General features: G+C 65.2%; 98 protein-coding genes and 5 tRNA genes (2 of these 103 cut by a window edge). 46 read left to right on the forward strand and 57 right to left on the reverse strand.

All coding sequences use genetic code 11. From position 1 onward, the window contains the following. Positions 1-2,038: the 5' portion of a TonB-dependent siderophore receptor PiuD gene (gene piuD, locus ACYAF3_RS05740; RefSeq protein WP_003104896.1), read on the reverse strand. 263 nt of this gene lie to the left of the window's left edge; the window shows 2,038 of its 2,301 coding nt (coding positions 1-2,038); it begins with the start codon at positions 2,036-2,038; its stop codon lies off the left edge, out of view. A gap of 217 nt (positions 2,039-2,255) precedes the next feature. On the opposite strand from piuD, the gene ACYAF3_RS05745 reads away from it, so the two are divergent. The 3 genes from ACYAF3_RS05745 (at position 2,256) to ACYAF3_RS05755 (ending at position 5,679) form a co-directional block, all read left to right on the forward strand. Continuing rightward, a complete protein-coding gene (locus tag ACYAF3_RS05745) occupies positions 2,256-2,936 on the forward strand; it encodes a Fe2+-dependent dioxygenase (protein WP_003145945.1) in 681 nt (226 codons plus the stop codon). 2 nt (positions 2,937-2,938) lie between these two features. Beyond that, positions 2,939-3,754, forward strand: a complete 816-nt coding sequence (locus ACYAF3_RS05750) for a tetratricopeptide repeat protein (protein ID WP_019681336.1) — start codon at positions 2,939-2,941, stop codon at positions 3,752-3,754. Positions 3,755-3,876: 122 nt separating this feature from the next. Further along, positions 3,877-5,679: a phosphoethanolamine transferase CptA gene (locus ACYAF3_RS05755; protein WP_003104902.1), complete on the forward strand. Its 1,803-nt coding sequence runs from the start codon at positions 3,877-3,879 to the stop codon at positions 5,677-5,679. A gap of 54 nt (positions 5,680-5,733) precedes the next feature. Here ACYAF3_RS05755 and ACYAF3_RS05760 read toward each other — a convergent pair whose 3' ends face one another. The 6 genes from ACYAF3_RS05760 to ACYAF3_RS05785 form a co-directional block, all read right to left on the reverse strand. After that, positions 5,734-6,159: a VOC family protein gene (locus tag ACYAF3_RS05760; protein ID WP_003094613.1), complete on the reverse strand. Its 426-nt coding sequence runs from the start codon at positions 6,157-6,159 to the stop codon at positions 5,734-5,736. Positions 6,160-6,274: 115 nt separating this feature from the next. After that, on the reverse strand, positions 6,275-7,438 hold the full coding sequence (locus ACYAF3_RS05765; RefSeq protein WP_003094617.1) for a type III PLP-dependent enzyme: 1,164 nt from the start codon (positions 7,436-7,438) through the stop codon (positions 6,275-6,277). 451 nt (positions 7,439-7,889) lie between these two features. Next, positions 7,890-9,911 carry a methyl-accepting chemotaxis protein gene (locus ACYAF3_RS05770; protein WP_023108749.1) on the reverse strand — a complete coding sequence of 674 codons (2,022 nt, stop codon included), beginning with the start codon at positions 9,909-9,911 and terminating at the stop codon, positions 7,890-7,892. Between the two features lie 189 nt (positions 9,912-10,100). Further along, positions 10,101-10,937, reverse strand: a complete 837-nt coding sequence (gene ampE / locus ACYAF3_RS05775; protein ID WP_003110342.1) for a regulatory signaling modulator protein AmpE — start codon at positions 10,935-10,937, stop codon at positions 10,101-10,103. Next, the gene (ampD, locus tag ACYAF3_RS05780) at positions 10,934-11,500 is read right to left on the reverse strand and encodes a 1,6-anhydro-N-acetylmuramyl-L-alanine amidase AmpD (RefSeq protein WP_003094640.1); all 567 of its coding nucleotides are present in this window, start codon (positions 11,498-11,500) and stop codon (positions 10,934-10,936) included. Before ampD ends, ampE begins: the two co-directional genes overlap by 4 nt. Before the next feature lie 150 nt (positions 11,501-11,650). Continuing rightward, the gene (locus tag ACYAF3_RS05785) at positions 11,651-13,906 is read right to left on the reverse strand and encodes a DUF1631 domain-containing protein (RefSeq protein WP_031756845.1); all 2,256 of its coding nucleotides are present in this window, start codon (positions 13,904-13,906) and stop codon (positions 11,651-11,653) included. Between the two features lie 285 nt (positions 13,907-14,191). Here ACYAF3_RS05785 and nadC point away from each other — a divergent pair, with 285 nt between their 5' ends. Further along, positions 14,192-15,040, forward strand: a complete 849-nt coding sequence (gene nadC, locus ACYAF3_RS05790; protein WP_003116246.1) for a carboxylating nicotinate-nucleotide diphosphorylase — start codon at positions 14,192-14,194, stop codon at positions 15,038-15,040. Positions 15,041-15,092: 52 nt separating this feature from the next. On the opposite strand, the gene ACYAF3_RS05795 is transcribed toward nadC, so the two are convergent. The 3 genes from ACYAF3_RS05795 to ACYAF3_RS05805 form a co-directional block, all read right to left on the reverse strand. Continuing rightward, positions 15,093-15,168, reverse strand: a tRNA-Thr gene (locus tag ACYAF3_RS05795). Between the two features lie 52 nt (positions 15,169-15,220). Continuing rightward, on the reverse strand, positions 15,221-16,534 hold the full coding sequence (locus ACYAF3_RS05800; protein WP_223697243.1) for an O-antigen ligase family protein: 1,314 nt from the start codon (positions 16,532-16,534) through the stop codon (positions 15,221-15,223). Between the two features lie 157 nt (positions 16,535-16,691). Continuing rightward, positions 16,692-17,156, reverse strand: coding sequence for a pilin (locus ACYAF3_RS05805; protein WP_023129290.1), 465 nt, complete (start codon positions 17,154-17,156; stop codon positions 16,692-16,694). A gap of 230 nt (positions 17,157-17,386) precedes the next feature. Between ACYAF3_RS05805 and pilB the strand changes: the two genes are divergently transcribed. The 5 genes from pilB to yacG are packed head-to-tail and all read left to right on the forward strand — an operon-like array spanning position 17,387 to position 21,986. Next, positions 17,387-19,087, forward strand: coding sequence for a type IV-A pilus assembly ATPase PilB (gene pilB / locus ACYAF3_RS05810; RefSeq protein WP_003107297.1), 1,701 nt, complete (start codon positions 17,387-17,389; stop codon positions 19,085-19,087). 3 nt (positions 19,088-19,090) lie between these two features. Next, a complete protein-coding gene (locus ACYAF3_RS05815; RefSeq protein WP_003161763.1) occupies positions 19,091-20,308 on the forward strand; it encodes a type II secretion system F family protein in 1,218 nt (405 codons plus the stop codon). Then, positions 20,309-21,181, forward strand: coding sequence for a type IV prepilin peptidase/methyltransferase PilD (gene pilD, locus ACYAF3_RS05820; protein ID WP_023084740.1), 873 nt, complete (start codon positions 20,309-20,311; stop codon positions 21,179-21,181). Continuing rightward, positions 21,178-21,789 (forward strand): dephospho-CoA kinase, encoded by a 612-nt coding sequence (coaE, locus tag ACYAF3_RS05825; protein WP_003112838.1) that lies wholly within the window; start codon positions 21,178-21,180, stop codon positions 21,787-21,789. The genes pilD and coaE overlap by 4 nt, the downstream gene beginning before the upstream one ends. Beyond that, positions 21,786-21,986: a DNA gyrase inhibitor YacG gene (yacG, locus tag ACYAF3_RS05830; protein ID WP_003094656.1), complete on the forward strand. Its 201-nt coding sequence runs from the start codon at positions 21,786-21,788 to the stop codon at positions 21,984-21,986. The genes coaE and yacG overlap by 4 nt, the downstream gene beginning before the upstream one ends. 36 nt (positions 21,987-22,022) lie before the next feature. On the opposite strand, the gene ACYAF3_RS05835 is transcribed toward yacG, so the two are convergent. From ACYAF3_RS05835 to ACYAF3_RS05850, 4 genes are all read right to left on the reverse strand, one after another. Continuing rightward, positions 22,023-22,232 carry a hypothetical protein gene (locus tag ACYAF3_RS05835; protein WP_003094660.1) on the reverse strand — a complete coding sequence of 70 codons (210 nt, stop codon included), beginning with the start codon at positions 22,230-22,232 and terminating at the stop codon, positions 22,023-22,025. Between the two features lie 105 nt (positions 22,233-22,337). Beyond that, a complete protein-coding gene (locus ACYAF3_RS05840; protein ID WP_003103868.1) occupies positions 22,338-23,027 on the reverse strand; it encodes an energy-coupling factor ABC transporter permease in 690 nt (229 codons plus the stop codon). Continuing rightward, positions 23,024-23,494 carry a hypothetical protein gene (locus ACYAF3_RS05845; RefSeq protein ID WP_003094664.1) on the reverse strand — a complete coding sequence of 157 codons (471 nt, stop codon included), beginning with the start codon at positions 23,492-23,494 and terminating at the stop codon, positions 23,024-23,026. The genes ACYAF3_RS05840 and ACYAF3_RS05845 overlap by 4 nt, the downstream gene beginning before the upstream one ends. After that, positions 23,491-23,916 (reverse strand): GNAT family N-acetyltransferase, encoded by a 426-nt coding sequence (locus ACYAF3_RS05850; protein ID WP_009875877.1) that lies wholly within the window; start codon positions 23,914-23,916, stop codon positions 23,491-23,493. Before ACYAF3_RS05850 ends, ACYAF3_RS05845 begins: the two co-directional genes overlap by 4 nt. Before the next feature lie 132 nt (positions 23,917-24,048). On the opposite strand from ACYAF3_RS05850, the gene ACYAF3_RS05855 reads away from it, so the two are divergent. The 4 genes from ACYAF3_RS05855 (at position 24,049) to ACYAF3_RS05870 (ending at position 26,691) form a co-directional block, all read left to right on the forward strand. Beyond that, a complete protein-coding gene (locus ACYAF3_RS05855; protein ID WP_003094668.1) occupies positions 24,049-24,678 on the forward strand; it encodes a DUF1780 domain-containing protein in 630 nt (209 codons plus the stop codon). Next, positions 24,675-25,124 carry an MOSC domain-containing protein gene (locus ACYAF3_RS05860; protein WP_003094670.1) on the forward strand — a complete coding sequence of 150 codons (450 nt, stop codon included), beginning with the start codon at positions 24,675-24,677 and terminating at the stop codon, positions 25,122-25,124. Before ACYAF3_RS05855 ends, ACYAF3_RS05860 begins: the two co-directional genes overlap by 4 nt. 25 nt (positions 25,125-25,149) lie before the next feature. Next, entirely contained in the window at positions 25,150-25,320 is a 171-nt protein-coding gene (locus ACYAF3_RS05865) for a DUF3094 family protein (RefSeq protein WP_003094672.1), read from the forward strand. Between the two features lie 63 nt (positions 25,321-25,383). Beyond that, positions 25,384-26,691: an NAD(P)/FAD-dependent oxidoreductase gene (locus tag ACYAF3_RS05870; protein ID WP_003112837.1), complete on the forward strand. Its 1,308-nt coding sequence runs from the start codon at positions 25,384-25,386 to the stop codon at positions 26,689-26,691. Between the two features lie 39 nt (positions 26,692-26,730). Here the strand turns inward: ACYAF3_RS05870 and zapE are convergent, their stop codons facing one another. Next, on the reverse strand, positions 26,731-27,822 hold the full coding sequence (gene zapE, locus ACYAF3_RS05875; protein WP_105579166.1) for a cell division protein ZapE: 1,092 nt from the start codon (positions 27,820-27,822) through the stop codon (positions 26,731-26,733). A 548-nt stretch (positions 27,823-28,370) separates the two neighbouring features. On the opposite strand from zapE, the gene ACYAF3_RS05880 reads away from it, so the two are divergent. Next, complete coding sequence (locus tag ACYAF3_RS05880; RefSeq protein ID WP_003120951.1) at positions 28,371-30,008, forward strand: ShlB/FhaC/HecB family hemolysin secretion/activation protein; 1,638 nt, start codon at positions 28,371-28,373, stop codon at positions 30,006-30,008. Between the two features lie 48 nt (positions 30,009-30,056). Then, a complete protein-coding gene (gene tpsA4, locus ACYAF3_RS05885) occupies positions 30,057-34,256 on the forward strand; it encodes a two-partner secretion system exoprotein TpsA4 (RefSeq protein ID WP_105579167.1) in 4,200 nt (1,399 codons plus the stop codon). Between the two features lie 230 nt (positions 34,257-34,486). Here tpsA4 and ACYAF3_RS05890 read toward each other — a convergent pair. From ACYAF3_RS05890 to rluD, 6 genes are all read right to left on the reverse strand, one after another. Beyond that, positions 34,487-34,562, reverse strand: a tRNA-Lys gene (locus ACYAF3_RS05890). Between the two features lie 10 nt (positions 34,563-34,572). Next, positions 34,573-34,649 (reverse strand) — tRNA-Pro (locus ACYAF3_RS05895). Between the two features lie 9 nt (positions 34,650-34,658). Next, positions 34,659-34,734 (reverse strand) — tRNA-Asn (locus tag ACYAF3_RS05900). A gap of 234 nt (positions 34,735-34,968) precedes the next feature. Further along, positions 34,969-37,533: an ATP-dependent chaperone ClpB gene (gene clpB / locus ACYAF3_RS05905; protein WP_003145976.1), complete on the reverse strand. Its 2,565-nt coding sequence runs from the start codon at positions 37,531-37,533 to the stop codon at positions 34,969-34,971. A gap of 155 nt (positions 37,534-37,688) precedes the next feature. Further along, positions 37,689-38,417: a peptidoglycan editing factor PgeF gene (gene pgeF, locus ACYAF3_RS05910; RefSeq protein ID WP_003102588.1), complete on the reverse strand. Its 729-nt coding sequence runs from the start codon at positions 38,415-38,417 to the stop codon at positions 37,689-37,691. Continuing rightward, the gene (gene rluD / locus ACYAF3_RS05915; RefSeq protein WP_105579168.1) at positions 38,414-39,376 is read right to left on the reverse strand and encodes a 23S rRNA pseudouridine(1911/1915/1917) synthase RluD; all 963 of its coding nucleotides are present in this window, start codon (positions 39,374-39,376) and stop codon (positions 38,414-38,416) included. Before rluD ends, pgeF begins: the two co-directional genes overlap by 4 nt. A 145-nt stretch (positions 39,377-39,521) precedes the next feature. Here rluD and ACYAF3_RS05920 point away from each other — a divergent pair, with 145 nt between their 5' ends. The 4 genes from ACYAF3_RS05920 to pilR all read left to right on the forward strand — a co-directional run bounded on the left by ACYAF3_RS05920 (position 39,522) and on the right by pilR (position 43,883). Further along, entirely contained in the window at positions 39,522-40,547 is a 1,026-nt protein-coding gene (locus ACYAF3_RS05920; protein ID WP_003102590.1) for an outer membrane protein assembly factor BamD, read from the forward strand. A 156-nt stretch (positions 40,548-40,703) separates the two neighbouring features. Beyond that, on the forward strand, positions 40,704-40,949 hold the full coding sequence (locus tag ACYAF3_RS05925; protein ID WP_003102591.1) for a PP0621 family protein: 246 nt from the start codon (positions 40,704-40,706) through the stop codon (positions 40,947-40,949). Further along, complete coding sequence (gene pilS / locus ACYAF3_RS05930) at positions 40,939-42,531, forward strand: two-component system sensor histidine kinase PilS (RefSeq protein ID WP_003094692.1); 1,593 nt, start codon at positions 40,939-40,941, stop codon at positions 42,529-42,531. The genes ACYAF3_RS05925 and pilS overlap by 11 nt, the downstream gene beginning before the upstream one ends. A 14-nt stretch (positions 42,532-42,545) precedes the next feature. Continuing rightward, positions 42,546-43,883, forward strand: coding sequence for a two-component system response regulator PilR (pilR, locus tag ACYAF3_RS05935; protein WP_017002067.1), 1,338 nt, complete (start codon positions 42,546-42,548; stop codon positions 43,881-43,883). A gap of 45 nt (positions 43,884-43,928) precedes the next feature. Here the strand turns inward: pilR and thiO are convergent, their stop codons facing one another. Continuing rightward, positions 43,929-45,023: a glycine oxidase ThiO gene (gene thiO / locus ACYAF3_RS05940; RefSeq protein WP_023108762.1), complete on the reverse strand. Its 1,095-nt coding sequence runs from the start codon at positions 45,021-45,023 to the stop codon at positions 43,929-43,931. A 134-nt stretch (positions 45,024-45,157) separates the two neighbouring features. On the opposite strand from thiO, the gene ACYAF3_RS05945 reads away from it, so the two are divergent. From ACYAF3_RS05945 to pilE, 8 genes are all read left to right on the forward strand, one after another. Then, positions 45,158-45,667, forward strand: coding sequence for a GspH/FimT family pseudopilin (locus tag ACYAF3_RS05945; RefSeq protein ID WP_023088572.1), 510 nt, complete (start codon positions 45,158-45,160; stop codon positions 45,665-45,667). 105 nt (positions 45,668-45,772) lie between these two features. Further along, positions 45,773-46,279 (forward strand): GspH/FimT family pseudopilin, encoded by a 507-nt coding sequence (locus ACYAF3_RS05950; protein ID WP_003102598.1) that lies wholly within the window; start codon positions 45,773-45,775, stop codon positions 46,277-46,279. Beyond that, positions 46,270-46,827 (forward strand): type 4a pilus minor pilin PilV, encoded by a 558-nt coding sequence (gene pilV, locus ACYAF3_RS05955; protein WP_003094697.1) that lies wholly within the window; start codon positions 46,270-46,272, stop codon positions 46,825-46,827. The genes ACYAF3_RS05950 and pilV overlap by 10 nt, the downstream gene beginning before the upstream one ends. Next, positions 46,824-47,648, forward strand: coding sequence for a type 4a pilus minor pilin PilW (gene pilW / locus ACYAF3_RS05960; protein ID WP_023114841.1), 825 nt, complete (start codon positions 46,824-46,826; stop codon positions 47,646-47,648). The genes pilV and pilW overlap by 4 nt, the downstream gene beginning before the upstream one ends. Next, positions 47,645-48,232 carry a type 4a pilus minor pilin PilX gene (gene pilX, locus ACYAF3_RS05965; protein ID WP_003112826.1) on the forward strand — a complete coding sequence of 196 codons (588 nt, stop codon included), beginning with the start codon at positions 47,645-47,647 and terminating at the stop codon, positions 48,230-48,232. The genes pilW and pilX overlap by 4 nt, the downstream gene beginning before the upstream one ends. 11 nt (positions 48,233-48,243) lie before the next feature. Next, complete coding sequence (gene pilY1 / locus ACYAF3_RS05970) at positions 48,244-51,735, forward strand: type 4a pilus biogenesis protein PilY1 (RefSeq protein ID WP_003102607.1); 3,492 nt, start codon at positions 48,244-48,246, stop codon at positions 51,733-51,735. A gap of 1 nt (position 51,736) precedes the next feature. Beyond that, entirely contained in the window at positions 51,737-52,084 is a 348-nt protein-coding gene (pilY2, locus tag ACYAF3_RS05975; RefSeq protein ID WP_003102609.1) for a type 4a fimbrial biogenesis protein PilY2, read from the forward strand. Beyond that, positions 52,081-52,506: a type 4a pilus minor pilin PilE gene (pilE, locus tag ACYAF3_RS05980; RefSeq protein ID WP_003094721.1), complete on the forward strand. Its 426-nt coding sequence runs from the start codon at positions 52,081-52,083 to the stop codon at positions 52,504-52,506. The genes pilY2 and pilE overlap by 4 nt, the downstream gene beginning before the upstream one ends. A 46-nt stretch (positions 52,507-52,552) precedes the next feature. Here pilE and ispH read toward each other — a convergent pair whose 3' ends face one another. The 6 genes from ispH to murJ all read right to left on the reverse strand — a co-directional run bounded on the left by ispH (position 52,553) and on the right by murJ (position 59,946). Next, positions 52,553-53,497 (reverse strand): 4-hydroxy-3-methylbut-2-enyl diphosphate reductase, encoded by a 945-nt coding sequence (gene ispH / locus ACYAF3_RS05985; protein WP_003094724.1) that lies wholly within the window; start codon positions 53,495-53,497, stop codon positions 52,553-52,555. 85 nt (positions 53,498-53,582) lie between these two features. Next, a complete protein-coding gene (gene fkpB / locus ACYAF3_RS05990) occupies positions 53,583-54,023 on the reverse strand; it encodes an FKBP-type peptidyl-prolyl cis-trans isomerase (protein WP_003102613.1) in 441 nt (146 codons plus the stop codon). After that, complete coding sequence (lspA, locus tag ACYAF3_RS05995; protein ID WP_003110420.1) at positions 54,016-54,525, reverse strand: signal peptidase II; 510 nt, start codon at positions 54,523-54,525, stop codon at positions 54,016-54,018. The genes fkpB and lspA overlap by 8 nt, the downstream gene beginning before the upstream one ends. Further along, the gene (ileS, locus tag ACYAF3_RS06000) at positions 54,518-57,349 is read right to left on the reverse strand and encodes an isoleucine--tRNA ligase (RefSeq protein WP_023103515.1); all 2,832 of its coding nucleotides are present in this window, start codon (positions 57,347-57,349) and stop codon (positions 54,518-54,520) included. The genes lspA and ileS overlap by 8 nt, the downstream gene beginning before the upstream one ends. Positions 57,350-57,372: 23 nt before the next feature. Beyond that, positions 57,373-58,311: a bifunctional riboflavin kinase/FAD synthetase gene (gene ribF, locus ACYAF3_RS06005; RefSeq protein WP_003102619.1), complete on the reverse strand. Its 939-nt coding sequence runs from the start codon at positions 58,309-58,311 to the stop codon at positions 57,373-57,375. Between the two features lie 96 nt (positions 58,312-58,407). Continuing rightward, positions 58,408-59,946: a murein biosynthesis integral membrane protein MurJ gene (gene murJ / locus ACYAF3_RS06010; protein ID WP_003102622.1), complete on the reverse strand. Its 1,539-nt coding sequence runs from the start codon at positions 59,944-59,946 to the stop codon at positions 58,408-58,410. Positions 59,947-60,229: 283 nt separating this feature from the next. Between murJ and rpsT the strand changes: the two genes are divergently transcribed. Then, positions 60,230-60,505: a 30S ribosomal protein S20 gene (gene rpsT, locus ACYAF3_RS06015; RefSeq protein WP_003094744.1), complete on the forward strand. Its 276-nt coding sequence runs from the start codon at positions 60,230-60,232 to the stop codon at positions 60,503-60,505. Positions 60,506-60,571: 66 nt separating this feature from the next. Here the strand turns inward: rpsT and ACYAF3_RS06020 are convergent, their stop codons facing one another. The 5 genes from ACYAF3_RS06020 to rplU all read right to left on the reverse strand — a co-directional run bounded on the left by ACYAF3_RS06020 (position 60,572) and on the right by rplU (position 64,191). Continuing rightward, positions 60,572-61,036 carry a CreA family protein gene (locus ACYAF3_RS06020; protein WP_003094746.1) on the reverse strand — a complete coding sequence of 155 codons (465 nt, stop codon included), beginning with the start codon at positions 61,034-61,036 and terminating at the stop codon, positions 60,572-60,574. 11 nt (positions 61,037-61,047) lie between these two features. Continuing rightward, complete coding sequence (gene proB / locus ACYAF3_RS06025) at positions 61,048-62,166, reverse strand: glutamate 5-kinase (RefSeq protein WP_003094756.1); 1,119 nt, start codon at positions 62,164-62,166, stop codon at positions 61,048-61,050. Positions 62,167-62,236: 70 nt separating this feature from the next. After that, positions 62,237-63,457 carry an Obg family GTPase CgtA gene (cgtA, locus tag ACYAF3_RS06030; protein ID WP_003094758.1) on the reverse strand — a complete coding sequence of 407 codons (1,221 nt, stop codon included), beginning with the start codon at positions 63,455-63,457 and terminating at the stop codon, positions 62,237-62,239. A gap of 141 nt (positions 63,458-63,598) precedes the next feature. Then, positions 63,599-63,856 carry a 50S ribosomal protein L27 gene (rpmA, locus tag ACYAF3_RS06035; protein WP_003094760.1) on the reverse strand — a complete coding sequence of 86 codons (258 nt, stop codon included), beginning with the start codon at positions 63,854-63,856 and terminating at the stop codon, positions 63,599-63,601. A gap of 23 nt (positions 63,857-63,879) precedes the next feature. After that, the gene (rplU, locus tag ACYAF3_RS06040) at positions 63,880-64,191 is read right to left on the reverse strand and encodes a 50S ribosomal protein L21 (protein WP_003094761.1); all 312 of its coding nucleotides are present in this window, start codon (positions 64,189-64,191) and stop codon (positions 63,880-63,882) included. A gap of 240 nt (positions 64,192-64,431) precedes the next feature. Between rplU and ACYAF3_RS06045 the strand changes: the two genes are divergently transcribed. From ACYAF3_RS06045 to ACYAF3_RS06055, 3 genes are all read left to right on the forward strand, one after another. Then, the gene (locus ACYAF3_RS06045) at positions 64,432-65,400 is read left to right on the forward strand and encodes a polyprenyl synthetase family protein (protein ID WP_003094763.1); all 969 of its coding nucleotides are present in this window, start codon (positions 64,432-64,434) and stop codon (positions 65,398-65,400) included. A 137-nt stretch (positions 65,401-65,537) separates the two neighbouring features. Then, positions 65,538-65,762, forward strand: coding sequence for a PA4570 family protein (locus ACYAF3_RS06050; protein ID WP_003094765.1), 225 nt, complete (start codon positions 65,538-65,540; stop codon positions 65,760-65,762). Positions 65,763-66,104: 342 nt separating this feature from the next. Further along, entirely contained in the window at positions 66,105-68,132 is a 2,028-nt protein-coding gene (locus tag ACYAF3_RS06055) for a c-type cytochrome (protein ID WP_003105121.1), read from the forward strand. Between the two features lie 69 nt (positions 68,133-68,201). Here the strand turns inward: ACYAF3_RS06055 and ACYAF3_RS06060 are convergent, their stop codons facing one another. The 6 genes from ACYAF3_RS06060 to ACYAF3_RS06085 all read right to left on the reverse strand — a co-directional run bounded on the left by ACYAF3_RS06060 (position 68,202) and on the right by ACYAF3_RS06085 (position 73,498). Continuing rightward, entirely contained in the window at positions 68,202-68,819 is a 618-nt protein-coding gene (locus ACYAF3_RS06060) for an FKBP-type peptidyl-prolyl cis-trans isomerase (protein ID WP_003094769.1), read from the reverse strand. Positions 68,820-68,903: 84 nt separating this feature from the next. Next, on the reverse strand, positions 68,904-69,209 hold the full coding sequence (locus ACYAF3_RS06065) for a DUF6482 family protein (RefSeq protein ID WP_003105116.1): 306 nt from the start codon (positions 69,207-69,209) through the stop codon (positions 68,904-68,906). Between the two features lie 256 nt (positions 69,210-69,465). Beyond that, positions 69,466-69,954: a TIGR00645 family protein gene (locus ACYAF3_RS06070; protein WP_003094773.1), complete on the reverse strand. Its 489-nt coding sequence runs from the start codon at positions 69,952-69,954 to the stop codon at positions 69,466-69,468. Positions 69,955-70,127: 173 nt separating this feature from the next. Further along, the gene (locus tag ACYAF3_RS06075) at positions 70,128-70,469 is read right to left on the reverse strand and encodes a PA4575 family protein (RefSeq protein WP_003094775.1); all 342 of its coding nucleotides are present in this window, start codon (positions 70,467-70,469) and stop codon (positions 70,128-70,130) included. Between the two features lie 150 nt (positions 70,470-70,619). After that, positions 70,620-73,073, reverse strand: coding sequence for a Lon protease family protein (locus tag ACYAF3_RS06080; RefSeq protein ID WP_003094777.1), 2,454 nt, complete (start codon positions 73,071-73,073; stop codon positions 70,620-70,622). Positions 73,074-73,171: 98 nt separating this feature from the next. After that, on the reverse strand, positions 73,172-73,498 hold the full coding sequence (locus ACYAF3_RS06085; RefSeq protein ID WP_003112819.1) for a TraR/DksA family transcriptional regulator: 327 nt from the start codon (positions 73,496-73,498) through the stop codon (positions 73,172-73,174). 234 nt (positions 73,499-73,732) lie between these two features. On the opposite strand from ACYAF3_RS06085, the gene ACYAF3_RS06090 reads away from it, so the two are divergent. Beyond that, a complete protein-coding gene (locus ACYAF3_RS06090; protein ID WP_003094783.1) occupies positions 73,733-74,221 on the forward strand; it encodes a DUF3015 domain-containing protein in 489 nt (162 codons plus the stop codon). Positions 74,222-74,279: 58 nt separating this feature from the next. Beyond that, positions 74,280-76,136 carry an Lnb N-terminal periplasmic domain-containing protein gene (locus ACYAF3_RS06095; RefSeq protein WP_003094784.1) on the forward strand — a complete coding sequence of 619 codons (1,857 nt, stop codon included), beginning with the start codon at positions 74,280-74,282 and terminating at the stop codon, positions 76,134-76,136. On the opposite strand, the gene ACYAF3_RS06100 is transcribed toward ACYAF3_RS06095, so the two are convergent. After that, entirely contained in the window at positions 76,130-76,684 is a 555-nt protein-coding gene (locus ACYAF3_RS06100; protein ID WP_012614550.1) for an NADAR family protein, read from the reverse strand. The genes ACYAF3_RS06095 and ACYAF3_RS06100 overlap by 7 nt on opposite strands. Positions 76,685-76,739: 55 nt before the next feature. Continuing rightward, entirely contained in the window at positions 76,740-78,335 is a 1,596-nt protein-coding gene (gene rtcR / locus ACYAF3_RS06105; RefSeq protein WP_003105104.1) for an RNA repair transcriptional activator RtcR, read from the reverse strand. A gap of 314 nt (positions 78,336-78,649) precedes the next feature. Here rtcR and ACYAF3_RS06110 point away from each other — a divergent pair. The 7 genes from ACYAF3_RS06110 (at position 78,650) to ccpA (ending at position 84,924) form a co-directional block, all read left to right on the forward strand. After that, positions 78,650-78,723: transfer RNA gene (locus tag ACYAF3_RS06110), tRNA-Arg, on the forward strand. A gap of 271 nt (positions 78,724-78,994) precedes the next feature. Continuing rightward, entirely contained in the window at positions 78,995-80,140 is a 1,146-nt protein-coding gene (locus ACYAF3_RS06115; RefSeq protein ID WP_003119411.1) for a slipin family protein, read from the forward strand. Between the two features lie 55 nt (positions 80,141-80,195). After that, positions 80,196-81,410 (forward strand): RtcB family protein, encoded by a 1,215-nt coding sequence (locus tag ACYAF3_RS06120; RefSeq protein ID WP_019726904.1) that lies wholly within the window; start codon positions 80,196-80,198, stop codon positions 81,408-81,410. Between the two features lie 36 nt (positions 81,411-81,446). Continuing rightward, entirely contained in the window at positions 81,447-82,259 is an 813-nt protein-coding gene (locus ACYAF3_RS06125) for a nucleotidyltransferase domain-containing protein (RefSeq protein ID WP_003105094.1), read from the forward strand. Beyond that, complete coding sequence (gene rtcA, locus ACYAF3_RS06130; RefSeq protein WP_003112809.1) at positions 82,256-83,281, forward strand: RNA 3'-terminal phosphate cyclase; 1,026 nt, start codon at positions 82,256-82,258, stop codon at positions 83,279-83,281. The genes ACYAF3_RS06125 and rtcA overlap by 4 nt, the downstream gene beginning before the upstream one ends. Before the next feature lie 101 nt (positions 83,282-83,382). Further along, complete coding sequence (locus ACYAF3_RS06135) at positions 83,383-83,760, forward strand: hypothetical protein (RefSeq protein WP_003107850.1); 378 nt, start codon at positions 83,383-83,385, stop codon at positions 83,758-83,760. 123 nt (positions 83,761-83,883) lie between these two features. Then, on the forward strand, positions 83,884-84,924 hold the full coding sequence (gene ccpA / locus ACYAF3_RS06140; RefSeq protein ID WP_003094815.1) for a cytochrome-c peroxidase CcpA: 1,041 nt from the start codon (positions 83,884-83,886) through the stop codon (positions 84,922-84,924). Positions 84,925-84,982: 58 nt separating this feature from the next. On the opposite strand, the gene gdhA is transcribed toward ccpA, so the two are convergent. From gdhA to ettA, 8 genes are all read right to left on the reverse strand, one after another. Next, positions 84,983-86,320, reverse strand: coding sequence for an NADP-specific glutamate dehydrogenase (gene gdhA, locus ACYAF3_RS06145; protein WP_003094817.1), 1,338 nt, complete (start codon positions 86,318-86,320; stop codon positions 84,983-84,985). A gap of 295 nt (positions 86,321-86,615) precedes the next feature. Beyond that, positions 86,616-88,007 (reverse strand): outer membrane protein transport protein, encoded by a 1,392-nt coding sequence (locus tag ACYAF3_RS06150; RefSeq protein WP_031637727.1) that lies wholly within the window; start codon positions 88,005-88,007, stop codon positions 86,616-86,618. Positions 88,008-88,265: 258 nt separating this feature from the next. Then, positions 88,266-88,754, reverse strand: a complete 489-nt coding sequence (gene praA, locus ACYAF3_RS06155) for an alkane oxidation protein activator PraA (protein ID WP_003094820.1) — start codon at positions 88,752-88,754, stop codon at positions 88,266-88,268. 596 nt (positions 88,755-89,350) lie between these two features. Beyond that, a complete protein-coding gene (locus ACYAF3_RS06160; RefSeq protein ID WP_003103134.1) occupies positions 89,351-90,628 on the reverse strand; it encodes an efflux RND transporter periplasmic adaptor subunit in 1,278 nt (425 codons plus the stop codon). Continuing rightward, positions 90,618-92,099: a TolC family protein gene (locus ACYAF3_RS06165; RefSeq protein ID WP_003123404.1), complete on the reverse strand. Its 1,482-nt coding sequence runs from the start codon at positions 92,097-92,099 to the stop codon at positions 90,618-90,620. Before ACYAF3_RS06165 ends, ACYAF3_RS06160 begins: the two co-directional genes overlap by 11 nt. Continuing rightward, positions 92,092-93,285, reverse strand: a complete 1,194-nt coding sequence (locus tag ACYAF3_RS06170) for an ABC transporter permease (RefSeq protein WP_003103140.1) — start codon at positions 93,283-93,285, stop codon at positions 92,092-92,094. The genes ACYAF3_RS06165 and ACYAF3_RS06170 overlap by 8 nt, the downstream gene beginning before the upstream one ends. Further along, a complete protein-coding gene (locus ACYAF3_RS06175) occupies positions 93,282-93,968 on the reverse strand; it encodes an ABC transporter ATP-binding protein (RefSeq protein WP_003116280.1) in 687 nt (228 codons plus the stop codon). Before ACYAF3_RS06175 ends, ACYAF3_RS06170 begins: the two co-directional genes overlap by 4 nt. Positions 93,969-94,474: 506 nt before the next feature. After that, a complete protein-coding gene (gene ettA, locus ACYAF3_RS06180) occupies positions 94,475-96,139 on the reverse strand; it encodes an energy-dependent translational throttle protein EttA (RefSeq protein ID WP_003094829.1) in 1,665 nt (554 codons plus the stop codon). A 110-nt stretch (positions 96,140-96,249) separates the two neighbouring features. Between ettA and ACYAF3_RS06185 the strand changes: the two genes are divergently transcribed. Both ACYAF3_RS06185 and escR read left to right on the forward strand, forming a co-directional pair. Next, complete coding sequence (locus tag ACYAF3_RS06185) at positions 96,250-96,435, forward strand: hypothetical protein (protein ID WP_003161789.1); 186 nt, start codon at positions 96,250-96,252, stop codon at positions 96,433-96,435. Positions 96,436-96,631: 196 nt separating this feature from the next. Beyond that, on the forward strand, positions 96,632-97,150 hold the full coding sequence (gene escR, locus ACYAF3_RS06190; RefSeq protein ID WP_003094834.1) for a TetR/AcrR family transcriptional regulator EscR: 519 nt from the start codon (positions 96,632-96,634) through the stop codon (positions 97,148-97,150). Between the two features lie 50 nt (positions 97,151-97,200). On the opposite strand, the gene oprJ is transcribed toward escR, so the two are convergent. The 3 genes from oprJ to mexC are packed head-to-tail and all read right to left on the reverse strand — an operon-like array spanning position 97,201 to position 102,968. After that, a complete protein-coding gene (gene oprJ / locus ACYAF3_RS06195; RefSeq protein WP_003116284.1) occupies positions 97,201-98,640 on the reverse strand; it encodes a multidrug efflux transporter outer membrane subunit OprJ in 1,440 nt (479 codons plus the stop codon). 5 nt (positions 98,641-98,645) lie between these two features. Continuing rightward, positions 98,646-101,777, reverse strand: a complete 3,132-nt coding sequence (gene mexD / locus ACYAF3_RS06200; protein WP_003116285.1) for a multidrug efflux RND transporter permease subunit MexD — start codon at positions 101,775-101,777, stop codon at positions 98,646-98,648. A 27-nt stretch (positions 101,778-101,804) separates the two neighbouring features. Continuing rightward, positions 101,805-102,968: a multidrug efflux RND transporter periplasmic adaptor subunit MexC gene (mexC, locus tag ACYAF3_RS06205; protein WP_004352726.1), complete on the reverse strand. Its 1,164-nt coding sequence runs from the start codon at positions 102,966-102,968 to the stop codon at positions 101,805-101,807. A 160-nt stretch (positions 102,969-103,128) separates the two neighbouring features. Here mexC and nfxB point away from each other — a divergent pair, with 160 nt between their 5' ends. The 3 genes from nfxB to glyA all read left to right on the forward strand — a co-directional run bounded on the left by nfxB (position 103,129) and on the right by glyA (position 109,559). Further along, on the forward strand, positions 103,129-103,692 hold the full coding sequence (gene nfxB / locus ACYAF3_RS06210; protein WP_003094842.1) for an efflux pump transcriptional repressor NfxB: 564 nt from the start codon (positions 103,129-103,131) through the stop codon (positions 103,690-103,692). Positions 103,693-103,935: 243 nt separating this feature from the next. Next, positions 103,936-108,183 carry a cyclic di-GMP receptor MorA gene (gene morA, locus ACYAF3_RS06215; RefSeq protein WP_003146006.1) on the forward strand — a complete coding sequence of 1,416 codons (4,248 nt, stop codon included), beginning with the start codon at positions 103,936-103,938 and terminating at the stop codon, positions 108,181-108,183. A 122-nt stretch (positions 108,184-108,305) separates the two neighbouring features. Then, complete coding sequence (gene glyA, locus ACYAF3_RS06220) at positions 108,306-109,559, forward strand: serine hydroxymethyltransferase (protein ID WP_003094846.1); 1,254 nt, start codon at positions 108,306-108,308, stop codon at positions 109,557-109,559. 77 nt (positions 109,560-109,636) lie between these two features. On the opposite strand, the gene ACYAF3_RS06225 is transcribed toward glyA, so the two are convergent. The 5 genes from ACYAF3_RS06225 to ACYAF3_RS06245 all read right to left on the reverse strand — a co-directional run bounded on the left by ACYAF3_RS06225 (position 109,637) and on the right by ACYAF3_RS06245 (position 114,266). Beyond that, the gene (locus tag ACYAF3_RS06225) at positions 109,637-110,017 is read right to left on the reverse strand and encodes a hypothetical protein (RefSeq protein WP_003121337.1); all 381 of its coding nucleotides are present in this window, start codon (positions 110,015-110,017) and stop codon (positions 109,637-109,639) included. 22 nt (positions 110,018-110,039) lie between these two features. After that, entirely contained in the window at positions 110,040-111,044 is a 1,005-nt protein-coding gene (yjiA, locus tag ACYAF3_RS06230; RefSeq protein ID WP_003094852.1) for a GTPase, read from the reverse strand. Between the two features lie 59 nt (positions 111,045-111,103). Further along, positions 111,104-111,307, reverse strand: coding sequence for a YbdD/YjiX family protein (locus tag ACYAF3_RS06235; RefSeq protein ID WP_003094856.1), 204 nt, complete (start codon positions 111,305-111,307; stop codon positions 111,104-111,106). Positions 111,308-111,355: 48 nt separating this feature from the next. Beyond that, the gene (locus ACYAF3_RS06240) at positions 111,356-113,422 is read right to left on the reverse strand and encodes a carbon starvation CstA family protein (RefSeq protein WP_003094859.1); all 2,067 of its coding nucleotides are present in this window, start codon (positions 113,420-113,422) and stop codon (positions 111,356-111,358) included. A 337-nt stretch (positions 113,423-113,759) separates the two neighbouring features. Next, positions 113,760-114,266, reverse strand: a complete 507-nt coding sequence (locus ACYAF3_RS06245) for a DUF3015 domain-containing protein (RefSeq protein ID WP_003094862.1) — start codon at positions 114,264-114,266, stop codon at positions 113,760-113,762. Positions 114,267-114,468: 202 nt separating this feature from the next. Here ACYAF3_RS06245 and mapZ point away from each other — a divergent pair, with 202 nt between their 5' ends. Next, on the forward strand, positions 114,469-114,616 hold the beginning of the coding sequence (gene mapZ / locus ACYAF3_RS06250; protein ID WP_003094864.1) for a cyclic di-GMP-binding protein MapZ. Its footprint extends 230 nt past the window's final position; 148 of the gene's 378 nt are visible here — the first part of the coding sequence; it begins with the start codon at positions 114,469-114,471; its stop codon lies beyond the right edge, outside the window.

Below are 114,616 nucleotides of genomic sequence, written 5' to 3' on the forward strand. Positions count from 1 at the left end.
AGGTGGTCCAGAGACTGAAGCTGTTCTTCGGCGTATTTGGCATCTCGTTGCCGTTGTTGGAAGCCGCCGATGCGTTCACATTGCCGTTACGCCCAGCCTTACCGGCATCGACCAACTCGCTGTCCAGGTAGCTGTAGCCCGCGAACACCTTCCACTTCTCGGTCAGCTTGCCGCTGGCGCTCAACTCCACGCCGTCGACGCGGGATTGTCCGGCGTTGTCGTAGGTCTGGTTGGCGACCAGGATGCGGGTATTGTCCTTGTCGGTGCGGAAGATCGCGGCACTCAGCTCCAGCCGCTCGTTGAAGAAAGCCCACTTGGTACCAAGCTCGTAGTTCGTGGTTTCTTCCGGCTCAAGGTTGTTGCTGATGGCGAACCCGTCGACAGCATTCGAGGTATCCCCATTATCGAGCATGCTACCCGGCGGCGTAGCCGAAGTGGCGTAGGACGCATAGATGCTGCCGTTGGGTACAGGCTTCCACACCAAGCCTGCCTGCCAGTTCCAGAAGCTCGACTTGTCGCTGAGTTTGGTAGCGGGTCTTACACCGTGGTTCTTCGCCGTAGTTTCGAAACTATCGAAGCGCGCGCCAATATTGACCTGCCACTGCTCGTTCAGGTCGATGGTGTCGAACGCATATATTGCCTTGGTGGTGCCGACCGTATTCAGCGGCGCATATTTCCGGGTAATACTGCCATTCCATGGATCGTGCGGATTGGGATTTTCCAGACTAGTGCAGTTATAGCCGCTAGGCGCCCCGATCAGCGATGGATTGCACTTGTTGCTGCCCAGGCCGGTATTGGTATCGACGGTATACCCATCGCGCTTGCTGTCTTCTCGGCTGAACTCCAGGCCGGTGCTGAAGCTGTTCTTGAAGCCACCCAGGTAGAACTCTCCAAACAGGTCAGTCTGGTTGACTGCTGTGGTGGTGGTACTTACCCGATTGTTCTGGCGGCGCCAGACCGAGCCATTGTTGATGTTGCCCTGGCTGTCATCCGGTTGTGTCCACAGATAGTCCTGATGACTGTTGCCGTAACGCGAGGTATTGCGAATAGTGAGGCTGTCAGTCAGATCATGCTCAACGGTGATGGTACTGGTATCGATGCGGCTCTTCTGGAAATCGCGCCCCGTCAGCCCATAGAAATTGCCTCGATCGACATTCACCGGTTTGTCCGGATTGTGCTTGCTGCGATCGCTACTCTTGGCATAGGGAATGCCCGAATCCGGGGTATCGTCACTTTCCAGGTGATAATGGCTGACGGTCACTCGGGTCGGCGAGCCAAGACCGAAGGTGAGCGACGGCGCTACGCCCCAGCGACTGACATCGACTTCATCGCGGCCCGCGACATTGGCATCGTGCTTGAGAAGATTCAGCCGGAATGCCGCATTGCCATCGAGGAATTCCTGGTTGAGGTCCAGGGTGTAGCGGCGAGTCTGGTCAGAACCATAGGTGAAGCCTCCATCGATGAAGTTCCCAGCCTTGGCCTGCTTGCTGACGAGATTGAGGCTGCCGCCGGCCGAGCCCCGTCCTCCGAATGCCGAGTTAGGGCCCTTGCTGACCTCGATCTGCTCAAGGTTGAAGATCTCGCGGGTCTGTGCACCAGTATCGCGTACACCATCGACGTAAGTATCGCTTTGCGCATCGAAGCCGCGAATGAATGGCCGGTCACCGGTGGGATTGCCGCCCTCGCCCGCGCCAAAGGTAATACCTGGAACGGTACGCAGTGCATCCTGGAGAGACACGGCGGCGGTATCCTTGATCACCTGCTTTGGTACTACCGTGACGGAGCGCGGCGTATCCAAGAGCGGCGCGGTGTACTTCTTCGACGCCGAGCGGTCGACGTTGTAGGTGGTTTCGTCCTGCTGCTCGCCGACGATGGTGGCCGCATCCAGCGACAGTACGCGGTCCTTGTCGGTCTTTTTCTGCCCGGCCTCGTCGGCGTGGGCTGCCTGCGGTGCGGCGATGGCGGTGATGGCGACACCGATGGCCGAAGCCAGCAGACGTTGCGAAGAAACGGCGGTATCCGTGGACTGACGCGACATTCGAAACCCCTCCCCGGGAGCTGTGAAGGTCGCGGAATTTATTGCAGATCAGAATTGTTATCAATTATTACGGATTCGCATTCGACAGGAATTTACATTCTTTACAATTTTCTCATTACATTTTTTCCCATCTCGCTCGTCTACAACCTCTGGCGGTTTTACACGTCCAATGCAAATCAATATCATTGGCAATCATTTCGCCTTCATGGACAGCGCCATGTTGCTGCATATTCCCGCCATCTTCACCGCCGAGGAAGTCTCCCGGATCCGCGCAGCCCTGGAGCAGGCGGAATGGGCCGACGGCAAGGCGACCGCCGGCTACCAATCGGCCAAGGCCAAGCACAACCTGCAACTGCCGCAGGACCACCCGCTGGCCCGGGAGATCGGCGAAGCCATGCTGCAGCGCCTGTGGAACCATCCCCTGTTCATGTCCGCCGCCCTGCCGCTCAAGGTCTTCCCGCCGCTGTTCAACTGCTATACCGGCGGGGGCTCGTTCGACTTCCACATCGACAACGCCGTGCGCGACATCCATGGCGGCCGCGAGCGGGTCCGTACCGACCTGTCCTCGACCCTCTTCTTCAGCGACCCGGAGGACTATGACGGCGGCGAACTGGTGATCCAGGACACCTACGGCCTGCAACAGGTGAAGCTGCCCGCCGGCGATCTGGTGCTCTACCCCGGCACCAGCCTGCACAAGGTCAATCCGGTCACCCGCGGCGCGCGCTACGCCTCGTTCTTCTGGACCCAGAGCCTGGTCCGCGAAGACAGCCAGCGCACCCTGCTATTCGAAATGGACCAGTCGATCCAGCGACTCACCCGCGACGTGCCCGACCATCCCTCGCTGATCCGCCTCACCGGTACCTACCACAATCTCCTGCGGCGCTGGTCGGAACTCTGAACATGCGCCACCTGCTGCTTCGTCACGACGCGCTGGACGCCGAAGGTTTCGCCGCACAACTGGCCGGTACCCCGGGCGAGGTTGCCCAGGCCATCCTCGGCGCTGCGCGCGAGGGCCTGACGGAAGCCCAGGCCCTGCTCGGACAGATCCTTCTGGACGGCCAAGGCATCCAGCGCGACCCGACCCTGGCGCGGACCTGGTTCACGATCGCCGCCGAACGCGGCCACGCAATGGCGCGCAATATGCTCGCTCGCTGTCTTGAACATGGCTGGGGCGGCCCGGCGGATCCAGCCGCGGCAGCCGTCCACTATCGGATCGCCGCCCAGGCCGGCCTTGACTGGGCCCGCTACAACCTGGCCAATCTCCACGCCACCGGCCGCGGCGTGCCTCAGGACCAGCCGCGCGCCTATGCGCTGTATCGGCAAGCGGCCGAGCAGGGCCACGCGAAATCGATGAACCTGGTGGGGCGCTACCACGAAGAAGGCCTGGTGGTCGCTCGCGACCTGGCGCAAGCTGCGCACTGGTATCGACGTTCCGCCGAGGGCGGCGATTTTCGCGGCCAGTTCAGCCACGCCGCGATGCTCAGCGCCTCGGGCCGCCATGCCGAAGCCGAAACCTGGCTCCGGCGTGCCCTCGAAGGCGGCAACCTGAACTTCCTGCGCAGTGCCCGCCATGGCCTGGAGCAGTCGGCCCACCCGCCATTCCGCAGCCTGGCGCTGGCCTACTACCGACGCGCGGCGCAGTTGGGCGACGACACCGATCGAGAGGCTCTGGAACAGGCGCTCGAACGTCATGGGCACGCGCAACTGCCCGTCTGACGAACAACGCCCAACCCTTTGTTCACACCCACATAACACTTTTTTGACAAGCCTTTCCCTACCCTCGCCGCTTCATCGAGGCGAGCGACGATCGCGCCTCCGGTCCATCGTACGAGGCTATCGTGTCCCCCACTCCACCAAGCGTTACGCGCAATCGCATCGACTGGGCCGGCCTGGGCTGGCTGTTCCTGTTCTTCTGGTTCTTCTCCGGTATCACCCAACTGCTCCTGCTGACCTCCGGCAACAGCGGTTTCTCCGGTTTCCGCAACGCCATGGTGCTGAGCACCATCTGGCTTGCGCCGGTGTTGCTGTTCCCGCGCTGGACCAAGCCGCTGGCCGCCGTCATCGGGCTGGTGCTGTGGGCCGCCTCGCTGGTCGGCCTGAGCTATTTCGGCATCTATCACCAGGAATTCTCGCAAAGCGTGATCTTCGTGATGTTCGAGTCGAACACCGCCGAGGCCAGCGAATATTTCAGCCAGTACTTCAACCCCTGGATGACCCTCGGCCTGGTGCTCTACAGCCTGGTCGCCATCCTCCTCTGGCGCCGCCTGCGCCCAGTCTACCTGCCGCGCTTCAGCGCCCTGCCGGTGGCGGTGCTGCTGATCGTCGCGACCATCGGTTATCCGTTCTACAAGCAACTGGTCAGCCAGGGCCGGCCCTTCGACGAAGCCCTGGACAAGGTCCAGGCGCGCATGGAACCGGCGGTGCCCTGGCAATTGCTGATCGGCTACCAGCAATACCGCCAGCAACTGGGCAGCATGCAGGCGCTGTTGCAAAAGAACGCGGCCCTACCGCCGCTGAAGAACCTCGTCGATGCCAATGGCGATACGCCGCGCACGCTGGTCCTGGTGATCGGCGAATCCACGTCGCGCAAGCACATGAGCCTCTACGGCTATCCACGCGAAACGACCCCGCAGTTGGACGCACTGAAGGCCGCGAACCGGAACCTCACGGTATTCAACAACGTGGTGGCGTCGCGGCCATACACCATCGAGGTGCTGCAGCAGGTGCTGACGTTCGCTGACCAGGAGCATCCCGACCGCTTCCTCACCGATCCGTCGCTGATGAACCTGATGAAGCAGGCCGGCTACAAGACCTTCTGGATCACCAACCAGCAGACCATGACCAAGCGCAACACCATGCTGACGACCTTCGCCCAGCAGACCGATGCGCAGTTCTACCTGAACAACCAGCGCAGCCAGAACGCCAGCCAGCTGGACGGCGCGGTGCTGGCGCCCTTCGCCAAGGTGCTGGACGACCCGGCGCCGAAGAAATTCATCGTGGTCCATCTGCTCGGCACCCACATGAACTACAAGTACCGCTATCCCGCCGATTACGCTCGCTTCGTCGACCGCCAGGGCGCCCCGGCGGCCCTCAGCGACGACCAGGTGGAGGTCTACAACAGCTACGACAACGCCGTGCTGTACAACGACTACGTGGTCTCCAGCCTGATCAAGGGCTTCGCCAACAGCGATCCGAACGGCTTCCTGGTCTACCTCTCGGACCATGGCGAGGAAGTCTTCGACGAAGCCCCGCACGACCGTCTCGGCCGCAACGAAGGCGACCCGACCCGCGGCATGTACACCGTGCCCTTCCTGGTCTGGACTTCGCCCAGCTGGCAGCAGACCCATCCGCGCGACCTGCAGGCCCTGGTCGACCGACGCTACAGCAGCGAAGACCTGATCCATACCTGGTCCGACCTCGCCGGCCTCAACTATGACCTCTTCGATCCGACCAAGAGCCTGGTGAGCAACGACTTCCAGCATGAAGTCCGCTGGATCGGCAACCCCTATGCCCACAATGGCTTGCGCGACTTCGACAAGCTACCGCTGGACAAGGCCGACGCCGGGCAGCAGGTAGCCCAGGCCGGACGACCCGCGCCAACGACACCGCGCGCACCGTCCCGCCAGCCGAACGAAGGCTGACCGCCGCCAAAGAAAACGCCCCGCCGAGCGGGGCGTTTTTCCATCCGTAGCGCCTCAGGGCAAGACCAGGTTGCCCTGCTCGTCGAACGGCCAGAACGGGTTGTAGGCAATTTCCCAAAGGTGTCCATCCGGGTCGGCGACATATCCGGAGTAGCCACCCCAGAACACTTCCTGCGGCATCTTGGTCGCCTGCCCGCCGGCCGCCGTAGCTGCGGAGAACAGACGGTCCACCTCGTCCCGCGAGGCGCAGTTGCAGGCCAGGGTGATAGCCGCGAAGCCGGTCGGACGATCTTCCACCTGCGCATCCTCGGCGAGGGCGCTGCGTCCGTAGAGGCCGAGGACCAGGTTGCGGCCCTTGAGAAATACCACCTGCTCGTTGCCGTCCGAAGAGGGCTGCCAGCCCAGCGCCTGGTAGTAGAGAGAGGAGCGGGCCAGATCGGCGACCCCGAGGGTCACCAGGGAAACACCATTGCCTGTCATGTCGGCGTCCTTGTCATGGGTTGTCGAACAAGGCTGACACGAGCGCCGCGAGGCTTCCAGAGCGACATGAAAAAGCCCCGCCGAGGCGGGGCTCTTCGTAGCAGAGGCGACTGCGCTAGAGGTAGAACGCCTTCAGCGGCGGGAAGCCGTTGAACTCCACCGCACTGTAGCTGGTGGTGTAGGCGCCGGTAGACAGCCAGTAAAGGCGGTCGCCGCTCGCCAGGTTCAGCGGCAGGCCATACTTGTAGTGCTCGTACATGATGTCGGCGCTGTCGCAGGTCGGGCCGGCGATCACCACCTCTTCCATCTCGCCCTGCTTCTCGGTCCAGATCGGGAACTTGATCGACTCGTCCATGGTTTCGATCAGTCCGGAGAACTTGCCGACGTCGGCATAGACCCAGCGCTCCACGGCGGTCCGCGACTTGCGGGCGACCAGCACCACTTCGCTGACCAGGATGCCGGCATTGGCGATCAGCGAACGGCCCGGCTCGAGGATGATTTCCGGCAGGTCGTCGCCGAAGTCCTCCTTGAGGAAGCGGATGATCTCCTCCGCATAGGTTTCCAGGTCGTTGGTCTTGGTGATGTAGTTGGCCGGGAAGCCGCCGCCCATGTTGATCATCTTCAGGACGATGCCGTCTTCTTCCTTCAGGCGCTCGAAGATCACCTTGACCTTGGCGATCGCCGCGTCCCACACCGAGATGTCGCGCTGCTGCGAACCGACGTGGAAGGAAATGCCGTAGGGCTCCAGGCCCAGCTGGCGGGCCAGGATCAGCAGGTCCATGGCCATGTCGGTCTGGCAGCCGAACTTGCGCGACAACGGCCAGTCTGCGGTAGTCGAGCCCTCGGTGAGAATACGCACGTAGACCTTGGCGCCGGGAGCGGCCTTGGCGATGTTGCGCAGGTCGGCTTCGGAGTCGGTGGCGAACAGGCGCACGCCCTTCTCGTAGAAGTAGCGGATGTCCTTGGATTTCTTGATGGTGTTGCCGTAGCTGATGCGCTCCGGACCGACGCCGGTCTTCATCACCTTGTCCAGTTCGTAGATCGAGGCGATATCGAAGTTCGAACCCTTGTCGCGCAGCAGCTCGGTGATTTCGGTAGCGGGATTGGCCTTCACCGCGTAGTAGATCCTGGCGAAGGGGAAGCAGTCGGTCAGTTGGTCGTAGGCATCGGCGATGGTCTGCTTGTCGATGACCACGAAGGGGGTTTCCTGCTTGTCGGCGAAGGCCTTCATGCGCTGGAAGGTTTCAGGGGCGAAATAATCCTCGACCTTGATGGACATGGTTGGGACTCCCAATGGCAAAACACATGGATTCGTAGGGGTGAAGCTGAACGTCTAATCCGTTTCCCCACTTTGGTTCGCCTACTTCCCAAGGCATGTCGCCGAGTATCACCTGCCTGCCGGCAGCCACCGCCTGTTCATCCTGGTAGGTCGCGCGCGTGTCCCGCGCGACGACCTGGCCGCTTGAGCAGCGGACGTCGCCTTGCCACAAGGCGATCTCTCGTCGTCAGTACTTGAGCCGGATGGATCGTTTCCAGCATGGACGTTCGGGCGCGAACTTTAGGACCAAGGGGACGCGAGATCAATAAAAAAATGCCGCGATTTCGCCTCCGCCTGTCGCACCGCCGGATTGACCTGCTCAGCCTTTACCCCATGTGCATGACAGTGGGATGTCCCCGTCCGCCCAGCGTTCAATCGGATGGACGAAAAACGTCCCGCGCAGGCCTTGCGCCTACACCCGGAACGCGCCGATCAGGCGTTTCAGCTGGGTCACCTGGGCGCCCAGTTCGCGGCTGGCCCGTTCGGTCTGGCTGGCGCCTTCCGCGGTGCGCTCGCCGGCCTGGTTGATCTCGACGATGTTCTGGTCGATATCGTGGGCCACGGCGGTCTGTTGCTCGGCGGCGGCGGCGATCTGCTGGTTCTGGTCGACGATCATGCCCACCGCGCCGAGGATATTCTCCAGTGCCTGCTGCACCTGCGCCGACTCGTTGACCGTGCCATCGGCGGTATGGTGGCTGCTGCCCATCGCCTTCACCGCCGCATCGACGCCGCCCTGCAGGCGCAGGATCATCTGTTCGATCTCGGCGGTGGATTGCTGGGTGCGCTTGGCCAGCGTGCGCACCTCGTCGGCCACCACCGCGAAACCGCGCCCCTGCTCCCCGGCACGAGCGGCCTCGATCGCCGCATTGAGCGCCAGCAGGTTGGTCTGTTCGGCGATGCCCTTGATCACATCCAGCACCTGGCTGATCGAGGCGCTGTCACTGGCCAGGCGATTGATCGCCGCCACCGACTGGTCGATCTCGCCGGCCAGGCGCTGGATGCTACCCACCTGCGACTCGACCAGGCTGCGCCCGCTGAGGGTTTCCTGGTTCACGCTGTTCGCGCTGCTCACCGCCATCGCCGCGCTGCGTGCCACTTCCTGGGCGGTAGCGGCCATCTGGTTCATCGCCGTGGCCACCTGCTCGATCTGGCTGCGTTGCCCGGCTACCGCCTGGTTGCTTTCGGCCGACACCGACTCGACGCGCAGGGTCTGCCGCTCGACCTCGCCGACGGTCTGGCTGACCCGCTCGATCAGGTCGTGGATCTTCGCCACCGATTCGTTGAACGATTGTCCCAGCTCGCCCAGCTCGTCACGGCTGCGGGCCTGGAAGCTGACCGTCATGTCGCCGCCGGCGACGCGCTCCATCATTCGCCCGAGATCCTTCAGGGTGGCGCGGGTGGAAACGTAGAAACCGCCGTAGAGGTATAGGATCGCGGCGAAAACCACGGCCAGCGCGGCGACTAGCAACAGCATCTGCGTGCGCACCTGTTGCAGGCGCTTTTGCAACTGGGTATCGAGATAGCCGAGAACGGCGTCGTCGAGCTGGTAGGTCTTGTCCATCGCCGCGCTGACCTGATCGTAGAACTGCGTCCACGGGGTATCCAGCGTCTCGGCCACGATCACCCGGTCCTCGAACAACTGCCCCAGTCTCTTCAGGGTCTCGCGACTGGCCTGGGCGGCCTCCGCGAGCGCCGGTGGGCTGCCGGCCAGGGACTCCTGCAGCTTCAGGCCGTACTCGCCATGCAGTTTCTCGAACTCCAGCAGCAGTTCGTCGAGCCGCGCGCTGGAGGACGAATTGAGGAAACCCTGGCCCAGGGAGTAGGCGCCGATGGCGCGCCCCTTGCTGATGGCCGCCGTCACCTCCGGCGTTATCGAACCGACCAGCTCGCTGAGCTGGCGCACCTGGCGCTGGCTGTCCTGGCTGAGCCCGGCCTGGGCGATGAGCAACTTGATGAATACCTGTGCGCTACCGAGCAGCTTCTCCGCCCGTGCGCCCTTGCCCTGCAGGGACCCTTCGGCCTCCACGGCCTGCAAGCCGTTGAGCAACCGGTCGCGCTGGGCCTCGAATTCGGCTACCGCCGCACCATCCTCGCTGAGCGGCGCCAGCGCCTCGAGCCGCCCGCGCAGCCCCTTCTGGACGTCCGCGATGCGCGCTTCCAGATCGCCGGCCTTGCCGGACTGGCCGATGACCGCATTGATCTGCAACAGATCGTTGAGGGACTCCAGGCCACGCCGGATCTGAAGTCCGCTACCCAGCAGCGTCAAGCTCTGCAGTTCGATCCGGGTGTCGCTGAACTGGCGATAGGCATCGCGCACCAGATAGAAGCTGGTGATCAGCAGCGGCAGGAAGAACAGCACGCTGATCAGGCCGAACTTCATGCCGAAGCTGAGCCGGTTCATCAGCGCGATGGCGGGATAGAGTACGGTCTTCACCCAGACGTCTCCTGATTGTTCTTATCGTTCTGAGAGATGCCGCCGCGTGGCGACATTGACGCACGGAGTCCGCTCGGTAATGGCCTTTCGAAATCATGCGGACACGTTCACCTGTGTACCCGATATCGGCCTGGTGTTCTGTAACTTAAGGTTAACGGGGAATCGCAGGCGGATTCCCCGTCGCTGCGCTCAGAGGAACAGCGCGCAGAAGGCGAACACGGCGTACCAGAGCACGGCCGCACGCACCAGCAATTGCCAGAGCGCATCCAGGCTGGCGACGCCGGCGGCACCCAGTTCGACCGCTTCGACATCGCTGGCGACCCGTCCGGCCTTGCCCAGCAGCGCGGCCGCCGAGATGTCCCAGGCCAGCAGCCAGTGCAGCAGCACGCGGATAACCGCGAGGAAGTTGCCGACCAGGGCGAAGCTCAGCACCAGCGCACGCACCGGCAACCAGTCGAAGATATGCCGGACGCGCGCCGCCTGTTCGCGCAACGCCGGCTGGCGGGCGTGCTCCAGCGCCAGTGCCAGCAGGCGATAGGCCAGGGCCGCCACCGGGCCGAGCAAGGCATACCAGAAGATCACCGCGAAGAAGCTCTGGTAGCCCTGCCAGAGCAGATGGCCGTGCACCCGGCCGATCAGGTCGCTCTCGCTGCCGCCCAGGATCCCCAGATCGCGTTCGGCGACATGGAAGGCAGCCTGGGCCTCCTCGCGCCGCCAGGCGTCGCGGAACGGCCCGAGGTCGGCCATGACGTCGCCGCGGCCGAGACTGTAGACCACCACCAGAAGATGCAGCGGAAGGCTCAACCAGCCATAGGCCAGCGGCTGCAGCAATGTCAGCAGCAGGGCCAGCGGCAGCAACGGCAGGACCACCGCGAGCAGCAACCCCAGCCAGGAGCGGCGGGACACCGAGGGCAGATCCTCGACCAGGCCCAGCCAGGCGAGCCAGGCGCCATCGCGCTGGATACGCCGGCGCCAGCCGGAGAACTTCTCCAGCGCAAGGGCCAGCAGCAACACCAGGAACGTCATGTTTCCTCCTTGGAATCGGTCAATCCGGCGCGGTAGCGCGACCAGTCGAAAGCCTCGCCGGGATCGGTCTTGCGCTCCGGGGCGATATCGCAGTGGCCCTGGATGCGTTCCGGGGTGATCGCCGGGAAGGCCGCGCGCAACAGCCGCGTCAGCCCGGCCAGGGCAGTGTACTGCGCGTCCGTGTACGGTTCCGTGTCGGTCCCCTCCAGTTCGATGCCAAGGGAGAAGTCGTTGCACGCCTCGCGACCGTCGAAGCAGGAAACCCCGGCATGCCAGGCGCGGTCGTGGCAGGAGACGAACTGGGTGATGGCGCCGTCGCGTTCGATGAGGAAATGCGCGGAAACCGTCAGGTGGCGGATCTCCTCGAAATAGGGATGTTCGTTCGGGTCCAGGCGATTCTGGAAGAACGCCTGGACCTTGCCGGTGCCGAACTGTCCCGGCGGCAGGCTGATATTGTGGATGACCAGCAGCGACACCGCGTCCCCTTGCGGACGCAGGTTGAAATTCGGTGAAGGGCAGTGGCGGACGCCACGGACCCAGCCGGTAACGGAATCGAAATGCATACGGGCTCCTGAACGAGCCCCCACTCTAATCCAGCGGTGCCGGAATGACGATCAGGCGGGCTCTGGATCGGCCGCTTCGACATGCGTCGAGGAAAGGTATTACCCGCAAGAACGAAAAGACCCGGCATCCGCCGGGTCCTCGAGAAGCGGCTAGGCGCCCTTGAGGCGCCGCAGGTTGCCGATCACCGACTCCAGGGCCCGGTCGAACAGCAAGGCATCGTCCAGCAGGCGTACCGCCTGCCGGCGAAACTCCACCGCCAGGCCCATGCGGGTCTTTTCCAGGACCTTCATCCCGGTGCGATTGACGAAGATGTAGCGACCGGTGGGCCGGATCACTGCCGCCAGCTTGCAGCGCAGCTTGTGCTCGGCGTCCTCCTGGATCTCCACCCAACTGCCGACACGCAGCGCATCGACCCGCAGCAGTGCCTCGTCGTTGTCCGGCAGGCGCACTTCGCTCTCGACAGGCGCCGGGGCGGCGTCCGGCGAGGTCAGGACGATTTCCTCGACCACCCGCAGCATGACCGGCACCCGGGGCTTTTCCGCGGCCGTGCCCGGGGTCGCTTCGTCGAGCAGGGGGCTGTCCGCGACCGCCGCCTCGCCGCGCTTGTCGCGCTGCAGGCCCTGGACATGCAGGGTTTCCAGCTGGCTGAAGAATTCACCGGTGGAAAACGGATCGAAGGCTGCGCTGGCCAATCCCTCGCGCAGCGCCTTGAGCAGGCCTGGCACGCGCTCCAGCAACTGTTGGCGGGACAGCGGATCATCATGCGGGCCGACGCTCCAGATCAGCTCGTCCATGGTATCCAGGGCCTCCCGCCACTCGGCCGAAGCCTTGCCATGCTTAAGGCAGATCAGCAGCATCACCTTGCTCCAGGCATCCCGCAGCAGGCGCACCACCACCTCCGGCAGGACCTTGCCGAGCAGTCGCTGGTTCAGCACCTGCTCCACGTCCTGCCGAGCCAGTTCGGCCTTGGCGCGGCCTTCCTCGGCGTCGCGGGTGCGCTGCTCGAGGAGCTCGCTGCGGCGGCGCTCGTCGCCGGTGAAGGCAATGAAGTCCTCCAGCAACTCGGCGAAGATCGCCGGGTCGTCGACGAAGTCGTTCAACAGCCGCATCACGACCTGTTCGATCTTCTGGTACAGGCTGTCGCGCCGGGCATCATTGTGTTCGGCCCAGCCCAGCGACGCGGATGCGATCTCGTTGAGCAGGCGACGCGCCGGATGGCTACCGCGGCTGAAGAAGGTCTTGTCGAGCAGGGCCACCTTGAGCATCGGGATCTGCATCCGACCGATCAGGGCCTTCAGCGAATCAGGCAGGGTGCGGTCGTCGAGAATGAATTCGAACAGCATCGACACCAGGTTGATGACGTCATCGTCCACCTGGCCGACCACCCGAGAACGGCCGCTCTTGTGGCTGACCCGCTGGAGCAGTTGATCGACCCCGTCGCGGACGTCGAACTCCGCGGCGCCAGGGCCCGGCAAGTGCTGTTGCAGGTGGGAAAGCAGGCGCATCAGGTCGTTGCTGGAAATCGGCGCGGCATTCTCAGGCGTTTCGCGACGGTAGAAGGAAGGATTGTCGCGGACCTGCGCCAGCAGTTCCTGCAGCGCGCCGAAGACTTCCTGCTGGCCGCCGTCGAGCAGCGCAGCCTGTGCCTGCAGGGTCCCGGCATCGCGTACCGCTTCGGGACGGACAGCGGGCTGACGCCGCGGCAGCGCGGATTTGAGTTCCGGCAGCACGCCCGCAGCGACCAGGATCTGGTTGGCCTCGGCGTACAACTGGTCGCAATGGGCCAGGACGTACTTCTCGAACAGCTTGAGAATGATCAGCTTGACCTTGATCTCGACGCCGAGCCCCTGGCAGGCATCGAGGAAAGCCGCGGTCAGCGGACGCGGAGCGAGGGGATTGCTCTTCTCGTCGACCTTCCGCCCGACCAGGGTGTTCAGGCGGGTGCTCAGGTGGGCCAGCGCGGTGGCATCGCGGCTCATCACCCGCGCCACCATCGCGTCCACCGCGACGGACTCCTCCAGTTCCTCGTTCTGTACCAGGCTGAGGCTGTCGAAGGACACGGTATCCAGGGTCGGCACGGATTTGCCGGACTGTACCTGGTTGAGCGCCGAGAACTCCTCGAAGACCTTCTGCAGGTAGACCCGCTCGATACTCTTGCGCTTGAGGCGCAGGTCGCGCATGGCTTCGAAGAAAGCGTTCTGTTCGAGGTTGCTGGTGGCTCGGTCGGCCATTTCGAAGAGGGTGTCGTCGGCGTTGTCGAACAACGCCTGCAACGCCTGTTTCAGCTGCAACGCCGCCTTGTCGCGCACCTGCACGAGGATGACCGGCAGGCGCCCCGCTCCGGCGTTCGGCGACGGCTCGGAAGCGACCCTGGTCAGGTGCACCACATTGGCATCGTTCTGCATCGGGACTCTCCTGCCACCCTCGCGGCCGCGCATGGAATGGCAAAAATCGGGCACAGAGGATCGATTGGCGTCGTCCGTAACGTCAATTTCCAGGCGTCAAAAACAAGTATCTACATTCATTATAGAGATACTTTCAAATCTAGATAGAGGGTTTTCCTATAGACATGACTCTCTTCACACAAGCGAAGGCCGATGAATGGCGGCCGTCCCGACCGGCGCCCAGGCAGGCACAGACGCCGTCCGCTGCGCTCCGTATAATCGCCCGATCTCGTACAGGAGCCCGCCATGCCTAACCTCACCCTTGCCGACCTCCAAGGCGAAATCCAGGCCAACGTCCGCACCGCCCTGGCGGAAGACGTCGGCGGCGGCGACCTTACCGCTCAGTTGATCGATCCACAGCGCGAGGCCGAGGCCCGGGTGATTACCCGCGAGCACGCCACGATCGCGGGCCGCGCCTGGGTCGACGAGGTCTTCCGCCAGGTCGATCCCCGAGTGCTGGTGACCTGGCAGGTGGAGGACGGCCAGCGAGTCGAGCCGAACCAGATGCTGTTCCAGCTAAAAGGTCCGGCCCGCGCCCTGCTCACCGGCGAGCGCAGCGCGCTGAACTTCCTCCAGCTGCTTTCCGGTACCGCCACCCGCAGCCAGCACTACGCCGACCTGGTCGCCGGCACCGCGGTGAAGCTCCTCGACACGCGCAAGACCCTGCCCGGCCTGCGCCTGGCGCAGAAGTACGCGGTCACCTGCGGCGGTTGCCACAACCATCGCATCGGCCTCTACGATGCCTTCCTGATCAAGGAAAACCACATCGCCGCCTGCGGCGGTATCGATCGGGCAATCGCCGAAGCCCGGCGCATAGCACCCGGCAAGCCGGTGGAAGTGGAAGTGGAGAACCTCGATGAACTGCGCCAGGCGCTGGAGGCCGGCGCCGATATCGTCATGCTCGACGAACTCAGCCTGGACGACATGCGCACCGCCGTCGCCCTCACCGCCGGCCGTGCCAAGCTGGAAGCTTCCGGCGGAATCAACGAGAGCACCCTGCGCAACATCGCCGAGACCGGCGTCGACTACATCTCCATCGGCACCTTGACCAAGGATGTCAGGGCCGTCGACCTGTCCATGCGCCTCACCCTCTGAACGAATCGCAGGCAATAAAAAGCCCCGCCGAAGCGGGGCTTTTTTATGCGACTGGTGCCGGATAGAGGAATCGAACCCCCGACCTTCTCATTACGAATGAGCTGCTCTACCGACTGAGCTAATCCGGCGGCGCGGGGAAGGTATCACTCGGCACAGCCGGATTTCAACCGATATTCCCCCTCACATGGGAATCCAACCCTGAATCCAGAAACGTGGCGCCTCACCGCCGCCGTGGATTTCCAGGTAGCGCTCCTCGGCCGCGGTCAGCCCCGGCACCTCGAGCAGCAGCACGCGCCCCAGCACGACAATGACAACGACAGCCAGGCCCCGACAGAGCCAGCGCTGTGCGGGGGACGGCGCGACCGGCTTCGACCAGCGTGCCATGGCGATGCCTACCAGCAAGGCCAATACGGTCTGGGTGAAGGGCATGACGAACACGCCGTCCACCTGGGCCAGGACCAGGACCGAAACGAGGGCCAGCCACAGTCCGGCATCCATCGGATCGCCCTGTTCACGCAGGTAACGCGCGCCGCGAAGCAGACCAAGGATCATCAGCCCAACCACCAGAAGGCCAGCGACCCCACCCCATTCGGCGAACCATTGCAGCAGCATCTGGTGCGGGTGGGCACCGACGCTATTCGGCACCGCCGAAAAATGCATGGGCCCGACCCCAAGCAAAGGATGGGCTACGAACATGCCCCAGGCATCTCGCCACAACACGTCGCGCAGAGACAGACCACTGCGCATACCGGACATGAGGGTCATGTCGATACCGAGCCAGGTCGGCAAGGCAACCATTAGCAGGAAATAGAGCGCCAGTCCGACGAATACCGCGGACAACTGGACGATCAAGAATCGGCGCCCCACGGGGCCGATCCAGCAAAGCGCGAGATGCGCGACGGCGAAACCCAACCAGAGCCCGCGCCCAGCCAAGGCGAAGGAGATGCACCACTGGATGGCCAGCAGCAGCATGACAAGCCAGGACAGCCTGAACCGCCCGGTCTCTCGCAGGTACAACCCCAGCGCAGCCATCAGCGGCAGCAGCATGGCCTGGAACTGCCCCATGGTCCGGACGTTGGAAAAGCCGCTGAGCAAAACCCTGGGATTCAACTCACGGAGTCCGCTGACGAAGGCCGCGAGATAGGAAAGCAGGAACTGGTAGCAGAAGAACCCTCCCAACACGACCAGCCCCCAGATAGCGGCACGGCGAACCCACTCGGGACTGACGGAAATATTGAAGGAGAACAGCATCAGGCCGGAGAATACCGACCACTCCTTGAGCGCCCAGGAAGAATTATCAGAAAGAAAGGAGGAAAAAACACCCAGCCCGAGAGTCAACAATAGAGCGGCAAAAACCTTTCGCCTAATAAGCGAAGAAGGAAAATACAAGAAAAAAAACAGTGACGAGCCACTCAGCAACAGCAACTGGAATATGCGTTGCTGGTCGTGCCAGTTCGGAGAAACCCCATAATGAATTACAGTCGATAGCAGCATAGCCGCTATCAGGGATAGCAGTGCAAGCCCTACGAAAGAAGGCAAAGCAGTCCCGTCTTGCCAGATCACTCTTGTTCGATTCATCGCGAGTCCATAATGAAAAAACCCCGCAATGCGGGGTTTTTTCTTTTACCACTAGACCAGACCGAAAAGCCTATTAGGATTTCGGGCAATTGGCCGGAGCGTAGTTGGCTTTCCAGTTGGTCGGCGAACCAGTGATGCCGCAGGTCCATACTCCTTTATCATCACGCTTGACAGTGATGACAGCGCCAGCAATACCTTTACCAGAAGAGCGGCCCAAGGTACCAGAAATCTCCGGAGTTGCGGTATCAGCTTTGTCAATCTTGATCTGCCCCTTACCGTCACCGGTAAGCAGAGTAGAACTGGTAAAGCCAAGATCATACTCATCGTTTTTGGGAGAATCGTTGGAAACGAGCTTCTTGCCTTCCAGAATCGCCGACTCCGCAGCGGTCTTCAGCGCGCTGATTTCACTCACGGCACGGGTCACCTGGGTACGGGCGGTGTAGTCCTGGTATTGCGGGATGGCAATGGCGGCCAGGATGCCGATGATCGCGACCACGATCATCAGTTCGATCAGAGTAAAACCCTTCTGAGCTTTCATGAATATCTCCATGTGGTATGTATAGGCCAAACGCCTTCCCCCTCCAAAGCAGGTTGCATGCCAACCTTTCAAACTCCCTCCTTTCGCAACTCTTGCGGGGACTTCGAAAGTGTTCCGCTCTCCCCTGCCGGCAATATGTGACACTTTTTGGCATCTCGGAATCGTCGGTTTGGCAGCCTTTGGCATCTGCGTTATAAGTCTCGCTCCAAGCCTTCTTCAGATGTTCCCCAATGAACGATTCCACGCCTCTCAGCGGCCTTGCCAAGCAACTGGTCCTGAACGAACTCCTCGACGAAAAGACCGCCCGCCAGGCCCAGGTGCAGGCCGCGCGCAACAAGCAGTCGCTGGTCAGCCACCTGGTCCAGGCCAAGCTGGTGCAGAGCCGGGCGCTGGTCGAGGTGGCCGCCGAGCAGTTCGGCATCGCCTATTGCGACCTGAACAGCCTGGATCGGGAAAGCATTCCGAAGGATGTCATCAGCGAGCGCCTGGTCCGCCAGCACCGCGTGTTGCCGCTGTGGAAACGCGGCAACAAACTGTTCATCGGTCTCTCCGACCCGACCAACCATCAGGCGGTCACCGATATCCAGTTCAGCACCGGCCTCACCACCGAAGCCCTGCTGGTAGAGGACGACAAGCTCGGCGTAGCCATCGAGAAGCTTTACGAGGGCGCCATGGACGCCCTCGGCGACCTCGGCGATATCGATCTCGACGGGGTCGATGTCGGCAAGGCGGAAAGCGCCAGCCAGGACGACGGCGGCGACGATGCCGAAGACGCCCCCGTGGTGCGCTTCGTCAACAAGATGCTGCTCGACGCCATCCGCGGCGGCTCTTCCGACCTGCACTTCGAGCCCTACGAAAAGACCTATCGGGTGCGCTTCCGTACCGACGGCATGCTCCACGAAGTGGCCAAGCCGCCGATCCAGTTGGCCAGTCGTATCTCTGCTCGTCTCAAGGTAATGGCCGGCCTGGATATCTCCGAACGACGCAAACCGCAGGACGGACGGATCAAGATGCGCGTATCGAAGAACAAGTCCATCGACTTCCGCGTCAACACCCTGCCGACCCTGTGGGGCGAGAAGATCGTGATGCGGATCCTCGACTCCTCCAGCGCGCAGATGGGCATCGACGCACTGGGCTACGAAGAGGACCAGAAGGAACTCTACCTGGCCGCGCTCAAGCAGCCACAGGGCATGATCCTGGTCACCGGCCCCACCGGCTCGGGCAAGACGGTTTCGCTGTACACCGGTCTGAACATCCTCAATACCACCGACATCAACATCTCCACTGCCGAAGACCCGGTGGAGATCAACCTGGAAGGCATCAACCAGGTCAACGTCAACCCGCGCCAGGGCATGGACTTCTCCCAGGCGCTGCGCGCCTTCCTGCGCCAGGACCCGGACGTGATCATGGTCGGCGAGATCCGCGATCTGGAGACTGCCGAGATCGCCATCAAGGCGGCGCAGACCGGGCATATGGTGATGTCCACCCTGCACACCAACAGCGCCGCCGAGACCCTCACCCGCCTGCTGAACATGGGTGTGCCGGCGTTCAACCTGGCGACCTCGGTGAACCTGATCATCGCCCAGCGCCTTGCGCGAAAACTCTGTTCGCACTGCAAGAAAGAACACGACGTGCCGAAGGAAACCCTGCTTCACGAAGGTTTCCCGGAAGAGCTGATCGGCACCTTCAAGCTGTATTCGCCTGTAGGCTGCGAAAACTGCAAAGGCGGTTACAAAGGTCGCGTCGGTATTTATGAAGTGGTTAAAAACACCCCCGCCCTGCAGCGGATTATCATGGAAGAAGGCAACTCCATCGAGATCGCCGAGCAAGCCCGCAAAGAAGGCTTCAACGATCTGCGCACCTCAGGCCTGCTGAAAGCCATGCAGGGAATCACCAGCCTGGAGGAAGTCAACCGCGTGACCAAGGATTAATCCATGGCGGACAAAGCGTTAAAGACCAGTGTCTTCGTATGGGAAGGCACTGACAAGAAAGGCACCAAGGTCAAGGGCGAGCTGTCCAGCCAGAACCCGACCCTGGTCAAGGCGCAACTGCGCAAGCAGGGCATCACGCCGGTCAAGGTCCGCAAGAAAGGCATCTCCCTGCTGGGGGCGGGGAAGAAGATCAAGCCTATGGACATCGCCCTGTTCACCCGCCAGATGTCCACCATGATGGCCGCCGGCGTGCCGCTGCTGCAGTCGTTCGACATCATCAGCGAAGGCTTCGACAATCCGAACATGCGCAAGCTGGTGGAGGAGATCAAGCAGGAAGTCGCCGGCGGCAACAGCCTGGCCAACTCGCTGCGCAAGAAGCCGCAGTACTTCGACTCGCTCTACTGCAACCTGGTGGACGCCGGCGAACAATCCGGCGCCCTGGAAACCCTGCTCGACCGGGTCGCCACCTACAAGGAAAAGACCGAGGCGCTGAAGGCCAAGATCAAGAAGGCCATGACCTACCCGATCGCGGTGATCGTCGTCGCCATCATCGTTTCGGCGATCCTACTGATCAAGGTGGTGCCGCAGTTCCAGTCGGTGTTCGAGGGCTTCGGCGCCGAACTGCCGGCCTTCACCCAAATGGTCATCAATATCTCCAACGTGCTCCAGGAATGGTGGCTCCTGGTACTGCTGATGATGGGCGGCGCCGGCTTCCTGCTGAACCACGCCTACAAGCGTTCGGAGAAGTTCCGCGACGCCACCGACCGCACGGTACTGAAGCTGCCTATCGTCGGCGCCATCCTCTACAAATCCGCCGTGGCACGCTACGCGCGGACGCTGTCGACCACCTTCGCCGCCGGCGTGCCATTGGTGGAAGCCCTCGACTCGGTTTCCGGCGCCACCGGCAACGTGGTGTTCAGGGACGCGGTGGGCAAGATCAAGCAGGACGTGTCCACCGGCATGCAGCTGAACTTCTCCATGCGCACCACCAACATCTTCCCCAGCATGGCCATCCAGATGACCGCCATCGGCGAGGAGTCGGGCGCGCTGGACGACATGCTGGCCAAGGTCGCTGGCTTCTACGAGCAGGAAGTGGATAATGCCGTGGACAACCTGACCGCCCTGATGGAACCGATGATCATGGCGGTCCTCGGGGTCCTGGTCGGTGGCCTGATCATCGCCATGTACCTGCCGATCTTCCAGCTGGGCAACGTCGTCTAAATGACCCTCCTCGACTACCTGGCCAGCCATCCGCTGGCCTTTGTCTTGTGCGCCATCCTCCTTGGCCTGCTGGTCGGCAGCTTCCTCAACGTCGTCGTGCATCGCCTGCCGAAGATGATGGAGCGCAACTGGAAGGCCGAGGCCCGCGAAGCGCTCGGGCTGGAGCCGGAACCCAAGCAGGCGACCTACAACCTGGTGCTGCCGAATTCGGCGTGCCCGCGCTGCGGCCACGAGATCCGCCCCTGGGAAAACATCCCGCTGGTCAGCTACCTGGCGCTGGGCGGCAAGTGCTCGTCCTGCAAGGCCGCCATCGGCAAACGCTACCCCCTGGTGGAACTGGCCACCGCCCTGCTTTCCGGCTACGTCGCCTGGCATTTCGGCTTCACCTGGCAGGCGGGCGCGATGCTCCTGCTGACCTGGGGCCTGCTGGCGATGAGCCTGATCGATGCCGATCACCAACTGCTGCCGGACGTGCTGGTGCTGCCGCTGCTCTGGCTGGGCCTGATCGCCAACCATTTCGGCCTCTTCGCCAGCCTCGACGATGCGCTGTTCGGCGCGGTGTTCGGCTACCTGAGCCTGTGGTCGGTGTTCTGGCTGTTCAAGCTGGTGACCGGCAAGGAGGGCATGGGCTACGGCGACTTCAAGCTGCTGGCCATGCTCGGTGCCTGGGGCGGCTGGCAGATCCTGCCGCTGACCATCCTGCTGTCGTCGCTGGTCGGGGCGATCCTCGGGGTGATCATGCTGCGCCTGCGCAACGCCGAAAGCGGCACGCCGATCCCTTTCGGTCCCTATCTGGCGATTGCCGGGTGGATTGCTTTGCTCTGGGGTGATCAAATAACCCGGACCTATCTGCAATTCGCCGGATTCAAATGACCCAACCCTGGATACTAGGCCTCACGGGCGGTATCGGCAGCGGCAAGAGCGCAGCCGCCGAGCATTTCATTTCCCTCGGCGTCCACCTGGTGGACGCCGACCATGCCGCCCGCTGGGTGGTGGAGCCGGGGCGTCCGGCCCTGGCGAAGATCGTCGAACGCTTCGGCGACGGCATCCTCCTGCCCGATGGCCAGCTCGACCGCGCCGCCTTGCGCGAGCGGATCTTCCAGGCGCCGGAGGAACGGCGCTGGCTGGAGCAATTGCTGCACCCGCTGATCGGCGCGGAGATCGTCCAGTACCTGGCCAGGGCCGAATCGCCCTATGCCATCCTGGTCTCGCCGCTGCTGGTGGAGTCCGGCCAGCGCCAGATGACCCACCGCGTGCTGGTGGTGGATACCCCGGAACATCTGCAACTACAGCGCACCATGCTTCGCGACAAGGTCTCCGAGGAGCAGGTGCGCTCGATCCTCCAGGCCCAGGCCCGGCGCGACGAGCGCTTGAAGCACGCCGACGACGTGCTGGTCAACGACGGCGACCTGTCCCACCTGCAGCGTGAAGTCGAACGACTGCACGCCTTCTACCTGACCTTGCGAGGAGGCCGAGCATGAGCCAGCCCCTGACCGTGGAGTGCCCGACCTGCGGCGCGCCCGTCGAATGGAAAAGCGACAACAAGTACCGCCCCTTCTGCTCCGACCGCTGCAAGCTGATCGATCTCGGCGCCTGGGCCGCCGAGGAACATGCGATCCCCGGCGACACCCTGGAAGACGACATCTTCTCCGCCGACCTGCCGCCTCGCGAGCATTGAACGCAACGGGCCAGCCAATCCGGCTGGCCCGTTCCTTCAGGGGCGCATGAAAGCGTAGTCGCGCTGGTCGTCGAGATTCTCCGCAAGAAACTGCAGTTCGCTGGCCAGGTCGCCAGCATCGCGCTCCGCCCGGTTCAGTTCGACGATTGCGCTGAGCAACGCGCGCAGGCGCATTGCCCGGTCCGCCTCGTCGCTCTTCGACAGCAACTCTCGCAGGCCCTCTCGGGCCCATTCATGGACACCCATGTTCCGCTCCTCACCTGGGAAAACGGCAGGATCGCGGCCGGCTTCGTCCGAAACACTGACGCAAGTCAGCCGCTGCCCGCCATGAACCTGGCGAATGACTGGTCATCAGGGCTTGCGCTCTTCGTCCTTCCAGGGCGCCTGCAGGTAGCGCGTGCGATTGAAGGTTTCCAGCCACTCCGGGTAGTAGACCACCAGGCCGGTGATCACCGTGCCGTTGATGAAGGCCTCGGGGAACATGATCAGCCACAGGTAACCGGCGAAGTCCTCCAACCAGGGCGGCATCGGGAAAAGGCCGTCGATCCAGACCACGCCAAGGCCGAGCAGCAGGACCACCACCGCGGTGAGGGCCGCCGGGAAGAAACCGCAGCAGAAGATGTAGACGAACAGGTTGCGCGGCTGGCGCTTTTCCACGAACAACGCCGCCAGCTCCGCGATCAGCGCGGGGATCGCCACCAGCAGCACGCCGTTGACGCCGATCGCCAGCCAATCCTGGCGGCCGAGCAGGCACAAGCCCAGTTGCGCCACCAACCCCACCACGATCGCCAGCGGCCAGTCGAGCAGCAAGGTGACGGCGGTCATGCCGATGAAATGGAAGGACAGCCCCGATTCGAAGTCCCGGCGCACCAGCCAGAGCAGGAACAGCCCGAGCATGGTACCGAACACCAGGTGCTGGCGGCGGGTATCGCTGACCAGCTCGACCCAGGGCGCGCGCCAGGCAGCGAGCAGCAGCACCGGCGCATAGATGGCCCAGCCCAGTTCCAGGCTTTCCGCCGACAGCAACTCGGCAGCGATCACGGCTGCAGTTGTTCCAGGGCGATGCGCAGGGCCACCGGCGAATCCAACTGGCGGGTTTCCAACACGCGGCGCTGCTCCAGCCTGACCCAGAGGACCTTGCCCTCGTCCGAGGCATAGCGAGAAGCGATGGCCGCGTCGCGATCGAGCAGCACCGGATAACTGTAGTCACGCATGGCCGGCACCGCGAAAAGCCGGGAAATCAGCGCCGGCATGCGGCTGATGTCCGCCAGGAACAGCGCGTGGCGCGCCTCCAGGTAGCCCTTTGGGCGTTCCGCCAGCGCCGCCTTGACCAGCTTCGAGCCGTCCATGTCCCGCGCCACCAGCAGGACCCGGGTGGAGTCGTCCAGCGAGTGCGCCTTTTCGAACTGGTCCTGCAACGTCCAGGGCTCCAGGGTGGAGCCCTTCTCCACGGCCAGCGCCAGGCCGGGCAGCAGCATGCCCAGCAGAACCCAATGCAATCGTTTCACGCGTGTCCCTCCCGAGTGGAAAATACCTGGATGTCCTTGCGCCGCTCCCAGCCCGACTGGGCTCGCCAGAATGCCTGTGCCTCCTCGGCGGCATCCAGGACGAAGACATGGGATTTGCCGATCCCCTCCCTCGCCAGGCGTGCCAACACCTCGTCGAGCATCCGCCGCGCCAGCCCCAGCCCTCGATAACCGGGATCGACCACCAGGTGCTGGAGGTAACCACGGCGACCGTCATGCCCGGCCATCAGGCAGGCGATCACCTCCCCTTCGGTTTCGACCAGCAGGCTCAGCCCGGGGTTGCGTTGAAGGTAGGCGAGGAAGAAGGGATAGGCGTCCTCCGCACGGAGGCGGATACCTGGCGTTCGCGACCATAGCGCGAAGAGTGCCGGGTGATCGGCGGCGATGACGCTGCGAAGTTGCATCGGAACGGCTCCGGCCCAAGGGAAACGGCAGTGTACACCGAGCCTCGCCGCTGGCGCGCTCCGGGACGGATTGTCGCGGCCGGAGCGCCTGTGGGCTGGAAAGCGGGCCCGCCGGCAGACTAAGCTGAGCCCATGAACGAAGCGGATTATCTGCGCCTGCTCACCCGTCAGGCCGAACAAGCCAACGACTTCCTCTCCAACGCACGTAAATGGGACCGCGAGCGCTGGGTCTGCCAGCGCTTCCTCGAGGCCCTCAACGTGCCCTATCGCCAGGAGGATTTCGCCGCCCCCGGGGAACAGCCGCCGGACGTCCTGTTCAAGGGTGCCGGCTTCGAGGTGTTCTTCGTCCTCGATGAAGGTCGCCGGCTGAACGAGGAGTGGCGCGAGGAACTGACCCGTCGCCGCCAGGCCGTCAGCCTGCGCCAACTGATCCGCCGCGAAGAGCGGCCACAACGGATCGCCGCCGCCGAGCTGCAGGCACGGCTGGCGCCAACCCTGCGCAAGAAGGCGCACAACTATAGCGAGCGCGGCATCGACCACGGCGAACTGGACCTGCTGGCCTTCGTCAACCTGAAGCGCGCGGTGCCCGATTTCAATACGCCCTTCCCGCCGCCCACCGAATACCTGCGCCAAGGCTGGCGCTCGCTGTCGATGGTCGGTCCGACCTTTGCCCGGGTGCTCTTCGCTCACTCCGGCGCCCCCGAATTCCTGCGCGCCAACCTCGGCCGCAGCATCCTGTTCGACGCCGGGGTAGGCCTGTGAGCGAAGGGCGGGTGAAGTGGATCGGCGTGCGCTCCGGCAGCCGCGCGCCGATCCAGGAACTGGAGGCGGTGGAGGCACGGCGCGGCCTGGGACTGACGGGCGACCACCCGCACCCGCCGCGCCAGGTCACCCTGGTGCAATGGGAACATATCGAGGCCCTCGGTACCCTGCTGGGCAGGCCGCTGTTGCCCAACGAGATGCGCCGCAACATCGCCGTCGCCGGCATCAACCTGCTCAGCCTGAAGGACCGTCGCTTCCGCCTCGGCGGCGCGCTGCTGGAAACCACTGGCTGGTACCAACCCTGCGGACGCCTGGAAAAGCACATCGACCACCGCACGCTGAAAAGCGTGCGCGAACAGGGCGGCATCACCGCGCGGGTGATCGGCAGCGGAGTGATCCGCCTCGACGATCCGCTGGTGATCGAGCCCCCTGTCTGTCTAGAATGACCGACATCGAAAACGGAGGCCTGCCATGTCCAGCCGACTGAGCCCCGAAGACCAGCAGAAGGTCGAGCAGTACCTCGCCTCGCCGCTGCACCAGGTCGAGCGTGCGCCGTTCCGCCCGTGGTTCCTGATGTTCGTCCTGCTCGCCGTGGTCATCGGCCTGGGCCTGCTCAGCCGCCTCCTCAGCTACCTGGCCTGAGTCGTCCGGTCGAGCCACGCTCCCGACGACCGCCTCACGGAATTCCCACTATGAGATATCCACATGTCCCATCGCATCGTGATCGTCGGCGGCGGCGCCGGCGGGCTGGAGCTCGCCACCCGTCTCGGCCGCACCCTGGGTAAACGCGGCAAGGCCCAGGTCACCCTGGTCGACGCCAACCTCACCCACATCTGGAAACCCCTGCTGCACGAAGTCGCCGCCGGCTCGCTCAACTCCTCCGAGGACGAGCTGAACTACGTCGCCCAGGCGAAGTGGAACCACTTCGAATTCCAGCTCGGCCGCATGCAGGGCCTGGATCGCGCCGGCAAGCGGGTCCGCCTGGCCGCACTGGTGGACGAGAATGGCGTTGAACTGGTTCCCGAGCGCGACATCGCCTACGACACCCTGGTGATCGCCGTCGGCAGCACCACCAACGACTTCGGCACCGAGGGCGCTGCGGAACACTGCATTTTCCTCGATACCCGCGCCCAGGCCGAACGCTTCCATCGCCAGCTGCTCGGCCAGTACCTGCGTGCGCATACCGGGCACGACGCGAACAACAACGCAGTGAGTATCGCCATCATCGGCGCCGGCGCCACCGGCGTCGAACTGGCTGCGGAACTGCACCACGCTGCGCAGATGCTGGCCGCCTACGGGCTCGACCGGATCCGCCCGGAAGACCTGCACATCAGCCTGGTCGAAGCCGGCCCACGGGTGCTGCCGGCGCTGCCCGAGCGTATCAGCCAGCCAGTGCACCAGACCCTGAGCAAGCTCGGCGTACGGGTGATGACCGGCTCCGCGGTGAGCAAGGTAGATGCGGACGGCCTCTGGACCGGCGACGGCGAGTTCGTCCCGGCGACGCTCAAGGTCTGGGCGGCAGGCATCCGGGCTCCGGCCTTCCTCAAGGAACTCGACGGCCTGGAAAGCAACCGTATCAACCAACTGGTGGTCCGCCCGACCCTGCAGACCACCCGCGACGACGACATCTTCGCCTTCGGCGACTGCGCCGCCTGTCCCCAGCCGGCGCAACCGGGAGAGCAACCGCGCAACGTGCCGCCGCGCGCCCAGGCCGCGCACCAGCAGGCCTCGCTGCTGGTGAAATCGCTACGTGCCCGTCTCGAAGGCAAGCCGCTGGGCGAATATCACTACCGCGACTACGGTTCGCTGATCTCGCTGTCGCGCTTCAGCGCGGTCGGCAACCTGATGGGCAATCTGATGGGTAGCGTCATGCTCGAAGGCTGGCTGGCGCGGATGTTCTACGTATCGCTATACCGCATGCACCAGATGGCGTTGTACGGTCCGCTGCGCACCGCGATGCTGATGCTTAGCGGCCGCCTGCGCAGCACCGAGCCACGCCTCAAGCTGCACTGAGCCATTACGCCCCGTTTGCCGTCGGCGCGGGGCGTTCCTTCAACAGCGAAGCTGGCGCAACTGCGCCAGCCGACTGGCGGTACGCTGCATGTCCGCAGGCAGGTCGCTGCCCTCGACCAGGTCCGGCAGCGCCTTTTCGGCACTCAGGAAAAAACGCCGGTCATTGTCGTAAAGGACGTCGACGAGATTGATGAAGCGCTGCTGGGCGGCGACCGAACAGCGCGCCATCGGCGGTACGCCCTCCAGCACCCAGGTAGAGAAGCGTTCGCCGAGGGCAAGGTAGTCCATCACCGCGGTTGGCGCCTCGCAAAGGTCGGCGAAGGCGAACCACACCAGGTCGCCGCACACCGCGCGCGCCTGCAACGTCCTCGCGCCGCTTTGCAGGGTCACGCGTTGCGAGGGCTCGGGCGCGGACAAGCCCAGCTCGTCCAGGCAAGCGCATGAGGCTGGCCAGCAATACCCGCCGCTGGCATAACCGGAAGCGATCTCCTGCCGCGGCGAAATCGTCCGGTAGTCCCGGGCGCCGGCTACTTCCAGCACTTCCATGCGCGTCTCGATCAACCGGATCGCCGGCAGGAAGCGTTCGTGGTAGAGCGGATTGGGCAGCAGTTGCCGCAGCGCGTAGTTGGAGGTGCAGACCAGGGTGATCTTCCTGCGGAACAGCTCCCTGAACAGGCGTGTTATCAGCATCGCGTCGCCAATGTCGTGGACATGGAATTCGTCGAAGCAAAGCAGCCGGCAGTCTCCTAGCAGTTCGTCGAGCGCACCGCCCAGGGCATCGGGCCGCCCCTGGCGGCGGAACATGCCGTCATGAAGCCGGCGAAAGAACGCATGGAAATGCGTCCGGCGCAGGCCCTGCAAATCGGCGCTGCGAAAGAAGCCATCCATCAGCCAGCTCTTGCCGCGCCCGACCGGCCCCCACAGGTAGAGGCTGCGCGGCGCTTGCCGGAATAGCGACGGACCTCGACGCAAGCGCTCCGCCAATCGATCGAGATGAAGAATGGCATTGCCCTGGGCTGCGTCCAGCACATAGCCGCGCCGTTGCGCCTCTTGGTGGAAATAGCGGGCTACGGGCGTTTTGGGCTTGGTGCCGGTCATGGGTGAACGCCGCGAAAAAGAACCGAAAGACACACGCCGTTGATGCTCAGCCTGAGAGGGACCGTAAACCGAGACGGAATTCTAGCGCTGCGTCCTGCCCATGCTCCAGCCGCCAGATCGAACGGCGGGCGATAGTCGGACAGGCCCTTTGATCATGACCGCCACGGTCGCGATACGGAATCGCGCTCAGCCGCTACTTCCGCCCCACTGTTTCCGCCGCTTCCGCAGCCGAGCCCGTTATCACCGGAGTTTTTTCCTACAGCAGTCCTCCCAGTCCCCTACGAAAACCAAGAAGTTCTACCGGCCAACGCCAGAAAACTACGATTGTCGCCGTTTCAGCCTCGCCCCAGGCTATCGCCCACTCGATTCTCCGCCTTGAAACCGATCGTTCTGCGACATGCCTGCGGATATCGGTTTCTTTTCCCTGCAAGAACCGCGCTCCGGGCCGATTGACCATGCATCCAGCTTTTCCGCGTAACCAGGCTAGCCTTTCTTTCCCGCCGCCCTCCCCAAAGCCTTCCGGCAGTTCCACTTCGATCGTTCCATCCCTCAGGGCCGGACCGCTGCTCCGTACGGGCCTCATGGGAATGGCCATGCTGTCGTCCGGCCTTGCCAGTGCCGCCCCGGATGCGGGGCAGGCGCTGCGTGACGTGGAAAGCCGACGCCTGAACCTGCCCGCGCCGGTGGAACTGGACGCCGAGCGCCCCAGCCCCGAGGACGGCGTATCACGGGCTGCCGAAGAGGGCGGCCCGACGGTGCTGGTCAAGCGCTTCCAACTCAGCGGCAACAGGCAGTTCGACGATCGACGCCTGCTGGCGCTCCTGCACGACCTGCCGGGCCAGGAACTCAATCTGAGCCAATTGCACGCCGCCGCCGCCCGCATCGGCGATTTCTATCGGGAAAAGGGATATGTGCTGGCGCGCGCCTTCCTCCCGGCACAGGAAATCCAGGATGGAACGGTACGCATCGAAGTGCTCGAGGGGCGCTACGGCAGGATCGAACTGCACAACACGTCCCGAACGCTGGACCGCGTTCTACTCCGCCCCTTGAGCGCACTCGAACGAGATACCGCGGTCCAGGGCTCCGAGCTGGAGCGTGCGCTTCTGCTCCTGAGCGACATTCCCGGCCTCCAGGCCAAAGGCACCCTGCTGCCGGGCCAGGCGCAGGGAACCACGGACTTGCGCGTCGAGGCCCGCCCCGGCCCGCTGGTCGGCGGCAGGCTGGAGGCAGACAACTATGGCGGCCGCTACATGGGGGAATATCGCCTGGGAACCACCCTCGACTTCAACAGCCCGCTGCGACTGGGCGACCAGGCGAGACTGAGCCTGCTGGGCAGCGATCGGCACCAACGCTACTACCGTGCAGCCTATCAACTGCCCCTTGGTTCCCGAGGCACGCGCATCGGACTGGCCCACGCCGAGACGACCTATCGACTGGTACGCGACTTCTCGCGCCTGGACGCCCATGGCCGGGCCATTACCGACAGTCTGTTCGTCAGCCAGCCCCTGCTGCGTAGCCGCAGCTTAAGCCTGTCCACCCAGTTGCAATATGAAAACAAGCGACTTCGCGATGACCAGGAGCGTACCGGGAGGCATAGCCGCAAGGAGATCCGCCTGTGGACCGCCAGCATCAGCGGAAACGCCCAGGACCGCTTGTTCGGCGGTGGACAGAGCGGCTTCTCGCTGGCCTATGCCCACGGCCAGCTCGCCATCGACTCCGGCGAAGAGCGGCTGCTGGACCGCTACACCATCGGTACCGCCGGCAGCTTCGACAAGATCATGCTCAACGCCGTACGCCTGCAGCACCTGGGCGACCGCCTGCAGTTGTTCGCCCAACTCAACGCCCAGTGGAGCGGCGGCAACCTCGACAGCGCGGAACAGTTCGACATGGGCGGCCCCTACGGCGTTCGGGCGTTCCCCCTGGGCAGCTACAAGGGCTACGGCGACGAAGGCTGGCAAGCCAGTGCGGAGCTGCGCTACAGCCTGGCTCCGGGCTGGCAGCTGAGTTCGTTCGTCGACCAGGGCGCGGTGAAATTCCTCAAGCACCCCAACACCACGGAAGGCAATCGCAACCGCATGGCCGCCGTCGGCAGCGGCGCAACCTGGTACGGAACGGATCACCAGGTCAGCCTGACCGCCGCCTGGCCCCTGAGCCAGGAAAACAACATCGAGCCCGAGCGCACTCCCCGGCTGTGGTTGCAAGCGACCCGCTACTTCTGAGCAAGCTCCCGCCCGCCATGCCGGCGGGCCCCACTGAAAGGAAAAGCCATGAACAAGAGCTATACGCTGGTCTGGAACCAGGCCACAGGCTGTTGGAACGTCGCAAGCGAAGGTACCCGTCGGCGCAGCAAGAGCGGACGCGGCAAGGCGCTCGTAGTCGCCGGAGCGTCACTGCTCGGCCTGTTCTGCCAGGCCCCCGCCTTCGCCCTGCCCAGCGGCGCCACGGTCGTTTCAGGCGATGCCGGATTCCAGACATCCACCGATGGCCGGCATATGGTCATCGACCAGCAGAGCCACAAGCTGATCACCAATTGGAACGAGTTCAGCGTCCGTGCCGATGAGCGGGTCAGCTTCCACCAGCCGGGCCAGGACGCCGTCGCCCTGAACCGGGTGATCGGCCGCAACGGCAGCGATATCCAGGGGCGGATAGATGCCAACGGCAAGGTCTTCCTGGTCAATCCCAACGGCGTGGTCTTCGGCAAGTCCGCCCAGGTCAATGTAGGCGGCCTGGTGGCTTCCACCCTGGACCTGGCCGACAGGGACTTCCTCGCCGGCAACTACCAGTTCTCCGGCGACTCCGGCGCAACCGTAAGCAATGCCGGCAGCCTGCAAGCCAGCGAAGGCGGCAGCATCGCCCTGCTGGGCGCCCGGGTCAGCAACGACGGCGTGATCCAGGCGCAACTCGGCGACGTGGCCCTGGGCGCAGGCCAGGGCATCAACCTCAATTTCGACGGCGACGGCCTGCTCAACCTGCAGGTGGACAAGGGCTCGGTCGACGCTCTCGCACACAACGGCGGCCTCATCCGCGCCGATGGCGGCCAGGTGCTGATGAGCGCCCGCAGCGCCGACAGCCTGCTCAAGACCGTCGTCAACAACCAGGGCACTCTCGAGGCCAGGACGCTACGCAGCGCGGAAGGACGCATCGTCCTCGACGGCGGCGAACAGGGGACCGTGCGGGTGGCCGGCAAGCAGGACGCCAGCGCCATCGGCGGAGGCAATGGCGGCCTGGTGCTGAACCAGGGCGCGAACGTCGAGATACAGCGAACCGCGCAGGTGGACACCCATGCCGACCAGGGCGCAACCGGCACCTGGAGGATTCTCTCGCACGAGGTCAGCGTAGCCGCTGTCGGCCAGGCAAACGCTGCCGGTGATGGTTCCGGCCAGGTCCATGTAGCGCAGGGCCCAGCCGGGGCCAATGCGTCCGATAGCAACGGCGTGACCATCGTTCAGCTGCAGCCGGCCGTCGACCTCGCCGCCGGTGCCAACGGTACCTCCGCAGTGCAGAGCCAGAGCGGCGCCAACATCGGCTCGGGCGCCAGTGGCATCAGCGTCGTGCAAAGCCAGAATGGCGCCAATATCGGCGCCGGCGCGAGTGGCATCAGCGTCGTGCAGAGCCAGAACAGCCCCAACATCGGCTCGGGCGTCAATGGCGTGACTGTCGTGCAGAGCCAGAACGGTGCCAATATCGGTTCGGGCGCAAGTGGCATCACCGTTGTGCAAAGCCAGAATGGCGCAAATATCGGTTCAGGCGCGAGTGGCATCAGCGTCGTGCAGAGCCAGAGCGGCCCCAGCATCGGCTCGGGCGTCAATGGCGTCACAATCGTACAGAGCCAGAGCGGTGCCAACATCGGCCCCGGCGTCAGCGGAATCGATGTTGTCCAGACCCAGACTCTCCCCAACCTGAGCCCAGGCGCCAATGGCTCCAGCATCGTCCAGGTCCAGACGCTACCCGATATCGCCGCCGACGCCGGCAATGTGCATGTCGTGCAGGTCCAGACCGGCGGTAACAAGGTCTTCGGCAACTCCGCCACCAACGTCAGGTCACGTACCGTTCAGGCCCGGAGTAGCGAGAATGTCGGTTCCGGCCTGGCGAATCCAAGCAGCGCGGGAAAAGGCCCGACGTTGCATGCCGATACCCTGGCCCGCAACCTTTCCACAAGCAACGTCGAAGTGGTCGCCACCCGGGGCAACGCGCATGTCGGCGCGCCGCTGTCCTGGGACAGCGGCAACGGCCTGACGCTAACCGCCGAGCGCGGGGACCTCAGGATCAATGGCGCGCTGACGGCCCAGGGAGAAAACGCCAGCCTTACTCTCAATGCCGGGCAGCGCCCTCTCCGTATCGACAACAGCCTCTCTCTCACTGGCCAGGGAGCCCGGGTCGAATTCAATTCGGACAAGGGTTATGCCCTGGCCGAAGGCACCCGGATCACCCTGTCCGGCAAGAACGCAGGATTCCGCGCCAATGGGCGGGACTACAGCGTGATCCAGGACCTGCAGCAGTTGCGCGGCATCGATAGGAACCTGGGCGGCAGCTATGCCCTCGGCAATCGAATCGCAGGCGGCCATTCCAGCTTCCTGTCGATAGGCAACGCCAGCGCCTTCGGCGGTACCTTCGACGGCCTGGGCAACACCATCGATAATCTCGCCGTCTACGGCACCGGCGCCTACTCCGGCCTGTTCAGCGTCAACCGGGGCACCCTTCGCAACCTGAACCTGGAACGCATTTCCGCCGATGGAGCACAGGCCACCCACTACAACGTCCAGGTCGGTAGCCTGGCCGCCGTCAACCTCGGTCGCATCGACAATGTGAACGCCAGCGACATCCGTATCGCCGCGGCCTCGCAGCTGAACAGCCTCGGCGGGCTGGTCGCGCTGAACCTGGGCAGCATCGACAACGCCAGCGCCAGCGGCACGCTGGTCGGCAACCGCCACACCTATGCTCTGGGCGGACTCGCAGCCGAAAACATCAGCACAGCCAGGGGCGTGGCCAGCATCTCCAACAGCCGGGCCGATTTTGCCATCTCCGGCCAGTTGAAGGACCATGCCAGCCACTACGGCGCGGGGGGCCTGGTAGGCAGGAACCGCGGCGGCCTCATCCGCAGCAGCGGCAGTCAGGGAACGCTGTCGCTGAGCGGTCACGGGATGAACCTGGGAGGACTGGTCGGATACAGCTCCGCCGGCGGACTGGCGGACGTTTCCGCCTCCGTCGACGTCTCAGGCAACGGACAGCGCGGCCTGTACGGTGGGCTCATCGGCCTCAACGTAAATAGTGGTATTGCCCACGCCACGGCCAGCGGCAAGGTCCGGGGCACAGACGCGGAAGCACTGGGCGGGCTGATCGGCCGGAACCTGAACGCGGCCATCAACAACGCCAGCGCCCATGGCGATGTGAGCCTGCAAGCCGGTCGCTACCTGGGAGGCCTGATCGGCCACAACCAGGCAGGCAACCTGGCCAACGTCAGTGCCAGCGGCAACCTGAGTGGTGGGTCGCTGCTCCAGGCCGGCGGCCTGATCGGTCTCAACGCCAATGCCTCGCTGGTCAATGCCTCCGCCAAGGGCAATGTCGCTACCCGCGGAGCAGAAGCGGTTGGCGGTCTGCTCGGAGAAAACCTGTACGGCTCCGTCATCAACGGTTCCGCCAGTGGCGAAGTCACCGACGGCAGCGGCAAAACCCTGGGTGGCCTGATAGGGTCCAACCTCGGCGGCAATCATTCCAACCTGAAGGCCTCCGGGTGGGTAAACGCAGGGGCGAACAGTGACGTGGGAGGGCTGATCGGCCACAACCGGGGCGGCAACCACAGCACCCTGGCGGCATCCGGCAATGTCACCGGGGGCAAGGGCAGTCGCGTCGGCGGACTCGTCGGCTATAACGATGCCGCCTCGCTGACGAACGTCTCGGCTTCGGGCAACGTCAGCGCCAGTGGTTCCAGGGCCATCGGCGGGTTGATCGGCAGTGACCTGCGAGGTTCGCTGATGCTCGCCAGCAGTCATGGAATCGTGAACGACAAGACCGGCCACAACCTGGGAGGGTTGGTCGGCCGCGGTGAAAACACCTCGATCCGCTCCGCCAAGGCCAGCGGTGCGGTGGGCGGAGGCGCCGGGATCAGGGCCGGCGGACTGGTCGGCTCCCTGGAGGGCTGGCAGGCTCTCATCCTGGGGGCCTCGGCCGGCGGCGATGTGACGGCGGGCTACGATAGCTATATTGGCGGGCTGGTGGGCTTCAGCACCGCCACCATCAGCGGCGCTTCCGCTTCCGGCAAGGTCGGAGGCTCGGGTCTGCTGGGCGGCCTGGTCGCCTGGAACCAGGGGAATGTCATGGGTTCTTCGGCCAGCGGCAGGCTGGAGCCACAAATCCCCAACCAGATCCATGGCGGACTGATCGGCATCAATTTTGGCTGGCAGTCCTGGAACTCGGTATACGGGGCTGCGGCGACCGTTCCAATGATAGGTCGCCACTACAACCTGTGAATCGATTCTCCCGGTACCCGTACCGGGAGGCTTCCTGTTCGATGGAGCGGCCGGGCCTCAGGGCCCGCCGCCTCCAGACGCTCGATGAATGCCATGCGGGAAGGCCAGGCGTCGGAGAAACAGGGCTGGAAGAGCGGCCCCTCCTCCTTCCCACAGGCCAGCATTCGGAAAAATAAGGGTACAGAAACGAAAAAGCCCACCTTCGCAGGTGGGCTTTTTCGTCTTGAATATGGTGGGTCGTGTAGGATTCGAACCTACGACCAATTGGTTAAAAGCCAACTGCTCTACCGACTGAGCTAACGACCCAAGTATGAGGTGGTCGGGGTAGAGAGATTCGAACTCCCGACATCCTGCTCCCAAAGCAGGCGCGCTACCGGACTGCGCTATACCCCGATTGGAAGTTGGCTCCGCGACCTGGACTCGAACCAGGGACCCAATGATTAACAGTCATTTGCTCTACCGACTGAGCTATCGCGGAACGTCTTTCTTCCAACCCTGGACGCTTCCGGTGTTGCTGGATTCGCGTCTCAGAGGCGCGCCATTTTACGGATGCACGCGGGCATGTCAACCCTCTGATCCAAAAAGTTTTTCTTCTTTTTCCACGAGCGGCAAAACGGCCCTTCCACTGCATGCGGCAGCGCTCTCACTCCCACCGGACGCCCATGAAAAAGCCCCGCCGAAGCGGGGCTTTCCCTGTCCGTCCACGAAGAGGTCAGGCGAAGACGATCTCGTCTCCTTCCAACTTCGCCGAGATACTGGCACCCGGCGCGAATTTGCCGGCCAGGATCAGTTGCGCCAGCGGGTTCTCGATCCAGCGCTGGATGGCCCGCTTCAGCGGGCGTGCGCCATAGACCGGGTCGAAGCCGACGGCGATCAGCTTGTCCAGCGCCTCCTGGCTCAGTTCCAGGCTCAGCTCGCGCTCGGCCAGGCGCTTGCGCAGGCGACCGAGCTGGATCTCGGCGATGCCGGCGATCTGCTCGCGAGCCAGCGGCTCGAATACCACCACTTCGTCGATCCGGTTGATGAATTCCGGACGGAAGTGTGCATTGACCGCGTCCATCACTGCGGCACGTTGCGCCTCGCGGTCGCCGGCCAGCTCCTGGATCTGTGCCGAACCGAGGTTGGAGGTCATCACCACCACGGTGTTGCGGAAGTCCACCGTACGCCCGTGACTGTCGGTCAGGCGTCCGTCCTCGAGCACCTGGAGGAGAATGTTGAATACATCCGGATGGGCCTTCTCCACCTCGTCCAGCAGCACCACCGAGTAGGGCTTGCGGCGGATCGCCTCGGTCAGGTAGCCGCCTTCCTCGAAGCCGACGTAGCCCGGAGGCGCGCCGATCAGGCGGGCCACCGAGTGTTTCTCCATGAACTCGGACATATCGATCCGCACCAGCGCCTCCTCGGTATCGAAGAGGAACTCGGCCAGCGCCTTGCACAACTCGGTCTTGCCCACCCCGGTCGGGCCGAGGAAGAGGAACGAGCCGCTCGGCCGGTTCGGATCGGCGAGGCCGGCGCGCGAACGGCGCACGGCGTTGGACACGGCGACTACCGCCTCGTCCTGGCCGATCACTCGCCGATGCAGCTCCTGCTCCATGCGCAGCAGCTTCTCGCGCTCGCCCTCGAGCATCTTCGACACCGGGATACCGGTCCACTTGGAAACCACTTCGGCGATTTCCTCGTCGGTCACCTTGTTGCGCAGCAACTGGTTCTCGGTCTTGCCGTGCTGGTCGACCATCTGCAGGCTGCGTTCCAGGTCCGGGATGGTCTGGTACTGGATGCGCGCCATGCTCTCGAGGTCGCCCTTGCGCCGCGCCGCCTCCATCTCCTGCTTGGCCTGCTCGATCTTCTGCTGGATCTGCGCCGAGCCCTGCACCTCGGCCTTCTCGGACTTCCAGATCTCCTCGAGGTCGGCGTATTCGCGCTCGAGCTTGACGATATCCTCCTCCAGCTTGGCCAGGCGCTTCCTGGTGGCTTCGTCGTCTTCCTTCTTCAGCGCCTCGCGCTCGATCTTCAGCTGGATCAGGCGACGGTCGAGACGATCCAGTTCCTCCGGCTTGGAGTCGATCTCCATGCGGATGCGGCTGGCGGCCTCGTCGATCAGGTCGATGGCCTTGTCCGGCAGTTGCCGATCGGTGATGTAGCGGTGCGACAGCTTGGCCGCGGCGATGATCGCGCCGTCGGTGATGCTCACCCCGTGGTGCACTTCATAGCGTTCCTTGAGACCACGGAGGATGGCGATGGTGTCTTCCTCGCTCGGTTCGTCCACCAGCACCTTCTGGAAGCGGCGCTCCAGCGCGGCATCCTTCTCGATGTACTGGCGATACTCGTCGAGGGTAGTAGCACCGACGCAGTGCAGCTCGCCGCGCGCCAGAGCCGGCTTGAGCATGTTGCCGGCGTCCATGGCACCTTCCGCCTTGCCGGCGCCGACCATGGTGTGCAGTTCGTCGATGAACAGGATGACCCGACCTTCCTGCTTGCCCAGTTCGTTGAGGACTGCCTTCAGGCGTTCCTCGAACTCGCCGCGGAACTTGGCGCCGGCGATCAGCGCCCCCATGTCCAGGGCCAGCAGGCGCTTGTCCTTGAGGCCGTCCGGCACTTCGCCGTTGATGATGCGCTGGGCCAGGCCCTCGACGATGGCGGTCTTGCCGACGCCGGGTTCGCCGATCAGCACCGGGTTGTTCTTGGTCCGCCGCTGCAGGACCTGGATGGTCCGGCGGATCTCGTCGTCGCGACCGATCACCGGGTCGAGCTTGCCTTCCTCGGCGCGCTTGGTCATGTCGACGGTGTACTTGTCCAGCGCCTGGCGCGACTCCTCGACGTTCGGGTCGTTCACCGCTTCGCCGCCACGCAGGTTGGCCACGGCATTCTCCAGCGCCTTGCGCGACACGCCCTGGCCGAGCAGCAGCTTGCCGAGCCTGGTGTTCTCGTCCATCGCGGCCAGCAATACCAGCTCGCTGGAGATGAACTGGTCGCCCTTCTGCTGGGCCAGGCGGTCAGCCTGGTTGAGCAGGCGTGCGAGATCCTGGGACAGGTTCACGTCGCCGGTCGGGCTCTGGATCTTCGGCAGCGCGTCGAGTTCTTTGTTGAGGCCGCTGCGCAGGGCGGCGATATCGAAGCCGACCTGCATCAGCAGGGGCTTGATCGAACCGCCTTGCTGCTCGAGCAGGGCGGAAAGCAGGTGCACCGGCTCGATGGCCGGATGGTCATGGCCAACGGCCAGGGACTGGGCGTCGGAGAGCGCCAGTTGCAGCTTGCTGGTCAAACGGTCTATTCGCATGGGTCGTCCTTCCTTCTATAGAGCGGGCCGGAACGATGGGTGTCCCTGATGAAGAAAAGCCCGCCGAGATGACTCAGTAGATAAGGGCGATTTTCCGCGGTTCAAGCGACCGGACCGTGACATCGGTCAGTTGCCGCCGGATAACCTGCGCGGGCCTAGTCCTGGAGCCAGACCAGGCTGGCAAAACGGCCGGTACGCGACGAGCGGCGGTAGGAATAGAAGCGCGCGGTATCGCTGAAGGTGCAGAAGCCGCCGCCATGCACGGCGGTGACGCCATGGGCGCCCAGGCGGATCCGCGCGAGTCGGTAGATGTCGGCCATGAAGCGGCCCGGATTGGCGCTAGGTACGAAAGCCGAGCGCGCCTCGGCGTGCGCAGCGACGAATGCATCGCGGACCTCGCCGCCGACCTCGAAGGCCTGCGGGCCGATCGCCGGCCCCAGCCAGACCAGCAGTTCGTCGCCGGGCACGCCCAGGCTGTCCACCGTCGCCTCCAGCACGCCCGCCGCCAGCCCGCGCCAGCCGGCATGGGCCGCGGCCACGCGGGTGCCCGAGCGGTCGCAGAACAACGCCGGCAGGCAGTCGGCGGTCATGATCGTACAGGCGACGCCCGGCATCGCGCTCCAGCTGGCGTCGGCCCTGAGCACCCGGCTCGGGTCGGCCTCCACCACCGTCACTCCGTGCACCTGGTCCAACCAGCTCGGCCGGCATTCCAGACGCTCGGTCAGGCGTCGGCGGTTTTCTTCCACGGCGCGCGGATCGTCGTCGACGTGGGCGCCAAGGTTCAGACTGTCGAAGGGTGCCTGGCTGACCCCGCCACTGCGCGTGGTCACGCAGGCCCGCACACGGGCCGGCGCCGGCCAGTCGGGGGTCAGCCAGGCGTTCATCCGACGAACGCCTCGCGATCCTGGCGCAACAGGCTGAGCAGCCAGAGGAAGTCTTCCGGCAGCGGCGACTCCCACTTCATGCGCACGCCGGTGGCCGGGTGATCCAGTTCGAGGAAGCGCGCGTGCAGCGCCTGCCGGGGGAACTCGCGAAGAGTCTGGACCAGGGTCTGGCTGGCCACCGGGGGAATCCTGAAGCGCCCACCGTAGACCGGATCGCCGACCAGGGGATAGCCGATATGGCTCATGTGCACGCGGATCTGGTGGGTACGCCCGGTCTCCAGCTTGACCCGGGTATGGGTGTGCGCACGGAAGCGTTCCAGCACGCGGTAATGGCTGACCGCCGCCTTGCCGGCGTCGACCACCGCCATCTTCTGCCGCTGCACGCCATGCCGTCCGATCGGCGCATCGATGGTGCCGCCGGAGGTGATCACGCCGATCACGATCGCCTCGTAGATGCGGCTGACCGACCGTGCCTGCAGTTGCGCCACCAGCTTGGTGTGGGCCTCCAGCGTCTTGGCCACCACCATCAGGCCGGTCGTGTCCTTGTCCAGGCGGTGGACGATCCCGGCGCGCGGCACATTGGCGATGTCCGGGACATGGTAGAGCAAGGCATTCAGCAGGGTGCCGTCCTGATGGCCGGCAGCCGGATGGACCACCAGGCCGGCGGGCTTGTCGATCACCAGGATGTGCTCGTCCTCGTAGACGATTTCCAGCTCGATGTCCTGTGCGAGCCACTCGCCCTGGGCTTCCTGCTCGGCCTCCAGGACCAGTTGCGCGCCGCTGTGGACGATGTCGCGCGGGCGCAGCACGGCGCCGTCGACGGTCAGGCGTCCGTCCTTGATCCAGCCGGCCAGACGGGAGCGGGAGTGTTCGGGAAAAAGCTGGGCGGCGATCTGGTCGAGACGCTGGCCACCCAGCTCGAACGGCACCTCGGCCGCGCGTTGAATCATATCGGACATGAGTAGGAGACGATGCTCAGCGCGGCTTTTGGAATCGGCTACGCGCTGTGGTTAAATACGGGGTCTTTGTCCCAGGGGGTGCCTGGGGCGCCAATCATAACAGACGGTTGAGGCCAAGCCGACCGTCCCAGGGACGCAAGCCGCCATGCAAGTGAAACACCTGCTGCTGATCGCCATCCTCGCCCTCACCGCAGCCTGCTCCTCGAACAAGGAGACTGTCGACGAGAACCTGAGCGAGAGCCAGCTGTACCAGCAGGCGCAGGACGACCTCAACAACAAGAGCTACAACAGCGCCGTCACCAAGCTGAAAGCCCTCGAATCGCGTTATCCCTTCGGCCGCTACGCCGAGCAGGCCCAGCTCGAGCTGATCTACGCCAACTACAAGAACATGGAGCCCGAAGCCGCCCGCGCCGCCGCCGAACGCTTCATCCGCCTGCATCCGCAGCACCCCAACGTCGACTACGCCTACTACCTCAAGGGCCTGTCCTCCTTCGACCAGGACCGCGGCCTGCTGGCGCGCTTCCTGCCGCTGGACATGACCAAGCGCGACCCGGGCGCCGCCCGCGACTCCTTCAACGAGTTCGCCCAGCTCACCAGCCGCTTCCCCAACAGCCGCTACGCCCCGGACGCCAAGGCGCGCATGGTGTACCTGCGCAACCTGCTGGCGGCCTACGAAGTGCACGTCGGCCACTACTACCTGAAGCGCCAGGCCTATGTCGCCGCCGCCAACCGCGGCCGCTACGTGGTAGAGAACTTCCAGGAAACCCCGGCCGTCGGCGATGGCCTGGCGATCATGGTCGAAGCCTACCGTCGCCTGGGTCTCGACGACCTGGCCAGCACCAGCCTGGAAACCCTCAAGCTCAACTATCCGGATAACGCCAGCCTCAAGGATGGCGAGTTCGTCGCCCGCGAAAGCGAGGCCGACACCCGCTCCTGGCTGGCCAAGGCCACCCTGGGCCTGATCGAAGGCGGCGAGCCGCCGCCGCACATGGAAACCCAGGCCGCCAAGGACGTGATCAAGCAGTACGAGGATGCCGAGCGGGAGATCCCCGCCGAACTGAAGCCGGAAAACCAGGATCACAGCGCCGACGACGAGAAGCCGGAGAGCGATGACGACGAAGACTCCGGCCGCTCCTGGTGGAGCTACATGACCTTCGGTCTCTTCGACTGATCGCACGAAACACCGAAGGGAGGCGCAGGCCTCCCTTCTTTTTGCCCGCCGCCATGCCTCTCCCAGCGCCAAACGCCGCACAGCCTGGACCTTCCCGGCTGGGATCGAGCCGGCGGCTTGGCTAAACTGCAGCTTTCTCCAGCCTCCGAGATCACCATGGGCCTTTTCCGCCTCCTGTTCTGGATCGCCCTGATCGCCATCGCGTTCTGGCTCTGGCGTCGCTTTACCCGTCCCACTCCGCGCCAGCAGCAACGTCCGCAGGACGAGCCGAGCGCATCGCCGATGGTCCGCTGCGCCCATTGCGGCGTCCACGTGCCGCAGGCCAACGCCCTCGCCCACGAACAACGCTGGTATTGCAGCCAGGCGCACCTGCGCCAGGACCAGGGCGACCGTGCGCGCTGAACGGCTACGGCTGAGCGAGGAGCAGGGGCAACGCATCCTCCGTCTGTACCACCTGTACCGCCTGACCATCGGCCTGGTACTGGTCCTGCTAATCTCCAGCGAACTGGAAGATCAGGTCCTCAAGCTCGTCCACCCTGAACTGTTCCATGTCGGCAGTTGGTGCTACCTGGTCTTCAACATCCTGGTCGCGCTGTTCCTGCCGCCGTCGCGGCAATTGCTGCCGATCTTCATCCTCGCGCTCACCGACGTGCTGATGCTTTGCGGCCTGTTCTACGCAGGTGGCGGCGTACCCAGCGGCATCGGCAGCCTGCTGGTGGTGGCGGTGGCCATTGCCAACATCCTGCTGCGCGGGCGCATCGGCCTGGTCATCGCGGCGGCGGCCAGCCTCGGCCTGCTCTACCTGACCTTCTTCCTCAGCCTGAGCAGTCCGGACGCCACCAACCACTACGTCCAGGCCGGCGGCCTCGGCACCCTGTGCTTCGCCGCCGCGCTGGTGATCCAGGCTCTGGTGCGGCGCCAGGAGCAGACCGAAACGCTGGCCGAAGAACGCGCCGAGACGGTCGCCAACCTGGAGGAACTCAACGCATTGATCCTGCAGCGCATGCGCACCGGCATCCTCGTGGTCGATAGCCGTCAGGCCATCCTCCTCGCCAACCAGGCCGCCCTCGGCCTGCTCAGGCAGGACGACGTGCAGGGCGCCAGCCTGGGCCGCCACAGCCCGATGCTGATGCACTGCATGAAGCAATGGCGCCTGAATCCCAGCCTCCGTCCGCCGACGCTCAAGGTGGTGCCGGATGGCCCGACGGTGCAACCCAGCTTTATCAGCCTCAACCGCGAAGACGACCAGCACGTGCTGATCTTCCTCGAAGACATTTCGCAGATCGCCCAGCAGGCGCAGCAGATGAAGCTGGCCGGTCTCGGCCGCCTGACCGCCGGCATCGCCCATGAGATCCGCAACCCGCTGGGCGCGATCAGCCACGCCGCCCAACTGCTGCAGGAGTCAGAGGAACTGGATGCCCCGGACCGACGCCTGACGCAGATCATCCAGGACCAGTCGAAGCGGATGAACCTGGTCATCGAGAACGTCCTGCAGCTCTCCCGTCGCCGCCAGGCCGAACCGCAGCAGCTCGACCTGAAGGAGTGGCTTCAGCGGTTCGTCGACGAATACCCCGGCAGGCTGCGAAACGACAGCCAACTGCACCTGCAGCTCGGTGCCGGCGACATCCAGACCCGCATGGACCCACATCAGTTGAACCAGGTGCTGAGCAACCTGGTGCAGAACGGTCTTCGCTACAGCGCCCAGGCGCACGGGCGCGGCCAGGTCTGGCTGAGCCTCGCGCGCGACCCGGAGAGCGACCTGCCGGTGCTGGAAGTCATCGACGACGGTCCCGGCGTACCGGCGGACAAACTGAACAACCTGTTCGAACCCTTCTTTACTACAGAAAGCAAAGGCACCGGCCTGGGCCTCTATCTCTCCCGCGAGCTCTGCGAGAGCAACCAGGCACGGATCGACTACCGCAATCGCGAGGAAGGCGGCGGCTGCTTCCGCATCACCTTCGCCCACCCGCGCAAACTCAGCTGACGGAAGCCGCACGCATGAGCCGACAAAAAGCCCTGATCGTCGACGATGAACCGGATATCCGCGAACTGCTGGAAATCACTCTCGGCCGCATGAAGCTGGACACCCGCAGCGCCCGCAACGTCAAGGAAGCCCGCGAGTTGCTGGCCCGCGAGTCGTTCGACCTGTGCCTCACCGACATGCGCCTGCCGGACGGCAGCGGCCTCGATCTGGTCCAGTACATCCAGCAGCGCCATCCACAGACCCCGGTGGCCATGATCACCGCGTACGGCAGCCTGGACACCGCGATCCAGGCGCTCAAGGCCGGTGCCTTCGACTTCCTCACCAAACCGGTCGACCTCGGTCGCTTGCGGGAGCTGGTGGCAACCGCCCTGCGCTTGCGCAACCCGGAAGCCGAGGAAGCGCCGGTGGACAACCGCCTGCTCGGCGAGTCGCCGCCGATGCGCGCCCTGCGCAACCAGATCGGCAAGCTGGCGCGCAGCCAGGCGCCGGTCTACATCAGTGGCGAGTCCGGTAGCGGCAAGGAGCTGGTGGCGCGCCTGATCCACGAGCAGGGGCCACGTATCGAGCGGCCGTTCGTGCCGGTGAACTGCGGCGCGATTCCCTCCGAACTGATGGAAAGCGAGTTCTTCGGCCACAAGAAAGGCAGCTTCACTGGCGCTATCGAAGACAAGCAGGGCCTGTTCCAGGCCGCCAGCGGCGGCACCCTGTTCCTCGACGAAGTCGCCGACCTGCCGATGGCCATGCAGGTCAAACTGCTCCGGGCGATCCAGGAAAAGGCCGTGCGCGCGGTCGGCGGCCAGCAGGAGGTCGCCGTCGACGTGCGCATCCTCTGCGCCACCCACAAGGACCTCGCCGCCGAAGTCGGCGCCGGGCGCTTCCGCCAGGACCTCTACTACCGCCTCAACGTCATCGAGCTGCGCGTACCGCCGCTGCGCGAACGCCGCGAGGACATCCCGCTGCTCGCCGAACGCATCCTCAAGCGCCTGGCCGGCGACACCGGCCTGCCGGCCGCCAGGCTGACCGGCGACGCACAGGAGAAGCTGAAGAACTACCGCTTCCCGGGCAACGTCCGCGAGCTGGAAAACATGCTGGAGCGCGCCTACACCCTGTGCGAAGACGACCAGATCCAGCCTCACGACCTGCGCCTGGCCGATGCGCCGGGTGCCAGCCAGGAAGGCGCCGCGAGCCTGAGCGAAATAGACAACCTCGAGGACTACCTGGAAGACATCGAGCGCAAGCTGATCATGCAGGCGCTCGAGGAGACCCGCTGGAACCGCACCGCCGCGGCCCAGCGCCTGGGCCTGACGTTCCGCTCGATGCGCTACCGCCTGAAAAAGCTGGGCATCGACTGAAAGTGAAAAGGCCTGTCCGAAGACAGGCCTTTTGGTTTTCGCTCCTCAGAGGCGACCAGCCGGGGCGTAGGGGACCGGGTCGATGATCGGTTCCCGCCCGCTCATGAGATCCGCCAGCAGACGGCACGACGCCGGTGCCAGGACCAGCCCGTTGCGGTAGTGCCCGGTATTCAGCCAGAGCCCGTCGAAGCCAGGCACCGGACCGATATAGGGGATGCCTTCGGGAGAGCCCGGGCGCAACCCTGCCCAGTGGGCCACCGGCTGCATGTCCGCCAGTTCCGGCAACAGTTCTGCCGCAGACGCCCTGAGGCTTTCCAGCGCCTCGTCGGTCGGCGTCTTGTCGAAGCCCGAATGTTCCAAGGTGCTGCCGATCAGGATGTGGCCGTCGCGCCGCGGAATCGCGTAGCGCCCCTTGGCCAGCACCATGCGCGGCAGGAAATCCGCCGCGCACTTGTAGAGGATCATCTGCCCTTTCACCGGTACCACGGGCAGTTCCAGGCCAAGCGGCTTCAACAACTCGCCGCTCCAGGCGCCCGCCGCCAGCAGCACCTTGTCGCCACGAATCTCGCCACGCGAGGTCGCCACGCCGACCACTCGATCGCCGTCGCGCAACCAGCCGCGCACCTCCGTCTGTTCATGCAGTTCGAGATTGGCGAATTGTTGCAGGGATGCCCGCAATGAGCGCGCCAGGCGAGGATTGCGCACATTGGCCACGCCCGACATGTAGACCGCCCGCTGGAAGCCGGCGCCCAGCCCGGGCACCGCCGCGTAGGCCTCCTCGATCGGCACGTCCCTCAACGGCCGAGTGTGCTTGCGTGCCCACTGCAGTGCCTCGGTCTGGTCGTCCAGGTCCAGCCAGTACAGGCCAACGGTATGGACCTCGGGATCGAGCCCGGTCTCGTCGAGCAAACGCTGCCCCAGGGCCGGGTAGAAGTCCTGCGACCAGTGCGCCAGGGCGGTCACCGCCGGGCTGTAGCGCCACGGATAGAGCGGCGAGACGATCCCGCCTCCCGCCCAGGATGCCTCACGCCCACTCTCGCCCCGCTCCACCAGGGTCACCCGCAGTCCGGCGAGCGCCAGCTCCCGGGCGGTCAACAGGCCGATGACGCCAGCGCCCACTACCACAACTCTTTCCGACACCAGGGCCTCCACGATCACACAGGGGTTGCAGAAAAGTCGGTCATACGCCTCATCCCGCAGCTGATTGAGGCAACGGGGAAAATCCGGCGAGATACGACCGTCGCGGAATGATACGAGCAAAAGGACCGCCTGCCATGGTCGAAAGGTCGCAGAGAGCGTTCACGCTCACCGAGCTGCTGTTTGCGCTGGCTCTGCTGGGGATACTGGGAAGCCTGGCGCTGCCCGGGATGGCAGCCTGGCTGGACGGCAGTCGCCAGCGAAGCGTGTTGCACGAGCTGAGCGCGAGCATCCAGCTGGGCAGAGCGCATGCCGTCGCCTACCAGCGCCCGGTGACGCTCTGTCCGTCGACCGATGGCCGTCACTGCGGCAACGACTGGGGAGAGGGCTGGCTGCTTGCGGAAGACGGTGGGGAACGGCTTCTCGTGGGACGCGCGCTTGCAAAGAAGGAAAGGCTCCGCTGGAACCGTTCGAACCGCCTCAGGTTCCTCCCCAGCGGCCAGCTCAACATTCACAACGGGCGGTTTCTGCTCTGCGGAAGGCATACCGTTGCCTGGCAACTGATCCTCAACCGGCAGGGCCGGCTCCGTACCGCGAGCGCCAGGGAGAACCGAGAGAAACGTGAGCTATGCAGCACTTCCGGATGATCATGGACCAGTTGTCCTGCCCCACGGGCCGACCGTCAACGACCGCAAGACGCTCCCAGGCCCGTTTGGCATGCTTTCCAGGCGTAGACCCCCTGGAGCAACCGCATGTCATATCGTTCCAACTCGACCGGCTTCACCCTGATCGAGTTGCTGATCATCGTCGTCCTGCTGGCCATCATGGCGAGCTTCGCCATTCCGAACTTCAAGCAGCTGACAGAACGCAACGAACTGCAGAGCGCCGCCGAGGAACTCAATGCGATGCTGCAGTACGCTCGCAGCGAAGCCGTGTCCCAGAGGCGCGCGATCAGCATCCAGGCGCTGAAGGACAAGGACTGGGGCAAGGGCCTGAGCATAGGTGTCCTGGCCTCCGGCTCGATCGCCGCGCCCCTGCGCAAGCACGACGGCTTCCGTGCCGCCACGCTGACAGCGAAGGAAAAGAGCGCCGTGGAACATCTGACCTTCACGGCCAACGGTACCCTCGTACCGCCAACGGAACGAACCTTCGCCATCTGCCAGAACGGCAAGACCGACGGCGGCCGCGTGCTGAGCATCAGCCAGGCCGGCCGGATCCAACTCGAACCTTCCTCCAAGGCGCCCCAGTCATGCTATTGAAATCGCGGCACAAGCCGCTGTACCAATCCGGCTTCAGCATGATCGAAGTGCTGGTCGCCCTGCTGCTGATCAGCATCGGCGTGCTGGGCATGATCGCCATGCAGGGCAAGACCATCCAGTACACCGCCGACTCGGTCGAGCGCAACAAGGCAGCCATGCTCGGCAGCAACCTGCTGGAAAGCATGCGGGCGAGCCCGAAGGCGCTGTACGACGTCAAGGACCAGATGGCCACGCAATCCGACTTCTTCAAGGCCAAGGGGTCGGCGTTCCCCACCGCGCCGTCCTCCTGCACGCCATTGCCCGACGCGATCAAAGACCGCCTGGGATGCTGGGCGGAACAGGTGAAGAACGAACTGCCAGGCGCTGGCGACCTGCTGAAGAGCGACTACTACATCTGCCGCAGCTCGAAGCCGGGCGACTGCGACGGCAAGGGCTCCATGCTGGAAATCCGCCTGGCCTGGCGCGGCAAGCAAGGCGCCTGCGTCAACGCCGCCGACAGCAGCGCCGACACATCCCTCTGCTACTACACCCTCAGGGTCGAGCCATGAGCATGAACAACCGCTCCCGACGGCAATCGGGCCTGTCCATGATCGAACTACTGGTGGCCCTCGCCATCAGCAGCTTCCTGATTCTCGGGATTACCCAGATCTACCTGGACAACAAGCGCAACTACCTGTTCCAGCAAGGCCAGGCAGGCAACCAGGAAAACGGACGCTTCGCCATGATGTTCCTGGACCAGCAACTGGCCAAGGTGGGTTTCCGTCGGCGTGCGGACGATCCCAACGAGTTTGCCTTCAAAGCGCTGGCCAAGTCCGCATTTTGCGAGGAGTTCAAGGCCGGAGCCACCCTGGTGCCCGCGATAGCCAAGACCGGCCAAGCCGGCTTCTGCTACCGCTACCAGCCGGCGCCCGGCGAGGCCTACGACTGCGAAGGCAATTCGATCACCACGCCCAGCGATCCATTCGGGACTGCCGACGCCATAATCGCCCGCATTCTCTTTATACCCTCAACCGCCGATGCTCCCGGAACGCTTACCTGCTCGGCGCAGAGCCTCAAGGACAGAGGCCAGGAGATCGTCAGCGGCCTGGTCGACTTCAAGCTCGAGTACGGCGTCGGCCCGACCATGGCCGGCAAACGCGAGGTGGAAAGCTTCGTCGAACAGGCCAACATCGCCGACCGTCCGGTGCGTGCCCTGCGCTACTCCGCGCTGATGGCCAGCGACAAGAACCTGCGCCAGGGCGACAGCAAGACCCTGGACGATTGGATCACGCTCTACCCCTCGTCCAAGACCAGCCTGCAAGGCAACGACAAGGACCGCCTCTACCAGATCGCCAAGGGCAGCCAGACACTCAGGAATCTCGTGCCATGAACAACTTCCCTGCACAACAGCGCGGCGCCACGCTGGTCATCGCCCTGGCGATCCTGGTGATCGTCACCCTGCTGGCGGTCTCGAGCATGCGCGAAGTGGTACTGGAAAGCCGCATCACCGGCAACGTCATCGAACAGACTCGCTTGCAGAACGCCGCCGAGTCCGGACTCCGCGAAGGCGAGCGGCGCTTCGTCAACACCCTGCGTCCGCCGGAGCCCGGCACCGGTTGTACGGCCGACAACGTGGCCCGCCCCTGCCTGCTGGACCTCGCCGCGCTGAACCTGAAGCTGGCGGACACCCACCAGAATCCGGTCGGCGTGCTGAAGGGCATCGCCAATACCTGGATGAGTTACCGCGGCAGCGACATCAGCAGCGCGACCACCGCGGGCACGCTCTACAGCGTGCAGTGGAACAACCTGCCCATTCCCTCGGGCGGCCAGGTCAACGAAGCGGAAAGCCCCGAATACGGCAACCTGATGCGCGGCATCGGCACCTTCTACTACGAGACCAATAGCGTCGCGCGCAACCAGACCAACAGCGAAACCGTCCTGCAGACCGTTCTCGCCCGTCTCTATACCAACTGATCGAGCCTCGCATGAAATCGGTACTCCACCAGATCGGCAAGACCTCGCTGGCAGCCGCGCTCAGCGGCGCCGTCCTGCTCTCCGCCCAGACCACCCACGCCGCCGCCCTGTCGGTCAGCCAGCAGCCGCTGATGCTGATCCAGGGCGTCGCCCCGAACATGCTGGTGACTCTCGACGACTCGGGCAGTATGGCTTATGCCTATGCACCGGATAGCCTGGTCAACAGCCGCAACAACGTCTATTTCGCGTCGAACAGCTACAACCCGATGTACTTCGACCCGAATACCCAGTACAAGCTGCCGAAAAAGGTGACCCTTTCCAATGGCCAGATCCAGGTGCAGGACTATTCCAAGCCCAGCTTCACCGCGGCATGGCGCAACGGTTTCACTCAGGAAGGCCGGGTAAACCTTTCCCGTGACTACAGGCCAACGGTGCAGTACCAGGGCGGATCGGGAGCAGGCACCGAGTCCAGCATCGACTGGTACGGGGCTCCTGCCTTCTACTACCAATACAGCGGGGGCCGCGGTTGCAGCCTCACCACTTCGAGTTGCTACACCCGTGTGGAAATCAGCGGCGCGGCCCAGCAGCAGAACTTCGCCAACTGGTACTCCTTCTATCGTACCCGCGCCCTGGCCACCCAGACCGCCGCTAACCTGGCGTTCTACAGCCTGCCTGAAAACGCCCGGATCAGTTGGCAACTACTGAACAGTTCCTCGTGCCTGATCGGCAGTGGCTCCAGTAACTGTTACAACAACTACCTGAGAGACTTCACCGGGCAACATCGGGTGAACTTCTTCAACTGGCTGGAGAACCTGTCGGTCGGAGGTGGTACTCCGCTGCGTCAGGCCATGACTCGAGCAGGGGAGTTTCTCAAGAAGACCGGCGTCAACGGCCCCTATGCCTATCGACCTGGTACCCAGACCTCGCCGGAATACAGCTGCCGTGGCAGCTATCACATTCTGATGACCGATGGTCTTTGGAACAACGACTCGGCCAGCGTAGGCAATGCCGACAGCACGAGTCGTAGCCTCCCCGATGGCAAGAGCTACAGCAGCCAGACGCCTTACAGGGATGCTGCGTCCAATACCCTGGCCGACCAGGCCTTCCATTACTGGGCCACCGATGCCCGGCCGGATATCGACGACAATATCAAGCCGTACATTCCCTACCCGGACCAGGCCAATCCCTCGGCGGAGTACTGGAATCCGCGCAACGATCCGGCGACCTGGCAGCACATGGTGACCTATACCCTGGGCCTGGGCCTGACCACCAGCCTCACCAGCCCGAAGTGGGAGGGTTCCACCTACTCCGGCGGCTATGACGAAATCGCCGCCGGGCGCCTCAGCTGGCCGAACGCTTCGAATAACCATAGCAACAACGTCTATGACCTGTGGCACGCCGCAGTGAACTCCCGGGGCGAGTTCTTCAGCGCCGACTCGCCGGACCAACTGGTCGCGGCCTTCCAGGACATCCTCAACCGAATTTCGGGCAAGGACCTGCCGGCATCCCGCCCCGCCATCAGCTCGTCCCTGCAGGAAGACGACACTGGCGACAAGCTGACCCGCTTCGCCTACCAGACCAGCTTCGCCAGCGACAAGAACTGGGCTGGCGACCTGACCCGCTACAGCCTGACCACCCAGGACAAGGCCACCGTGCAGACCAAGCTGTGGAGCGCGCAGAGTATCCTCGACGCGATGCCCAACGGTGGAGCTGGCCGCAAGATCATGATGGCCGGATCCGGTACCTCGGGCCTCAAGGAGTTCACCTGGGGCAGCCTCAGCGCCGACCAGCAGCGGCAGTTGAACCGCGATCCGGACCGCAACGATGTCGCCGACACCAAGGGCCAGGACCGAGTCGCCTTCCTGCGTGGCGATCGCAGCAAGGAGAACAGCGACAACTTCCGCACCCGCAACTCGATCCTCGGCGATATCATCAACTCCTCGCCGGCGACGGTCGGCAAGGCCCAGTACCTGACCTACCTGGCCCAGCCGATCGAGCCCAGCGGCAACTACTCCACGTTCGCAGAAGCACAGAAAACCCGTGCCCCGCGGGTATACGTCGGCGCCAACGACGGCATGCTGCACGGTTTCGATACCGACGGTAACGAGACCTTCGCCTTCATCCCAAGCGCGGTCTTCGAGAAGCTCCACAAGTTGACCGCCCGCGGCTACCAGGGCGGCGCCCACCAGTTCTACGTCGACGGCTCGCCGGTGGTCGCCGACGCCTTCTTCGGCGGCGCCTGGCATACCGTGCTGATCGGCAGCCTGCGCGCCGGCGGCAAGGGTCTGTTCGCCCTCGACGTGACCGACCCCGCCAACATCAAGCTGCTCTGGGAAATCGGCGTGGACCAGGAGCCCGACCTTGGCTACAGCTTCCCCAAACCCACGGTCGCCCGGCTGCACAACGGCAAGTGGGCCGTGGTCACCGGAAACGGTTATTCCAGCCTGAACGACAAGGCCGCGCTGCTGATCATCGACCTGGAGACCGGGGCCATCACCCGCAAACTGGAAGTCACCGGCAGGACCGGCGTACCCAACGGTCTATCCAGCCCTCGCCTGGCAGACAACAACAGCGACGGCGTAGCCGACTACGCCTACGCCGGCGACCTGCAAGGCAACCTCTGGCGCTTCGACCTGATCGCCGGCAAGGTCAACCAGGACGATCCGTTCAGCCGAGCCAACGACGGCCCGGCGGTGGCCTCGAGCTTCAGGGTGTCTTTCGGTGGCCAGCCGCTCTATTCGGCGGTCGACTCCGCCGGCGCGGCGCAAGCGATCACCGCCGCGCCCTCGCTGGTTCGCCATCCGACACGCAAGGGCTACATCGTGATCTTCGGTACCGGCAAGTACTTCGAGAACAGCGACGCCCGGGCCGATACCAGCCGCGCCCAGACGCTCTACGGCATCTGGGACCAGCAAACCAAGGGCGAAGCCGCGGGCAGCACACCCCGACTGACGCGCGGCAACCTGCAGCAGCAGACCCTGGACCTCCAGGCCGACTCGACCTTCGCCTCGACCGCTCGCACCATTCGCATCGCCAGTCAGAACCCGGTCAACTGGCTGAACAATGACGGCAGCACCAAGCAGTCCGGCTGGTATCTGGACTTCATGGTCAACGGCACCCTGAAGGGCGAGATGCTGATCGAGGACATGATCGCCATCGGCCAGGTGGTGCTGCTGCAAACCATCACCCCGAACGATGACCCCTGTGCCGACGGCGCCAGCAACTGGACCTATGGCCTCGATCCCTATACCGGCGGTCGCACCAGCTTCACCGTGTTCGACCTGGCACGCCAGGGCGTCGTGGACTCGAAATCCGACTACAGCTACAACAAGCAGAACGTCGCGGTATCCGGTACCGAGCAGAAAGGCCTGGGAGGCTTGACGCTGAGCACCAACGAACAGGGCAATCCGGAAGTCTGCTCCTCGGGCGAATGCCTGACCGTGAACCCCGGTCCGAACACCCGTGGCCGCCAGAACTGGCGCCCCATCGAAGGAAAGAACTGATATGAAAGTGCTGCCTATGCTGCTGGCCCTGGCCGTTCCCGGCCTCTGCTGGGCCGAAGATCCCCAGACCTTCGAAGGCGCTGGCGTGGTCTTCGAAGTCCAGGTCGAGAAGAACCTGGTGGACATCGACCACCGGCTCTACCGCCTGCCCAACAGCACCGTCAGGAACGGCATGCCCAGCCTGTTTCAGGTCAAGCCGGGCTCCGTGGTGTCCTACTCTGGCACCGTCAGCCAGCCGTGGTCCACCATCACCGATATCTACATTCACAAACAGATGAGCGAACAGGAGCTGGCCGAGATGATCGAGAAAGAACAGCCCCGCCAGGACGGGGAGGAGCAGCCCCGATGAGGACAAGACAGAAGGGCTTCACGTTGCTGGAAATGGTGGTGGTAGTGGCGGTGATCGGCATCCTCCTCGGCATCGCCATTCCCAGTTACCAGAACTACGTGATCCGCTCCAACCGCACCGAGGGCCAGGCCCTGCTCTCGGACGCGGCCGCGCGCCAGGAACGCTACTACTCGCAGAACCCCGGGGTCGGCTACACCAAGGACGTGGCCAAGCTGGGCATGAGTTCGGCCAACTCGCCGAACAACCTGTACAATCTCACCATAGCGACGCCCACCAGCACCACCTATACCCTGACCGCCACGCCGATCAACTCGCAGACCCGCGACAAGACCTGCGGCAAGCTGACCCTCAATCAGCTCGGCGAACGCGGCGCAGCCGGCAAGACCGGCAACAACAGCACCGTCAACGACTGCTGGCGCTGAAACGAAAGAGCCCCTCTACAAGAGGGGCTCTTTCATTGCGCACGGTTCACAAAGCCTTGACCCGCAGTTCCTTGGGCATCGAGAAGGTAATGTTCTCCTCCCGCCCCTCCAGTTCCTGCTCCTCCGACGCCCCCCACTCGCGTAGCTGGGCGATCACGCCGCGCACCAGCACTTCCGGCGCGGAAGCGCCTGCGGTGATTCCGATGCGACGCACACCGTCGAACCAGCCGCGTTGCATGTCCTCGGCGCCGTCGATCAGGTAGGCCGGCGTGCCCATCCGCTCGGCGAGTTCGCGCAGGCGGTTGGAGTTGGAACTGTTGGGGCTGCCCACCACCAGGACCATGTCGCACTGGTCGGCCAGTTCCTTCACGGCATCCTGGCGGTTCTGGGTGGCATAGCAGATGTCGTTCTTGCGCGGTCCCTGGATCTGCGGGAACTTGGCGCGCAGGGCATCGATGACCTTCGAGGTGTCGTCCATCGACAGGGTCGTCTGGGTCACGTAGTGCAGGGCTTCGGGCTTGCGCACCTCCAGCGCGGCGACGTCGGCCTCGTCCTCCACCAGGTAGATGGCACCACCGTTGCTGGCATCGTACTGGCCCATGGTGCCTTCTACCTCGGGGTGCCCTTCATGCCCGATCAGCACGCATTCGTGGCCGTCGCGGCTGTAGCGCACCACTTCCATGTGCACCTTGGTCACCAGCGGACAGGTCGCGTCGAAAACCTTCAGGCCGCGCCCCTCGGCTTCCTTGCGGACCGCCTGGGAAACGCCGTGGGCGCTGAAGATGACGATGACGTTGTCCGGCACCTGATCGAGTTCCTCGACGAAGATGGCGCCGCGCTGGCGCAGGTTGTCCACGACGAACTTGTTGTGCACCACCTCGTGACGCACGTAGATCGGCGGGCCGAAGACATCGAGGGCACGGTTGACGATCTCGATGGCGCGATCCACGCCGGCGCAGAAGCCGCGGGGATTGGCGAGTTTGATTTGCATGGCGGTCTCGTGGGCGACGCGGTGATTGGACGAATGAACCTTGCTACCGCCCTCCCCGCTTGGGAAGGGCGCAGCGACCGACGGTTCAGGCCGGCTGGACGTCGATGATCTCGACTTCGAAGGCCAGGGTCTTGCCGGCCAGCGGATGATTGAAGTCGACGGTCACCTGCTGCTCATCGAACGCCTTGACCACGCCCGGCAGTTCGGTCTTGGCCGCGTCGTTGAAGATCACCAGCAGGCCCTCGGCCAGCTCCATGTCCTGGAACTGGTCGCGCGGCATGATCTGCACGTTCTGCGGATTCGGCTGGCCGAAGCCCTGTTCGGGAAGAATGCTCAGGGTGCGCTTGTCGCCAGCCTTCAAGCCGAACAGCGCCTGTTCGAAGCCCGGCAGCAGGTTGCCGTCGCCGACCTTGAACGAGGCCGGCTGCTTGTCGAAGGTGCTGTCGACGACGTTGCCGTCCTCCAGCTTGAGGGCGAAATGCAGGGTGACGCGGCTCTCCTGGCCAATGCGGGTCGACTCAGCCATGGGCGGCTTCTCCGGATTTCTTCGATCTGAACATGTCGAGCGCCAGCATGACGGCGCCGACGGTGATGGCGCTATCGGCCAGGTTGAACGCCGGGAAGTACCAGCGGTTCTGCCAGTGCACCAGGATGAAGTCCACCACGTGGCCAAGGACCATGCGGTCGTAGAGGTTGCCCAAGGCGCCGCCGAGCACCAGCGCCAGGGCGATGGCCAACCAGGTCTCGCCTTTCTTCAGGCGTTTCAGCCAGACCACCAGGATCGCGCTGACGACGATGGCGATCAGGGCGAATAGCCAGCGCTGCCAGCCCGAGCTGTCGGCCAGGAAGCTGAAGGCGGCACCGGTGTTGTAGGCCAGGGTCCAGCTGAACAGATCGGGGATCACCACGATCTGCTGGTACATGCTCAGTTCGGCCTGGAAGAACGCCTTGCTGAGCTGGTCGAGGACGAACACCAGCACGGTGATCCACAACCAGGGCAAGCGCCCGAAACGATCGACGTCAGGCATAGTGGCGAACCTCGCCGCTGCCTTCGATGTTCTCGATGCAGCGACCGCACAGGTCAGGATGCGCAGCGTGCTGACCGACGTCCTCGCGATGGTGCCAGCAACGACCGCACTTGGCGTGGGTCGACTTGACCACTTTCAGCTTGAGGCCGGCGACTTCGCTGTCCACCGCGTCGGCCGGAGCCGCCGACAGCGGCGCCAGGGTCGCGGTCGAGGTGATCAGGACGAAGCGTAGCTCGTTGCCCAGCTTGGCCAATTGGGCCTGCAGCGCGTCTTCCGCATACAGGGTGACCTCGGCCTGCAGGTTGCCGCCCACGGCCTTGGCCGCGCGCTGGTTCTCCAGCTCCTTGTTGACCGCGGCCTTCACCGCCATGACCTGTTCCCAGTACTGGCGATTCAGTGTCACGTCGGCCGGCAGTTCGCTGAGGCCGTCGTACCAGGTGGCGAGCATTACCGACTCGGCGCGCTCGCCGGGCAGGAACTTCCAGACTTCCTCGGCGGTGAACGCCAGGATCGGGGCGATCCAGCGCACGAGGGCCTCGGCGATGTGGAACAGTGCGGTCTGGCAGGAGCGCCGGGCGACGCTGTTGGCGCCGGTGGTGTACTGGCGGTCCTTGATGATGTCCAGATAGAACCCGCCCAGCTCCTGTACGCAGAAGTTGTGCACCTTGGAATAGACGTTCCAGAAGCGGTACTCGCGATACGCCTCTTCGATCTCGCGCTGCAAGAGCAGGGCGCGATCGACCGCCCAGCGATCCAGGGCCAGCATTTCCTGGGGCGGCAGCAGATCCGTGGCCGGATCGAAACCGTTCAGGTTGGACAGCAGGAAGCGCGTGGTATTGCGGATCCGCCGGTAGGCATCGGCGCTACGCTGGAGAATCTGCTGGGATACCGCGATCTCGCCCGAGTAATCGGTCGAAGCCACCCACAGGCGCAGGATGTCGGCGCCCAGGGTATCGATGACGGTTTGCGGCACCACGGTGTTGCCCAGCGACTTGGACATCTTGCGGCCGGACTCGTCGACGGTGAAACCGTGGGTCAGCAACTGGCGGTACGGCGCATGGTTGTCGATCGCGCAGCCGGTCAGCAGCGAGGAGTGGAACCAGCCGCGGTGCTGGTCGGAACCTTCCAGGTAGAGATCGGCGACCGGGCCGCTGGCATGGCCGATCCGGTGGGAACCACGCAGCACGTGCCAATGGGTGGTGCCGGAGTCGAACCAGACGTCCAGGGTGTCGTTGATCTTCTCGTACTGCGCGGCGTCCTCGCCGAGCAGCTCGGCGGCGTCGAGCTTGAACCAGGCTTCGATGCCTTCCTTCTCGACTCGCTGCGCGACCTCTTCCATCAGCTCCACGGTGCGTGGATGCAGTTCGCCACTGGCCTTGTGCAGGAAGAACGGGATCGGTACGCCCCAGTTGCGCTGGCGCGAGATGCACCAGTCGGGACGCCCGGCGATCATTCCGTGCAGACGCGCCTGGCCCCAGCCCGGGACGAATTCGGTCTGGGTGATGGCTTCCAGCGCTCGCTCGCGCAGGGAAGCACCCTGCCTGGGCTGCTTGTCCATGCCGACGAACCACTGCGCGGTGGCGCGATAGATCAGCGGCGTCTTGTGCCGCCAGCAGTGCATGTAGCTGTGATTGATGGTTTCGTGGGCCAGCAGGCTGCCGACCTCTTCCAGCTTGGCCACCACGTTGGGGTTGGCCTTCCAGATGAACTGGCCGCCGAAGAACGGCAACGAGTCGACGTAGACGCCGTTGCTCTGCACCGGGCTGAGGATGTCGTCGTTGCTCATCCCGTAGCGCTTGCAGGTATAGAAGTCGTCTTCGCCGTAGGCCGGCGACGAGTGGACGATACCGGTGCCGGCATCGAGGGCCACGTAGTCGGCCAGGTACACCGGCGACAGGCGCTCGTAGAACGGATGGCGGAAGTTGATCAGCTCCAGCGCCTCGCCCTTGGCGGTGGCGACCACCTTGCCCTCGCGCTGGTAGCGCGCCAGGCAGGACTCGACCAGGGCCTCGGCCAGCACCAGGTAGCGATCGCCGGCATCGACCAGCGCGTAGTCGATCTCCGGATGCACGTTCAGCGCCTGGTTGGCGGGGATGGTCCAGGGCGTGGTGGTCCAGATGACGATCTGCGCCGGCTTGTCCAAGGCCGCCAGGCCGAAGGCCGCGGCCAGCTTGTCGGCATCCGCCACCGGGAAGCCGACGTCGATGGTCGGCGACTTCTTGTCGGCGTACTCGACCTCGGCCTCGGCCAGCGCCGAACCACAGTCGAAGCACCAGTTGACCGGCTTCAGGCCCTTGAACACGAAGTCCTGCTTGACCATTTCCGCGAGGGCGCGGATTTCGTTCGCCTCGTTGGCGAAATTCATGGTCTTGTAGGGGTTGTCCCACTCGCCGAGCACGCCCAGGCGGATGAAGTCGGCCTTCTGCCCTTCGATCTGCTCGGCCGCGTATTCGCGGCACAGTTCGCGGGTCTTGTCCGCCGGAAGATTCTTGCCGTGGGTGGTCTCGACCTTGTGCTCGATGGGCAGGCCGTGGCAATCCCAGCCCGGCACATAGGGCGCGTCGTAGCCCGCCAGGGTCTTGGAGCGGACAATGATGTCCTTGAGAATCTTGTTGACCGCGTGACCGATGTGAATGCTGCCGTTGGCGTACGGAGGGCCATCGTGCAGGACGAACTTCGGACGGTCGCCGCCAATGGCCCGCAGCTTCTGGTACAGACCGATGTCGTTCCAGAACTTCAGGGTTTCCGGCTCGCGCTGGGGCAGGCCGGCTTTCATTGGGAAGGCGGTTTCCGGAAGGTTTAGCGTCGCTTTGTAGTCGGTCATCTCAGGGCCTGTTCAGGATCTCTTCAATCAAGCGGTTGGCCCAGCCAGTAGGCCCGGGCGGCGGCGATATCCGCGAGAATCGCCGCCTTGAGTGCCTCCAGGGAGGCAAAACGCTGCTCGTCGCGCAGCTTCTGGTGGAAGGTCACCTGCAGATGCCGGCCGTATAGATCGCCGGCGAAATCGAGCAGGTGCACTTCCAGATGGGGACGGCCGTCGCCGTTCACCGAAGGGCGGGTGCCGATGTTCGCCACCCCCTGGCAACGCTGGCCATCGACCAGCGTACTGACCAGGTAGACCCCGTTCAACGGCGCCTTGCGCCGTTTCAGTTGAATGTTGGCCGTGGGCGAGCCCAGTTGCCGGCCGAGTTTCTGTCCATGCAGGACCCGTCCGCTCAGGCTGAAGGGACGCCCCAGAAGGCGCTCGGCGAGATGCAGGTCGCCCTCGGCCAGGGCCTGGCGGACCCGCGTGCTGCTCACCCGCACACCGTCCAGTTCGACGGTGGTGGCCGCCTCGACGGTGAACCCCTGCTCGCGACTGGCGTTCACCAGGAAGGCGAAGTCACCGGAGCGGTCGCAGCCGAAACGGAAATCGTCGCCCACTTCAAGATGCCGCACCGCCAGTCCATCGACCAGGACCTGGCGGACGAACTCGGCTGCCGACAGCTCGCGCAAGCGGCGGTTGAAGGCCAGGCAGAGCACCACGTCGACGCCCTGCCCACGCAGCAACTCGAGTTTCTCGCGCAGGCGGGTCAGGCGCACCGGCGCCGAATCGGGGGAGAAGAACTCGCGCGGCTGCGGCTCGAAAATCACCACGCAGCTGGGTACGCCCAGCTCCAGCGAGCGCTCGCGCAGACGCGCCAGGATAGCCTGGTGCCCGAGGTGGACGCCGTCGAAGTTACCGATGGTGGCGACGCAGCCCCCGGCCAGGGGCTGCAGGTTGTGTAGTCCGCGAAGCAGCTGCATAGCACGCTTATTGCTCAGAAAGTGGTCGATTATACGCGTACCGGGCGCCGGACAACAGGCAAAACGGCATGATCCCGCCGCCAGCCCGGACGCGCTTCACAGCACCGCCCGGCGGGAAAAGTCGCGCAGGCGGAAACCCAGCAGCGCGAGCATACCGAAATAGGCCAGGAGACCGGCAACCACCAGCAGGCCGAGGCGCAGGAATCGCTCCAGCATGGCGCCCTGCTCCCAGGCCGGCAGCCAGTGCATCGTGGCCAGCAGCACCGCCGACATCGCCAGCACCGCGACCACCAGCTTGACCAGGAACTTCGCCCAGCCCGGTTGCGGCAGGTACAGACGCTGCTTGCGCAGTTGCCAGTAGAGCAGGCCGGCATTCAGGCAGGCGGCCAGGCCGATGGACAGGGCCAGGCCGGCATGCTGAAGCGGGCCGATGAAGGCCAGGTTCATCAGTTGGGTGGAAACCAGGGTGAAGAGCGCGATCTTCACTGGCGTACGGATGTTCTGCTGGGCATAGAAGCCCGGCGCCAGAACCTTGACCAGGATGATGCCGAGCAGGCCGACGGAGTAGGCGACCAGCGCGCGCTGGGTCATCGCCGCGTCCACCGTGGTGAACTTGCCGTACTGGAACAGCGAGACGGTCAGAGGTTCGGCGAGGATCGCCAGGGCCAGCGAACACGGCAGCACCAGCAGGAAGCACAGGCGCAGGCCCCAGTCGAGCAGGCGCGAGTACTCATGGCGATCCTTGTTCGAATAGGTCTTCGCCAGCATCGGCAGGAGGATCGTCCCCAGCGCCACGCCCAATACGCCGGAAGGCAGCTCCATCAGGCGGTCGGCGTAGTACATCCAGGACACCGAACCGGCTGCCAGGAACGAGGCGAAGATGGTGTTGATGATCAGCGAGATCTGGCTCACCGAGACCCCCAGGATCGCCGGCAGCATCAGCTTCATCACCCGCCAGACGCCGCTGTCCCTGAGGTTCAGGCGCGGCAGCACGAGCATGCCGATCTTCCTCAGGTGCGGCAGTTGATAGAGGAGCTGCAACAGGCCGCCGGCCAGCACCGCCCAGCCCAGCACCATGACCGGCGGATCGAAATAAGGCGTGAGGAACAGCGCGAAGCCGATCATTGCGACGTTCAGCAGGGTCGGCACGAAGGCCGGCACCGAGAAGCGGTTCCAGGTGTTGAGGATCGCGCCGGCCAGGGACGACAGCGAGATCAGCAATATATAAGGAAAGGTCACCCGCAGCAGGTCGGTGGTCAGGGCGAACTTTTCCGGGGTATCGGCGAAGCCCGGCGCGGTGACCCAGATAACCCAGGGCGCGGCGAGGATGCCGAGCGCCGTGACCAGCGCCAGCACCAGCGTGAGCAAGCCGGAAACGTAGGCGATGAAGGTCCGCGTCGCCTCCTCGCCCTGCTGGTTCTTGTACTCTGCCAGGATCGGCACGAAAGCCTGGGAAAACGCCCCCTCGGCGAAGATCCGCCGCAACAGGTTGGGCAGCTTGAAGGCGACGAAAAAGGCGTCGGTGGCGAGGCCGGCACCGAAGATCCGCGCCAGGATGGTATCGCGGACGAAGCCGAGGACCCGCGACAGCATGGTGATGGAACTCACCGCCGCCAATGATTTGAGAAGATTCATGGATGTCGGGCTGCCGGCATGTCGAAATTGATCCTGTCCAAGACCGCGACCGGCCGGGCCGGTTCATCGCGCGAGTACGCCCTCGCCGCCGAACGGCGGTCCGCAAGGGCGCGCCGAGTGTAGAATGCGCGCCGGAATAAATCACCCGCAAGAAAGCAGGCGACATCCGTCGCCGATCTTTCCGGCCGCATGCGCAGCCCCTTGACAACCCCTGGAGGCGACGGCATTATTCGCGGCCTTAATTTGTTCGCTATTTACCCAGTTTTTTTCGAGGAGCTCGACGGTGGCCAACACACCTTCCGCCAAAAAACGCGCCAAACAGGCTGAGAAGCGTCGCAGCCACAACGCCAGCCTGCGCTCCATGGTGCGCACCTACATCAAGAACGTCGTGAAAGCCATCGACGCCAAGGACCTGGAAAAAGCCCAGGCCGCCTTCACCGCCGCTGTACCGGTGATCGACCGCATGGCTGACAAAGGCATCATCCACAAGAACAAGGCTGCTCGTCACAAGAGCCGTCTGAGCGGCCACATCAAGGCCCTCAGCACCGCTGCCGCCTAAGGCACGCCTTGCTCGAATAAAAAACCGGCCAATGGCCGGTTTTTTATTGCCCGCGACTCGCTCGCTTCAGCGAGCGGTCGGCCATGGCATGAGGGGAATCGCCGTCACCGCGTTCTGCGGACTACCTTCGATCACCCGGTCGCTGTAGACCAGATAGACCAAGGCATTGCGCTTGCGATCGAAGAAGCGCACCACCTGCATGCTTTTGAACACCAGCGAAGTGCGCTGCTTGAACACCTCTTCGCCATCCTTGAGTTCGCCACTGAACTGGATCGGCCCCACCTGGCGACAGGCGATCGACGCCTCGGCGCGATCCTCCGCCAGCCCCAGGCCGCCCTTGACCCCACCGGTCTTGGCGCGCGACAGATAGCAGGTCACGCCCTGCACCTTGGGATCGTCGAAAGCCTCGACGACAATCTTGTCGTTCGGCCCGACCCACTTGAACACCGTGGAAACCTCGCCGATCTCCTCCGCCCCGGCAAGCGCCGGCAACAGCAGCAGACCACCCAGCAACCCCGCGAGCTTGCGCATTCGCCCTCTCCTCAGACCAGAACCAGATTGTCGCGATGCACCAGCTCCGGCCCATCCACGTAGCCGAGCAAGGCCTCGATGGCATCCGTCGGCTGACCGAGGATCTTCTGCGCCTCCAACGCACTGTAGTTGACCAGGCCGCGCGCCACTTCGCGCCCGCCCTGGTCCACACAGACCACCATCTCGCCGCGACGGAAGCTGCCCTGGACCGCCTTGACCCCAACCGGCAACAGGCTCTTGTGATCCTGGCTCACCGCCTTCACCGCACCATCGTCCAGCACCAGGGTGCCGCGCATCTGCAAGTGGCCGGCCAGCCATTGCTTGCGCGCCGCCTTGCGACTGCGATCAGGGGTCAACAGGGTGCCGAGGCGTTCGCCGGCGCGCAGGCGGTCGAGGACACGCTCGATACGCCCGCCGACGATCACCGTATGCCCGCCGGAACGCGCCGCCAGGCGCGCCGCCCGCAGCTTGGTCTGCATTCCGCCGCGCCCCAGGGCGCCGGCACTGCCGCCGGCCACCGCATCGAGCTGCGGATCATCGGCACGCGCCTCGTAGATCAGTTGGGCATCGGGATTGTTGCGCGGATCGGCGTCGAACATACCGTCGCGATCGGTAAGGATCACCAGCAGGTCGGCCTCGACCAGGTTGGCCACCAGTGCCGCCAGGGTGTCGTTGTCGCCGAAGCGGATCTCGTCGGTGACCACCGTGTCGTTCTCGTTGATCACCGGGACCACGCCCAGCTCGACCAGGGTCCGCAGGGTGCTGCGGGCGTTCAGGTAGCGTTTGCGGTCGGAGAGGTCGTCATGGGTCAGCAACACCTGGGCGGTCTGCAGGCCATGCAGGGCGAAGCTGGACTCCCAGGCCTGCACCAACCCCATTTGTCCCACCGAGGCGGCGGCCTGGAGTTCGTGCATCGCGCTAGGTCGGGACACCCAGCCCAGGCGGCTCATACCGGCGGCGACGGCGCCGGACGACACCAGCACCAGCTCGATGCCGGCGCAATGCAGCGCCACCATCTGCTCGACCCAAACGGCCATGGCATTGCGATCCAGCCCACGGCCATCGGCCGTCAGCAGGGCGCTACCGATCTTCACCACCCAGCGCCGCGCGCCAGTCACCTTGTCCCGCATACCCTCAACCTTAGAAGCCCAGGCTTCGACTCTTCAGCCCCGCCGGCCCGCCCGGCGGGGTATCACGCCATCAGGGAACGTAGAAGATCTCCGGACCGTCGCCGTCGTCTTCCTCATCATCGAAATCATCGTCATCCACCGCACCGGCGTTCTTCAGACCCGAACGCCGCAGCGCGCGCGCATCGTCCAGGGCCTGCAGACGGGCCCGCGCCTCGTCCTCGATACGCCGGTCGAGTTCGGCCAGTTCCTCGGCATACTGCGGATCTTCTTCCAGGCGCAGGGTACGCTCGTCGAGATAGCGCATGATGTCCTGGCTGAGCGCCTCGGTGCCATCGCGCTCCAGGGCGGAGATCACATAGACCGGGCCTTCCCAGCCCAACCGCTCGATCACCGCCTGCTTGCGCGCCTCGCGCTCGGCCGGATCGAGGATCTGGTCCATCTTGTTCAGCACCAGCCAGCGCTCGCGCTCGGTCAGCGCCGGACTGAAGCGACCCAGCTCGCGAACGATGACCTCGGCGGCATCGGCCGGATCGCTTTCGTCCAGCGGCGCCATGTCCACCAGATGCAGAAGGATGCGAGTCCGCGCCAGATGCTTGAGGAAGCGAATGCCCAGCCCGGCGCCTTCGGCGGCACCTTCGATCAGGCCGGGAATGTCGGCGACCACGAAGCTCTTGTAGCGACCGACGCTGACCACGCCGAGGTTCGGCACCAGGGTGGTGAACGGATAGTCGGCCACCTTCGGCTTGGCCGCGGACACTGCGCGGATGAAAGTGCTCTTGCCGGCATTCGGCAGTCCCAGCAGGCCGACGTCGGCCAGCACCTTCAGTTCCAGCTTGAGGTCACGCGCCTCGCCCGGCTTGCCCGGGGTGGTCTGGCGCGGCGCCCGATTGGTACTGGATTTGAAACGGGTGTTACCGAGGCCGTGCCAGCCGCCCTGAGCGACCATCAGCCGCTGACCGGGCTCGGTCAGGTCGCCGATGATTTCCTGGGTATTGGCGTCGATCACGGTGGTACCGACCGGCACCGGCAGGATCAGGTCGTCGCCCTTGGCCCCGGTGCAGTCCTTGCTGCCGCCGTTCTCGCCGCGCTGGGCATCGAAACGGCGGGTGTAGCGATAGTCGACCAGGGTGTTCAGGTTGACGTCGGCTTCCAGATAGATGGAACCGCCGTCGCCACCGTCGCCGCCGTTGGGACCGCCCTTTTCGATGAACTTCTCGCGACGAAAGCTCATGAGGCCATTGCCGCCGTCACCGGCTTTCACGTGGATTGATACTTCATCGACGAATTTCATGGATACGCCTCCCACCACGAGGGCGGGTTAACAGAAAAAAACATAGGATACAGGATGCCCCGAAAGCAGGGCACGGCCGGAAGCCGGCGCAGAAACAAAAAAGCCCCGTCGCGAGACAGGGCTTTTTCAGCGAGCTATTGCTTAGGCAGCAACGATGCTCACGTATTTGCGACCAAAGGCGCCTTTGGTCTCAAACTTGACCACGCCGTCCACTTTCGCGAACAGGGTGTGGTCCTTGCCCAGGCCAACGCCGTAACCGGCGTGGAATTTGGTGCCGCGCTGACGAACCAGGATGTTGCCAGCCTTTACAGCCTGGCCGCCGAACAGTTTCACGCCAAGGCGTTTACTTTCTGAGTCGCGGCCGTTGCGGGTAGAACCGCCAGCTTTTTTGTGTGCCATGAGTCATATCCTCCAGAAAGGAATTAGGCCTGAATGCCGGTGATCTTGATTTCAGTGAACCACTGGCGGTGGCCCTGACGCTTCATGTGGTGCTTACGACGGCGGAACTTGATGATGCGGACCTTGTCGTGACGGCCGTGGGAAACCACTTCAGCGGTAACCTTCGCACCTTCGACGACCGGCAGGCCGATTTTCACGTCTTCGCCATTGGCAACCAGCAGGACGCGGTCGAAATCGATCGCTTCGCCGGTAGCGACGTCGAGTTTCTCGACCTTGAGGAATTCGCCTTCGGTGACCTTGTGCTGCTTGCCACCGGTAACAATCACTGCGTACATGTGTATCTCCGTTAAACCTGCTCACCCGACGCTTTATAGAAGTAGGAATCGGCCGGCATGGCTGCATGGGGTCGGATCGGACGCCCGTGCAATTGCGTAAGGCAGGGTATGCCAAGGAAGTTCAGGGCCCGCGATTGTACGGAAAGGTCCAGGCCGAGGCAAGTGCCACGGGCCTTTCCTTGACAGTCCCCCCCCTGCCACCTAGCATGCCGCGCAATCTTTGTGGAGCTATTGTCACTGATGCAACCCCAGGCCTTCTACCGCGTGGTGGCGGAAGATTTCACCGCCGTCGACGGGATCATCCGTCGCCAACTCACCTCCCGCGTTCCCCTGGTGGAAAAGATCGGCGACTACATCATCTCCGCCGGCGGCAAGCGCCTGCGCCCGCTGCTGGTCCTGCTCGCCGGCAAGACCCTGGGCTACAAGGGCGACGACCTCTGCCTGCTGGCCGCCACCATCGAATTCCTGCACACCTCCACTCTGCTGCACGACGACGTGGTCGACGCCTCCGGCCTGCGCCGCGGCCGCTCCACCGCCAATGCCCTGTGGGGCAACGCGCCGAGCGTGCTGGTAGGCGACTTCCTTTATGCCCGCTCCTTCGAAATGATGGTCGAGCTGGGTTCCATGCCGGTCATGCGCATCATATCCCAGGCCACCCGGGTGATCGCCGAGGGCGAAGTGCTGCAATTGTCCAAGGTACGCGACGCCAGCACTACCGAAGAGACCTACATGGAAGTGATCCGCGGCAAGACCGCGATGCTTTTCGAGGCCTCGACCCACAGCGCCGCCGCGCTGTGCCAGGCCGGCGAGGAACAGTCCGAGGCACTGCGCCGCTTCGGCGACTACCTGGGAATCGCCTTCCAGCTGGTGGACGACCTGCTCGACTACCGCGGCGACGCCGCGACCCTCGGCAAGAACGTCGGCGACGACCTCGCCGAAGGCAAGCCCACCCTGCCGCTGATCGTCACCATGCGCGACGGCACCGAGGAACAGGCCGCGCTGGTACGCAAAGCCATCCAGCAAGGTGGCAGCCAGGACCTGGAGAGCGTCTGTGCCGCCGTCGAGGCAGCCGGCGCCCTGGACTATACCGCCAACCTCGCCCGCGACTACGCCGCCCGCGCCATCGCCTGCCTGGATACGCTGCCGGACAACGAATACCGCTCCGCCCTGGTCGAACTCAGCGAATTCGCTGTCGCCCGTACCCACTGAACCGGGCTCGACTTGTGACGAACGCCGCCGTTTTCACGGCGGCGTTTTCGTTTTGCGACGAAAGGCACGATCAAGACTTGCTATTAAGATAATAAGAATTATTCTCATCTCACAGTCTTGTCACGGAGATGAGCGCCATGACTTATTTGATCGATGCCTGGCTTGATCGGCCACACCCCTACCTGCGGATCCTGCACCGGGAAACCGGGGAAATCTGCGCAGTCCTGGAAGAAGACGCGCTGGACGAACTGCGTGACCAGGGCGGCCTGGACCTGCACGAGTTGAACTCGAGCGAACCGCTGATCCTCAAGGAGCTGGTACGCAACCTGTTCCTCTTCTGCTACGCCCGCGCCCTGCGCTGAGCCTTTGCGATGACGCCAGGACGCGTCATCCGTGCGCCGCTGCCCGGGAGGCGGATCGCACGAACGGAGGCAAAGGCGCCTCCGGCCGGTTCCGGGAAGGTCACGGACGACCTTCCCGGAGTCACTTTCCTCATGTCCCGTTCTTTCCGCAACGCCTCGCCCGAGCACGCCGGCAGCCCCTCGCCGCGATAGGGATTCCTGCCTGATCCACATCAAGCCGACCTCGCCTGAAAGCCGTTACAACAGCGGCGTGACCGTCGTCCTGTCGACGGCCGCATAACGAAAAAAAGAATGGACCGTGGCCGAGGGGACCGCCCCAGGCCTACGCCTAAGGATGAGGAAATGCCTGCTTCTTTCCCGCGCCTCGGCTTGCTCGGCGCGCTGTGCTCCATCGTTCCCCTGCTCCATGCCAGCGAACCGACCACGGACGCTGCGCTCATCGAAAAAGGCCGCTACGTGGCCCAGCTCGGCGACTGCATCGCCTGCCATACCGGCCCGCAGGGCGCGCCGATGGCCGGCGGCCTGGAGCTGAAGACGCCAATGGGTACCATCTACTCGACCAACATCACTCCCGACCGGGAGACCGGCATCGGCCGCTACAGCTTCGAAGAGTTCGACCGCGCCATGCGCAAGGGGGTGACCGCCGAGGGAGTGAATCTCTATCCGGCGATGCCCTACCCGTCCTACGCCAAGATCAGCGAAGAAGACATGCGTGCGCTGTACGCCTACCTGATGCACGGCGTGCAACCCGTCACCCAGGCGAATACGCCGAGCGCGATGAGCTGGCCGTTCAACCAGCGCTGGGGCCTGTCGCTGTGGAACTGGGCGTTCCTCGACGACGCGCCGTTCACCCCCTCCAGCGACGCGGACCCGGCGATCAACCGCGGCGCCTACCTGGTACAGGGACTCGGCCACTGCGGCGCCTGCCATACTCCGCGCGGCATCGCCTTCCAGGAAAAAGCCATGAGCGAAGCCGGTCGTTCCGGGCAGCTCTACCTCGCCGGCGAAACCGTCGAACAATGGCAAGCGCTGAGCCTGCGCAACCTGTGGACGGTGGAGGACACCGTGCAGTTGCTGAAGACCGGGCAGAACCGCTTCGCCACGGTGTCCGGCAGCATGACCGATGTCATCCACCACAGCACCCAGCACTTCAGCGACGACGATCTGCTGGCCATCGCCAGCTACCTGAAGTCCCTGCCGGCCGGCAAGGACGACCTGCCCATGCCCGACAGCGAACGCCCACTGGCAGCACCGGTCGACCTGTACAGCTCGCGGGGCGGTCTCGGCTACGCGCAGTTCTGCTCCGACTGCCACCGCAAGGACGGCAGCGGCGTCCCGGGTATGTTCCCGCCGCTGGCCGGCAACCCCACGGTCGCTTCGGCCAACCCGAGCACGCTACTGCATATCACCCTTACCGGCTGGAAAACCGCGGAGACCGCAACCCACTCGCGGGTCTACACCATGCCCGGCTTCGCCCAGCTGGAAGACCGCGAAATCGCCGAGATCCTCAGCTTCGTCCGCAGCAGTTGGGGCAACCAGGGTTCGTCGATCGATGCCGGCCAGGTGAAGAAACTGCGCCAGCGGATCGAGGCCGGCAACGGCCCGGCCACGACCTTCGTCTCTCCACGCCTGGCGGACATGCTCGCGGCGCCGAACGCCGAACAGGTGGTACGCGGCATGCGCCTGCACCTGGAGACCCGCGAGCTGCTGCCGGCGAACGTCGGCAACCAGTTGAACTGCACCAGTTGCCACCTGAACGCCGGAACCGTAGCCGACGGCTCGCCCTTCGTCGGCGTCTCGGCGTTCTTCCCCAGCTACGCGCCCCGGGCGGGCAAGGTCATCGGCCTGGAGGAACGCATCAACGGCTGCTTCCGGCGCTCGATGAACGGTAAGCCTCTGCCACCGGACTCTGCCGACATGCAGGCGATGGTGGCCTACTTCGACTGGATGAAGAACAACACCCGGCCGCAGGACAAGGTCGCCGGCCGCGGCGTCGGCAAGGTCGACCCGGCGCTGAAGCCCGACCCGGAGAACGGCCGCAAGGTCTACGCCCGACAATGCGCGGTGTGTCATGGCGAGAATGGCGAGGGGCTGAGGAACAGTGCCGGCGAGATGCTCTTCCCACCGCTGTGGGGCGACGAGTCGTTCAATATCGGCGCCGGCATGGCGCGGACCTTCACCGCTGCCGCCTTCGTCAAGCACAACATGCCGATCGGCTTCCAGGAACGCTTCCCGCTCGGCCAGGGCGGCCTCAGCGACCAGGACGCAGTGGACGTCGCGGAGTACTTTTCGCACCAGCCGCGCCCGGATTTCCCGGACAAGATCAAGGACTGGCCGAAGGACAAGCGTCCGCTGGATGCCCGCTACTGATGCCGCCATGAAAAACGCCCCGTCGATGCGTCGACGGGGCGTTTCGCTCCTTCCTGGGGCCGATGCGCCTCAGAGGATTTCCAGCAGTTCGACGTCGAACACCAGCACGCTGTGCGGGGGAATGCTGCCGACGGCCTGGCCGCCATAGGCCAGTTCGCTCGGTACGTGCAGGCGCCACTTGGAGCCGGCGTTCATCAGTTGCAGCGCTTCGACCCAGCCGGCGATCACGCCGCCCACCGGGAACTCGGCCGGCTGGCCGCGCTGGTAGGAGCTGTCGAATACGGTGCCGTCGATCAGGGTGCCGTGGTAGTGGGTGCGCACGGTATCCTCGCGGGAAGGCTTGGCGCCCTCGCCAGTGCTCAGCACTTCGAACTGCAGGCCCGAGGGCAGCACGGTCACGCCTTCGCGCTTGGCGTTCTCGGCCAGGTAGGCGCGGCCTTCGCCAGCGGCGGCTTCGGCCTTGGCCTGGGCTTCGGCCTGCATGCGCTCGCGGATCACCTGGAAGCTGGCCGACAGCGCCTCGCCGGAAACCCGGCTGTCGATACCTGCGAACGCATCGGACAGGCCGGCCAGGACTGCGTCCAGGGTCATGCCCGGAACCGGATTCTCGCGCAGTTGGTCGCCCAGTTGACGGCCGATGCCGTAGCTGACACGGGCTTCGTCAGTGGTCAGGTTGAGTTCGCTCATGGCGCTGCTCCGCTGTGGGGTCGAAAAAGGGCGGCCAGCCTAGCACAGAAGGCCCTTCCCCCCTACCGGCGCAGCCGCTTGTGCTCAACCCTGGCGGATCGACAGCGGCAGCCCGCCGATAAACGAACCCGACTCGGCCAGGAGTCCACACATCTCGTCATCGACATCGGCGCACACCAACTCCACCGGAACCCTGTCCAGCCCGCGCAGTACCTGGCGCGCATGCTCCACGGAGCGCAGGCTGACCGGCTGGCCGAGATCGTCCTCCACCGGATAGGCGCGGTCGCCCATCTGCGCCTCCAGGACATAGATGCCGCCCTCCAGCGACACCAGGTGCAAGGCGTCGATATGTCCGGCCTGGACCCGGCCGGCGAGATCCTGCATGTTCATCGCGAACCTCTCGAGGTTGCGCAGGCAGCGGAAGCCTCCAGGTTTCCGCCAACCGCCTCGGTCCCGACAGCGCCGGCCCGATTCCCGGCATCGTCCGGCCGGCAGGCCCCGACGATGCGAAGGACGCCCGCTCCCGGCGTCCGCCCGATATCACAGGAAAGTCTTGCCCAGGCGGCAGGCAACGCAAGCCGGAAACGCCGCCGCCCGTCCGTTTTACAACGGCCGGGCGGCGCGAGCGAAACACTGGAGAGGGTCGTCAGTGACGGGTCTGCTTATCCAGGTAGCCCATGGCGAACGCCGAGAGCACGAAGGTCATGTGGATGATCACGTACCACATCAGCTTGTTGTCCGGCACATTCTTCGCGTCCATGAAGATGCGCAACAGGTGGATCGAAGAGATCGCCACGATGGAGGCGGCCACCTTGTTCTTCAGCGAGCCGGAATCCATCTTGCCCAACCAGCTGAGCTTTTCCTTGCCTTCGTCGATGTCCAGTTGCGAAACGAAGTTCTCGTAGCCGGAGATCATCACCATGACCAACAGGCCGCCAACCAGAGCCATGTCGATCAGTGAGAGCAGGACCAGGATCAGGTCGGCCTCGGCCATCGCGAAGATGTTCGGGATGACGTGGAATATTTCCTGGAAGAACTTGATGGTCAACGCCAGCAGCGCCAGCGACAGGCCCATGTAGATGGGAGCCAGCAGCCAGCGCGAGGCGTACATGGCGTTTTCGAAAAAGCGTTCCATGGTCTCTTGTGTGTATGTGCAGGGGAAAATGGGGCGGCGAGTATAACGCAGCGGCCGGCGGTTTTTATCCAGAAAATCTGTGGATAAATATGTGCACCGAGCCGGGATGGATCCCGCCAGCGATGATGGCACGGGGCCTCGGCCGGATTGCTCAGGCTTTGCCCAGGCGCCGCTCAGGATTCCGGGCGAAACAGGTAGTCGCCGACATGCGGCCGTCGTTCGCCATTGAGTCGGCGCAGTTCGCCCTGCAGATGCAAGCGCCAGATCGGCGGGTCGACGGCTTCGATATAGCCTTGCTGGGCCAGGCAGTCGGCAATCGCCTGCAACACCCCTTCGGCCACCAGCGGTCCGTGGAAGGGGCCCTGGGCCTTGATCGCCGAAGGCTGGGAGCCGGACATGCCGGCGGCGCAAAGCAGGGTCCAGAGTCCGTTCTCTCCGGCCAGCGGCCTGACCACGCATTCGATTCGCGTGGTCAGCCCCAGACAAGGGCGGATGAGGCAGAGGTTACGCGGCATGGCGGCATCCTCACGGGGGTTCCCAGTTTTGAGCCTACACCTGCCGCCAGGTTCCGCATAGCGCCGGCGGGAACTTGTCCACAGGGCTGAAACGCACGAGGGCGGGGCTTTCCAGCCCCGCCCTCGACAGGTTCCGACAGCGCGCCAGGCTCAGTCCTTCTTCGCCGCGGCCTTGTCCTTCGCCGCGACGGTCTCTTTCTCCGCCGGTTTGTCCTTTTCCTTGTCGTCCTCTTCCATGCCGAGTTCGGATATCTCCTGCAAGCGCGCCACGACCAGATCGTTCACGCTGCCTTTCGGGAAGCGTCCCTTCTCGTCCTGGGCACCGACCGGCTTGCCCACCAGCAGCGCCAGCGCCTCGTCCACCTCGCGCACCGCGTAGACGTGGAACTGCCCGGCGCGCACCGCCTGCAACACGCGCTCGTCGAGCATCAGGGTAGTGACGTTGGCGCGCGGGATGATCACACCCTGCTCGCCGGTCAGGCCGCGCGCTTCGCAGAGGCGGAAGAAGCCCTCGATCTTCTCGTTGACGCCGCCGACCGCCTGCACCTCGCCGAACTGGTTGATCGAGCCGGTAATGGCGAAGCACTGCTTCAAGGGCGTCCGCGACAGCGCCGAGATCAGCGTGCAGACCTCGCCCAGCGAGGCGCTGTCGCCGTCCACGTAGCCGTAGGATTGTTCCAGGGCGATGCTGGCGGAGATTTCCAGGGGGAACTCCTGGGCGTAGCGGCTACCCAGGTAGCCGGTAAGGATCATCACGCCCTTGGAGTGGATCGGCTGGCCGAGGTTGACTTCGCGCTCGATATCGACGATGCCGCTGCTGCCCGGATAGACGGTCGCGGAAATCCGCGCCGGCACGCCGAACACCGAGTCGCCCACCTCCAGCACGGTCAGTCCGTTGCACTTGCCGACCGCGGCGCCAGCGGTGTCGATCAGGATGATCCCCGCCAGCATGTCGTCGAGGATCCGCGCCGACACTCGTCCGGTGCGGGTCTGCTTGGCCTTGAGGGCACGCTCGATGTGGCCGAGCTGGATCACCTCCTCGTTCGCCAGCTGACGGATGAAATCGGCTTCGCTGACCAACTGGAACAGGTCGCCGATCCGTGCCGAAAGCCGCCCCTGGTGCTCGGCCAGGCGCGCGCTGTAGGTCGCCAGTCGCGCCACCGCCGCGCCGCTGAGGGGCGCCATGCCCTCTTCCGAGGTGCGCGTCTTGAGCAACTGGGCGAACTGTTCGAGGCTGTCCTCGCCCAGCGGGATGTCCTCGTCGAAGTCCACCAGCACCCGGAACATCTCCTGGAAGTCCGGATCGAGGTCCTGCAGGGTGTAGTAGATCTGCCGCGAGCCGATGATGATCACCTTCAGTTGCAGCGGGATCACCTGGGGGGTCAGGGAAACCGCAGCCAGGCGGCCGAGTTCGGCCAGCGGCGACTCCATCTTCAACTGGCGCGACTGCAGGGCACGCTTGAGCGCGTCCCAGACGAACGGCTCGCCAAGCATCTTTTCCGCTTCCAGGATCAGGAAGCCGCCGTTGGCCCGGTGCAGCGCCCCCGGACGCAACTGCCGGTAGCTGGTGTAGAGCGCCCCCTGGTCCGAGCTGTACTCGATGCGGCCGAACAGGTTGTCGTAGGTCGGGTGCGACTCGAACACCACCGGCGCGCCGCTGGTCGCGTGGTGGACGATGGCCTGGTTCGGCGCGTACTGCTCGATCAGCCCTTGCTTGCGCTGGGCGTCGGTGCGGCTGTCGTCGACCAGTTGGTCGACCACGGTCTTCAGCAGGTTCAGTTGCATCGCCTGCAGGTAGGCGCAGACGCCCGGGTTGTTGTTGTACTTCTCCACCAGAGGCGCCAGCAGGGGCTGCAGGGCCAGGGTGATGGTTTCCTCGTTGAGCTCGCGCAACTGGTTGCTCGACTCGCGCTTCCACTGCGGCAGGCTCGCCAGTTCCTCGTTGAGGTACTCCTCGAGGGCGGCGATATCCTTGTGGAAACGCTCGCGCTCGGCTTCGGGCAACTGGGCGAATTCGGCCTCATCGAGGGCCTTGCCGTCCTTCATCGGGGTGAAGGCGACGTTGGCGCTGTCGCGGTACAGCGCCACGTCCTTCTCCAGGGCGCGCCGCTCCACCGAGTCCAGGGCGCGGTCGTAGCGCTGGTTGAAAGCGCGGTCGACGGCGTTCTTCTTCTGCTGGTAGGCCGGATGCTCGAAGACCGCCGGGAAGGTCGACATCAGGTTGTCGATCAGACGGTCGATGTCGGCGCTGAATTCGGTCGCGCTGCCCGGCGGCAGCTCGATCACCCGAGGTTCGCGCGGCTCGTCGAAATTGTTCAGGTAGACCCAGTCGGAGGGCGTGGCGACGCGCTTGCCCTCGGCTTGCAGATAGCGTTTGACGAAGGAGAAGCGTCCGGTCCCCGGCTCGCCCATGACGAATACGTTGTAACCCGGACGCGGCATCGCCACACCGAACTGCAGCGCCTCGACCGCACGCTCCTGGCCCAGCACGCCGCGGAAGGGCTCCAGGTCATCGGTGGTGTCGAAGGCGAATTGCTCGGGAGCGAACGGGCGGGTCAGTTCTTCTGGCGCCAGGCGCAGGCCGGCAGCGACGGAATCGGGCATCGGGAATCCTTGCATCGGGCGGCAGATCGCCGCGGGGTGTCGTCGCCCGCATTCTCCCCCCAGCCTCGCGCCACTGACAAGGCGCGGATGCCGCTATCTCACCGATGTACCAGGTCGGCGCAGCGCAGGCAGTATTCCGCCGCAGGCAGGGCGGCCAGGCGCGCCGGTTCGATAGCCTCGCCACAGCGCTCGCACTGGCCATAGCGACCTTCCGCCAGGCGCAGGCGGGCCAGGCCGACCTGGCGCATCCCCGCCTCCGCCTCGGCGAGCAGGCCTTCGAGCACTTCGTCGTTCTGGCGCTGCACCGCCTGCTCGGCAAAGTCCGGCGAATGGCTGCGCGCCAGGTCCCGGCGGATCGCCGCGGCGCGTGCCGCGTACTCGGTCGCCAGGGTTTCCAGGGCGGTAGCGGGGTCGAAAGCGCTCATATCCACCTCCTGCATGAGGAACGGCTGACCAAGGCCGGTTTCGCTCAGACCGACCAGAACTTTCCCAAGTCTGGACGGTTCCAAGCGGATTGCCGCTGACGCCGGTCAATTTTCGCCCGGCATTGCGCGCTGCCACCCATTCGGTGCCTTGACACCCCGGTGGCATTCCGAAAAGCTCACGGCGTCGCTGGCCCGCTCCAGATGGCTCCGATCCACCTCAAGAGAGAACAAACGATGAAACGGATTCTGCTCGGTACCCTGTTCGCCGCCGCCTCCTTCAACGCTTTCGCCGACGCTCCCGGTGGCGCCGGCTGCGGCTGGGGCAACATGCTCTTCAAAGGCCAGCGCGGCGTGGCCACCCACGTGGTCGCGGCGACCACCAACGGCACTTCCGGCAACAACACCTTCGGCATGACCACCGGCACCAACGGCTGCCATACCAACGGCGCGCTGTCCTATGGCGGCAAGCCCCTGCTGGTGCTCGGCAGCATGATGGACGAGCTGTCCGAAGACATGGCCAAGGGCAATGGCGAAGCGCTGACCACCTATGCCGTGGTGCTGGGCGTGCAACCGCAGGACCGCGAGCACTTCGCCGCCGTCACCCATGAGCATTTCTCCGAGATCTTCAACAAGTCCGACGCCACCGCCGCCGACGTCTATGCCAACACCCAGGCGATCCTGAAACAGGACGCCCGCCTGGCCAAGTACGCCGAGCAGGCCTGAGCCTCGCCGCCTGCCCGTTCGCGGGCAGGCCCCTTTCCCCAAGCATTAAGCCTTGCCGATGCCGAAACGCCTGTTGCCCTGGATGGCGCTGTGCGCCTGCTCCCCCCTTCTGGCTGCGCCCACGGTTCCCGAGGCCCGCCTCCAGCAACTGGCCGCCGATCCCTACTGGATCGCCCTCGGCCACTACGAACGCGGCAAGCTCGGCGGTTGGCGCAGCTACGTCGACGACGAGCGGTTCTTCCTCGCCGACAACGGCGAGAGCCACCCGGACGCCGAACTGGCGGCCACGCTAAAGGCGCTCTATGCCTCGCCCAGCCTTGGCGACAAGCACGCTCAGTGCGTCTACCCGGCGCGCACCCGCTGGCTGCGCCAGCAACTGCAACTCGACGACCTGCCGCAGCCGCAGTGCGGCGAATACGACAACTGGTACCGCGACATCAACCCGCACAGCGCGGTGCTGGTGTTCCCCGCGGCCTACCTGAACAGCCCGTCGTCGATGTTCGGCCACACCCTGCTGCGCATCGACCAGGCCGACGTCACCAGCAACAACACTGCCCTGCTCAGCTACGCGCTGAACTTCGGCGCCTACATCGAAGGCATGGACAACAGCATCCTCTATGCCTGGAAAGGCCTGATGGGCGGCTATCCCGGCCTGTTCGCGCTGGTCCCGTACCGGGAGAAGCTGGCCGAATACAGCCGCCTGGAGAACCGCGACCTCTGGGAATACAAGCTGAACCTGACGCCCGAGGAGACCGGGCGCATGGTCGAACACGTCTGGGAACTCAAGCAGGTCCGCTTCGACTACTACTTCTTCGACGAGAACTGTTCGTTCCGCCTGCTCGAACTGATGGAGATTGCCCGCCCGGGCATCGAGCTGACCGAGCAGTTCCCGCTTACCGCGATCCCCACCGACACCGTCCGCGCGGTGAAGAACGCCGGGCTGATCGAGCGCATCGACTACCGGCCGTCGCGCGAGAAGGAACTGCTCGCCCGCGCCGAACCGCTCGACCATGCCGAGCGCGACTGGGCCAAGCGCCTGGCGGACGACGACAGCCTGCTCGACGCTCCCGACTTCAAGGCCCTGCCGATGCCGCGCCAGGCGCTGATCCAGGACGCCGCCTTCCGCCTGGTGCGCTACCGCGCCACCGGTCAGGCGCGTGACAGCGGCATCGCCTCGCGCAGCTACAACCTGTTGCGTGCGATCAACCGCAACCCGCCGCCGGACCTCCAGGTCGAGCGCCCCGGCCAGCCGGAAGACGGCCACGAGTCACGGACCTGGCAGTTCGGCGTCGGCAGCCGCGATGACCGCGCCTTCGCCGAGTACGGCCTGCGCATGGCCTACCATGACCTCGCCGATAACGCCTATGGCTTCCCCCTCGGCGCGCAGATCGAGATCGGCCAGCTCAAGCTGCGCCAGTACGAAGGCAACCGCTGGCAGCTGCAGAATCTCGACCTGGTCACCATCCGCTCGCTGACCCCGCGCAACCAGTTGCTCAAGCCGCTGTCCTGGCAGGTCGCCGGCGGCCTGGAGCGGGTGCCGGGCGAGGACGGCGACGAAAACCTGGTCAGCCACCTGAACGGCGGCGCCGGCGGCAGCTGGATGTTCGGCGACGACCTGCTGCTCTACGCCATGGGCACCGCGCGGATCGAGAACAACAGGGACTTCGCCGCCGCCATCGCCCCGGCGGTGGGCTTCGACAGCGGCCTGCTGTGGCGCAACCCGCTGGGCAACCTGACCCTGGAGGCCAAGGGCGACTACTTCCACAACGGTGAAGTGCGCCGCAGCCTGGGCTTCGTCCAGCAGGTGGAGCTGGGCCGCGACCTCGGCCTGCGCCTGAGCGCCGAACGCGAGTTCAGCCATGTCGGCAAGCCGATCAACGAGGTGAAGCTGGAGCTGCGCTGGTACTACTACTGAGCCAGCCTCCGGCGCACCTCCATCAGGGCGAAGCCGAGCAGGTTGAGGCCTTGCCAGGTCGCCGGCTCGGCTGCCAGGGGATCGCTCGCGGCCAGGCCGATGCCCCAGATCGCGTCCACCGGGCTGGCCTCGACCAGCACCCGGTCGGCGGTGCCCAGAAGGTATTTCTTCAGCGAAGCGTTCTGGCCGAACTTGCCGAGGTTGCCTTCGATCACGATTCCCACCCGCTCGGCGTTCCAGCGTGCCTCGTCGAAGCCGGCGACTTCGCGGCCGAGGGCCTTCGCCTCGCCTGGGCTGCGCGCCGCCAGGATGCGCTCGAGCAACCTAGGGTCGTCGAACAAGCGTGCCTTGGCCGCCATCATGTAATGCTCGGCGCTGGGGTAGCGCACCCCGTCGAGCTTGAACGAAGCCTCGTACCACTGGCTGAAACAGCTCTTGCCGACCTTGTCATCCGCCGCCGGGCGATGTCCCCAGAAATACAGGTATTTGAAGCTTTCGCCGGCCGCGCAGCGCTGGCGCAGTCGCTCGACGTCCATTATCTCGCTCATCGGCATTCGTCCCTGGAGCCCGTGAAAAGACGCCAAGGATATCCCGAAGTGGTGTTCAGGCGCGTATCTGCGCCCAGTCCAGGCCGAAACGCGCCAGGTACTTGCGCAGCCGGTCGGCGTCGTTGGGGTTGCGCTTGTCCTGGCGCGAAACGGCGAACAGCCGGCGTCCCGCCTCGGAAAGGGTCTTAGCCCCGCGGCACACCTCCAGCACCGCCTGCAGTTGCAGGCGGTCGAACAGATCCAGGGCCTCCATCCGCTGCCCCAGCAGATCGGCCAGTGGCTCCCGGCCCGCATCGAGCCCCCAGGCCTGGCGCAGGCGGAGGATCTCCTCCTCGACCAGCGCCTCGTCGATCCGCCCGCTGTCGGCCAGGGTCGCCATCCGTGTGATGGAAGCCGACAGCTCGCGGAAGTTGCCGGCCCAGCGCGCTTCGCTGGAACCGGCGAAGGCCAGGTAGCGACGCTTGGCCTCCAGGTTGAAACGCACCTGCCGCCCTTGCTCGCGGGCGTGCCGCTCCAGTTCGAAGTCGATGTTCGGCTCGATGTCCTCGCGGCGTCCAGCCAGGCCCGGCAGCTCGAAGGTCCAAAGGTTGATGCGGGCGAACAGGTCCTCGCGGAACAGGCCTTCGGCCACTCGTCCGCGCAAGTCGCGGTGGGTCCCGGCGATAAGCTGGAAGTCGCTCTCCACCTCACGGTCCGAACCCAGCGGGAAGAAGCGCTTCTCTTCGATAGCCTTGAGCAGCATCGCCTGTTCGTCGGCGCCCAGCTCGCCGATCTCGTCGAGGAACAGCATGCCACCGTCGGCTGCGCGCAGCAGGCCTTCGCGCGCATTCTGCGCGCCGGTGAAGGCGCCCTTGACGTGACCGAACAGTGCCGACATCGCGCCGTCGCCGCGCAAGGTGGCGCAGTTGACCTCGACGAAACGCCCGTCGAGCTGGTGCCGGCTGCGCTTGAGTTCATAGATGCGCCGGGCGAGGAACGATTTGCCGGCACCGGTCGGCCCCACCAGCAGCATGGGTGCCCGCGAACGCACGGCGACCCGCTCGATCTGCTCGATGGAGCGGTTGAAAGCGGCATTGCGCGTGGCGATTCCCGACTTGAGCAAAGCCAGGCTTTCCTCCTGTTCGCGGCGGAACCGCGAGGCGATGCGGTCGTAGCGGGACAGGTCGAGGTCGATCAGCGTCGCCGAGCCCTCGGGATGGCGCGCCTCGTCCTTGCGCCGCGACGGCGAGGTCTGCACCAGCCGGGCCGGCAGGTAGCGCGCCTCGGTAAGGAGGAACCAGCAGATCTGCGCGACATGGGTCCCGGTGGTGATATGCACCAGGTAGTCCTCGCGCTCGGTGTCGAAGGGGTAGGCGCTGACGAAATCGTGCAGGGCGCCATAGACCTCCTCGAAGTCCCAGGGGTTGCGCAGTTCCATCTGCTGCAGGCGGACCTCGGTATGCGGCGACACCGCGGCGATGTCGGCGCGAATCCGCTCGGCCAGGCCGAGGTCGCGGGCGTCGTTGCCGTGGATCAGTTCGAGGCGGTCGATCAGCAGGTCCGGCTGCTGGCACAGGCCGATGCTCGGCCGCCACTTTTGCCAGCGCGCCGCGCCCTTGCCGAGACGGTCGAGGGTGGCGCCGATGAAGCCGATGGCGACCGTGCGTTTCATCACTGCTTATCCTTCAAGATAAAGATCGATATGAAAATATATAGAAATAGCCAGGCATCTCTCCATCGAATTCGCCGACGAAGCGCAATAAAAAATTTATTCACCTTTAAAATCAAACAGTTAATCAAGAAACAGTCTCATCGATAAAAACCTGGCACGCCGCTCGCTATATCCATTTCGACCGCATCGCCCATGCAGGCCGACGGGTCGGGACTCCAGTCCCGCCGGTGCCCGAGCCCACCCCTGGTGTCGGCGTCGTGCATGCCGCCCGCAACAACGACGGTCATTCGCGAATGACGGCAATGCCGCTTCGCGGTTCGATAGCTCAGCCTGGTAGAGCAACCATCCACGAAATGGTCTGTCGCGGGTTCGACTCCCGCTCGAACGTTGCCTTAACGGCAATCACTCAATGGCAACACCCGCCGGTGTGGCCGAGGCGAACTGCGCAAGCGGCCAGGAAGGCCGGACAACGCAAGGGAGCCGAAGCCGCCGCCGGCCCGTCCGGCCCGCGGTTCGGGCACGGGGCAAGGCAGGCCGGGGATCGAGGGAATCGATCGTATGGACAGGACGTCCGCCAGGCCAACCTCCTCCGCGCTCCACCCACGACGCTCGACGGGCCGGCAACACCGGCACCACGGAAGAATGAAAGGAATGAAGAGATGAAAATGCTGAAGCGCTTTATCGTGAAGAAGAACGAACGCGGCCTGCTGTATTCCGAAGGCGACTTCCTCGCCGTGCTCGAACCGGGCACCTACCGCCGCTTCGATCCGTACGACCGCCTGAGCCTGGAAAGCTTCAGCCTGAACACCCCGCAGTTCGAACACCGCCTGGCCGGCTACCTGCGGCAGAGCGAACCGCAACTGGTGGAGCGCTACTTCACCCGGATGGACCTGGGCGACAACGAGGCCGGCCTGCGCTACGAGGACGGCGTGCTGGTGGAGTTGCTCGCACCGGGCAGCCGCCGACTGTACTGGAAAGGCCAGACCGAGCAGCGCCTGGAGCGCATCGACCTGACCCAGGACTATCGATTGTCCGCCGCGCTGGTCGCCCAGTTGCACCAGCCGAACCTGCGCGACCGCGCCCTGGCGGGCCTGGACGCAGTGTTGCTGGTCCAGGTGCCGGCGTTCCAGGTCGGCGTGCTCAAGGTCGACGGCGCCCTTGCCGGCCTGCTGCAAGCCGGACAATACGGTTTCTGGCGCTACAACCGGCAAGTCAGCGTGGAACTGGTCGACACCCGTATCCAGGCGCTGGAGGTCAGCGGCCAGGAGATCCTCACCCGCGACAAGGTCAGCCTGCGCCTGAACCTCGCCGCCAATTGGCGCTACAGCGACGTGCTCACCGCCTTCTCGCGGCTGAGCAAACCGCTGGAGTATCTGTACCGCGAGCTGCAGTTCGGCCTGCGGGCGGCAGTGGGCACCCGTACCCTCGACGAACTGCTGGAGAACAAGCAGTCGATCGACGAAGCGGTCAGCGCCCACCTGGCCGCCAAGCTGGAAGACAGCGGCCTGGAAGTGAGCGGCCTGGGCGTACGCGACATCATCCTCCCGGGCGAAATGAAGACCCTGCTGGCGCAGGTGGTGGAGGCGGAGAAGGCGGCCCAGGCCAATGTGATCCGCCGCCGCGAGGAAACCTCGGCGACCCGCTCGCTGCTGAATACCGCGAAGGTCATGGAGGAAAACCCGACCGCGCTGCGTCTGAAGGAATTGGAAACCCTGGAGCGGGTGGCCGAGCGCATCGACCGGATTTCGGTATTCGGTGGCCTGGACCAGGTATTGAACGGACTGGTCACGCTGAAGCAGGCCTGATCACGAACGATAGCCGCTCCGTCGACAAGACGGCGCGGAGCACAAGGAAAGCACGATGAAAGACATGAATATCCTCGAAGTGGCCGGCGGCAAGCCGATCAAGCTCTGGACCCAGGGCGTCCCGGTGGAGGAGGAAGCGCGCCAGCAGTTGCTGAACACGGCGAAGATGCCCTTCATCTTCAAGCACCTGGCGGTGATGCCTGACGTACACCTGGGCAAGGGCTCGACCATCGGTAGCGTGATCCCTACCCTCGGCGCGATCATCCCGGCCGCGGTGGGCGTGGATATCGGCTGCGGAATGATCGCCGCGCGCACCTCGCTGCTCGCCGCCGACCTGCCGGACAACCTGCACGGCCTGCGCAGCGCCATCGAGCAGGCGGTACCTCACGGCAAGACCTTCGGCCGCCGCGACCGCGGCGCCTGGCACGAGGTACCGGAGGCCGCCGACCAGGCCTGGAAGGCGCTCGCCGGTCGCTTCAAGGCGATCACCGACAAGCACCCGAGGCTGGAGAAGACCAACAACCGCCAGCACCTGGGAACCCTCGGCACCGGCAACCACTTCATCGAGGTCTGCCTGGACGAGGCCGACCGCGTCTGGTTCATGCTGCACAGCGGTTCGCGCGGGGTCGGCAACGCCATCGGCAACCTGTTCATCGAACTGGCCAAGGCGGACATGCGCCAGCACATCGCCAACCTGCCGGACAAGGACCTGGCCTACTTCGAGGAAGGCAGCCGGCACTTCGACGACTACGTGGAAGCGGTCGGCTGGGCCCAGGATTTCGCCCGGCAGAACCGCGCGCTGATGATGCACGCGGTGATCGAGGCGGCGCGCCAGGTGATCCGCAAGCCGTTCGAAGCCAACCTGGAGGCGGTCGATTGCCACCACAACTACGTGCAGAAGGAGCGCCACTTCGGCCAGGAGGTACTGGTCACCCGCAAAGGCGCGGTGTCCGCGCAGAAGGGCCAGCTCGGCATCATTCCCGGCTCGATGGGGGCGAAGAGCTTCATCGTCCGCGGCCTCGGCAACCAGGAAGCGTTCTGCTCGTGCAGCCACGGCGCCGGGCGGACCATGAGCCGGACCAAGGCGAAGAAGGTCTTCAGCGTCGCCGACCAGGCGCGCGCCACCGCCCACGTCGAATGCCGCAAGGACGCCGACGTGATCGACGAGATCCCGATGGCCTACAAGGATATCGACCGGGTCATGGAAGCCCAGCGCGAGCTGGTGGAAGTGCTGCACACCCTGCGTCAGGTGGTGTGCGTGAAAGGATGACGGGCGCCCTGTGGCGCCCGCTGGGGAAGAATCGAAATGAACAGGGAAGAACGCCATCCGCTCCCCGCCGCCATGCGCGAGCGGGTACTGGATGAGCTGGAACGGATCGAACGCGAGCACGACGTAGTCGTGCTCTACGCCTGCGAGTCGGGCAGCCGGGCCTGGGGCTTCGCTTCGCCGGACAGCGACTACGACGTACGCTTCGTCTATGTGCATCAGCCCGAGTGGTATCAGCGCGTCGAGGAACCTCGCGACGTGATAGAACGTCCGCTGAGCGACGAGCTGGACATCAGCGGCTGGGAACTGCGCAAGGCGTTGCGCCTGATGCGCAAATCCAACCCGGCCCTGCTGGAGTGGCTCGGCTCGCCGCTGGTGTATCGGGAAGAGCCTGGCGTGCGCGAGGAACTGCTCTGGCTGGGCAGCGCCTTTCACTCCGTACCAGGCAGTCGCCATCACTACCTGTCGATGGCACGCAAGAACTACCGGGGCTACCTGAAGGGCGACAGCGTCCGGCTGAAGAAATACCTCTACGTCCTGCGTCCGTTGTTCGCGGTGCGTTGGCTGGATGCAGGCCTGGGCTTGCCGCCGGTGGCGTTCGAGAGGCTAGTGGAAGCCACGCTGGACGATCCGTCGCTGCGCGAAGAACTGGATGCCTTGCTGAGCCTCAAGCGTCAGCGCGACGAATCGGCCTACGGCCCTCCGCGCCTGGCGCTGCAACGCTTCATCGAAGCGGAGTTGCTCCAGGCCGAACGAGGGGCCACCCAACCAACCGGCGCGCGCCAGGACAGCCGACTGCTGGATCGCTACCTCCACGACAAGATATGGCAATACACAAGGGAAACCTCATGAGAAAGGACCTCATCGAACTCGACGGCAGCGAAGGCGGCGGGCAGATCCTGCGTAGCGCCCTGAGCCTGTCGATGACCAGCGGCCAGCCGCTGCGCATCCGCAACATCCGTGGCCGGCGCAGCCGTCCGGGGCTGCTGCGGCAGCACCTCACCGCGGTGCGCGCGGCGGCGGAAATCTGCGCGGCCGAGGTCGAGGGTGCCGAGCTCGGCTCACGCGAGCTGGCGTTCCGGCCCGGTGCGATCCGCGCCGGCGACTACGCCTTCGCCATCGGCTCCGCCGGCAGTTGCTCGCTGGTACTGCAAACCCTGCTGCCGGCGCTGCTCGCGGCAAACGGCGAAAGCCGGGTGAGGATCAGCGGCGGCACCCACAATCCACTGGCGCCGCCGGCGGACTTTCTCCGCGACAGCTGGCTGCCGCTGTTGCAGCGGATGGGCGCGGAAGTCGACCTGGAACTGCTGCGCCACGGCTTCGTACCCGCCGGCGGTGGCGAGCTGCTGGCGCGGGTACGCCCGGCGCGCTGGCGGCCGCTGCAACTGGAGCATCCCGGCGCGGCGCTGCGGCGCCAGGCGCGGGCGCTGCTCGCCGGGATTCCCGGGCACGTCGGCGAGCGCGAGCTGGAGAGGGTCCGCCAGCGCCTCGGTTGGAGCGACGAAGAACGCCAGCTGGAGTTCCTCGCGGAGGACCAGGGGCCGGGCAACGCCCTGCTGCTGCGGATCGACTGCGAGCACATCTGCGCGACCTTCTGCGCCTTCGGCCAGGCCGGCGTCAGCGCCGAACGGGTGGCGGAACAGGTCGCGACGCAAGCCATCGGCTGGATGGAAAGCGGCTGCGCGGCGGACGAGCACCTCGCCGACCAATTGCTGCTGCCCATGGCCCTGGCCGGCGCCGGCAGCTTCACCACGCCGCGGCTGAGCGCCCATCTGCAAAGCAACCGCCGGGTTATCGAACGCTTCCTGCCGGTGAGGATCGGCGACCAGGCGCTGGACGGCGGCGGTCATCGCATCGTCATCACATCGGCTTGACGAATTCCTCACCAATGCCGACCTAGACTCGCGCCGGACCTGCCAGCGGGCCCGGCGCGAATCTCCGGGAGCCCCAACCCGGCGGTCGAGGAGTCCCGGCCATGTCTTCTTCGCGTCTCGGCGTGCTTGTCCTCGCCCTGATCCTGCTCACCGCCACCCTGCTCGGCGGCTGCGAAAGCACCCACCAGTACCTGCTCGCCAAGGGCTACCCGCCCGCCTATGCCGACGGTTTCGACGATGGCTGCGGTAGCGGCCGCCAGGCGGCCGGCTCGATCAGCGGCGAATTCCGCAAGGACGTCCCCCGCTACCTGCGCGAGGCGATCTACGCCAGCGGCTGGGGCGACGGCTTCGAGCAATGCCGGTCGATGGCGCGGAGCGAAGAGCGGCGGCGTTTCGAGGAGCGCCAGTGGGACGACCGCGACGACGATTGGCAGCGCGACCGCGACCGCGCGTTGGCCCGGGCCTTGCGCGAGCGCTGAAGCACGCTGCGACAACCATCCGCAGCACCGATCCCGGTGCGCTTGATCCACGTCAAGCCGGGCAGCGCGCCGCTGGCCTCTCCTCACAGGACCGGTTGTAACGCCTGATAAGGAGAAAAAAAGATGCAGTCCTCGCAACTGCTCCCGCTTGGCAGCCTGTTGCTGTCGTTCGCCACGCCCCTCGCCCAGGCCGATGCCCTGCACGACCAGGCCAGCGCGCTGTTCAAACCCATCCCCGAGCAGGTCACCGAGCTACGCGGCCAGCCCATCAGCGAGCAACAGCGCGAACTCGGCAAGAAACTGTTCTTCGACCCGCGCCTGTCACGCAGCCATGTGCTCAGCTGCAACACCTGCCACAACGTCGGCACCGGCGGCGCCGACAACGTACCGACGTCGGTCGGTCACGGCTGGCAGAAGGGGCCACGCAATTCACCGACGGTCTTCAACGCCGTGTTCAATGCCGCGCAGTTCTGGGATGGCCGCGCCAAGGACCTGGGGGAGCAGGCCAAGGGTCCGATCCAGAACAGCGTCGAGATGCACAGTACCCCGCAGTTGGTCGAACAGACCCTGGGCAGCATCCCGGAATACGTGGACGCCTTCCGCAAGGCCTTCCCCAAGGCCGGCAAGCCGGTCAGCTTCGACAACATGGCGCTGGCCATCGAGGCCTACGAGGCGACCCTGGTGACTCCGGACTCGCCCTTCGACCTGTATCTCAAGGGCGACGACAAGGCCCTCGACGCACAGCAGAAGAAAGGCCTCAAGGCATTCATGGACAGTGGCTGCAGCGCCTGCCACAACGGCATCAACCTGGGCGGCCAGGCCTACTTCCCGTTCGGCCTGGTGAAGAAGCCCGACGCCAGCGTGCTGCCCAGCGGCGACAAGGGCCGCTTCGCCGTGACCAAGACCCAGAGCGACGAGTACGTATTCCGCGCCGCGCCCCTGCGCAACGTCGCCCTCACCGCGCCGTACTTCCACAGCGGCCAGGTCTGGGAACTCAAGGACGCGGTGGCGATCATGGGCAACGCCCAGCTCGGCAAGCAGTTGGCGCCGGACGACGTGGAGAACATCGTCGCCTTCCTGCACAGCCTGAGCGGCAAGCAGCCGCGCGTCGAATATCCGCTGCTGCCGGCCAGCACGGAGACCACGCCGCGTCCCGCGGAATAACCGCCACAAGGAAAAACGGGGCTCCCCTGGAGCCCCGTTTTTCCTCTATGGGACGACCTCAGACCACGCCCTGCGCCAGCATCGCATCGGCGACCTTGACGAAGCCGGCGATGTTCGCCCCCTTCACGTAGTTGACCCGCCCCTGCTCCTCGCCGTACAGCAGGCAGGCATGGTGGATCGACTGCATGATGCCGTGCAGCTTGGTATCCACCTCGCCCTCGCTCCAACGCAGGCGCATGGCGTTCTGCGACATCTCCAGGCCGCTCACCGCCACCCCGCCGGCGTTCGACGCCTTGCCCGGCGCGTAGAGGATGCCGGCCTCGAGGAACAGGTCGACGGCTTCCAGGGTCGAGGGCATGTTGGCGCCTTCGGCGACACAGACGCAGCCGTTGGCCAGCAGGCGCCGCGCATCCTCGGCATCCAGTTCGTTCTGGGTCGCGCAGGGCAGCGCGATATCGCAGGCCAGGCCCCAGGGCCGGCGCCCTTCGAGGAACTGCAGGGAAAACTGCTCCGCCATCTCGCGGATGCGCCCGCGGCGCACGTTCTTCAGCTCCATCAGGTATTCCCACTGCTCGTCGGAGAGCCCCGCCTCGGCATACAGGGTGCCTTCGGAATCGGACAGCGAGATCACCTTGCCGCCCATTTCCATGACCTTGCGCGCCGCGTACTGGGCGACGTTGCCCGAGCCGGAGATCGCCACCCGCTGGCCGTCGAAGCCGCGGCCACGATCCTTGAGCATTTCCTGGGCGAAGTAGACGCAGCCGAAGCCGGTCGCCTCCGGGCGGATCAGGCTGCCGCCATAGCTCAGGCCCTTGCCGGTCAGCACCGAGGTGAACTGGTTGGACAGGCGCTTGTACTGGCCGAACAGGTAGCCGATCTCACGCGCGCCGACGCCGATGTCGCCGGCCGGCACGTCCAGGTCGGCGCCGACGTGGCGGTACAGCTCGCTCATGAACGACTGGCAGAAACGCATCACCTCGGCGTCGCTCTTGCCCTTCGGATCGAAGTCGGAGCCGCCCTTGCCGCCGCCCATGGGCAGAGTGGTCAGGGAGTTCTTGAAGACCTGCTCGAAGGCGAGGAACTTCAGCACCCCGAGGTTGACCGAGGGATGGAAGCGCAGGCCGCCCTTGTAGGGGCCGATGGCGCTGCTCATCTGCACCCGGTAGCCACGGTTGACCCGTACCCGGCCCTGGTCGTCGACCCAGGGTACGCGGAACAGGATCGCCCGCTCGGGTTCGACGATGCGTTCGATGATGCCGGCTTCCAGGTAGTGCGGGTTGGCCTCGAGGAACGGCCAGAGGGAACGCAGCACCTCTTCCACCGCCTGGTGGAATTCGGGCTGATCGGGATCGCGCCGCTTCAGGCGCTCGAGGAAAGCGTCGACGGATTGCGTCATTTTTCTCACCGGTTTCTAGTTTTGTGAACAATTTTTTGCGCGTGACTCTAACAAGCCAGGCGGCACCTAGAAAGTGCGAAATGACGCATTGATGAATCTTTATGGTGCAAAACTGAAACTTTCCGGGTCCGCCAGAACGGCTCGGGCCAGAGCACGCGCCCGGAACCAGGCTGCCTCCCGGGCTGGCCACGCACTGTTGAAGGGCGACGAAAGCACCGTTCGCGTGCATCCCGGCGCCAGATGCGAAAGGGCCTCCCCCGCCAGGGGGAGGCCCTTCCTCTACCTACGGCCGGGTCTAGAAGTCGTAGGTCGCGGACAGGCTGAACACCTGTCCCTTGCTGGTTGCCCTGCCATCCAGCCGCCCGCCGCCCAGGCGATCCTGGTTGACCGTCTTCAACGGCACCTCCTTGACGAATTGCCGCGAGTAGGCCGCGTCGATCGACAACTCCGGCATCGACTGGAAGCGATAGCCGGCGCCCAGGGAGGCGAAGTAGCGATCGCCGTCGGGAATCCGCGGGTCGCGGGTGGCATTGTGGGTCGGCGTCTGGTCGTAGGCGACCCCGGCGCGCATGGTCCACTGGTCGGTCACCTTGTAGTCGCCGCCCACCGCCAGGGTCCAGGTGTTCCGGTAGGTGTAGGGGATGGAGACGATCGTGTTGCCGTGGGACTTGAGGGTCAGGTCCTGGAACGACGACCACTCGGTCCAGGTGGCGCTGGCGCCCAGGCTCAGACGGTCGTTGAACTGGTGTACCCAATCCAGCGAGGCGTAGGCGGGGATATCCAGGCGCGCCGAGGCGGAAGCGCCCATACGCAGGTCCAGGCCCGGATAGGCCAGGCCCGGGGTGCCGCCCTCGATGGCGCCCTCGGTGAGTCCACCGTCGTGGTCGTAGAGGTTGTAGTGCCCCTTCAGCTTGTTGCGGATCTTCGCGTGGTAGGCGAAGCCCAGGGTGTCGCGGTCGGTCGGCTTCCAAACCGCGCCGGCGAAGAAGCCGGGCGAGGTGTTGTCCACCTTGACCCGCATCAGCGCGGACGAGTTCGAGGCCGGGAACGGAATCCCGCCCATGCCCGGGGAGTTGGCGGCCGAGGCATAGAGATCGAGGTTCTGGCTGACGAAGCCGGAGGTGCGCTGGATGATCACCCCGGCGCCCAGGGAGAAGTTATCGTTGACCTTGAACGACAGGGAGCCGGTCAGGCCGATCGTCTCGATCTTGGTGTCCACCGCGAAATCGCGGCCTTTCCAGTTCGGGTCCCAGGTGCTGCGCATTCCCATCGGAACGACCTGGCTCAGACCGAAGGCGAAGCGGTCGTTGATCGGTACGACCAGGAAGCCGGTCGGCAGCCACGCGCCGAATCCGGCCTGGCCGCCATCGTTGGTAGCCAGCTCGGGAGTGCCCGGCCCATCCTGGTAGCCGCCGGTCATGGGATTGCCCTGGTAGTCGTAGGCATCGCCGTTGTACTTGATGTCGATATCGGCATAGTTGATCGTCAACTGGGCGATCCGCTTGTCGATGAAAGCCATGGCCGCCGGGTTGTTGAACGCGGCGCTCGGATCGTTGGGAAACAGCGAGCCGCCTGCCATCGCACGGCCCCAGCCCGCCGTGTTGGTGGTCGGTACCATGAAGCCGCCGGCTTGTGCCTGGGACGTGCCGAACAGTCCGCCGACGATCAGGGCGCAGAGCAATGGCAATGGTTTTCTGGCAAACAGGCAGGAAATATCGTTTTTGTTGTTCAAGGTTTCACCCCTGGTGGCTGCTAGTGCACGGGGCACGATGGTCGGCCTGCTTGAGCGTCCTGGCGGACACCCTCCCCCAGGCCGTTTTCCATGTGCGAACGAGGTTCTGCGCCGCTTCCGGCGGAAACTCCCTCGGACCTGCCGGCCCGCGAAGGACGCCTGGCAGCGGGAGCGCGAAACCGCTGGCGCCGAAGGCGCCAGCGGCAGCCCGGATTACGGGTTGACTACGAAGGCCGGGGTCGGCTGCACACTCAGGCTGTTGATCTTGCAGTTCCCAGCCAGCGACTGATTGCTGGCGCTGAGGGTATTGGTGGCGTTGCTCCAGGAACCGTTGACGGTGCTCGGGCCACAGGTAGAGGAGAGAATCTTGAAGCCGACGCCATCGACCTTGCCGGCGGTGGTGCTGGAGACGGTCAGCTTCCACGGCAGGCCGGTCATCTGCGGCACGCTGCACAGGGTGTTGCTGCCGCTGACGGTGACGCTGTCGATCGAGGCATAGGAACCATCGGCGGCTGTCGTGCCCTTGAAGGTGATGTTGCAGGTCACTGGCAGATTGAGCGACGCCGGCGAGCTCACGCTGATGGTGCCAGGTGCGGTGAAGGCCGAGTTGACCGGGGTGATGGTGGCCGCGCTGGCCATGGACGAAACGCTCAGGCAGAGAGCAAGAGCAGCAAAGGACGGCAGGGACTTGATGGATTTCATTGTTTTGTATCCTTCCAGTGAGTTGGCAACGCTCGCGGTTGCCGAGCCTTGATCATGCGGCAGGATCGTCGCCGACCCGCCCCCACGACCACCTTGTGCCTTCCCGTCCGTTCCACCTGCCAGGCGAACCACACCACCCGCCTTGACCGTGCGTACCGGGATTCGGGAGAAGCTTTACCTCATGAGTCCTATCCGGTGCCGACGCTGACGGTCCCCACGACGAGCCGGGACAGACCGGATATCGGAAAGATCCGATAGGTTTGCCAACCCGCCGCACCTCGGAATGCCCGCCTGGCCGACCTCCGCGAACGCAGGCCTGACAGGGCTGGCAAACACCGCGAGGGGGCAGTGGACCAGTCAACGACGGGGGCCAGAGTACGGTCAGCGCGGCTCTGGAAAAGCCTAGCGAAAGAAGGGGGTTGCCCCTCCGAAGAAAGATCGGTGAACACCGTGGAGGGCGAACGAAGCGTCGTCGCGAAGGAATCCTGATACCTCTGTCAACATCCGCGTCGGGAAGAAACGCACCATGACGGGGCATACCTACCAGAATTTGCAGCTCGCGAAGCGACCCAGCCAACCCAAAGTTAGGTTGCCAACTATCGGTCGGACGATGACGGCACGCGAACAAGACCCGGCTGCAACTCGAACACCTCCACGCCCTCCGGCGTGGAGCGTCCGATCTTGACCTGTTGCGCCATCACGCTGGCGCCGGGAGCCTGGCGAACGTCCACGAACAGCCGGTCACCCTCGTGGCGTATCGCCTCCGGCGGCACGACGATGGCCTGTTCGTTGCGATAGGTGGTGACCGTCAGCTTGGCGCTCATTCCCAGACGAATCTTCTGCAACTGGCGGGGATCAAGCGGCGCTACCGACACCGTCACCTCGAACTGCGGGCTGCCTCCCTGGGCCATGCCGGGCAGAGCCTGACCACCGAGGGCGGCGATGACGCCCGCCAGCGTGGTGCCCTCGAAGCCGTCGCCACTGATTTCCACCGCCTGCCCTTCGCGCAACTGGTTGATATCCAGTTCGGAAACCTTCGCAGATACCTTCAGCCGCTCGACGCTGGCCAGGCCGAACAACGCCTGGCCCTGCCCCAGCTTGCTACCGGCCTGCACCGGTTCGCGGCTGCCCTGCTCGCCAGCCAGGCCGGGCGCCGCGACGACGATACCGGCAAAGGGCGCGCGCACCGTACGGCCATCCAGCTGGGCCTGCAGCGTCTCGTATTTCACGCTGGCGTTGGCCAGGTCCATTTCGGCGATCTGGCGATTCTCACCCTGCCCCTTGGCGCGGGTCGACTCCACTTCCCTCCGGGCCGCCTCCAGGTCCATGCGCTGCTGGCTGGCCTGTTGTTCGAGATCGTCGAGTTCGTTGCGCGGGACGATCCCGCGCTGGAACAGCTCGCGGGTCTCGCGCAACTTGCGCTCGGTGCTGCTCTGCGCCAGCTGCGCGCTGCGCAGGGCACGACGGACCCGCGCCATGTCCTCGCCACGCTCCCAGTCGCGCAGGTCCTGCAGGGTGCGACGGGCCTTGAGCAACGCCGACTGTGCCTCGCGCACCTGCACGGCGATCTCGCGGGTGTCCATGCGCAGCAGCTCCTGTCCTTCCGCGACCCGCTGTCCCGGCTCCACCAGCAGCGCCTCGACATTGCCGGCGAAGGGCGCCGCCAGGGTCACCACGCGCCCCGGTTCCAGGCGTCCGACCAGGCCGATCTGATGCACCAGCGGGGCCGCCCGTACGGCGACCCAACGCTCCCCTTCCGTGCGTTTCGCGGTGCCGCCGGCGAGGACCAGCCAGGCCAGCGCCGCGACAACCGCCAGGCCGGCGGCGAGCGACAATGCCGGCCGGCGCAGGAAGGAAAACCGGTCAGTGGTCATTGAGCGAAATCTCCCAGCTATCCAGGGTCATGCCGACGATCAGGTCGAGCTGCGTCTGCGCATTGAGAAACGAGATCAGGGCATTCAATTGGGTGTTCTCGACGTTGCGCAGGTCGGTCTCGAAGCTCAGCACCTGGAAGTTGCTCGAACGCCCGACGCGCAGCTTTTCCCGTTCGATCTCCAGCTTGCGCCGCGACAAGGCGGTGGCGCGCTGGGCGATCTGGTACTGGCGCCAGCGCGTGCCGAGGTCGCGCACCGCATCGATGACGTTCTGCTCCAGGGTCTGCCGGGCATCCTCGATCAGGATCTTCTGGTTCTCCACGTCGACCTGGGCGCGCACCTCGGCCTGCCGGCGGCTGAGGTCGCCGATGGGAATTTCCACCTGTACCCCGGCGTAGCTGTCCCAGCTGCGTGAATTGTCACCACCGCCCTCGCTGTAGCGGTCGCGGATCTGGCTGGCGCCGCCCACCAGCGAGACATCCCACAGGCGCTGGTTCTTCGCCAGCACCAGGTTGAGGTCGGCCTGGCGACTGCCGATCAGGCGTTGCAGGTATTCCGGTTGCTGCTGCAGGGCGGTCCTGATCGCCTGCTGGCGGTCGACCTCGATCGGCGTGGCGGCCAGCGCATCGCTGGCGCGGATTTGCGTCGACAGGTCCAGCGCCAGCAGTTGCAGCAGGGCCAGGCGTGCGCTGTCGACCTGGTTGGTGGACTCCTCGACATTGAGCTCCTGGCTGGCGACGTCGGCCTCGGTCTGCACGATCTCGAATTCGGCCATTCGCCCGGCGCGGATCATCGCCCGGTTGACCTCGAGCAGCTCCTGGGTCCGCGCCAGGGCTTCGCGAGCGATGCGCGCCTGCTCCTGGGCGCGCAGCAGCTCCCGGTAGGCGCCGATGACCTGGCTGATGGTCTGCGACACGCTGGCCTTGAGTTGCAGGCGATTGGCGTCTTCGGAGAGACGTGCCAGGCGCAGCGGCGCGGTGGTGACGTCCCAGCCCGCATCGCGCAGCAACGGCTGGACGACGGTCAGGTCGAGGCCATCGCTGCGGTAGCGCCCGGCCTCGTCGGCGGTGCGGAACTGCTTGACCCAGGCCAGGCTGAAGCGAGTGCCATATTCGCCAAGCAGGGTCGCGGTGGGCGAGACATTGCTGGTCCTCGTGCGGTCTTCGGTGGCGCGGTTGGCGCGATAGTCGCCGCGCACCACCAGCTTCGGGTTGAAGGCGTCGGCGGCGACGCGCAGGTCGAACTTCTGCGCGATCCGTTGCAGGTAGGCGCTACGGATTCCACGGTTGTTGCGCAGGCCAAGATAGACCGCGTCGCTCAGGCTGAGGTCGATCACCTGCTCGCTGAGCAGCACCGACCTGCCCTGCTCGCGGGCCATGCTCGGTACGTCCGGACTCAGCGCCGGGTTGAAGCTGGCCGCCACCGGAAGAGCGGCGACCAGCCACAGCACGCCCAGGCCCCACCTATTCATCGCGCAGCGCCTCGACCGGTTGCAGGCGAGCCGCCGAGACCGCCGGATAGAGCCCGAAGAACAGCCCCACCAGCAGGGTACTGCCCATCCCCAGCGGCAGGGCCGCGTAGGCCAGGGAGAAGGTCCAGCCGGAGAACCTGGCGTAGAGATACGCAGCCGCCACGCCGAGCACCGCGCCCGACAGCGCGCCCGCGGCGGTCAGGGTCACCGCCTCGATCAGGAACAGGTTGCGGATATCCCGCTGGCGCGCGCCCAGCGCCATGCGCACGCCGATTTCCCGGCGGCGTTCGGCGACACTCATCAGCATCACGTTCATCACTCCGACGCCGCCGCCGAGCAGGGAGATGATCCCCAGTCCGGCCAGCAGGTAGGTGAAGGTCCGGGTCTGCCGCTTGAGTCCATCGAGCACCTGCTGCGAGACCTGGACCTGCGCCTCGTGGCCGGGCAACCGCGCCGTCAGGGCCGCGCCCAGGGCCGCGCCGACGCTATAGACGTCCGCTCCCGGCGAGACCCGCGCCACCACATGGCTGACCTCGGCGGCCGGCTGCAGGCGCGGCATGCCCGGCGCCGGCACGAACAGCGAGTCGTTGGCGGCGAACGGCAAGAGAGCGGCGCTGGCCTGCGGCTGGAGAATGCCGATCACGCGAAACAGATAGTCGTTGACCGTCAGTTGCTCGCCGAGGCGCAGCGGATCGCCGGGCGCCCCCAGGGCCTCGGCGATTGTCGCGCCCACCACCACGTAGGTGTCGTGATCGTCGAAGCGCGAGAGGAAACGTCCTTCGCGCAGCCGCAGCCTGGCGGCAGCCGCGAGCCCGGCGCTGGCGCCGACGATACTGGCGTTGCTGGTGCGTCCGTGAAAGGTCACCGGCGCCGAGTACAGGCCCAGCGCCGCCAGGTGCTCCAGACCGGCCACGTCGCGGAGCAGCGGTTCGGTGTCGAGCGACGCCGGCATCGGCATCGGCGCCTGCGGGGCGAACGGGAACTGCACCACCAGGGTGTCGGTGCCCATGTCCTTGAAGATGCTCATCGCTTCGTCGGTCGCGTTGCTGCCGATGTTCAGCATCGCGATCACCGATGAACAGCCCATGACGATACCCAGCAACGCCAGCAGCGAGCGGCGCCCCAGCCCGCGAAGACTGGCGAGGGCCTCGTGAAGCAATTGCCGGGGCGACGGGCTGGCGCTCACCGGCAGGCCTCCGCCAGGTCCTCGTGCACCTCGCCATGCCGCACTGTCAGTTGGCGCCCGAGACGGGCCGCCAGGCCGGGATCATGGGTGACCACCACCAGGGTCACCTGGCGCTCGCGGTTGAGGGTGAGGAGCAGCTCCAGCACTTCTTTCGCGGTGCTCGCGTCGAGGTTGCCGGTTGGTTCGTCGGCGAGGATCAGCGCCGGCTCACCGACCAGCGCGCGAGCGATGGCGACGCGCTGCCGCTGGCCGCCGGAGAGGTCCGCCGGACGATGGCCGGCGCGCTCGGCCAGGCCGACCCGGGCGAGCATCGCCTCGGCCCGCTCCAGTGCCTCGCGGCGCGGCATCCCTCGATAGCTCAGGGGCAGCGCGACGTTGTCCAGCGCGTTCAGCCGCGGCAACAGGTTGAAGCTCTGGAAGACGAAGCCGATCAGGCGGTTGCGGATCGCCGCCAGTCGGTCCCCGTCGACGCTGAAGATGTCGTGCTCGGCGAAGCGGTAGGCACCGCTGTCCGGGCGGTCGAGCAGGCCGAGGATATTCAGCAGGGTGCTCTTGCCCGAGCCCGACGCGCCGACGATCGCGCAGCTTTCTCCGGGAAAGATGTCCAGGCAGACGTCTTTCAGTATCTGCAGCGGCTGCCCCCCCAGGAGGTAGCCCTTGCCGATCCCCCGCAGGGAGATCAATGATTCGTGCTTGTTTGTTGTTGGCATTCGCACCCGACCGCTCGCATCCCTTCAAGGCCCGCCCGGTCGTACCGCCGCAAGGCCGGCGATACAGGCCGAACGGCCATACTGCTGATGATGGAGACAGCGCACAAGCCGCCACCACCGGCAACGCTACCCCGAGGCGCCAGCGCCGAGCGAAGGTAGCGGCTGGTCCGCCCGGCCAATGCCGGTACTCGATTCCGCCGGGCTTCGCCATATGGCGCGGCCTCTCCGGGCAGGCGGTATTGAGCGCACGGATCGGCTGCGCAGACCACTAGCAGAGCTGACACCATCGCAGCCGTCGATGCACCCCCATCTTTAGTTAGGTGAAGGCTCAGGCATGCTGCGTGGGAGCCTCCCCCGGGTACCGCCGATGGAGGTGTCCCTGCGCAGTTCCCATGTTCCCCAGCGCATGGCTCGTTGAATTCCAGGCATGAAAAAACCGCCGGCCGGCAACGCCGGCGGGCGGTTTCTCGAGGGTGCGCTTACGCCAGTTTCTTGTAGCGCACGCGGTGCGGCTGGGCCGCGGCGTCGCCCAGGCGCTTCTTGCGGTCCGCCTCGAACTCGGTGTAGTTGCCTTCGAAGAAGGTCACCTTGCCATCGTCCTCGTAGGAGAGGATGTGGGTGGCGATCCGGTCGAGGAACCAGCGGTCGTGGGAGATCACGATGGCGGAGCCGGGGAAGTCCAGCAGCGCCTCTTCCAGCGCACGCAGGGTTTCCACGTCGAGGTCGTTGGACGGTTCGTCGAGCAGCAGCACGTTGCCGCCCTGCTTCAGGGTCAGGGCCAGGTGCAGACGGCCACGCTCACCGCCGGAGAGGTCCTTGACGAACTTCTGCTGGTCGGCGCCCTTGAAGTTGAAGCGACCGACATAGCTGCGCGACGGGACTTCGTAGTTGCCGATCTTGATCTGCTCGAAACCGTCGGAAACCTGCTCCCACACGGTCTTGTTGCCTTCCAGGCTGTCACGGCTCTGGTCGACGCTGGCGATCTGCACGGTCTCGCCGATCTCGATGGTGCCGGAGTCCGGCTGCTCCTTGCCGGTAAGCATGCGGAACAGGGTCGACTTGCCCGCGCCGTTGCCGCCGATCACACCGACGATGGCGCCCTTGGGAATGCTCAGGGACAGGTTGTCGATCAGCACGCGGTCGCCGTAGCCCTTGGTCACATTGTGCAATTCGATGACCTTGTCGCCCAGGCGCGGACCGGCCGGGATGTAGATCTCGTTGGTCTCGCTGCGCTTCTGGAATTCCTGCGACTGCAGTTCCTCGAAGCGCTGCAGGCGCGCCTTGGACTTGGCCTGGCGGCCCTTGGCGCCCTGGCGTACCCACTCCAGCTCGGCCTTCATGGCCTTGGCGTGGGAGGCTTCCTGCTTGGCTTCCTGGGCCAGGCGGGCGGCCTTGGATTCCAGCCAGCCGGAGTAGTTGCCTTCGAACGGGATGCCATGGCCACGGTCGAGTTCGAGGATCCAGCCGGCGACGTTGTCGAGGAAGTAGCGGTCGTGGGTGATCGCCACCACAGTGCCGGGGAAGTCGTGCAGGAAATGCTCCAGCCAGGCCACCGAGTCGGCGTCCAGGTGGTTGGTCGGTTCGTCCAGCAGCAGCATGTCGGGAGCCGACAGCAGCAGACGGCACAGCGCTACGCGGCGCTTTTCGCCGCCGGACAGGTGCTCGACCTTGGCATCCCACGGCGGCAGGCGCAGGGCGTCGGCGGCGACTTCCAGCTGGCGTTCCAGGTTGTGTCCGTCGGATGCCTGCAGGATCGCCTCCAGCTTGGCCTGCTCGGCGGCCAGGGCGTCGAAGTCGGCATCCGGCTCGGCATAGGCGGCATAGACCTCGTCCAGCCGCGCCTGGGCCTGCTTGATCTGGCCGACGGCCTCTTCGACGATGTCGCGCACGGTGGCCTGCGGGTCCAGCTTGGGCTCCTGCGGCAGGTAGCCGACGTTGATCCCCGGCATCGGCCGGGCCTCGCCTTCGATCTCGGTGTCGACGCCGGCCATGATCCGCAGCAGGGTGGACTTGCCCGCGCCGTTCAGGCCGAGCACGCCGATCTTGGCGCCGGGGAAGAACGACAGGGAGATGTCCTTGAGGATTTCACGCTTGGGCGGAACGATCTTGCCGACCCGATGCATGGTGTAGACGTACTGAGCCAAAACGAGCACCTCATGAAGAAAAGGAAAAAAACTCGGCCAAGTATATGACAGACCGAGAGAAAGCTGGCCAGCCACCCCGGTTTTCGTGGGGCGGGGCGCTTCGCCGGCGGATGTTCGCCGTCCGATTCCAGGCCGCTACGGTGACGCTGAGCAGCGTACTGGCCGCCCTTACCGTCTCCGCTACCCTCGTCCTGTCAAAGGCGTTCTGCCTGAGCGAGGCGGCGACCATCGCCCCGTGCGAGGTCTGGGTGGGCCTGGCACTGCTCGCGGCCATGGTGCTGCCGCTCAAGACCTGACGCGAAGCAAGGCGTGGGGAGATCCAGCCTGCTACAATTGATCCAAATCAGTCTCAAAAGAATAAAAAAAACCTCAAAAATGACACTCGCTCCCAGATCCGCCCAGCTACCCGACTCCCCGCACAGGGACAGTCTCGACCCAGCGCCAACCCCGTCGTCTCAGGACCAGCGCCTGCTCAAGGCCCTGGCCACCGCGATGGTCAATCATCCGCGCGCCACCATGGGAGAACTGGCGGAACTGGCAGGAGTGAGCAGGGCAACCCTGAACCGTCATTGCGGTACCCGCGAAGGTCTCAAGCGGCGCCTGGAAAGCCATGCCAGGAGTACCCTCGAACGCCTCACCCACAGCGCCGCCCTGCAGCGGCTGGAGCCGCGGGAAGCGCTACGCGAGCTGATCCGGGAACACCTCGCCCAGCGCGACCTGCTGGCGCTGCTGATGTTCGAGCAGAACCCGGGACGCCAGGCCGGGCATGGGGACGCCAGTTGGCAGTCCTATGTCGAAGCCCTGGACGCCTTCTTCCTGCGCGGCCAGCAGAAGCGTGTGTTCCGTATCGATATCAGCGCGGCGACCTTCAGCGAACTCTTCATCGTCCTGATCTACGGCATGGTCGATGCCGAGCGCCGCGGTCGCGCGGCCAGCGCCGGGTTGTCCGCCACGCTGGAGGAGCTGTTCCTGCGGGGCGCGTCGAACCCCGCACAACCTGCCAGCCCTTGAGCGGGCGGCAGTTGCCACCCGCTAGCACCGTTTCCCACACGTTTACCCGCTCAACTCCTGCCGCCTCGATGTACCACCAGGCTCCGTCCCTCGTCCCAGCCTCCGCCGAGCGCGCGGAACAGGTCGACCAGGGCGATCTGCCGCTGGGTGCTGCCGTCGATGAAGGCGATCTCGTTGAGGAAGCTGCTGCGCTGCGCATCGAGGTAGCGCAGGTGGTTGTCGACGCCACTCTCGTAGCGTGCCTTGGCCAGCTTCAGGGCTTCGTTGCTGCTGTTCGCCAGGGCGCGCAGGGCCTTCTCTTCGCGACGCAGGGTATCGCTGGCCGCCAGGGCGTCGGCGACCTCGCGGAAAGCGGTCTGGATGGTCCCCTCGTAGGCGGCCACCGCCGAATCCTTGCGCGCCTCGGCCAGGCTCAGGTTGGCACGGTTGCGCCCGCCATCGAAGATCGGCAGCGTCAGCGTCGGCAGGAAGCTCCAGGAGCGCGAGCCGCCATCGAACAGGCCGGACATTTCCGCGCTGGAGGTGCCGAAGCTGCCGGTCAGGCTGATGCGCGGGAAGAACGCCGCGCGCGCCGCGCCGATATCCGCGTTGCGCGCCCGCAAACGATGTTCGGCGGCAAGGATGTCCGGGCGTCGCTCGATCAGCTCGGACGGCGTGCCGGGAGCGATGTCCTGCAGCAGCTTCGGCCGCTGCCCCGGACTCCGCGGAATCGCCTGCGCGGCATCGTCGCTACCCAGCAGCAACACCAGCGCGTTGAATGCCTGCTGTTTCTGCCGCAGGTTGCGCTCCTGCTCGGCGCGCGCCTGCTCCACCAGGCCAAGGGCTTCCTGGTAGTCCAGCGCGGTGGCGGCGCCGGCCGCGCGGCGCTGGTCGATCAGGGCGAAGGAATACTCGCGGCTGACCAGGGTCTGACGGGTCAGCGCCAGGCGCCGCAGGGCGCCGTCGTAGCTCAGGTAGGCCTGGCTGACCTCGGCGACCAGGGCGATCCGTGCCGCGCGCGCTGCCTCCTCGCTGGCCAGGTACTGTTGCAGGGCTGCGTCGGTCAGGCTCTTGACCCGACCGAAGAGGTCCAGTTCGTACTCCGGCAGGGCCAGCCCGACCTGGTAGCTGCTGGCCACTTCCGAGCGATTGCCGGCGGACAGGTCGGCCGGCTGCCGCTGGCGGTTGCCGGTGGCAGCGGCATTCAGGCCCGGAACCCGGTCGGCGCGCTGGATTCGGTACTGCGCGCGGGCCGCCTCGATATCCAGGAGGGTCTGGCGCAGCGAGCGGTTGTTATCCAGGGCCACGCCCACCAGGCGGCGTAGTTCGGCATCGACGATGAAACTCTTCCAATCCAGCGTGTCGATCGCCGCGCCCTGGCGCTGGGCGGCGGCGCCGCTCCAGCTGTCGGCCACCGGCGCGGCGGGACGTTCGTAGGTCGGCGCCATGGAGCAGGCACCGAGGGTCAGGGCGATCAGCAGCGCCGATACGCCGAAAGCAGGTTTGCGCATCTCGTTCACTCCCCGGCCGAAGCGGCCTGTTCGATGGGTGCCGGCTTGCTGCGCAGCAGCGACAGCAGCCAGACGAAACAGATAGGTACGAACAGCACGCCGAGGAAGGTGGCGCTGAGCATCCCGCCGATCACTCCGGTGCCGATGGCACGCTGGCTCGCCGCGCCGGCACCGCTGGCCAGGGCCAGGGGTATCACGCCGAGGATGAACGCCATGGAAGTCATGATGATCGGCCGGAAGCGCAGGCGCGCGGCCTCGATGGCGGCGTCGCGCAGGCTATGCCCCTGCTCCCAGAGTTCCTTGGCGAACTCGACGATGAGAATCGCGTTCTTCGCCGAAAGACCGATGATGGTGATCAGGCCGACCTTGAAATACACGTCGTTGGACATACCGCTGACCATCACCGCGAGCACCGCGCCGATGGCGCCGATCGGCACGATCAGCATCACCGACAGCGGGATCGACCAGCTCTCGTAGAGCGCCACCAGCAACAGGAACACCACCAGGATGGCGAGGGCGAACAGGCTGGTGGCCTGCCCGGCGGAGACCTTCTCCTGATAGGACAGGCCGGTCCACTCGTAGCCGATGCCGGCCGGCAGCTGCGCGGCCAGGCGCTCCATTTCCGCCATGGCTTCGCCGGTACTGAAGCCGGGCGCGGCGTCACCGACGATGCGGATCGACGGGTAGCCGTTATAGCGCACCAATTGCACCGGTCCCTCTTCCCATTTCACGCTGACGAAGGCGCTGAGCGGTACCAGGTTGCCAGCAGCGTTAGGCACGTATAGCTCGAGCACGCTTTCCGGGGTCATCCGGTTGCCCTGTTCGGCCTGGATCACCACCCGCTGTTGGCGCCCCGCATTGGTGAAGTCGTTGATCACCTCCGAGCCGAAGGCAGCGGACAGCGTGCCGCTGATGGTCTCGAAGCTCACCCCCAGGGCACGGGCCTTCTCCCGGTCGATCAACAGGCGCAGTTGCGGCGCTTCGGCCAGTCCTTCCATCATCGCGTAAAGGAATTTCGGGTTGGTCTGGATCTCGCCAAGAAGAGTATCGCGAGCCTGCAGCAGCGCTTCGCGGCCGACCCCGCTACGGTCCATCAGGCGCAATGCGAAGCCGCCGGAGTTACCCAGACCGTTGATCGGTGGCGGCGACACGGCCATGACCGTGCCATCGTCGGGCAGCGCGAAATGCTCGTTCAGCGCGGCGATCTCGGCGGCGGCCGACTGCTCGGCGCCTCGCTCGGACCAGTCCTTGAAGGTCGGGAAGGCCAGCGCGGCATTGTCGCCCTGGCCGGAGAAGCTGAAGCCCGAGATCAGGAACACCGAAGCCACCGCCTCGCGGGACTTGAGGAAGCGCTCGAGCTCCTCGCCGGTGGCATCGGTGCGCACACGCGAAGCACCAGGCGGCAGTTGCACGTCGACCACCATGTAGCCGAGGTCTTCCGCCGGCACGAAGGCTTCCGGCAGGCGCAGGTAGAAGTAGCCGAGCATGGCCACCAGGCCGGCGTACACCAGCATGAAGCGTCCGGCGCGCGCCACCAGCTTCGAGTTGAGCAGCGAATAGCGCTCGGTGACGCGGGCGAAGCCACGGTTGAAGGCGCCGAAGAAGCCGCGCTTCTCGTGGTGCCCTTCGGGAATGGGCTTGAGCAGCGTGGCGCACAGCGCCGGGGTGAAGGTCAGGGCGAGGAAGCCGGAGAACAGGATCGAGACCGCCAGCGACACCGAGAACTGCTGGTAGATCACCCCCACCGAACCGGCCATGAAAGCCAGCGGCAGGAACACCGCCGAGAGCACCAGGGTGATGCCGACGATGGCGCCGGATACCTGCTTCATCGCCTTGACCGTGGCCTCGGCCGGGGAAATCCCCTCCTCCGCCATGATCCGCTCGACGTTCTCCACCACCACGATGGCGTCGTCCACCAGGATGCCGATCGCCAGGACCATGCCGAACATGGTCATCATGTTCACCGAGAACCCCAGCAGGTACATCACCATCAGCGTACCCAGCAGGCACACCGGCACCACGATGGACGGGATCAGGGTGTAGCGGACGTTCTGCAGGAACAGGAACATCACCAGGAACACCAGGACCATCGCTTCGATCAGGGTGTGGATCACCTTCTCGATGGCCACGTCGACGAAGCGCGAGGTGTCGTAGGGCACGCTGTACTGCATGTCCTCGGGGAAGAACGCCGACAGTTCGGCGAGACGCTGTTTCACCAGGGTAGCGGTCTGGATCGCGTTGGCCCCGGGCGACAGCTGGATCGCCCCGCCCACGGTGGGCGTGCCGTTCAGTCGCGAGGAAATGTTGTAGCTCTCCTTGCCGAGTTCCAGGCGCGCGACATCGGCGAGCCGGACCAGCGAGCCGTCCTCGTTGGCGCGCAGCACTACCTGGCCGAACTCCTGCGGATCGTCCAGGGTGCCCTTCACCGCCAGGGTCGCCGTCAGCTCCTGCGCGGAACTGCCCGGTGCGCTGCCGAAGGCGCCGGCCGGCACCTGCACGTTCTGCCCGCGGATGGCATTGCTCACGTCGTCGATGGAGAGGCCGAAGCCCACCAGCTTCTGCGGATCGATCCAGACCCGCATGGCCGCCTCGGAAGAGAAGAATTGCAGCTTGCCGACGCCCGGCAGGCGCCGCAGCTCGTTGTTGATATTGCGCGCGGCGTAGTCGCCGAGGGCGGTGGTGTCGCTGCGCTGAGCGCCTTCCTTGTAGCTGAGCGCATAGATCAGCAGGAAACCGGCGCTGGTCTGCTCGACCTGCAGGCCCTGGGTCAGCACCGCCTGCGGCATGCGCGCCTCGGCTTTCTTCAGGCGGTTCTGCACGTCCACCTGGGCCAGGTCCGGATCGGTGCCCGGCTCGAAGGTGACGACGATCTCGGCGGTGCCGTTGGAGTTGTTGGTCGACTCGAAGTAGAGCAGGCCCTTGGCGCCGTTCAGCGACTCCTCGAGCACACTGGTGACGGAGTCCACCAGCACCTTCGCCGAGGCGCCGGGATAGGTGGCGGTGATGGTGATCTGTGGCGGCGCGACATTGGGGTACTGCGCTACCGGCAATTTGGAAATGACCAGCAGGCCGGCCAGGGAGATGAACAGGGCCACCACCCAGGCGAAGTTCGGCCGCTTGATGAAGAATTCGGACATCGGAAAATCCTCGGGGCGAACCCGCCCTTACTGTTGCGGCGCAGGTGACTGGGCTTGCGCCTGGGCACCATCCGGCTTCGGCACGATCTTCACCCCCGGCTGCACCGCAGCCAGGCCGCCGACTATGACCCGGTCACCCGGCTCCAGGCCCTCGGTGATCTGCCAGCGCGAACCCTGCATGACGCCGGTACCGACGCTGCGCGCCTCGGCGCGCTCGTCGGCGCCCACCACCATCACCTGGGCGCTGCCGTCGCTGGAGCGGTGCACGGCCCGTTGCGGCACCAGGATCGCCTGGTTGTCGATGCCCTGGGGCGTACGTACGCGCACGTACATGCCCGGCAGCAGGACCCCGTCGGGGTTGGCGAACTTGCCGCGCAGGGCGATCTGGCCGGTGCCGCGATCCACCGCCACGTCGGCGAACTGCAACGCGCCCTGGCGCTCGTAGGGCGTCCCTTCGACGCGCAGGGTCAGCGCCTGGCTGTCGCCGGCGGCCAAGGTGCCTTTCTTCAGGGCGTCGCGCAGGCGCAGGGCCTCGGCCGCGGTCTGGGTGAAATCCGCATAGATCGGATCGAGCTGCTGGATACGCGCCATCAGCGTCGCCTCGCCCTGCCCGACCAGCGCGCCCTCGGTCACCAGCGCGCGGCCGATGCGCCCGGAGATCGGCGCAGTGACCGAGGCGTAGCCGAGGTTCAGGCGCGCGGTCTCCAGGTCGGCCTGGGCCGAGCGGGTCGCCGCCTCGGCGCTGCGCAGGTCGGCGGTGGCGGTATCGAAGTCCTGCTGGCTGACCGCCTGGATCTTCACCAGCGGCTCGTAGCGACGCACCCGCGCCTGCGCCTCGAACAGCACCGCGCGGTTCCGCGCCAGCTCACCTTCGGCGCGCGACACCGCAGCCTTCAGCGGTGCCGGATCGATCTGGAACAGCAGGTCGCCAGCCTTGACGTCGGCGCCCTCCTCGAAGCGCTTCCGCACGACGATGCCGGCCACCCGCGCGCGCACCTCGGCGACCCGCACCGGTTCGATCCGCCCAGGCAGTTCCGAACTCAGCGCCAGGGGCTCGGCCTGCACCGTCAGGACCTCCACCGGCAACACCATTTCGGCGGCCTCCTGTCGCTCTTCCGCCGGCCCACAACCCGCCAACGCGATGGCCATAGCCAACGCCCCGATCCTTCCTATTGCACGCAAATCAGCCATGACACACCCGACCGTTGATTGAAAACGGATCGAATGGTACTTTTTCGAGCTAATTGAGTCAATATTGTCTCAAATGATCTTTTGACAGCTAATTCCTTTGGACGCGAGGCCAGTTTTCTGCACAATGCGCACAATCAGAAAAACCAACCGGGACCCATCGATGACCCTGATTTCCCATGACGAGCGACTCATCAAGGCGCTGGCAGTCGCTATCGTCGACCGCCCGCGAGCGACGCTGAAGGAACTGGCCGAGGCGGCCGGCGTAAGCAAGGCCACCCTGCACCGCTTCTGCGGCACGCGGGACAACCTGGTGCAGATGCTCGAGGACCACGGAGAGACCGTACTGAACCAGATCATCCAGGCCTGCGACCTGGAGCATGCCGAGCCTCTGGAGGCGTTGCAGCGCCTGATCAAGGAACACCTCACCCACCGCGAGCTGCTGGTATTCCTGGTATTCCAGTACCGCCCGGACTTCCTCGACCCGCACGGCGAAGGCGCACGCTGGCAGTCCTACCTGGAAGCGCTGGACGCCTTCTTCCTGCGCGGACAGCAGAAAGGCGTGTTTCGCATCGACATCACGGCGGCCGTGTTCACCGAACTGTTCATCACCCTGGTCTACGGCATGGTCGATGCGGAACGTCGCGGACGGGCGGCCAGCTCCAATTCCGCGCATACCCTGGAGCAGATGTTCCTCCATGGCGCCTCCAATCCGGCTCGCTCCTGACCCTCGCGCCCGCGGCGGCGCCCCTCTCGTCGCCGCATGGCACGGACCGATCCGCGTGCCGTCGACTTCGGCCGCCCGGAGGCCTGCTCGACACTCGGGAAGATCAGTCGTCACCGGTCCTGCGACAAAGTGCCTCGACAGCCGGAAAGGACCGTGACGCTCGTCGGCGATACTGGCACTTGGCCTTGCTTCCGGGCATCCTAACTGTCTACCGAATCACACCTCCCCCAGGAATTCCGGTCAGTGTCGACCCCCTCGCTAACCCCGTCGCCGCCTCCCGCCGGCGACCCACTGACCGTACCCGACCGACCGGCAGCCAAGGCTGGCCTGCTGTTGCTGGTCCTGTTGATGCTCGGCCTGCTGCTCTGGCAGATGAGCCAGGAGCTGCGCCAGCAGGAACGCTTCGAACACGAGCGAGCCGCGGCCCAGCTCGATCGTCTCAACGACCGCCTGTCCCTGACCCTCGAACTCAAGGCGCGCACCGCCCTCGCCCTGCTCCCGGGCGTGCCCCCCAGCGAGCGTGGCGAGATCCAGGGCAGGCTGTTGCCGCGCATCAGCGATGCGCTGCCGCAGGTGCGCCAGTTGCAATGGGTGGACAGCGCCCCGCAGACGGACAGCCCGTCGCCGGAAAGGACGCTGCCCGAGCAGTTGCGCCAGCACGCCGGCTCCGGCCTCTACCACTATTGCCTCGACCCGCGCGACGGCGAATCCCTCTACCTGACCCTGCGCGAACCCGGCAGCCGCCGCGACAGTGGCTTCTGGCTGTTGCACCTGGCCAGCGACAGCCTCGCCCAGTGGAGTCCCGACCTGCCCACCGGCAACCTGCTCTGGCGCCTGGAAGACCAATACGCCGGGCGGGTGCTCTGGCATACCCCGGGGAGCACGGCGCTGCTCGACGACATGCAGACCCTCGGCGTGGAACCGCTGCGCAACAGCGACTGGCAGCTTCGCGGGCTCTACGACAGCACGCGAGTGCGGCTCGGCCTGCTGCCGGGAATCGGCGGCGAGCTGGCGATCTTCCTCCTGCTGGTCGGCGTCACCGTGTACATGCTGCTGCGCCTGCACCGCGAGCAACAGGGCCTGCGCGCCATGACCCTGGCCTCGCAGCGCAGCCTGCGCCAGGCGGCCACGGCACTGGCGGCGATCGACGAGCGGGTGCTGGTGACCCGCGCCGACGGCCGCCTCAGCTACCTCAATCCCCAGGCCGAACGCCTCTTCGGCATCAGTTCGGCCCAGGCCCGCCAGCATCATCTGCTGGGCCTGCTGCCGGACCTCGAGCCAGGCTGGCTGACGGACGCCGGTGGCGACGGCGAGACCCGTAGCGAGCTGCTGCCGCTGCGGGTGCGCGGCGAGCCGCGGACGTTCACCCTCAGCCGCCATCCGCTGGCCAGCTATCCGGCGCTCGCCGACCAGGCCTGGACCCTCCGCGAGCAGATACTCCAGGGCGGGCAGGTCTGGGTGTTGCGCGACGTCACCGAGGAACAGCACGCCCTCGGCGTCCTGGAGGAAACCCGGCGGCGCTACCAGGACATCTTCGAAGGGGTCGGCGTGGCCCTCTGCGTGCTCGACCTCTCCGCCCTGCGCCAGGCTCTGGTGGAGCAAGGCCTGGACAGCTGCGCCGCACTGCGCGCCTGGCTCGCCGGCGAACCCGGGCGGCAGCAGGCGCTGCTGGAGCGGATCCGCATCACCGAGATCAACGATGTCAGTCGCCGCCTGCTGCAGATCGATTCCACCGAACAGGCCTGGCAGCGCTTGCTCGACCACGGCCCGCTACAACCGGACAGCCTGCGCCTGCAGGTGATCGAGGCGCTCATCGAACGCCGGCCGGTACTCGAACTGGAAGCCACGCTGCGCTGCGGCAAGAGCACGCCGCGGCACCTGTGGTTGCAACTGCGCCTGCCGGAAAACCCCGGCGAATGGCATGCGGTGACCCTCAGCCTGTCCGACGTCACCAGTCGCAAGGAAGTCGAACTGTCGCTGATCGAGCGCGAGAAGTTCTGGTCGGACGCGGTCCAGGCGGTGCCCGATACCCTCTACATCCACGACCTGCACGCGCGCCGGGTGATCTTCAGCAACCATCACCTGGGCCAGCAACTGGGCTACAACCAGGAAGAACTGGCGCGGATGGGCGAGAACTTCTGGGAAACCCTGCTGCACCCCGACGACCAGGAATACTACTGGCGCATCCGCAACCTGCAGCACGTGGTCGGCGACGGCCTGCTGCTCGACAGCCAGCTGCGCTGGCGCCACCGCGACGGCCGCTGGCACTGGTTCGACATCCGCGAGCAGGCCTTCAGCCGCGACCGCAGCGGTCGCGTGGCGCGCCTGATCGGCGTGGCCAAGGACATCACCTTCACCGTCGAGGCGAACAACGCGCTGCGCGAGAACGGCCGACGCTACCGCATGCTGGCGGAAAACATCAGCGACGTGATCTTCTCCACCGACGCCGAGCTCAACGCCAGCTACGTCAGCCCCTCGGTACAGCACGTGTTCGGCTACAGCCCGGAATGGGCGCTGCTCAACGGCCTCCACCAGACCGCCACCAACCCGCGCCAGCTCGGCCGCCTGAACGGCCTGCTGCGCCGCGTGCGGCACGCCATCGGCGACCGCCAGAAGCTCGCCGAGCTGCGGGAAAACCCTGGCCAGCATCTGTTCGCCCTCGACTGCCTGCGCGCCGACGGACGCAAGATTCCCATCGAACTGCGGATCGTCCTGATGTGGGACGAGCACGACCGCTTCGAAGGCCTGCTCGGCATCGCCCGCGACATCAGCCAGCAGCGCCGCGCCGAACGCGAGCTGCGGATGGCGGCGACGGTATTCGAACACTCCACGGCGGCGATCATGGTCACCGACCCGGCCGGCTACATCGTCCAGGTCAACGATTCCTTCTCGCGCCTGACCGGCTACAGCCCGGCCGACGTGCTCGACCAGCAGCCGCGCCTGCTCACCGCCGACCGCCAGGAAGCCAACCAGCTCAAGCACGTGCTCGCCAGCCTGCAGCACAGCGGCAGCTGGGAAGGCGAGATCCTGCAGAAGCGCAAGACCGGCGAACTCTATCCGTCCTGGGTCGGCATCACCGCGGTGCGTGACGAGGAAGGCGACCTGGTCAGCTTCGTCTGCTTCTTCAGCGACATCAGCGAGCGCAAGGCCAGCGAGCGGCGCATCCACCGCCTGGCCTACTACGACGCCCTCACCCACCTGCCCAACCGCACGCTGTTCCAGGACCGTCTGCATACCGCCCTGCAGCAGGCCGAGCGCAACGGCCAGTGGGTGGTGCTGATGTTCCTCGACCTCGACCGCTTCAAGCCGATCAACGACTCCCTCGGCCACGCCGCCGGCGACCGCATGCTGCAGGAAGTGGCGACCCGCCTGAGCGCCTGCGTCAGCCAGGACGATACCGTGGCGCGCATGGGCGGCGACGAATTCACCCTGCTGCTGCCTTCCCAGGGCGACCGCGAGATCGCCCTGAAACGGGCGATCCAGGTCGCCGAGCTGATCCTCGGCCGTCTGGCCCGGCCGTTCACCCTGGAAGGCCGTGAATTCTTCGTCACCGCCAGCATCGGCGTGGCCTTGTCGCCCCAGGACGGCGCCGAACTGAGCCTGCTGATGAAGAACGCCGACACGGCGATGTACCACGCCAAGGAGATGGGCAAGAACAACTTCCAGTTCTACCAGGCCGAGATGAACGCTCGCGCCCTGGAGCGCCTGGAACTGGAAAGCGACCTGCGCCGCGCCCTTGAACTGGGCGAGTTCGTCCTCCACTACCAGCCGCAGTTCACCGGCGACGGCCGCCGCCTGACCGGCGCCGAGGCCCTGCTGCGCTGGCAGCATCCGCGCCGCGGACTGGTTCCGCCGAGCGAGTTCATTCCGGTGCTGGAGGAGATCGGCCTGGTGGCCCAGGTCGGCGACTGGCTGCTGGCGGAAGCCTGCAAGCAGTTACGCAGCTGGCACAAGGCCAAGGTGCGGGTGCCAAAGGTCTCGGTGAACCTCTCGGCACGGCAGTTCGCCGATGGCCAGTTGGGCGAGCGGATCGCCGCGATCCTCTACGAGACAGGCATCCCGCCGGCATGCCTGGAGCTGGAACTGACCGAAAGCATCCTGATGAGCGACGTCGCCGAGGCCATGCAGATCCTCTCCGGGCTCAAGCGCCTCGGCCTGGCCATCGCGGTGGACGACTTCGGCACCGGCTACTCCTCGCTGAACTACCTCAAGCAGTTCCCCATCGACGTGCTGAAGATCGACCGCAGCTTCGTCGACGGCCTGCCCCACGGCGAACAGGACGCACAGATCGCCCGGGCGATCATTGCCATGGCCCACAGCCTGAACCTGATGGTGATCGCCGAGGGCGTGGAGAGCCAGGCCCAGCTGGACTTCCTTCGCGAGCACGGCTGCGACGAGGTGCAAGGCTACCTGTTCGGCCGGCCGATGCCCGCCGAGCAGTTCGGCATGCTCTACGCCAGCGACGTGCTGTTCATGTTCAACGAGGGCTGAGCCGCCGTGCGGCGCGCTTGAGCGCCGCTTGTCCGCGACATGATGGCCTTTCATGTGCCAGCACCCGCCGCATGGGTTAGAATGCGCGCCTTTTCCCAGCACCGATCCTTATGAGGACCGCCATGTTCAGCCGTGATTTGACCCTCGCCCGCTACGATGCCGAACTCTTTGCCGCGATGGAGCAGGAAGCCCAGCGCCAGGAAGAGCACATCGAGCTGATCGCCTCCGAGAACTACACCAGCCCGGCGGTGATGGAAGCCCAGGGTTCGGTGCTGACCAACAAGTACGCCGAAGGTTATCCGCACAAGCGCTACTACGGCGGCTGCGAGTACGTCGATATCGTCGAGCAACTGGCCATCGACCGCGCCAAGCAACTGTTCGGCGCCGATTACGCCAACGTCCAGCCGCACGCCGGCTCCCAGGCCAACGCCGCGGTCTACCTGGCCCTGCTGTCGGCCGGCGACACCATCCTCGGCATGAGCCTGGCCCATGGCGGCCACCTGACCCACGGCGCCAGCGTCTCCTCCTCCGGCAAGCTGTACAACGCCGTGCAGTACGGCATCGACGCCAATGGCCTGATCGACTACGACGAAGTCGAGCGCCTGGCCGTGGAGCACAAGCCGAAGATGATCGTCGCCGGCTTCTCCGCCTATTCCCAGGTCCTCGATTTCGCCCGCTTCCGCGCCATCGCCGACAAGGTCGGCGCCTACCTGTTCGTCGACATGGCCCACGTCGCCGGCCTGGTCGCCGCTGGCGTCTACCCGAACCCGGTGCCGTTCGCCGACGTGGTCACCACCACCACCCACAAGACCCTGCGCGGTCCGCGCGGTGGCCTGATCCTGGCGCGCGCCAACGAGGAGATCGAGAAGAAGCTCAACTCCGCGGTATTCCCCGGCGCCCAGGGCGGTCCGCTGGAGCACGTGATCGCGGCCAAGGCGGTGTGCTTCAAGGAAGCCCTGCAGCCGGAGTTCAAGACCTACCAGCAGCAGGTCCTGAAGAACGCCCAGAGCATGGCCCAGGTCTTCCTCGACCGCGGTTTCGACGTGGTTTCCGGCGGCACCCAGAACCACCTGTTCCTGCTCTCCCTGATCAAGCAGGACATCACCGGCAAAGACGCCGACGCAGCCCTCGGCCGCGCGTTCATCACCGTGAACAAGAACTCGGTCCCGAACGATCCGCGCTCGCCGTTCGTCACCTCCGGCCTGCGCATCGGTACCCCGGCCGTGACCACCCGCGGCTTCAAGGAAGCCGAGTGCCGCGAGCTGGCCGGCTGGATCTGCGACATCCTCGAGAACATGGGCGACGAGTCCGTGGTCGACGGCGTACGCGAGAAGGTCAAGGCGATCTGCGCCAAGTTCCCGGTCTACGGCAACTAGGCGACAAGGCAAGACGAAAGAGCCCGGCAAATGCCGGGCTTTTTCATTTCCTCCGAGGGAGGAGGCGCCGGGTAGCGTTATCGCCGGTCCTCGACATGGATCACCGCCAAGGCCTCGGCATCCTCGCCCCGCCGGGAGCGGCCGTGCATGCCGACGAGCAGCTCGCCGGCGTCCTCCTCCAGTTCCTCGCGAGGGACGAAGGTAAGGATGTCCGGGTGATGCCCGGTCACCACCCAGCCGCGGCCGTTGTCCAGGGTGATCACACCGAAGTCGCCCGCCGGCGTGCCGACCTGTACCGCTCCCCACTCGGCCAGCAATGCCCGCGCCTGGGCCGCGAGGTCCGGCTCCGGCTGCGTGAGGATCACGCAAGTGCCCTGGGCGAACAGCACCCAGGATTTGTCCGCGCCACGGATGCAGTCCCGCCAGGCGCCGATCAATGCGTTCCTGTCCATTTCCACGCTCCTTTGGCGTCGATGCGCCTCAGCGGCCTTCGACGATGCGTTCGAAGCCCTCGCGGATACTGTCCTCCGGCAGGTTGTCGCCGATGAACACGATCACGCTCTCGCGCGCCTCGTCGTCCCGCCACTCGCTATCCCAGTCGAAGCCGTAGAGTCGCAGCACGCCCTGGAACACCAGGCGACGCGGCTCGTCGGCGATGTTCAGCACGCCCTTGTAGCGCAGCAGGGAATTGCCATGCCACTGCAACAGGTCGTCCATGAACTCGCTCAGCCTTTCGAGATCGAGCGGCGTGTCGCTGCGCAGTACCAGGGTGCCGATGCGATCACGGCTGTCCTTGGCTGCCACCGCTCGCAGCGGGCGCAGGCCGATGCCAGGACCGAGGTCGGCGTTGAGGTTGAAGCCACGTACGTCGAGCAGGTGCGCCAGGTCGATGCGGCCGTGCTCGACCACATGCACCAGCGCCCTCCGGTTGATCCGTTGCAGGCGCTGGCCCAGGGCCTCGAAGGTGGCGGCGTCGACCAGGTCGGTCTTGCTCACCAGGATGCGGTCGGCGAAGCCGACCTGGGCCTGGGCGATGGTTTCCTGCAGGTGACGCTCGGCGTTGGCGGCGTCCACCAGGGTGATGATGCCGTCCAGCACGTAGCGCTGGCAGAGTTCCTCGTCGGCGAAGAAGGTCTGCGCCACCGGCGCCGGATCGGCCAGGCCGGTGCACTCGATCACCAGGCGGTCGAAGTCGATTTCGCCGTTGTCGCGGCGCTCCAGCAGGAGGAACAGAGCCTTTTCCAGGTCGGTGTTGATCGAGCAGCAGACGCAGCCATTGGACAGCGTCATCACCTGCACCGGCTCGACGCCGAGCAACTGGCCGTCGATCGGCGTCTCGCTGTACTCGTTCTCGATCACCGCGATCTTCATGCCGTGCTCGGCCTGCAGCAGGTACTTGAGCAGGGTGGTCTTGCCGGCGCCGAGGAAGCCGGTGAGCACGGTGACGGGGATCGGGGCGTGGTTGTCGTTGGCTACTTCGGACATGCGCAACTTCCAGAAAAGACGCGGGCCACGTCAGACGTGGCCCGCGGAAGGATGGGGATTCAGCAGCAGCGGATCGGCCGACCCTTGCCGCCACCGTAGCGCGCCTCCTGGCGCTCGCGGAAGAACTCCTCGTAGGTCATCACCGGCTTGTCCGGGTGCTTGTTGCGCATGTGCTCGACGTAAGTGTCGTAGTCGGGCATGCCGACCAGCATCCGGGCGGCCTGGCCCAGGTATTTGCCCATGCGGCTGAGGTCGTTGAACATGGCGAGTTCCTCGTTAAGGCTCCCCGGCGAACCGGGGAGCGCGGCCGGTCAGGCGTCGGGGATGGGCTCGAACGGGGTTTCCTTGTCGGTCCGCTCGCTCTTGCCCCAGGCCGCGATGCCGACCTTGATGGCGTAGAACAGTACGCTGAACACCACCAGCAGGAACAGCACGGTCAGACCGGCGTTGATGTAGGCGTTCAGCACCACGTGCTGCATCTGGCCGATATCCTTGGCCGGCGCCAGCACCTGGCCGGCATCCAGCGCGGTGGCGTACTTCTCGCCAAGAGCGACGAAGCCGACTGCCGGGTTGCTGTCGAAGATCTTGATCAGGCCCGCGGTGGTGGTGCAGATCAGCAACCAGGCCGCCGGCAGGATGGTGACCCAGACATACTGCTGGCGCTTCATCTTGATCAGGACCACGGTGGCGAGCATCAGCGCGATGCCGGCGAGCATCTGGTTGGAAATGCCGAACAGCGGCCACAGGGTATTGATCCCGCCCAGCGGGTCGACCACGCCCTGGTACAGCAGCCAGCCCCACAGCGCCACGCAGCCGCCGGTGCCGATGATGTTGGCGGTCCACGACTCGGTCTTCTTCAGCGCCGGCACGAAGTTGCCCAGCAGGTCCTGCAGCATGAAGCGCCCGGCACGGGTGCCGGCGTCCACCGCGGTGAGGATGAACAAGGCCTCGAAGAGGATCGCGAAGTGGTACCAGAAGGCCATGGTGTTCTCGCCCGGCAGCACCTGGTGGAGGATGTGCGCGATCCCCACCGCCAGGGTCGGCGCGCCGCCGGCACGGGCCAGGATGGTGGTCTCGCCGATGTCCTGGGCGGTCTGGGTGAGTTGCTCCGGCGTGATGGCGAAGCCCCAGCTGCTGACGGTCGCGGCCACCGCGTTGACGTCGGCGCCGACCACCGCCGGCGGGCTGTTCATGGCGAAGTAGATGCCCGGCTCGATCACCGAGGCGGCGACCATCGCCATGATCGCCACGAAGGACTCCATCAGCATGCCGCCGTAGCCGATGTAGCGGGCGTCGGGCTCGCGGTTGAGCAGCTTCGGCGTGGTCCCCGAGGAGATCAGCGCGTGGAAGCCGGACACCGCGCCGCAGGCGATGGTGATGAACAGGAACGGGAACAGGCTGCCTTTCCAGACCGGGCCGGTGCCGTCGGTGAACTGGGTCAGGGCCGGCATCTTCAGTTCCGGCATGACGATCAGGATGCCGATCGCCAGGCCGATGATGGTGCCGATCTTGAGGAAGGTTGACAGGTAGTCGCGCGGCGCCAGCAGCAGCCACACCGGCAGTACCGAGGCGACGGCGCCGTAGCCGATCAGCATCCAGGTGATCTGGATTCCACTGAAGGTGAAATGCGGCGCCCATTCCGGACTGGCCGCGACCTGCCCGCCGAGCCAGATCGAACCGAGCAGGAGGAACACCCCGATGATCGAGATCTCGCCGATCCGGCCGGGGCGGATGAAGCGCATGTAGACGCCCATGAACAGCGCGATGGGAATGGTCGCGAGGACGGTGAACATGCCCCAGGGGCTGTCGGCCAGAGCCTTCACCACGATCAGCGCGAGCACCGCGAGGATGATGATCATGATCAGGAAGGCGCCGAACAGCGCGATGGTCCCGGCCACCTGGCCCATTTCCTCGCGCACCAGCTCACCCAGCGAGCGGCCGTTGCGGCGGCTGGAGATGAACAGGACCATGAAGTCCTGCACCGCGCCGGCGAGGACTACGCCGGCGATCAGCCAGAGGGTGCCGGGCAGGTAGCCCATCTGCGCGGCAAGGACCGGACCGACCAGCGGACCGGCGCCGGCGATGGCGGCGAAGTGGTGGCCGAAGAGGATGTGCTTGTTGGTCGGGACGTAGTCCAGGCCATCGTTGTTGAGTACCGCGGGAGTGGCGCGGTTGGGGTCCAGTTGCATCACCTTGCTGGCGATGAACAGGCTGTAGTAACGGTAGGCGACCAGGTAGATGGCCACCGCCGCCACCACGATCCACAAGGCGTTGATCGCTTCGCCACGACGCAGGGCGACGACGCCCAGGGCCGCGGCGCCCACGATCGCCACCACCAGCCAGGCGAGGTGACGTAGCAGGCTATTGTTATTGTTCATAGTGTTTGGCTTCCGACAGATGGAGGGCGCAGTTCTGCAGCGAAAATTCTAGCCGCGAACCGACCAGGGGTCATACGACCTTAGTCTAGAGCGGTTACCGCGCGATGGCGGTAGGCGCAATGTCGCAGGAATCCGCCGGAAAAGTCCATGGCCGACAAGGGCCGGCCAGGCGAAAACGCTTCGGCGCGACCTTGCCCTCTCCGTAGGAAGCGCCCTGGGAAAACGCCGCATGCCCAAGCCGTTCGTCTGCCGTGGCAACGAAGGCGGCAACCTCCGGCGGGCAGGCCGCGCACACGAAAAAGCCCGCCGTAGCGGGCTCTTTCCTGGGCCTGAGGTCTCAGGCCGGTTGCTTGGCGTAGCGCGCCAGGGTGCCGTCGCGACTCATCACCGCCAGGGTGTTGCTCAGGACCTGTTCGCCCGTCGCATCCTTGCTCGCGAAGATCTCGCCGAAATGCTGCTGGGTGACCTGGGCGAAGTGCGCCCGGTCCTTGGCTTCCACGCCGAGCAGCACGGCATAGGCGTCGAGCGCTTCGCCCTGGCCCTTGGCCATGTCCTCGGCGATGTTGTCGAGCATCCCGTTCATGGCGAAGATCGAGCGGCCGCCGTAGCCCAGGCGTGCATTGGTGTTGCAACCGTTGGTCCCGGAGGTCATGCCGAAGGTGGCGTTGCCCGAGGTACCGTTGGTGGTGGTGGCCAGCAGGTGCGGGAACAGGCCGCGCTGGCCCTCGAACACCATGTTGCCCCAACCACAGCCATTACCGCCTGCCGCGTCGGCGTGTGCCGTCATGCTGCCCAGGCTCAGCAGCCCCAGAACCAACCCCTTGCTCAAAAGTCGCTTGTCCATGTCTGCGCTCCGCAGTTGTATTTTGGAGAAAAACGCTTTAGCAGCTTTGGCGAGACTTGACGAACTGTCAAACTCGGACACATGCCGCCGATCCAGCCGCACAGGCGGGGACGGACGGCACCGCCGATCGAATTCCGCCACTTCCCCGCCGGCATGGCTTGGCTATAGTGGTATCCAGCAGCGCGCACCGAGGGATCGCGACATGAGTGACCAGCACGACGAACGTCGACGTTTCCACCGGATCGCCTTCGACGCCGACAGCGAGATCCTCCAGGGCGAACGGCGCTGGGAGGTCTTGCTCCACGACGTCTCCCTGCACGGCATCCTGGTCGGCCAGCCGCAGGACTGGA

The sequence above is a fragment of the Pseudomonas sp. TZ252 genome (assembly GCF_056110345.1).

What these genes read in the sequence shown, in the direction of transcription:
- tpsA4 (WP_105579167.1), top strand. Translation starts at nt 30,057, where the DNA reads ATGAACAAGAGCTATACGCTGGTCTGGAACCAGGCCACAGGCTGTTGG.
- ccpA (WP_003094815.1), top strand. Translation starts at nt 83,884, where the DNA reads ATGCAGTCCTCGCAACTGCTCCCGCTTGGCAGCCTGTTGCTGTCGTTC.
- ACYAF3_RS06085 (WP_003112819.1), bottom strand. Translation starts at nt 73,498, where the DNA reads ATGAGCGCTTTCGACCCCGCTACCGCCCTGGAAACCCTGGCGACCGAG.
- ACYAF3_RS05750 (WP_019681336.1), top strand. Translation starts at nt 2,939, where the DNA reads ATGCGCCACCTGCTGCTTCGTCACGACGCGCTGGACGCCGAAGGTTTC.
- pilV (WP_003094697.1), top strand. Translation starts at nt 46,270, where the DNA reads ATGCTATTGAAATCGCGGCACAAGCCGCTGTACCAATCCGGCTTCAGC.
- pilE (WP_003094721.1), top strand. Translation starts at nt 52,081, where the DNA reads ATGAGGACAAGACAGAAGGGCTTCACGTTGCTGGAAATGGTGGTGGTA.
- ACYAF3_RS05800 (WP_223697243.1), bottom strand. Translation starts at nt 16,534, where the DNA reads ATGCTGCTATCGACTGTAATTCATTATGGGGTTTCTCCGAACTGGCAC.
- pilB (WP_003107297.1), top strand. Translation starts at nt 17,387, where the DNA reads ATGAACGATTCCACGCCTCTCAGCGGCCTTGCCAAGCAACTGGTCCTG.
- pilW (WP_023114841.1), top strand. Translation starts at nt 46,824, where the DNA reads ATGAGCATGAACAACCGCTCCCGACGGCAATCGGGCCTGTCCATGATC.
- ACYAF3_RS05865 (WP_003094672.1), top strand. Translation starts at nt 25,150, where the DNA reads ATGTCCAGCCGACTGAGCCCCGAAGACCAGCAGAAGGTCGAGCAGTAC.
- yacG (WP_003094656.1), top strand. Translation starts at nt 21,786, where the DNA reads ATGAGCCAGCCCCTGACCGTGGAGTGCCCGACCTGCGGCGCGCCCGTC.
- gdhA (WP_003094817.1), bottom strand. Translation starts at nt 86,320, where the DNA reads ATGACGCAATCCGTCGACGCTTTCCTCGAGCGCCTGAAGCGGCGCGAT.
- ACYAF3_RS06020 (WP_003094746.1), bottom strand. Translation starts at nt 61,036, where the DNA reads ATGCGCAAGCTCGCGGGGTTGCTGGGTGGTCTGCTGCTGTTGCCGGCG.
- praA (WP_003094820.1), bottom strand. Translation starts at nt 88,754, where the DNA reads ATGAAATCCATCAAGTCCCTGCCGTCCTTTGCTGCTCTTGCTCTCTGC.
- ACYAF3_RS05805 (WP_023129290.1), bottom strand. Translation starts at nt 17,156, where the DNA reads ATGAAAGCTCAGAAGGGTTTTACTCTGATCGAACTGATGATCGTGGTC.
- ACYAF3_RS05945 (WP_023088572.1), top strand. Translation starts at nt 45,158, where the DNA reads ATGGTCGAAAGGTCGCAGAGAGCGTTCACGCTCACCGAGCTGCTGTTT.
- clpB (WP_003145976.1), bottom strand. Translation starts at nt 37,533, where the DNA reads ATGCGAATAGACCGTTTGACCAGCAAGCTGCAACTGGCGCTCTCCGAC.
- nfxB (WP_003094842.1), top strand. Translation starts at nt 103,129, where the DNA reads ATGACCCTGATTTCCCATGACGAGCGACTCATCAAGGCGCTGGCAGTC.
- proB (WP_003094756.1), bottom strand. Translation starts at nt 62,166, where the DNA reads ATGCGGGACAAGGTGACTGGCGCGCGGCGCTGGGTGGTGAAGATCGGT.
- ACYAF3_RS05835 (WP_003094660.1), bottom strand. Translation starts at nt 22,232, where the DNA reads ATGGGTGTCCATGAATGGGCCCGAGAGGGCCTGCGAGAGTTGCTGTCG.
- ACYAF3_RS05950 (WP_003102598.1), top strand. Translation starts at nt 45,773, where the DNA reads ATGTCATATCGTTCCAACTCGACCGGCTTCACCCTGATCGAGTTGCTG.
- ACYAF3_RS05815 (WP_003161763.1), top strand. Translation starts at nt 19,091, where the DNA reads ATGGCGGACAAAGCGTTAAAGACCAGTGTCTTCGTATGGGAAGGCACT.
- ACYAF3_RS06120 (WP_019726904.1), top strand. Translation starts at nt 80,196, where the DNA reads ATGAAAGACATGAATATCCTCGAAGTGGCCGGCGGCAAGCCGATCAAG.
- ACYAF3_RS06065 (WP_003105116.1), bottom strand. Translation starts at nt 69,209, where the DNA reads ATGAACATGCAGGATCTCGCCGGCCGGGTCCAGGCCGGACATATCGAC.
- glyA (WP_003094846.1), top strand. Translation starts at nt 108,306, where the DNA reads ATGTTCAGCCGTGATTTGACCCTCGCCCGCTACGATGCCGAACTCTTT.
- ampE (WP_003110342.1), bottom strand. Translation starts at nt 10,937, where the DNA reads ATGACGTTCCTGGTGTTGCTGCTGGCCCTTGCGCTGGAGAAGTTCTCC.
- ACYAF3_RS05870 (WP_003112837.1), top strand. Translation starts at nt 25,384, where the DNA reads ATGTCCCATCGCATCGTGATCGTCGGCGGCGGCGCCGGCGGGCTGGAG.
- ampD (WP_003094640.1), bottom strand. Translation starts at nt 11,500, where the DNA reads ATGCATTTCGATTCCGTTACCGGCTGGGTCCGTGGCGTCCGCCACTGC.
- murJ (WP_003102622.1), bottom strand. Translation starts at nt 59,946, where the DNA reads ATGAATCTTCTCAAATCATTGGCGGCGGTGAGTTCCATCACCATGCTG.
- rpmA (WP_003094760.1), bottom strand. Translation starts at nt 63,856, where the DNA reads ATGGCACACAAAAAAGCTGGCGGTTCTACCCGCAACGGCCGCGACTCA.
- ACYAF3_RS05855 (WP_003094668.1), top strand. Translation starts at nt 24,049, where the DNA reads ATGAACGAAGCGGATTATCTGCGCCTGCTCACCCGTCAGGCCGAACAA.
- ACYAF3_RS06045 (WP_003094763.1), top strand. Translation starts at nt 64,432, where the DNA reads ATGCAACCCCAGGCCTTCTACCGCGTGGTGGCGGAAGATTTCACCGCC.
- ACYAF3_RS06185 (WP_003161789.1), top strand. Translation starts at nt 96,250, where the DNA reads ATGTTCGCCGTCCGATTCCAGGCCGCTACGGTGACGCTGAGCAGCGTA.
- ACYAF3_RS05745 (WP_003145945.1), top strand. Translation starts at nt 2,256, where the DNA reads ATGTTGCTGCATATTCCCGCCATCTTCACCGCCGAGGAAGTCTCCCGG.
- pgeF (WP_003102588.1), bottom strand. Translation starts at nt 38,417, where the DNA reads ATGAACGCCTGGCTGACCCCCGACTGGCCGGCGCCGGCCCGTGTGCGG.
- ACYAF3_RS06115 (WP_003119411.1), top strand. Translation starts at nt 78,995, where the DNA reads ATGAAAATGCTGAAGCGCTTTATCGTGAAGAAGAACGAACGCGGCCTG.
- rtcR (WP_003105104.1), bottom strand. Translation starts at nt 78,335, where the DNA reads ATGAAACGCACGGTCGCCATCGGCTTCATCGGCGCCACCCTCGACCGT.
- ACYAF3_RS06245 (WP_003094862.1), bottom strand. Translation starts at nt 114,266, where the DNA reads ATGGACAAGCGACTTTTGAGCAAGGGGTTGGTTCTGGGGCTGCTGAGC.
- ACYAF3_RS06095 (WP_003094784.1), top strand. Translation starts at nt 74,280, where the DNA reads ATGCCGAAACGCCTGTTGCCCTGGATGGCGCTGTGCGCCTGCTCCCCC.
- pilD (WP_023084740.1), top strand. Translation starts at nt 20,309, where the DNA reads ATGACCCTCCTCGACTACCTGGCCAGCCATCCGCTGGCCTTTGTCTTG.
- ACYAF3_RS06055 (WP_003105121.1), top strand. Translation starts at nt 66,105, where the DNA reads ATGCCTGCTTCTTTCCCGCGCCTCGGCTTGCTCGGCGCGCTGTGCTCC.
- ACYAF3_RS05850 (WP_009875877.1), bottom strand. Translation starts at nt 23,916, where the DNA reads ATGCAACTTCGCAGCGTCATCGCCGCCGATCACCCGGCACTCTTCGCG.
- lspA (WP_003110420.1), bottom strand. Translation starts at nt 54,525, where the DNA reads ATGCCTGACGTCGATCGTTTCGGGCGCTTGCCCTGGTTGTGGATCACC.
- ACYAF3_RS06090 (WP_003094783.1), top strand. Translation starts at nt 73,733, where the DNA reads ATGAAACGGATTCTGCTCGGTACCCTGTTCGCCGCCGCCTCCTTCAAC.
- pilR (WP_017002067.1), top strand. Translation starts at nt 42,546, where the DNA reads ATGAGCCGACAAAAAGCCCTGATCGTCGACGATGAACCGGATATCCGC.
- ACYAF3_RS06240 (WP_003094859.1), bottom strand. Translation starts at nt 113,422, where the DNA reads ATGAACAATAACAATAGCCTGCTACGTCACCTCGCCTGGCTGGTGGTG.
- pilY1 (WP_003102607.1), top strand. Translation starts at nt 48,244, where the DNA reads ATGAAATCGGTACTCCACCAGATCGGCAAGACCTCGCTGGCAGCCGCG.
- mexC (WP_004352726.1), bottom strand. Translation starts at nt 102,968, where the DNA reads ATGGCTGATTTGCGTGCAATAGGAAGGATCGGGGCGTTGGCTATGGCC.
- ACYAF3_RS05920 (WP_003102590.1), top strand. Translation starts at nt 39,522, where the DNA reads ATGCAAGTGAAACACCTGCTGCTGATCGCCATCCTCGCCCTCACCGCA.
- oprJ (WP_003116284.1), bottom strand. Translation starts at nt 98,640, where the DNA reads ATGCGCAAACCTGCTTTCGGCGTATCGGCGCTGCTGATCGCCCTGACC.
- mexD (WP_003116285.1), bottom strand. Translation starts at nt 101,777, where the DNA reads ATGTCCGAATTCTTCATCAAGCGGCCGAACTTCGCCTGGGTGGTGGCC.
- ACYAF3_RS06235 (WP_003094856.1), bottom strand. Translation starts at nt 111,307, where the DNA reads ATGTTCAACGACCTCAGCCGCATGGGCAAATACCTGGGCCAGGCCGCC.
- ispH (WP_003094724.1), bottom strand. Translation starts at nt 53,497, where the DNA reads ATGCAAATCAAACTCGCCAATCCCCGCGGCTTCTGCGCCGGCGTGGAT.
- ACYAF3_RS06135 (WP_003107850.1), top strand. Translation starts at nt 83,383, where the DNA reads ATGTCTTCTTCGCGTCTCGGCGTGCTTGTCCTCGCCCTGATCCTGCTC.
- rplU (WP_003094761.1), bottom strand. Translation starts at nt 64,191, where the DNA reads ATGTACGCAGTGATTGTTACCGGTGGCAAGCAGCACAAGGTCACCGAA.
- escR (WP_003094834.1), top strand. Translation starts at nt 96,632, where the DNA reads ATGGTCAATCATCCGCGCGCCACCATGGGAGAACTGGCGGAACTGGCA.
- ACYAF3_RS05785 (WP_031756845.1), bottom strand. Translation starts at nt 13,906, where the DNA reads ATGCAGAACGATGCCAATGTGGTGCACCTGACCAGGGTCGCTTCCGAG.
- pilX (WP_003112826.1), top strand. Translation starts at nt 47,645, where the DNA reads ATGAACAACTTCCCTGCACAACAGCGCGGCGCCACGCTGGTCATCGCC.
- fkpB (WP_003102613.1), bottom strand. Translation starts at nt 54,023, where the DNA reads ATGGCTGAGTCGACCCGCATTGGCCAGGAGAGCCGCGTCACCCTGCAT.
- ileS (WP_023103515.1), bottom strand. Translation starts at nt 57,349, where the DNA reads ATGACCGACTACAAAGCGACGCTAAACCTTCCGGAAACCGCCTTCCCA.
- rluD (WP_105579168.1), bottom strand. Translation starts at nt 39,376, where the DNA reads ATGTCCGATATGATTCAACGCGCGGCCGAGGTGCCGTTCGAGCTGGGT.
- ACYAF3_RS06070 (WP_003094773.1), bottom strand. Translation starts at nt 69,954, where the DNA reads ATGGAACGCTTTTTCGAAAACGCCATGTACGCCTCGCGCTGGCTGCTG.
- ACYAF3_RS05765 (WP_003094617.1), bottom strand. Translation starts at nt 7,438, where the DNA reads ATGTCCATCAAGGTCGAGGATTATTTCGCCCCTGAAACCTTCCAGCGC.
- ACYAF3_RS06125 (WP_003105094.1), top strand. Translation starts at nt 81,447, where the DNA reads ATGAACAGGGAAGAACGCCATCCGCTCCCCGCCGCCATGCGCGAGCGG.
- coaE (WP_003112838.1), top strand. Translation starts at nt 21,178, where the DNA reads ATGACCCAACCCTGGATACTAGGCCTCACGGGCGGTATCGGCAGCGGC.
- yjiA (WP_003094852.1), bottom strand. Translation starts at nt 111,044, where the DNA reads ATGTCCGAAGTAGCCAACGACAACCACGCCCCGATCCCCGTCACCGTG.
- pilY2 (WP_003102609.1), top strand. Translation starts at nt 51,737, where the DNA reads ATGAAAGTGCTGCCTATGCTGCTGGCCCTGGCCGTTCCCGGCCTCTGC.
- ACYAF3_RS06050 (WP_003094765.1), top strand. Translation starts at nt 65,538, where the DNA reads ATGACTTATTTGATCGATGCCTGGCTTGATCGGCCACACCCCTACCTG.
- rtcA (WP_003112809.1), top strand. Translation starts at nt 82,256, where the DNA reads ATGAGAAAGGACCTCATCGAACTCGACGGCAGCGAAGGCGGCGGGCAG.
- ACYAF3_RS05760 (WP_003094613.1), bottom strand. Translation starts at nt 6,159, where the DNA reads ATGACAGGCAATGGTGTTTCCCTGGTGACCCTCGGGGTCGCCGATCTG.
- ACYAF3_RS05880 (WP_003120951.1), top strand. Translation starts at nt 28,371, where the DNA reads ATGGGAATGGCCATGCTGTCGTCCGGCCTTGCCAGTGCCGCCCCGGAT.
- ACYAF3_RS06100 (WP_012614550.1), bottom strand. Translation starts at nt 76,684, where the DNA reads ATGAGCGAGATAATGGACGTCGAGCGACTGCGCCAGCGCTGCGCGGCC.
- nadC (WP_003116246.1), top strand. Translation starts at nt 14,192, where the DNA reads ATGCCTAACCTCACCCTTGCCGACCTCCAAGGCGAAATCCAGGCCAAC.
- ACYAF3_RS06075 (WP_003094775.1), bottom strand. Translation starts at nt 70,469, where the DNA reads ATGCCGCGTAACCTCTGCCTCATCCGCCCTTGTCTGGGGCTGACCACG.
- ACYAF3_RS06080 (WP_003094777.1), bottom strand. Translation starts at nt 73,073, where the DNA reads ATGCCCGATTCCGTCGCTGCCGGCCTGCGCCTGGCGCCAGAAGAACTG.
- ACYAF3_RS06165 (WP_003123404.1), bottom strand. Translation starts at nt 92,099, where the DNA reads ATGAATAGGTGGGGCCTGGGCGTGCTGTGGCTGGTCGCCGCTCTTCCG.
- cgtA (WP_003094758.1), bottom strand. Translation starts at nt 63,457, where the DNA reads ATGAAATTCGTCGATGAAGTATCAATCCACGTGAAAGCCGGTGACGGC.
- ACYAF3_RS05925 (WP_003102591.1), top strand. Translation starts at nt 40,704, where the DNA reads ATGGGCCTTTTCCGCCTCCTGTTCTGGATCGCCCTGATCGCCATCGCG.
- ribF (WP_003102619.1), bottom strand. Translation starts at nt 58,311, where the DNA reads ATGCAGCTGCTTCGCGGACTACACAACCTGCAGCCCCTGGCCGGGGGC.
- ACYAF3_RS06060 (WP_003094769.1), bottom strand. Translation starts at nt 68,819, where the DNA reads ATGAGCGAACTCAACCTGACCACTGACGAAGCCCGTGTCAGCTACGGC.
- ACYAF3_RS06160 (WP_003103134.1), bottom strand. Translation starts at nt 90,628, where the DNA reads ATGACCACTGACCGGTTTTCCTTCCTGCGCCGGCCGGCATTGTCGCTC.